This is a genomic window from Marivirga lumbricoides (assembly GCF_014636295.1).
Classification (GTDB): domain Bacteria; phylum Bacteroidota; class Bacteroidia; order Cytophagales; family Cyclobacteriaceae; genus Marivirga; species Marivirga lumbricoides.
In genome coordinates, this window is sequence record NZ_BMEC01000016.1 from 1 (window position 1) to 115343 (window position 115343).

85 protein-coding genes and 2 pseudogenes (1 of these 87 running past the window's edge) are annotated in these 115343 nt (G+C 36.6%); 31 read left to right on the forward strand and 56 right to left on the reverse strand.

The window, feature by feature from the left end; all coding sequences use genetic code 11:
* Window positions 1-202: 202 nt before the first annotated feature.
* From IEV85_RS21100 to rpmH, 6 genes are all read right to left on the reverse strand, one after another.
* Window positions 203-715 (reverse strand): DUF2480 family protein, encoded by a 513-nt coding sequence (locus IEV85_RS21100; RefSeq protein WP_188467258.1) that lies wholly within the window; start codon window positions 713-715, stop codon window positions 203-205.
* Window positions 716-783: 68 nt separating this feature from the next.
* Window positions 784-1482, reverse strand: a complete 699-nt coding sequence (gene tsaB / locus IEV85_RS21105) for a tRNA (adenosine(37)-N6)-threonylcarbamoyltransferase complex dimerization subunit type 1 TsaB (RefSeq protein ID WP_188467259.1) — start codon at window positions 1480-1482, stop codon at window positions 784-786.
* Entirely contained in the window at window positions 1479-2291 is an 813-nt protein-coding gene (locus IEV85_RS21110) for a sulfite exporter TauE/SafE family protein (RefSeq protein ID WP_188467260.1), read from the reverse strand. Before IEV85_RS21110 ends, tsaB begins: the two co-directional genes overlap by 4 nt.
* A complete protein-coding gene (locus IEV85_RS21115) occupies window positions 2291-3949 on the reverse strand; it encodes a S41 family peptidase (RefSeq protein ID WP_188467261.1) in 1659 nt (552 codons plus the stop codon). The genes IEV85_RS21110 and IEV85_RS21115 overlap by 1 nt, the downstream gene beginning before the upstream one ends.
* Complete coding sequence (rnpA, locus tag IEV85_RS21120) at window positions 3946-4368, reverse strand: ribonuclease P protein component (RefSeq protein ID WP_188467262.1); 423 nt, start codon at window positions 4366-4368, stop codon at window positions 3946-3948. Before rnpA ends, IEV85_RS21115 begins: the two co-directional genes overlap by 4 nt.
* 23 nt (window positions 4369-4391) lie before the next feature.
* Window positions 4392-4553, reverse strand: a complete 162-nt coding sequence (gene rpmH, locus IEV85_RS21125; protein ID WP_188467263.1) for a 50S ribosomal protein L34 — start codon at window positions 4551-4553, stop codon at window positions 4392-4394.
* 238 nt (window positions 4554-4791) lie between these two features.
* Here rpmH and IEV85_RS21130 point away from each other — a divergent pair, with 238 nt between their 5' ends.
* Window positions 4792-6510 carry a M61 family metallopeptidase gene (locus tag IEV85_RS21130; RefSeq protein ID WP_188467264.1) on the forward strand — a complete coding sequence of 573 codons (1719 nt, stop codon included), beginning with the start codon at window positions 4792-4794 and terminating at the stop codon, window positions 6508-6510.
* 249 nt (window positions 6511-6759) lie between these two features.
* Here IEV85_RS21130 and IEV85_RS21135 read toward each other — a convergent pair whose 3' ends face one another.
* From IEV85_RS21135 to IEV85_RS21155, 5 genes are all read right to left on the reverse strand, one after another.
* Complete coding sequence (locus tag IEV85_RS21135; protein ID WP_188467265.1) at window positions 6760-8562, reverse strand: acyl-CoA dehydrogenase family protein; 1803 nt, start codon at window positions 8560-8562, stop codon at window positions 6760-6762.
* 123 nt (window positions 8563-8685) lie between these two features.
* Window positions 8686-9855, reverse strand: coding sequence for a thiolase family protein (locus tag IEV85_RS21140; protein ID WP_188467266.1), 1170 nt, complete (start codon window positions 9853-9855; stop codon window positions 8686-8688).
* A 51-nt stretch (window positions 9856-9906) separates the two neighbouring features.
* On the reverse strand, window positions 9907-10266 hold the full coding sequence (locus IEV85_RS21145; RefSeq protein ID WP_188467267.1) for a four helix bundle protein: 360 nt from the start codon (window positions 10264-10266) through the stop codon (window positions 9907-9909).
* Between the two features lie 50 nt (window positions 10267-10316).
* Complete coding sequence (locus IEV85_RS21150; RefSeq protein ID WP_188467268.1) at window positions 10317-12719, reverse strand: 3-hydroxyacyl-CoA dehydrogenase/enoyl-CoA hydratase family protein; 2403 nt, start codon at window positions 12717-12719, stop codon at window positions 10317-10319.
* A 132-nt stretch (window positions 12720-12851) separates the two neighbouring features.
* On the reverse strand, window positions 12852-13316 hold the full coding sequence (locus tag IEV85_RS21155; RefSeq protein ID WP_188467354.1) for a MarR family winged helix-turn-helix transcriptional regulator: 465 nt from the start codon (window positions 13314-13316) through the stop codon (window positions 12852-12854).
* Between the two features lie 346 nt (window positions 13317-13662).
* Between IEV85_RS21155 and IEV85_RS21160 the strand changes: the two genes are divergently transcribed.
* On the forward strand, window positions 13663-13857 hold the full coding sequence (locus IEV85_RS21160) for an adenylosuccinate synthetase (protein ID WP_188467269.1): 195 nt from the start codon (window positions 13663-13665) through the stop codon (window positions 13855-13857).
* A 74-nt stretch (window positions 13858-13931) separates the two neighbouring features.
* Here IEV85_RS21160 and nqrF read toward each other — a convergent pair whose 3' ends face one another.
* Window positions 13932-15236, reverse strand: coding sequence for an NADH:ubiquinone reductase (Na(+)-transporting) subunit F (gene nqrF / locus IEV85_RS21165; protein ID WP_188467270.1), 1305 nt, complete (start codon window positions 15234-15236; stop codon window positions 13932-13934).
* Window positions 15237-15396: 160 nt separating this feature from the next.
* Window positions 15397-16371, reverse strand: coding sequence for a radical SAM protein (locus IEV85_RS21170; RefSeq protein ID WP_188467271.1), 975 nt, complete (start codon window positions 16369-16371; stop codon window positions 15397-15399).
* A gap of 46 nt (window positions 16372-16417) precedes the next feature.
* Between IEV85_RS21170 and IEV85_RS21175 the strand changes: the two genes are divergently transcribed.
* Window positions 16418-16954: a hypothetical protein gene (locus IEV85_RS21175; RefSeq protein ID WP_188467272.1), complete on the forward strand. Its 537-nt coding sequence runs from the start codon at window positions 16418-16420 to the stop codon at window positions 16952-16954.
* A gap of 145 nt (window positions 16955-17099) precedes the next feature.
* On the opposite strand, the gene accD is transcribed toward IEV85_RS21175, so the two are convergent.
* Window positions 17100-17939 carry an acetyl-CoA carboxylase, carboxyltransferase subunit beta gene (gene accD, locus IEV85_RS21180; protein ID WP_188467273.1) on the reverse strand — a complete coding sequence of 280 codons (840 nt, stop codon included), beginning with the start codon at window positions 17937-17939 and terminating at the stop codon, window positions 17100-17102.
* Window positions 17940-18217: 278 nt separating this feature from the next.
* Here accD and IEV85_RS21185 point away from each other — a divergent pair, with 278 nt between their 5' ends.
* The 15 genes from IEV85_RS21185 (at window position 18218) to IEV85_RS21255 (ending at window position 33557) form a co-directional block, all read left to right on the forward strand.
* Entirely contained in the window at window positions 18218-18394 is a 177-nt protein-coding gene (locus tag IEV85_RS21185; protein WP_188467274.1) for a hypothetical protein, read from the forward strand.
* Between the two features lie 220 nt (window positions 18395-18614).
* Window positions 18615-19358 (forward strand): LytR/AlgR family response regulator transcription factor, encoded by a 744-nt coding sequence (locus IEV85_RS21190; RefSeq protein WP_188467275.1) that lies wholly within the window; start codon window positions 18615-18617, stop codon window positions 19356-19358.
* 251 nt (window positions 19359-19609) lie between these two features.
* Window positions 19610-20122 carry a chemotaxis protein CheW gene (locus tag IEV85_RS21195; RefSeq protein WP_188467276.1) on the forward strand — a complete coding sequence of 171 codons (513 nt, stop codon included), beginning with the start codon at window positions 19610-19612 and terminating at the stop codon, window positions 20120-20122.
* Entirely contained in the window at window positions 20119-21390 is a 1272-nt protein-coding gene (locus IEV85_RS21200) for an alginate export family protein (protein WP_188467277.1), read from the forward strand. The genes IEV85_RS21195 and IEV85_RS21200 overlap by 4 nt, the downstream gene beginning before the upstream one ends.
* A 19-nt stretch (window positions 21391-21409) precedes the next feature.
* Window positions 21410-23173 carry a methyl-accepting chemotaxis protein gene (locus IEV85_RS21205; protein WP_188467278.1) on the forward strand — a complete coding sequence of 588 codons (1764 nt, stop codon included), beginning with the start codon at window positions 21410-21412 and terminating at the stop codon, window positions 23171-23173.
* A 64-nt stretch (window positions 23174-23237) separates the two neighbouring features.
* Window positions 23238-24104, forward strand: a complete 867-nt coding sequence (locus IEV85_RS21210; RefSeq protein WP_188467279.1) for a CheR family methyltransferase — start codon at window positions 23238-23240, stop codon at window positions 24102-24104.
* 7 nt (window positions 24105-24111) lie between these two features.
* Window positions 24112-24612 carry a chemotaxis protein CheD gene (locus IEV85_RS21215; RefSeq protein ID WP_188467280.1) on the forward strand — a complete coding sequence of 167 codons (501 nt, stop codon included), beginning with the start codon at window positions 24112-24114 and terminating at the stop codon, window positions 24610-24612.
* A 6-nt stretch (window positions 24613-24618) separates the two neighbouring features.
* The gene (locus tag IEV85_RS21220) at window positions 24619-24981 is read left to right on the forward strand and encodes a response regulator (protein ID WP_188467281.1); all 363 of its coding nucleotides are present in this window, start codon (window positions 24619-24621) and stop codon (window positions 24979-24981) included.
* Between the two features lie 2 nt (window positions 24982-24983).
* Window positions 24984-27038, forward strand: coding sequence for a chemotaxis protein CheA (locus IEV85_RS21225; protein ID WP_188467282.1), 2055 nt, complete (start codon window positions 24984-24986; stop codon window positions 27036-27038).
* A 6-nt stretch (window positions 27039-27044) separates the two neighbouring features.
* Window positions 27045-28157, forward strand: a complete 1113-nt coding sequence (locus IEV85_RS21230; protein WP_188467283.1) for an ATP-binding response regulator — start codon at window positions 27045-27047, stop codon at window positions 28155-28157.
* Window positions 28158-28188: 31 nt separating this feature from the next.
* Complete coding sequence (locus tag IEV85_RS21235; RefSeq protein WP_188467284.1) at window positions 28189-29247, forward strand: protein-glutamate methylesterase/protein-glutamine glutaminase; 1059 nt, start codon at window positions 28189-28191, stop codon at window positions 29245-29247.
* Between the two features lie 27 nt (window positions 29248-29274).
* Window positions 29275-30750 carry a PAS domain-containing protein gene (locus IEV85_RS21240; protein ID WP_188467285.1) on the forward strand — a complete coding sequence of 492 codons (1476 nt, stop codon included), beginning with the start codon at window positions 29275-29277 and terminating at the stop codon, window positions 30748-30750.
* Window positions 30751-30757: 7 nt separating this feature from the next.
* The gene (locus IEV85_RS21245; protein ID WP_188467286.1) at window positions 30758-31762 is read left to right on the forward strand and encodes a sensor histidine kinase; all 1005 of its coding nucleotides are present in this window, start codon (window positions 30758-30760) and stop codon (window positions 31760-31762) included.
* A gap of 112 nt (window positions 31763-31874) precedes the next feature.
* The gene (locus tag IEV85_RS21250) at window positions 31875-32468 is read left to right on the forward strand and encodes a TetR/AcrR family transcriptional regulator (RefSeq protein ID WP_188467287.1); all 594 of its coding nucleotides are present in this window, start codon (window positions 31875-31877) and stop codon (window positions 32466-32468) included.
* 12 nt (window positions 32469-32480) lie between these two features.
* Window positions 32481-33557 carry a 3-oxoacyl-ACP synthase III family protein gene (locus tag IEV85_RS21255; RefSeq protein WP_188467288.1) on the forward strand — a complete coding sequence of 359 codons (1077 nt, stop codon included), beginning with the start codon at window positions 32481-32483 and terminating at the stop codon, window positions 33555-33557.
* A gap of 20 nt (window positions 33558-33577) precedes the next feature.
* On the opposite strand, the gene IEV85_RS21260 is transcribed toward IEV85_RS21255, so the two are convergent.
* Window positions 33578-34081 (reverse strand): TrmH family RNA methyltransferase, encoded by a 504-nt coding sequence (locus tag IEV85_RS21260; RefSeq protein ID WP_188467289.1) that lies wholly within the window; start codon window positions 34079-34081, stop codon window positions 33578-33580.
* 356 nt (window positions 34082-34437) lie between these two features.
* On the opposite strand from IEV85_RS21260, the gene dnaK reads away from it, so the two are divergent.
* On the forward strand, window positions 34438-36366 hold the full coding sequence (dnaK, locus tag IEV85_RS21265) for a molecular chaperone DnaK (protein ID WP_188467290.1): 1929 nt from the start codon (window positions 34438-34440) through the stop codon (window positions 36364-36366).
* Window positions 36367-36477: 111 nt separating this feature from the next.
* On the opposite strand, the gene IEV85_RS21270 is transcribed toward dnaK, so the two are convergent.
* Window positions 36478-37365, reverse strand: coding sequence for a diacylglycerol/lipid kinase family protein (locus tag IEV85_RS21270; protein WP_229712683.1), 888 nt, complete (start codon window positions 37363-37365; stop codon window positions 36478-36480).
* 231 nt (window positions 37366-37596) lie between these two features.
* Here IEV85_RS21270 and IEV85_RS21275 point away from each other — a divergent pair, with 231 nt between their 5' ends.
* The gene (locus IEV85_RS21275) at window positions 37597-38427 is read left to right on the forward strand and encodes an App1 family protein phosphatidate phosphatase (RefSeq protein WP_188467292.1); all 831 of its coding nucleotides are present in this window, start codon (window positions 37597-37599) and stop codon (window positions 38425-38427) included.
* 118 nt (window positions 38428-38545) lie between these two features.
* Window positions 38546-39178 carry a peroxiredoxin gene (locus IEV85_RS21280; protein WP_188467293.1) on the forward strand — a complete coding sequence of 211 codons (633 nt, stop codon included), beginning with the start codon at window positions 38546-38548 and terminating at the stop codon, window positions 39176-39178.
* A 187-nt stretch (window positions 39179-39365) separates the two neighbouring features.
* On the opposite strand, the gene IEV85_RS21285 is transcribed toward IEV85_RS21280, so the two are convergent.
* A complete protein-coding gene (locus IEV85_RS21285; RefSeq protein ID WP_188467294.1) occupies window positions 39366-40505 on the reverse strand; it encodes an NAD(P)/FAD-dependent oxidoreductase in 1140 nt (379 codons plus the stop codon).
* 143 nt (window positions 40506-40648) lie between these two features.
* On the opposite strand from IEV85_RS21285, the gene IEV85_RS21290 reads away from it, so the two are divergent.
* From IEV85_RS21290 to IEV85_RS21300, 3 genes are all read left to right on the forward strand, one after another.
* Complete coding sequence (locus IEV85_RS21290) at window positions 40649-43081, forward strand: efflux RND transporter permease subunit (RefSeq protein ID WP_188467295.1); 2433 nt, start codon at window positions 40649-40651, stop codon at window positions 43079-43081.
* 10 nt (window positions 43082-43091) lie between these two features.
* On the forward strand, window positions 43092-46445 hold the full coding sequence (ileS, locus tag IEV85_RS21295) for an isoleucine--tRNA ligase (protein ID WP_188467296.1): 3354 nt from the start codon (window positions 43092-43094) through the stop codon (window positions 46443-46445).
* A 206-nt stretch (window positions 46446-46651) separates the two neighbouring features.
* Window positions 46652-47251, forward strand: coding sequence for a lipoprotein signal peptidase (locus IEV85_RS21300; protein WP_188467297.1), 600 nt, complete (start codon window positions 46652-46654; stop codon window positions 47249-47251).
* Window positions 47252-47254: 3 nt separating this feature from the next.
* On the opposite strand, the gene IEV85_RS21305 is transcribed toward IEV85_RS21300, so the two are convergent.
* The 5 genes from IEV85_RS21305 to IEV85_RS21325 form a co-directional block, all read right to left on the reverse strand.
* Window positions 47255-48946 (reverse strand): ATP-binding protein, encoded by a 1692-nt coding sequence (locus tag IEV85_RS21305; protein ID WP_188467298.1) that lies wholly within the window; start codon window positions 48944-48946, stop codon window positions 47255-47257.
* Between the two features lie 141 nt (window positions 48947-49087).
* Entirely contained in the window at window positions 49088-49885 is a 798-nt protein-coding gene (locus tag IEV85_RS21310; protein WP_188467299.1) for a J domain-containing protein, read from the reverse strand.
* Window positions 49878-50033, reverse strand: a complete 156-nt coding sequence (locus IEV85_RS21315) for a hypothetical protein (RefSeq protein WP_188467300.1) — start codon at window positions 50031-50033, stop codon at window positions 49878-49880. The genes IEV85_RS21310 and IEV85_RS21315 overlap by 8 nt, the downstream gene beginning before the upstream one ends.
* Window positions 50033-51772 (reverse strand): M14 family metallopeptidase, encoded by a 1740-nt coding sequence (locus IEV85_RS21320; RefSeq protein ID WP_188467301.1) that lies wholly within the window; start codon window positions 51770-51772, stop codon window positions 50033-50035. The genes IEV85_RS21315 and IEV85_RS21320 overlap by 1 nt, the downstream gene beginning before the upstream one ends.
* 196 nt (window positions 51773-51968) lie before the next feature.
* Window positions 51969-52388 carry an Ohr family peroxiredoxin gene (locus tag IEV85_RS21325; RefSeq protein WP_188467302.1) on the reverse strand — a complete coding sequence of 140 codons (420 nt, stop codon included), beginning with the start codon at window positions 52386-52388 and terminating at the stop codon, window positions 51969-51971.
* Window positions 52389-52859: 471 nt separating this feature from the next.
* On the opposite strand from IEV85_RS21325, the gene gltB reads away from it, so the two are divergent.
* From gltB to IEV85_RS21340, 3 genes are all read left to right on the forward strand, one after another.
* Window positions 52860-57386, forward strand: a complete 4527-nt coding sequence (gltB, locus tag IEV85_RS21330; RefSeq protein ID WP_188467303.1) for a glutamate synthase large subunit — start codon at window positions 52860-52862, stop codon at window positions 57384-57386.
* A complete protein-coding gene (locus IEV85_RS21335; RefSeq protein ID WP_188467304.1) occupies window positions 57386-58840 on the forward strand; it encodes a glutamate synthase subunit beta in 1455 nt (484 codons plus the stop codon). Before gltB ends, IEV85_RS21335 begins: the two co-directional genes overlap by 1 nt.
* A gap of 202 nt (window positions 58841-59042) precedes the next feature.
* Entirely contained in the window at window positions 59043-59435 is a 393-nt protein-coding gene (locus tag IEV85_RS21340; RefSeq protein WP_188467305.1) for an STAS/SEC14 domain-containing protein, read from the forward strand.
* Window positions 59436-59777: 342 nt separating this feature from the next.
* On the opposite strand, the gene IEV85_RS21345 is transcribed toward IEV85_RS21340, so the two are convergent.
* The 9 genes and pseudogenes from IEV85_RS21345 to IEV85_RS21385 form a co-directional block, all read right to left on the reverse strand.
* A complete protein-coding gene (locus tag IEV85_RS21345; protein WP_229712684.1) occupies window positions 59778-60653 on the reverse strand; it encodes an alpha/beta hydrolase fold domain-containing protein in 876 nt (291 codons plus the stop codon).
* A 49-nt stretch (window positions 60654-60702) separates the two neighbouring features.
* Entirely contained in the window at window positions 60703-61785 is a 1083-nt protein-coding gene (locus tag IEV85_RS21350) for an alkene reductase (RefSeq protein ID WP_188467307.1), read from the reverse strand.
* 75 nt (window positions 61786-61860) lie between these two features.
* Window positions 61861-62766 (reverse strand): NmrA family NAD(P)-binding protein, encoded by a 906-nt coding sequence (locus IEV85_RS21355; RefSeq protein ID WP_188467308.1) that lies wholly within the window; start codon window positions 62764-62766, stop codon window positions 61861-61863.
* Window positions 62767-62842: 76 nt separating this feature from the next.
* Window positions 62843-63613 (reverse strand): pirin family protein, encoded by a 771-nt coding sequence (locus tag IEV85_RS21360; RefSeq protein ID WP_188467309.1) that lies wholly within the window; start codon window positions 63611-63613, stop codon window positions 62843-62845.
* A gap of 83 nt (window positions 63614-63696) precedes the next feature.
* Window positions 63697-64641, reverse strand: a complete 945-nt coding sequence (locus IEV85_RS21365) for an NAD(P)-dependent alcohol dehydrogenase (RefSeq protein WP_188467310.1) — start codon at window positions 64639-64641, stop codon at window positions 63697-63699.
* A 307-nt stretch (window positions 64642-64948) separates the two neighbouring features.
* Window positions 64949-65362 carry an ester cyclase gene (locus IEV85_RS21370; protein ID WP_188467311.1) on the reverse strand — a complete coding sequence of 138 codons (414 nt, stop codon included), beginning with the start codon at window positions 65360-65362 and terminating at the stop codon, window positions 64949-64951.
* Window positions 65359-66129 carry an MBL fold metallo-hydrolase gene (locus IEV85_RS21375; protein WP_188467312.1) on the reverse strand — a complete coding sequence of 257 codons (771 nt, stop codon included), beginning with the start codon at window positions 66127-66129 and terminating at the stop codon, window positions 65359-65361. The genes IEV85_RS21370 and IEV85_RS21375 overlap by 4 nt, the downstream gene beginning before the upstream one ends.
* Window positions 66130-66194: 65 nt before the next feature.
* Window positions 66195-67181 (reverse strand): helix-turn-helix domain-containing protein, encoded by a 987-nt coding sequence (locus tag IEV85_RS21380; protein WP_188467313.1) that lies wholly within the window; start codon window positions 67179-67181, stop codon window positions 66195-66197.
* 9 nt (window positions 67182-67190) lie between these two features.
* Window positions 67191-67535, reverse strand: a pseudogene (locus IEV85_RS21385) (winged helix-turn-helix transcriptional regulator).
* 197 nt (window positions 67536-67732) lie between these two features.
* Here IEV85_RS21385 and IEV85_RS21390 point away from each other — a divergent pair.
* Window positions 67733-68629 (forward strand): SDR family oxidoreductase, encoded by an 897-nt coding sequence (locus tag IEV85_RS21390; protein ID WP_188467314.1) that lies wholly within the window; start codon window positions 67733-67735, stop codon window positions 68627-68629.
* 247 nt (window positions 68630-68876) lie between these two features.
* On the opposite strand, the gene IEV85_RS21395 is transcribed toward IEV85_RS21390, so the two are convergent.
* Window positions 68877-69614, reverse strand: coding sequence for a helix-turn-helix domain-containing protein (locus tag IEV85_RS21395; RefSeq protein ID WP_188467315.1), 738 nt, complete (start codon window positions 69612-69614; stop codon window positions 68877-68879).
* 410 nt (window positions 69615-70024) lie between these two features.
* Here IEV85_RS21395 and IEV85_RS21400 point away from each other — a divergent pair, with 410 nt between their 5' ends.
* A complete protein-coding gene (locus IEV85_RS21400; RefSeq protein WP_188467316.1) occupies window positions 70025-71554 on the forward strand; it encodes an OmpA family protein in 1530 nt (509 codons plus the stop codon).
* A 395-nt stretch (window positions 71555-71949) separates the two neighbouring features.
* Here IEV85_RS21400 and IEV85_RS21405 read toward each other — a convergent pair whose 3' ends face one another.
* The 9 genes from IEV85_RS21405 to IEV85_RS21445 all read right to left on the reverse strand — a co-directional run bounded on the left by IEV85_RS21405 (window position 71950) and on the right by IEV85_RS21445 (window position 87553).
* Window positions 71950-72768, reverse strand: coding sequence for an abortive infection family protein (locus IEV85_RS21405; protein ID WP_188467317.1), 819 nt, complete (start codon window positions 72766-72768; stop codon window positions 71950-71952).
* A 105-nt stretch (window positions 72769-72873) separates the two neighbouring features.
* Entirely contained in the window at window positions 72874-75270 is a 2397-nt protein-coding gene (locus IEV85_RS21410) for a T9SS type A sorting domain-containing protein (protein WP_188467318.1), read from the reverse strand.
* Between the two features lie 254 nt (window positions 75271-75524).
* Window positions 75525-76109, reverse strand: coding sequence for a type II secretion system protein GspG (locus IEV85_RS21415; protein WP_188467319.1), 585 nt, complete (start codon window positions 76107-76109; stop codon window positions 75525-75527).
* A 593-nt stretch (window positions 76110-76702) separates the two neighbouring features.
* Window positions 76703-77431 carry a hypothetical protein gene (locus tag IEV85_RS21420; RefSeq protein WP_188467320.1) on the reverse strand — a complete coding sequence of 243 codons (729 nt, stop codon included), beginning with the start codon at window positions 77429-77431 and terminating at the stop codon, window positions 76703-76705.
* Between the two features lie 92 nt (window positions 77432-77523).
* Entirely contained in the window at window positions 77524-78087 is a 564-nt protein-coding gene (locus IEV85_RS21425; protein ID WP_188467321.1) for a helix-turn-helix domain-containing protein, read from the reverse strand.
* Window positions 78084-78425, reverse strand: a complete 342-nt coding sequence (locus IEV85_RS21430; RefSeq protein WP_188467322.1) for a type II toxin-antitoxin system HigB family toxin — start codon at window positions 78423-78425, stop codon at window positions 78084-78086. Before IEV85_RS21430 ends, IEV85_RS21425 begins: the two co-directional genes overlap by 4 nt.
* A 167-nt stretch (window positions 78426-78592) precedes the next feature.
* The gene (locus IEV85_RS21435; RefSeq protein WP_188467323.1) at window positions 78593-79897 is read right to left on the reverse strand and encodes a M1 family metallopeptidase; all 1305 of its coding nucleotides are present in this window, start codon (window positions 79895-79897) and stop codon (window positions 78593-78595) included.
* 921 nt (window positions 79898-80818) lie between these two features.
* Window positions 80819-81400 carry a hypothetical protein gene (locus IEV85_RS21440; protein ID WP_188467324.1) on the reverse strand — a complete coding sequence of 194 codons (582 nt, stop codon included), beginning with the start codon at window positions 81398-81400 and terminating at the stop codon, window positions 80819-80821.
* Window positions 81401-81628: 228 nt separating this feature from the next.
* A complete protein-coding gene (locus IEV85_RS21445; RefSeq protein WP_188467325.1) occupies window positions 81629-87553 on the reverse strand; it encodes a carboxypeptidase-like regulatory domain-containing protein in 5925 nt (1974 codons plus the stop codon).
* A gap of 291 nt (window positions 87554-87844) precedes the next feature.
* Here IEV85_RS21445 and IEV85_RS21450 point away from each other — a divergent pair, with 291 nt between their 5' ends.
* Window positions 87845-89125 carry an acetyl-CoA hydrolase/transferase family protein gene (locus tag IEV85_RS21450; RefSeq protein WP_188467326.1) on the forward strand — a complete coding sequence of 427 codons (1281 nt, stop codon included), beginning with the start codon at window positions 87845-87847 and terminating at the stop codon, window positions 89123-89125.
* Between the two features lie 477 nt (window positions 89126-89602).
* Here the strand turns inward: IEV85_RS21450 and IEV85_RS21455 are convergent, their stop codons facing one another.
* The 13 genes and pseudogenes from IEV85_RS21455 to IEV85_RS21515 all read right to left on the reverse strand — a co-directional run bounded on the left by IEV85_RS21455 (window position 89603) and on the right by IEV85_RS21515 (window position 108128).
* Window positions 89603-91156, reverse strand: coding sequence for a M20/M25/M40 family metallo-hydrolase (locus tag IEV85_RS21455; protein WP_188467327.1), 1554 nt, complete (start codon window positions 91154-91156; stop codon window positions 89603-89605).
* Between the two features lie 268 nt (window positions 91157-91424).
* Window positions 91425-92552: an alkaline phosphatase gene (locus IEV85_RS21460; RefSeq protein ID WP_188467328.1), complete on the reverse strand. Its 1128-nt coding sequence runs from the start codon at window positions 92550-92552 to the stop codon at window positions 91425-91427.
* Window positions 92553-92622: 70 nt separating this feature from the next.
* Window positions 92623-94377, reverse strand: a complete 1755-nt coding sequence (locus IEV85_RS21465) for a RagB/SusD family nutrient uptake outer membrane protein (RefSeq protein ID WP_188467329.1) — start codon at window positions 94375-94377, stop codon at window positions 92623-92625.
* A 12-nt stretch (window positions 94378-94389) separates the two neighbouring features.
* Window positions 94390-97455, reverse strand: coding sequence for a SusC/RagA family TonB-linked outer membrane protein (locus IEV85_RS21470; protein WP_229712685.1), 3066 nt, complete (start codon window positions 97453-97455; stop codon window positions 94390-94392).
* A gap of 507 nt (window positions 97456-97962) precedes the next feature.
* Window positions 97963-99732, reverse strand: coding sequence for an alkaline phosphatase (locus tag IEV85_RS21475; protein ID WP_188467330.1), 1770 nt, complete (start codon window positions 99730-99732; stop codon window positions 97963-97965).
* A gap of 342 nt (window positions 99733-100074) precedes the next feature.
* Entirely contained in the window at window positions 100075-100506 is a 432-nt protein-coding gene (locus IEV85_RS21480) for an SgcJ/EcaC family oxidoreductase (RefSeq protein WP_188467356.1), read from the reverse strand.
* Window positions 100507-100539: 33 nt separating this feature from the next.
* Window positions 100540-101763: a hypothetical protein gene (locus tag IEV85_RS21485; protein ID WP_188467331.1), complete on the reverse strand. Its 1224-nt coding sequence runs from the start codon at window positions 101761-101763 to the stop codon at window positions 100540-100542.
* A gap of 121 nt (window positions 101764-101884) precedes the next feature.
* Window positions 101885-102070, reverse strand: a pseudogene (locus IEV85_RS25250) (IS982 family transposase); the annotation flags it as partial.
* 296 nt (window positions 102071-102366) lie between these two features.
* Window positions 102367-102834 (reverse strand): YybH family protein, encoded by a 468-nt coding sequence (locus IEV85_RS21495; protein WP_188467333.1) that lies wholly within the window; start codon window positions 102832-102834, stop codon window positions 102367-102369.
* 44 nt (window positions 102835-102878) lie between these two features.
* Window positions 102879-103325: a hypothetical protein gene (locus IEV85_RS21500; protein WP_188467334.1), complete on the reverse strand. Its 447-nt coding sequence runs from the start codon at window positions 103323-103325 to the stop codon at window positions 102879-102881.
* Window positions 103326-103358: 33 nt separating this feature from the next.
* The gene (gene infB, locus IEV85_RS21505) at window positions 103359-106361 is read right to left on the reverse strand and encodes a translation initiation factor IF-2 (protein WP_188467335.1); all 3003 of its coding nucleotides are present in this window, start codon (window positions 106359-106361) and stop codon (window positions 103359-103361) included.
* A gap of 50 nt (window positions 106362-106411) precedes the next feature.
* Window positions 106412-107653, reverse strand: coding sequence for a transcription termination factor NusA (nusA, locus tag IEV85_RS21510; RefSeq protein WP_188467336.1), 1242 nt, complete (start codon window positions 107651-107653; stop codon window positions 106412-106414).
* A gap of 1 nt (window position 107654) precedes the next feature.
* Entirely contained in the window at window positions 107655-108128 is a 474-nt protein-coding gene (locus IEV85_RS21515) for a ribosome maturation factor RimP (protein ID WP_188467337.1), read from the reverse strand.
* A 376-nt stretch (window positions 108129-108504) separates the two neighbouring features.
* Here IEV85_RS21515 and cysS point away from each other — a divergent pair, with 376 nt between their 5' ends.
* A complete protein-coding gene (gene cysS, locus IEV85_RS21520; protein ID WP_188467338.1) occupies window positions 108505-109992 on the forward strand; it encodes a cysteine--tRNA ligase in 1488 nt (495 codons plus the stop codon).
* A gap of 76 nt (window positions 109993-110068) precedes the next feature.
* On the opposite strand, the gene tamL is transcribed toward cysS, so the two are convergent.
* Both tamL and IEV85_RS21530 read right to left on the reverse strand, forming a co-directional pair.
* Window positions 110069-112411: a translocation and assembly module lipoprotein TamL gene (gene tamL, locus IEV85_RS21525; protein WP_188467339.1), complete on the reverse strand. Its 2343-nt coding sequence runs from the start codon at window positions 112409-112411 to the stop codon at window positions 110069-110071.
* Window positions 112371-115343 carry the 3' portion of a translocation/assembly module TamB domain-containing protein gene (locus IEV85_RS21530; RefSeq protein ID WP_188467340.1) on the reverse strand. It continues 2004 nt past the right edge of the window, so the window shows 2973 of its 4977 coding nt (coding positions 2005-4977); its start codon lies beyond the right edge, outside the window; its stop codon occupies window positions 112371-112373. Before IEV85_RS21530 ends, tamL begins: the two co-directional genes overlap by 41 nt.

Sequence of the window (115343 nt, forward strand, 5' to 3'; positions counted from 1 at the left end):
GCACTCTCAATCAGTGTTTTAACACTTCCTCCTCCGCTTATCTTCAATCTTTCAATCAACAGCCCTCTCAAGCCATTCCCCTCTTTTGGGTCGACAAAGGTAGAAAATATTCGCCATCTTACAACTCCATCAACTCACTTTTTTGATTTTTTATCGTATATTTACTTTAATCTACTCACTATCAACTCCTTAATTTCGCGCCTTAACGCTTTAACTTATAAATTGGAACGGTGCTACAGGGCTCACCAAACATTAAGGAAGAAACAACAGGGGTTAAATGCTTGGTTATTTCGGTAAATGCAAATTCAGGGTGACTTAGTTCAGAGCATCCTTTAATTACCACTTTAGCATTATCGTAATCCATTTGATCTATTTTTTGAATATTTAGACGCAATATTTCCTTTTCCATTTCATCCGTGCTTCCATAAACTATCATTTCAGCAAAAGGTGATAGTCTAGAGGTTAATAGCATGTACGCCCAGTTTGGAATGATAGCATCAGCAGAGCACCATATATTCACATAGCTCCCGCTATACGATGTCCAATCATGTGATTTAATAAAATCACGAAAATCTTTCTCTTTTAAGACTATCCCTTGAAAAAGATGATCCTTTAAATCAATAGTAAACCTATTAGTGGTTTTATCCAGAATATCTTCTAAATCCAATGTTACTAAAGGACTGCTTTTAACTTTATTGATGATTTCTTCAGACATAATAATTCATTCGTTTTAAAAGTCATTGATTTTTCTGCATAGCTTAGAGTCAAGCCTTCAGCAGGAGTTTATAAAAACGACTTCTTTTTAGAAACAGGAGAAAAGAATTCCTTCCCGTAGTTTGGTTCGAAATATGCTAAATTCTCAAATTCATTTTGCTTGAACTTAAAAAAAGCCAAATGACCTAAAAACTTTGCTGATGGGTTAACGTCTTCCAGGATTTTAAAGTTTCCTTTTTGTTGATAGAGCTTGTATGCTTTTTCTGCTCCATTGCCAAACAAATACAGGGTGGAATACTTCTCCGTAAACTTATCAAATGAGTTCTCTTCTAAGATTAAGTTACTAAGTGGTTCAATTTCCTTCAAGGAGGGTGATAAAGCTTTATAAAAAACTTCCATTCTCCGTGCATCAATCATAGGAACAAGCAAGCCATTCTGTTCAGGACCATAATGTTGTACATGAAATGACATAGCATCTAAGGAGGAAACGGCTATCAAAGGAATATCTAATGCATAGCATAATCCCTTGGCTGTACTTAATCCTATTCTTAAACCCGTGTAAGATCCCGGTCCGCCCGAAACAGCGATAGCATTAAGATCAGCTAAATGCAGATCACAATGAGAAATAAGTTGCTCTATTAAAAGAGACAAAGAAGATGAATGGGATTTTTCCAGATATAATTCGGCAGAAGCTAACAGTCTGCCTTCCTGATGCACAGCAACTGAACAAATGCTAGTAGCTGTTTCTATACTAAGTATAGTAATCATATTAGCTCGATTAGTTTTTTAAAGATCACTATTAGAACAAAAGCTGCAAATAGGTAACTAATTGTGGATACAGGAATCCTTCTGCTTAATTTCACTCCAAAAGTAGCACTTATTAATGTACCTACTATAATAGGAATTGAAACCTGAAAGATAATATAGCCTGTATGAGGCATATCAATAGGTAACATTGGAGTCTGAAACAGATTAAAGAGCACCATTGCCAATGACGTAACAGATATAACTCCTAAAGAAATAGTTTTAGCTTTTCTAATTTCCATTTTAAGCCCTTCACTTAAAAAAGGGATAATGATGATTCCTCCACCCAGCCCCGTCAAAGCCGCTACTGAGCCAGCCGATAAACCTGTAAAACTGAAAAACCGCTTTACAAACTTTACCCGCTCTACAAAAAGTTTTTGCTTTTGGGCATTTCTAAGAGTTGATAATAACATCAAGACCATGATAATTATAACAACAACATTAAATACTTCTTTGGAGTAAAAAGGTGTATTAACTATAAAGTTTAAAACCAATACTCCAGAAAGAATAGAAGAAATACTAATTATTAGAATAGCTTTCGGATAAAATTCTTTGTTACGGATATGGTTAATTGTTGCGAAAGAAGCAGCGAAGAAAGTACCTAATAATGAGTTGGCAATGGTATATTGTGCTACTTCTTGTTCGGGAATTCCAATATAAAGAAACGCAATAGGTAATATAAAAATGAACACTAGTCCTCCTCCTACTCCCAACAAGCCAGAAATAAGGCCACCTAACAAACCTGCACAGAAAAGTAAGAGGTAAAACTCCATTACTTTACAGACAATAGATCCTTATACTTTTGAGCATCATTAAGAATTTCTTTCGCCTTAGCTACTTCTACATCACTCTCGAAAGAAGCCTCTATCATTCCCTGCCTCTTGTGAAAGCGAGAAATAATTTCATCTTTTAATGCCAACTTAATTTCGTTCTCAAATATTTTTATTTCGTCTGATTTGTGTGATTGTATTTCATTTTCCAACTGAGTTAATTCCTCAGAAATAAACTGGTGAAACTTATCATCTTTTGACTGCTCCTTCAGCTTAGCAATAAGTTTTTCTGTATCAGAGGTATACGCATAATCTTTCCCTTTTATCCATTCTGAAAACTCACTATACAAATTATCTGAAATCTCAAAAGTATTGGGGTCAGGGACATTTTCCTGATTCTTATAATAATAAGCTGTGGCAAAATCAAAAATATATCCATTTCTTATTAGCTCAATAGTAATTGGAGCAAAGCCTTCTTCTTCTAGCTCCACGTCAGGAGTAACCCCTCCTCCATCGTACACTTTTCTTCCTGCCTTGGTAGTAAATTCGTTTTTAAGAGAGTCCGGAATTTTACCAATAGTTCCGTCATCATTTCTATGACTGTAATCAATAGCCTGAATGCATCTTCCGCTTGGTGTATAATATTTAGCCGTTGTTAGCTTCAACTGACTATTATAACTAAGTGGACGAGTAGCCTGAACTAATCCCTTTCCAAAACTTCTTTGACCTATTAAAACTCCTCTGTCATAATCCTGCATAACACCAGATACAATTTCAGAGGCTGAAGCACTGGTTCCATTGATAAGCACTACAAGAGGAATACTTATATCTACAGGATTTTTTTCAGATTTATAGCTTTTATTCCATTCTTCTATTTTTCCTTTTGTGGATACAACTTCATAACCTTTAGGTATAAAAACGTTGGAAACATCAATAGATTCGTTCAGCAAGCCTCCTCCATTTCCTCTTAAATCCAGAATAACTTTTTTTGCTCCCTTATCTCTTAATTCAATCAATGCGCTTCTAACATCTGCTCCCGCACCGCTGGAAAATTCCGTTAATCTGATATAAGCAATATCCTTATCAATTAAACCATAATAAGGTACGCTCTCAATATTAATTCTGTCACGCTTTACTGTAAATGTTAGAGGTTTATTTTGACTATACCTTTTTACTTTAATCTGAAGGCTGGTTCCAATTTGACCTTTTAATAGGGTATTTATTTCCTCGGTGTCGAGTTCGGTAATATCTACCTGATCGATAGCAATGATTTCATCACCAATCTTTATGCCGGCCTTATCTGCAGGCGAACCTTCAAAAGCCATTAAAACTACATTACGACCATTAAACTTACCCATGGCTGTACCAATCCCTCCATATTGACCAGTAGACATTATCCGATAATCTTCAATTCTGTTCTCGGGAATAAAATTGGTATATGGGTCCAATGATTCCAACATTGCCTCAATACCTATCTCCATTAAATCTGTAGGATTTATTTCATCGACATAGTACGTGTTTAACTCTTTATAGAGAGTAGTGAAGATATCCAGATTTTTAATGATTTCGAAGTACCTATCGGACACCTTCAATTTAAAAGAAACTAAAGAGATAAGTATTATTGAAGAGAGTGCTACAATTAGCTTTTTATTGAATGTCATTCGGCTTTATCTAAATTAACTATTTTTTCCAAACGCTCTAAAGTCATTTTTAGTTTTTCTTGTATAAGAGAAAACGGCAATGCTTTATCAGTAGTGTAAATATAAGCAATCCATAAACTTGTATGAAGCTGATCCGGAGAAATCAAGTGCTTCTGTAAGCGATAGCTTTCTCTTATCCTTCTTTTGATTGGATTTCTATCTACAGCTTTTTTAAACCTCTTCTTGGGAACAGTTACCAGAATTTGGTGAGGCTTCAGGTTTTCAGAAGTTACAAAGGAATTCTTAAGGTAAAGCACCTTAAATGGGAATAAATAAAAAGAGGAGCCCTTGTTGAAAAGCTCCTTAATTATTTTTTTGCTGCTTAGACGTTCTTCTTTTTTGAAACAGAAAGAGGGTTTGTCTTGCAATTCAAAAGACATCAGAATTATAGCATTAGGCTAGTTTATTTTCTGTGCTTGCTTTTTTCATCAGAAACTGTGAGTTTATGACGACCTTTAGCTCTTCTTCTTGCTAATACAGATCTGCCGTTCGCAGATTCCATTCTTGCTCTAAAACCGTGCTTATTTCTTCTTTTTCTTTGAGAAGGCTGAAATGTACGTTTCATATCTTATAATTTAATTATGCTTTACTATATACTTATCTACTCAGAATTTCTTAAGGCCTGCAAAGTTAATTACTAAATTGATTAATACAAAGTTACGGCTTAAAATGATTCGATTAATTCTTATTTAAATTTAAAAAAAGTGATTCAGAGCCCTAATTTGAGAATAAATACTGGCTAAAGTTTTAGAAACAAGTGATGATTTCTCAAATTTAAAGAAAAATAAACTTAAAGCGTAAGCATGGCACATTATCAATTAAGTCAAAAATACCCCCACTCCGAATTTCTACAAATCCAAATCACCTTTAAGAATACTCAAAAAAGTTCTCCTCTTTCTATACGGTTACCCGCCTGGAGGCCTGGAAGGTATCAGTTAGGCAATTTCTCAAAAAATATCAGAAACTTTAAAGTAATTGATACTGATGGAAAACCTCTTAACTACATCAAAAAATCAAGAGATAATTGGCACATTACCAGCTCAGAAGAAATAGTTATTGTAAACTATGAATATTATACCGCTGAAATAGATGGAGGCAGTACCTATGTAGATGAGGAGCAGTGGTATATCAACTTCATTAACTGTTTAATGTATGCTGAAAACCAATTAGACGAACCATGTGAAGTTCAACTGTTGGTTTCCGATGAAAACATAATTGCCTGTGGCCTGCCTTCCAAAGGTAAAACCCTGTATGCGAAAAACTTTTACCAGCTGGTGGATAGTCCGGCAATCATTTCCAAAGAAATTAAGCACTTACAATATGTGCTTAACAATATAACATTTCATTTATGGTTTAAGGGAGATGTTCAGCTGGCTACGCAGGAAGAAAGAATTATTGAAGATTTTAAAAGATTCACTGCTGAGCAATTAAAAATGATGGGAGATTTCGAAAATGAATCTTACCATTTTCTCTACCAAATTCCTGATACAAAAGCATACCACGGAGTTGAACACCTGAATAGTACCTGCATTGTTTTAGGCCCCGCTAAAGAATTTAATACTGAGGCCTTCTATGATAATTTTCTGGGAATTAGCTCGCATGAATTATTCCATTACTGGAACATCATCAGGATCAGACCCAAAGAAATGGTTCCTTATGATTTTACGAAGGAAAACTATTTTACCACCGGCTATGTGGCAGAAGGAGTAACAACTTATTATGGTGACTTATTTCTGATTAGAAGTGGGGTGAAAGATTTAAACTGGTATCAGAATGAACTCAACAAGCTTTTTAAAAGGCATTTTGAAAACAATGGGAGATTTAACTATTCTGTTGCTGACTCTTCACTGGATTTATGGATTGATGGTTATGAGCCTGGCACACCCGACAGAAAAGTTTCCATTTATGTGAAAGGAGCAATTATCGCACTTTTACTTGATATGCTCATTATTAAAGAAACCAATGCTAAGAAATCTTTAGATGATGTGCTCCGCACCTTATGGTCTGACTTTTATAAAAAAGGCAAGGGATATTCAGCTGCTGATTATTTAAATGTTGCTGAAACAGTAATTGAGCATGATTTGGAAGGTTACAAAAAGGACTATATTGAAGGAACGGCCCCGGTTGAAAACATTTTAACTCAACTTTTCCCTTCCTTTGGCTTTGAGATGATTGAGAAATATCCGGACAACCCACTCTCTCAATATTTCGGCATAAAATATACTGAGAATCCCGATGGCTTCGTCATTAACAAAACTGCACCTAAAAGCCCAGCCGAGGAAAAATTCAGAAGGGAGGATGTTATCATTAGTATTAATGGAAAGGATGTTAAGAACTTTGAAATGGAAAGCTTACAATTTGTAGATAATATTTCATTACATATTATGAGAAAAGGCAAAATGAAAAGGCTTGAACTAAGCAAAAAAGCTAAAGAAAGATACTTTATCTTCTTTGAAATTAGTGTTTCAAATGATTTAACTGATGAGCAGCAATTGTTGAGAAATAAGTGGTTGAATATTTAAATGAGGCTCAATATAAATAAGAAAGGCTATAAAAAGCGAAAGGTCCCTCCCCAGGGACCTTTCTATTTCAACCAAAACCTTACAAAGTCATTGACTTATATAAGATATTGTAAAGATAAAACAAAAATAAGTAGCGACAAATAGCCAAACTCATATTTTTTAAAAAAAAATTATATTTTTATTCGAAAAGGTCAATTTTAACGTTTAAGCTAAGTGTTAAATCGACCAATTTCCCATCCCGATTAATTATTAAAATTCATAAGCTTGCTTAGCTGAAATATGGTCAGCTATGGTTCTTCTTATCTCTTTTAAATTAGCAGGCTCAATCTTAGTAAACCTCTTTAAACCTAGCAACATCATGCGCTGCTCATCTCCTTCTGCAAAGGCATAAATTGCTTCTTTACCTGCTTTTTGAGCTACTTCAACAGCTCTGTGCATATACAACTGAGTCATTGCAATTTGCTGCTTGCAAGCTTCTTCTCCTTTTAAAGAGATCAACTTCTCAGTTCTTAACATAGCTGACTCTGCGGCATATACTTCAATTAGCATATCAGCAAGGTTCATCAGAATTTCCTGTTCGTTTGAAAGCTTCTGCATAAATTTCTGAACAGCTGCACCGGAAATCATCAAGCCTGCCTTTTTCAAATTAGAGAGCACTTTCTTCTCCTTAGCGAATAATGCAGTATCTTCTTGCGCTCCGAAATCAGGAATGCTGGTTAATTCCTTCTGAACATTCATTGCTGGCGTCATCAGGTCAAGCTTGCCCTTCAGTGCCCTTTTCAACAGCATATCAATAGTTAACATTCTGTTGATTTCATTAGTACCTTCAAAAATCCTGTTAATTCGGGCATCTCTGTAAGCTCTGTCCATTGGAGCATCTGCAGAAAATCCCATACCACCATAAATCTGCACGCCTTCATCTACCACATAATCCAATGTTTCTGAACCGTGAACTTTAAGAATGGCACACTCAATAGCAAATTCTTCTACAGATTTCAACTTAGCTTCTGCCTGATCCATACCTGAAGCAATCATTTCATTAAAGGCATCGTCAATATTTTGACCTGCACGGTAAGCTGCCGATTCAGAAGCAAAGGTTCTGGCAGTCATTTCCGCCAATTTATGCTTAATGGCACCGAAGTTAGCGATGGATGTTCCAAATTGCTTTCTCTCGTTCGCATATTGAGCAGCCTGGCCTATCACCCCTTTTGAAGCTCCAATTGTAGAAGCAGCTAGTTTGATTCGACCTATGTTGAGGATATTTACTGCAATCTTAAATCCGTTTTCTCTTTCAGAGAGCATATTTTCCACCGGCACTTTGCAATCATTGAAGAATACCTGACGGGTTGAAGAACCTTTGATACCCATCTTAGCTTCCTCTTCATTCATTGTGATGCCGCCAAATTCTTTCTCGATTATAAATGCAGATAAATTTTTATCATCATCAATTTTAGCAAAAACGATAAAAACATCGGCAAATCCACCATTGGTGATCCACATCTTTTGTCCGTTGACGATATAATGCTTTTTATCATCACTTAAAACTGCTTTAGTTTTTCCGCTGTTAGCATCTGAACCAGAATCAGGCTCAGTTAAACAATAAGAAGCTTTCCACTCACCAGTAGCTAATTTTGGTAAGTACTTTTTCTTCTGCTCAGCATTACCGTAATACAGGATTGGTAAAGTTCCAATACCAGTGTGGGCTGACAGTGCTACTGCAAAGGAATGACCTGCACCAATTACTTCAGCTACTAACATTGAGGTATTAAAATCCATACCGAAGCCACCGTACTCTTCCGGCACAGAAGTTCCTAACAAACCTAGTTCTCCTGATTTATCCATTAAAGATGGCATCAGTTCAGGGTTTCCTTTAACATTGTCAATTTCATCCAGCCTCGGATAAATTTCCTGCTGTAAGAAATCTTTACATGTTTGAGCGATCATTTTTTGCTCCTCTGTCCACTCTTCAGGAGTGAAAACTGCCTGGGAAGGAGTTTCCTTTATAAGGAACTCTCCCCCTTTTGCTGTAAATTGTTTTTCTGTTACTGACATAATATTAATATTTAGATATTAGAGACTAGAATTTAGACTATAGACTTTTGTCTCTATTTAGGTTAAAATATACTTCCAATTAAGATGTGATCTAGATTCTTGACTCTAACATCTTACATCTAGTTAAACCATTTCATAGATTCCGGCAATACCCTGACCTCCCCCTATACAGGCGGTAACCATTCCATATTTACCTTGCCGTCTTTTCATTTCATTGAATAACTGCACGGAAAGTTTAGCTCCGGAACAGCCTAATGGATGACCTAGTGCTATAGCTCCCCCGTTTACGTTTACTTTGCTCATATCCAGATCAAGCTCTCGGGCTACAGCTAAAGATTGCGCTGCAAAAGCTTCATTGAGTTCTATTAAATCAATATCATTCAGCTTTAATCCTGCATTTTTTAGCGCTTTTGGCACTGCCATCACTGGACCAATTCCCATGATACGTGGTTCAACACCAGCCACTGCGAAGCCTACCATTCTGGCAATCGGCTTCACGTTGAGCTCTTTCACCATTTTTTCAGACATCACCATTACGAAAGAAGCTCCATCGTTTGTAGGCGAAGAGTTACCTGCAGTAACTGACCCTCCCGCTGCAAAAACTGGTCTAAGCTTGGCCAAAACTTCCATACTGGTGTCAGCTCTTGGACCTTCATCTTTACTTACAGTATATTCTCTAGTTTTCTTCTTTCCATCTTCTACATAAGTTTCAGTAACATTTATAGGTACTATCTCCTCATCGAATTTCCCTTCTTCCTGGGCCTTTATCGCTTTCATGTGCGAATTGAATGCAAATTCATCCTGATCCTCCCTGGAAACTTTATACTTATGAGAAACCTGCTCGGCAGTAAGTCCCATTGAAGTATAATAATCAGGTGTTTCAGTAGCTATTTTATAATTTAAAGCTGTTTTATAGCCCATAATTGGTACTAAAGACATCGACTCTGTACCTCCTGCGATAATGATATCAGCATAGCCCGCCTGAATTTTTGAGGCGGCAATATTGATAGCTTCCAATCCTGAGCCACAGTATCTGTTGATTACCATTCCGGGCACTTCTTTTCCTAAAGCCAGTAGTGAAATCATTCTACCCATTTGCATTCCCTGCTCTGCTTCCTGCACTGCATTTCCTACAATAAGGTCATCTACCATTTCATTTTCTACTCCCTGAACCTGGGAAACCAAGTGCTTTATAATATCTGAGGCCAGGTCATCTGGTCTGTAAAAGCGTAAGCCACCCTTTTTGGCTCTTGTTACTGCTGATCTGTATCCTGCTACTATGTATGCGTCCATTATTTTAAAATTTTATGATTTTAAAAGATGCTAGAAACTAGAGTCTAGAGCCTAGGCATCTGCGTTCAAACTTTTTATAAATGAATTAAGCATTTTCTGAATTTCGGTTAAACTAAGCTCTACTATATTAAAATCGCTTTCTGTTATAAAATTCAACTTTCTACTTAACAATAATTGCGTCTCTAATTCAAAACTAGAACCAATCGCAATACTTAAGAATCTGGCAAATTCTTTTTTAGAGTCTCTGGATGAACCTTCAGCTATATTAGATGGAATTGAAACAGCACATCTTCTTACTTGAGAAGTAAGTCCGAATTTCTCTTCACTGGGAAGATCATTAGTGATTCTATAAATCAACAATGATAATTCCATTGATTTTTCCCAAATTTTAAGCTTTTTGAAGTTATGCATATTTGACAACAGCGTCTAATATCTATACTCTAGGTTCTATTTTCTCTCTATTAATTTCTCAAAGGTTTACCACCCTGAATTACTGACTGGATTCTCTCAAGTGTTTTCTTTGTTCCTAAAAGAGACAAGAAAGCTTCTCTTTCTAAATCCAATAGATACTGCTCTGAAACTTCCTGAGGGTAAGATAAATCTCCACCACACATCACATAAGCAATTTTTTCTGCTATTAGCTGGTCATGCTCTGATATATAGTTACCCATTTTCATTCCACTGATTCCAGCATTGAACAGCGCTATACCTGTTTTACCTTGCACTTTAATATCGTTTCTTTGCTTAGGCATTGTATATCCTGCTTCATATAATCTAATTGCCGCTTCTTTTGCATCCGCAATTTGTCTGTTACGGTTAATGCTGATTCCATCAGAAGGTCTTAAAATACCCATTTCCCTGGCTTCTTCAGCTGAGGTAGCCACTTTAGCTGTGGCAATATTCATAAAAGCATTCTGTAAGGCATTTAATTCCACGTCTCCGGCTTGAATACTATCAGAAACACGTAGCGCATTTTCCTTAGTACCTCCCCCACCAGGAATTACACCCACGCCAACTTCCACTAAGCCGATATAGGTTTCAGCAGATGCCTGAATATGGTCTGAATGCATTGATAGTTCGCAACCACCACCTAAAGCCATATTATGCGGAGCGGCAACCACCGGAATAGCAGAATACCTGATTCTCATCATTGTTTGCTGGAATTGACGAATCATGAAGTCTAATTCATCGTAATCCTGCTCTATGGCATACATAAACACCATCCCTAAATTGGCGCCTAATGAAAAGTTAGAGCCTTCATTAGCAATCACTACTCCTTTATATTTTTCTTCACCTAATGAAATACCTTTGTTTATAGCTTCAATTACTCCACCTCCCAGTGTATTGGATTTGGAACGGAACTCTACGTTGATTACATCATCTCCCAGATCAATAATGGATGCTTCTGCATTTTCCCAGATCACTTTTCCACTCTCTCTTAGATTTTCAAGAATGATAAATTCTTCAGTACCAGGAATAGCTTTGTACGACTTGCTGTCTATATCATAGTAGTGCTTAGTGCCTTTTTCTACTTTATAAAAAGAGTCTGCTCCGGATTCAAGCATATCATATACCCATTGATTGGGTTTGTAACCGGCCTGCTCCATTTTTTCCACTGTCTTTTTAACTCCTAATGTATCCCATGTCTCGAATGGGCCGATCTCCCAGCCAAAACCGGTACAAATTGCCTGATCAATGCGGTATAATTCATCAGATATTTCAGGAATTCTGTTGGATACATACTTAAATAAGCCATAAAAAGAATCTCTGTAGAACTCTCCTGCTTTATCCTTACCATTTAGTAATACCGGAAATCTTTCTTTTAAATTGGTAATAGGCTTAGTTTGCTCAAGGGTACCAAAATTAGCTTTCTGCTTAGGTTTATATTCTAAACTTTCCAGATCAAGCGTTAAGATTTCAGTTTTCCCGTCATTCTTTGTTTTCTTGTAGAAACCTTGTCCGGTTTTATCTCCCAGCCAATTATTTTCTTCTAATTTACCAATTACAGGAGGTAACTTAAATGTATCACGACTCTCATCATTTGGTAGGCCTTCGTACAACCCGTTCGCCACTTTAATTAAAGTATCTAACCCTACCACATCAGAAGTTCTGAAGGTTGCAGATTTAGGGCGACCGATTACGGGACCCGTCAATTTATCTACCTCATCAATGTTTAGCCCCATTTTCTGCATAGTTTCCACCACTTTTAGTATGGCATAAATCCCTACTCTATTGGCGATAAATGCTGGAGTATCTTTACACAGTACTGTGGTTTTGCCTAAGAAAAGATCACCATAGTGCATCAGAAAATCTGTGATTGACTGATCTGTTTTAGGTGTTGGAATAATTTCCAGAAGTTTTAAATAGCGTGGCGGGTTAAAGAAGTGCGTTCCCAAAAAATGTTTTTGAAAGTCATCACTTCTACCATCAAGCATTAAATGAATGGGAATACCTGAAGTGTTAGAAGAAATAATTGTACCGGGCCTCCTATACTTCTCAACCTTCTCAAACATCTGCTTTTTAATATCCAGACGTTCCACAATGGCTTCGAGTACCCAGTCACACTCTTTTATTTTCTCCAAATCATCTTCAAAATTGCCTAAAGAAACTCTTTTAGCAAAATCTGGATGATATAAGGCAGCCGGCTTATTTTTAAGGGTTGATTCAAAAGCCGCGTTCACAATTCTGTTTTTAACCTGAGGAGATTCAAGAGTAAGCCCCTTTTTCTTTTCCTCTTCGGTTAATTCCCTGGGCGCAATATCAAGTAAAAGCACCTGCACACCGATATTCGCAAAGTGACAGGCAATTCGAGAACCCATGATTCCAGAACCTAAAACTGCTACTTTTCTAATCACTCGTTTCATATGTTTCTTATTGTTTTTTTGGTGGACATATGTAAACACACATTATTAGTATCTTCTCTTGTGGTTCATGACACTATTATGCATGATTACATAGTTTGATATATCTATATATTAACTTAACTACTCAAAAAATTACTTCTTCATTAATTTCTGTCCATTAGAAGTATATATATTATTGCTTTCGATAATCTGATTTACCTCTAAAATCACTTCAAAAAATACTTCCAATTTCTCTGGGCTAATTTTATTGATCACTGCTTCATTAAAAGCTTTTACGGTGTTGCGGGAAACTGCCTTTTTCTCCACACCCAACTCTGTCAAAAAAATACGAACAGATCTTTTATCATCAGCATCAGGCTGTTTATAAATAAGCCCTTTCTCCTCCATACTTTTCAGCATACGAGTAAGACTTCTACTTTCAAGCCCCATTAAAGGTGCAATTTTAGTAGCAGGTGTCCCCTCTTTTGTATTAATATTTAAAAGAACGAAACCAATGGAAGTTGTAATACCATACTGTACAGCTTGCTGGTTATACATGCGCGATATAGCATGCCACGCTGCTTTTATATTGTAATCGATTGATTCTTCTCTTTTCATTGAATCCAAATATACAAAATATATAGTATGCATGCATACTATATTTAAAAAAAATTTTATTCTATTAATAAGGCCAAGTAAAACTGTTATTTGTGCTTCTTAGTCATTTAAAAAAGATTAACTACACATAAGCATCATACACAGCGCAATCAAAAGCTCAACCCTTAACGATTAGATTGAGAGCGAAGAATACCATATCAAGAGAAATTGCTGCTACTATTACTTATCCTTTTAGGTATTTATCCGTGTATTCTAGTAGGATTTAACTGATTGAGCTTTTAAGATAAGGAGGACAAATTCTATTAATCAGTTTAAATATTGATTCAAAATTTTAAATAAAAGAATAATGATCTACTCTATTCTACATTTTATGTATCAAATAAATTATATGCTATTGCAAATCCCACAGGGTGTTCCGCATCCTGATGACAATGAACCATTAACACTGGAATCTCCATTTGACATAATTTTATATGTAGTAATTCCTGTCATTATATTAGGAAGCTACTTCTGGTGGAGAAAGAAGAAAAAAAAGAAATAAAACTCTTAAAAGTTTAGACATAAAAAAAGGGAGCTACATGCTCCCTCTTTTATTTATAAATGTATTATTGAGAATTAACCTCCAAAATCATCAAATCTGATATTCTCAGAAGGCACTCCCAAATCATCTAACATTTTAAGTACCGCAGCATTCATTAATGGAGGCCCACATAGGTAATACTCAATCTCTTCAGGCTCTTTTACATCTTTTAAATAATTATCGTAAAGTGCCTGGTGGATAAATCCTGTATAACCATCACCATCTTTATCATCAAGGCTTTTCTTCACTTTCCAGTTATCTTCTTCCATTGGTTCAGAAAGGGCAATATTAAACTGGAAGTTAGGGTTTTTCTCCTCTATCTCTCTAAAATGATTGGTATAGAAAAGCTCTCTTTTTGAACGTCCACCATACCAGTAAGAAACCTTTCTATCAGTGCCTTGTGTGTGGAATAAATGGAAAATATGAGAGCGCAATGGCGCCATTCCGGCTCCACCACCTATATAAATCATTTCTGCATCTGATTCATTAATATGGAATTCACCATAAGGACCAGAAATAGTTACTTTATCTCCTGGCTTTCTGGAGAATACGTAGGAAGAACAGATTCCCGGGTTAACATCCATCCATCCATTTTTGGCTCTATCAAATGGAGGCGTAGCAATACGGATATTCAACATAATGATGTTTCCTTCGGCAGGGTGATTAGCCATTGAATAAGCTCTGAAGATTTCTTCATCGTTCTTCATTACCAAATCCCATAAACCAAATTTATCCCAATCTTCCTGGAAGATGTCTTCCTTATGTCCTAACTCAGGATGAGGAGTAATATCCATATCCTTAAACTGAACAGTAATTTTTGGCACGTCAATTTGAATATAACCACCTGATTCGAAATCCAGTGTCTCACCTTCAGGCAACTGTACCACAAATTCTTTGATAAAAGTAGATACGTTGTAGTTAGATTTAACAGTACACTCCCATTTCTTAATACCAAATATCTCCTCCGGTATTCTAATGTGCATATCCTGCTTCACCTTAACCTGACAAGACAGACGTACATTTTCTTTTTTCTCCGCTCTGCTTAAGTGTCCTTCTTCTGTAGGAAGCACATCGCCTCCTCCATCTTCCACTACACATTTACACATGGCACAAGTACCACCTCCACCACAGGCTGAAGGTAAATAAACACTTTGGCCTGCTAAAGTAGATAGCAATGTTGAACCCGCAGCTGTAACTATAGGATTGCTGTCATCACCATTAACATAAATATTAACGGGGCCGGATTGTACTAATTTTGATTGCGCAAACAGCAATACAAATACTAATAATAGTATTATAGCTGTAAAGGCAACAATTGATGCAATAATTACTGATGTCATGAACTTTTTATTTTGTTCTTTTACTAACTCAATGAATTGAGATGCAAATATATTAGATAATCATCAAAACCGTATGTGGTTTCTATATATTTTTTAAATACAATTCACTGCTTCCAACAAGATACTCTGCTAAAAAGTTAGCAAAGTAGTCAAATATTTTTCAGAGGTTCCTCCAGGTGCCTTTTATTCTATTATACTTGATGGTAGAAGGCAATGCTTTCCAAAAATATTTATTTATTTCTACCGCAAATGAAGGCTGCATGTAGCAGTTAATTGCACAACCTTCGCATTCAGGCATTCTGCCTTCCAGCGCTATTAATTCTCTCACTTCATCTGATTGGTAAAGTTTTTCCAGGTTATTTTTAATAGGAAAAGACTTTTTTCCCAGATGGTAACAAGGTAAAACAAGCTCATTATGAGGAGAAATAACCAAAGACGCACTAGCTGCCTTACAAACAGGACTTGAAATCTTATTGCCACCGTCTCTTCTCAACTGTACAAATGCTTCGTTCAAATAGACATTTTTCCTCTTCCCCATCTCACTAATAATTTGTAAGTTTTCAGGAGTTAAACCTCCTCCGGTTTCTACCTGATTATAATCAAAAATTGGATTGATAATCAAAACTAAATTATTAACGAGGCAAATATTTTGATATACCGGTTCAAGCTCATTCATATTATCATTCATTGCAGTAAATAATATGTCTGGTTTTTCACCTAAATGTTTTGCCACCCTAATGGACTCCATCACAAAATCATAGCAGGCTACTCCGCGGGCTTTATCGTGCTTCTCCTTATCATAAGCATCGAGTGAAAAATGTAGCATATCAATTAACCCCTTCAAGCTTTCTGCCTTCTTTGGATAAAGCAAAGCATTAGTAGTAAGTGTAGTGATAAAGCCTAACTCTTTAGCTAGTTTTAAAAAGAGATGGATATCCTGATGTAGTAGGGGTTCTCCCCCGGTAAAGTCTATTACTCTAACGCCTAACTTTTTTAATGCTAAGAGATTGGATTTCACCTCATCAACCGTAACATAAGGGCTTGGTTTCTCCCAAATATCGCAGAAATAGCAACTGGCATTGCATCTATAAGTAACATAATAGTTACAAAGCACAGGCTTTCGGATAATTCGCATAATGTAAAACTATGAAGTTTAACTGATTTGCGCTAAATTAATAACCATGAAAACAGAAATAGAGCAACTGCTACTCAGCTACTCTTCATTTGGAAAACCAGAAGCTGTAGAGTTAACCCAAAAGGTGGCTAATGATGAAATCCTTTTTTCACAACTAATGACTGCATTTCTGGCCTCAAACATGCGAGTAACCCAAAGGGCAGCCTGGATAATTAGCCACTGTGCAGAAATTAAACCTGAATTATTATTGGGTTATCTGAAGCCAATGCTTCAAAATTTATATAACAAACCCACTGATGCAGTAAAAAGAAATACTTTAAGAGTGTTTCAATTTGTTGAACTTCCTGAAGATTGCCACGAAATGGCTGTAGATAAATGTTTTCAATATTTGGAAAACCGCAAAGAAGCTGTGGCTATTCAGGTATTTGCTATGTCAGTTATTGCTAAATTAATCCCTTATTATCCGGAACTTAAAAATGACTTGCAATTAATTTTAGAGGACAGGCTTCCAACGGCTTCAGCAGGATATAAATCGAGGGCAAAAAAAATACTTAAACAACTGGAAATAATAGCTACAGATTAGGTAAGAAATAAGGGTTTCTCTAGATTTATTTTTAGAACATTGGAGTATTTATCATGAGCATCCTATCAAGAGTACACTCAATAAAAAAAGCAACCTGCATGCAGATTGCTTTCTAATTCTTTTAACAATTAATATATAATGGATTTTAAGCCAACATTTTTAATAAAGTAGTCAGTTTCGACTTTAGCTGCCTTCTATCCACTATAAAATCGAGGAATCCATGGTCTAGAACAAATTCAGAGCTCTGGAAGCCTTTAGGTAAGTCTTTACCAATAGTTTCGCGAATTACCCGTGGTCCGGCAAAACCAATCAATGCCCCTGGCTCAGCAATATTAAAATCGCCCAGCATAGCGTAAGATGCTGTCACACCTCCTGTAGTTGGGTCAGTAAGTAAAGATATATAAGGTATTTTTGCTTCGGAAAGCTGCGCCAGCTTTGCTGATGTTTTAGCCATTTGCATTAAAGAGAAGCCCGCTTCCATCATTCTTGCCCCACCTGATTTTGAGATCATAAGAAAAGGCACTTTCTTTTTTATTGAATATTCAATTGCCCTGGCAATTTTTTCTCCTACAACTGCTCCCATTGAGCCGCCAATAAAGGAAAAGTCCATACAGGCTATACATATAGGCAGGCCATTTATTTTCCCGTGAGCTGACCTCACTGCATCCTTCAATTCAGTTTTCTCTTGAGATTGCTTTATTCTGGCAGGATAAGGTTTACTGTCTACAAATTGTAATGGATCAGCAGAAGATAAATCTTTATCTAACTCAGTAAATTTGTTGTCATCAAAAAGTATTTCAAAATACTCTTTAGAACCAATTCTGACGTGATATTCGTCATCAGGACATACATACGCATTCTGTTTCAATTCGCGCATGTGAATAATTTTACCGCTGGGTGTCTTATACCATAAGCCATCCGGAGCTTCCTTTTTATCTTCCGTAGGAGTTAAAATCCCTTTATTTTGTCGCTTAAACCAAGCCATAAGATCTTTATTTTATCAAGAAATATTTCTGATTTCTTTAAATGAGGTTCAAAGATAAACGAATTGCCATTCAATTGCCAAAGAAGTCTTTCAAAACCATCAAATCCTTGCGATTTAATGATTAATTCAAGGTTAATTATTGAATTTTTTGGTAATCTGAACTAAAATAACAAATATTTGTTCTCACGTACAAAAAGCAATAGTGTTGGATAAACATGAAATTCCGACAGATAAAAACCATCTTTTATTAGACGAACGCCTTATAAAATCGGACAGCAATGCTAAAGAAATTATTTTTTTATATCAGTGCCATAATTATTGTATCTTATTTTTCAGCTTGTACGCCCGTTACAAGAACCACACAATCACAGCAAACCTGGAATGAGTATAAAGGGAAAGGTAAAAAAAGCGTAAGAAAAGGAAGGGACTACAGGGACAGAAATAATAAAAGGTAAATCTATGTGGCGCCTAGATTTTTATCTTTAGGCTTTTAACAGAAAAAATTAAAACCAACATACTTCAATTTCACCTTTAACCCATAACCTATTGATTAATAAGTGATTGATAATCCACTTACCCTTAGAAAAAAAATCCCAACATAAGAATAACCTTTATTTACTTTTGTTTTCAATAATATTTAAATATTTTGAGAGGTAAACAAGCTTAAAAACATATATGGTAAGAAGCATTATCGTTGATGATGAATTAAAAAGTAGGGAAAGCTTGAAAATATTATTAACAGATTTTTCAGAGGGTGTAGAAGTATTAGCACTTTGCGAAACTGTTAATGAAGCTTTAGAAGCAATAGCAAAATATAAACCTGATGTTGTCTTTCTTGATATACAAATGCGAAGAGAAACAGGTTTCGATTTATTAAAACAGTTACCTAAAATTGATTTTGAAGTGGTATTTACTACAGCCCATTCTGAATATGCTATAAAAGCTTTCCAGTTTAGTGCCATCGATTACCTCTTGAAACCTGTAGACATAAATGATTTGAACAGAGCTATATCTAAAGTTAAAAACAGAAACATAGGTGATTTCTCTCAGCAACTGAATCACCTTCTGGAAAACCTCAAACCTCATCACCATCAAATAAATAAGATTGCCATTCCTTCGCATGAAGGTATTTTGTTTGTAAAAGTTGAGGATGTAATTTATTTAGAAGCCTCAAGCAATTATACACAGTTTTACCTTAAAAATGGGCAAAAGCACCTTGTAAGCAAATCGTTAAAGGAGTATGATCAAATGCTTACTGACCATAACTTTTATAGAATACATCACTCTTATTTGATAAATATAAATGAGGTGACAAAATACGTAAGGGGCGATGGGGGTTATGTAATACTCAGCAATAATGTTAATTTGGACGTTTCCAAACGTAAAAAAGAAGCCTTTCTTCAAAAGTTAGGGGTTTGATTGATTATTAGTTTACAACACTTACTCTTCCAATTTAAACTGCGATAAGTTCAACGCAGTCTTATTTCTATTTCTCAATACTTCCACTAAGTAATTTTACCTATATCAGCAAAGCCCCATTAGGTGAAATACTTACTACTTTCTAATTAGTTTACCACTTACTCAAATTCTGACACCACTTAATCATTAGCTATTTTCAATTTATACAAATATGTTAATATTTGTTCTGTAAATAATGAAAAAAAACCATCATGATTAGTGAACTAAATTTAACAGCGGACTTAGATTCTTATCTATCATTTCATATCAAAAAAGAGGTTTTTGCCATTGAGGTTGGGAAGGTGATTGAGATAATGGAAGTGCCTAATATCACTTTTATTCCAAAAGCTCCTAAATACATGAAAGGTGTAATTAACCTCAGAGGTAAAGTGATACCTGTAATTGACGCAGGACTAAAGTTTGGTCTAGACCCAATTGAGCTTACAATCAACTCCTGTATCATCATTATAAAACTGGAATCTTCAGATAATGAAATTGAATTTGGAATTATAGTGGACCAGGTACTTGAAGTGTTTGAATTAAACAGCAATAAATTACAAGCTTCCCCTGATGTAGGATCGGAATACAACCTGGATTATATCAAAGGCATTACAAAAATTGATGAAGAAATTACCATGGTAATTGACATTGACAAGGCCTTTAAAGCAGGTGAAATAAAAATCAAAAACGAAATAAATCAGGAAACAAAAAAGACAAAAAAATGAGACGAATTTTACTACTAATAACATTTTTCTGTGCATCCTTAAATTTTACTTATGCACAATTCTCTCTTAAAGCTGACTTCCGGGCGAGAGGTGAGTATAGGGATGGAGCAAGGATTTTGCTAAGCGATTCATTAGAGCCAACTTTTGTAGCCTCACAAAGAACCCGCTTAATAGCAGACTATAAAGATGACAAGTTTCAAATAAGAATTGGACTTCAAAATGCGCGTATCTGGGGCAATGATGATGAAAGAGCCAACATCCCAAATATAAATTTATCTGAAGGATGGTTTAAATACGCTTTACTTCCTTCGCTAGCTGCCAAAGTGGGCAGGCAACATCTAGTGCTGGATGATGGAAGAATTTTTGGGATGAGAAATTGGAATGACATTGCTGTATCACATGATTTGGCTGTTTTACAGTATGAAAAAAATGATTGGAATATTTTAGCAGGAGGAGGATATAACAATGACGGCAATGATTATACTGCTAGTCCTTATAATGTGAAATATTATAAATACCTGGTTTTTCTTTGGGTAAACAGAACCTTTGAAAATGGTCTTCAGGTTTCTTTGCTCCATTCAACAGATGCAAATGAGGACAAAACAGATTTCACGAAAACAAATAAAAGAAACACTGTAGGTTTATATAGTAAATATTCCAGCAACAGTAATTTTGGCTTTGAAGGTTCTGCTTATTATCAATATGGCAAACACACCTCGGGGCTTGATCAAAGCGGTTACATGTTTTCATTAATACCAAGCTACCAGCTAAGCGAAAAAGTAAAGTTAGTAGCGGGAACCAACTACTTTAGTGGTAATAATCAGCTTGATACTACTTCTACTACTAACAGATCGTTTAATAAATTGTTCGGAGATGGTCACCGCTATTACGGCTTATTAGATTACTTTTTAAATATTGAAGATAATACAGACAGAACTGGCGTACAAGAGTTATTTGCCGGTGTATTTCTTAAGACTAGTGAGAAATCAGAACTTGAAATTTCCTACCATCACTTTGCTACGACAGGTGCGCTAATTGATACACAAAGCCCTAAATTTAAAGCAGCTGATGCTGAATTAGGTAGTGAAATTGATCTCCAGTATAAGCATAAAGTAAATAGTTATTTCACTGTGGTATTAAATTATGCCACAATGTTTGCCACACCTTCCATGGAGATTTTAAAAGGAGGAGACCATAACCGTTATCAGCAGTGGGCTAATCTAATGCTGATAGCAAAACCAGAATTATTTAGATCAGATAAAAAATAACCATTAAATAAAAACAAATATGAAAGTATTTAGACTTACTACTAACCAGCGGATTGTATACATTTTCGCATTAGTTATTTTGATTTCAGTAGGAGGTGCTGTTTTCAATTCACTTCAAACACAGAAACTGAAGGCCGAAATTGAAAAAATCTATAATGACAATTTACTAAGTATAGATTACCTTATTGAAGCAGATAGAGATGCTTATCAAGGAAGTATTGCAATTACTCATGCACTATCCAATAAAGCAGCTTCTGACAAAAAGTTTTTAGACGCACTTGTAGAAGAAATTAGATCCAACTTACAGCAAGTGGAAGATCGTTACAACCAATTTTTCGAAATATCAGCATTTACTAAGCTTGATATTTATGATGAATATGACGTATATAACAATACATTTAGAGCAAATATCGCAGAAATAAAAAGCACTAGTGAAGAAATTATTGCAAATCTTCAAAAAAACGACTTTAAAAAAGCCGGTGAAATTTACTACTCAAAATATCAGGCTGCCTTTGAGCCTATGCGATCTGCAATGGATAAATACACCGATTTAAGTTTAGCTTCTTCTGAAGAAGCTTATAATGCAGGAATTGGTTTGAGTGAGGGAATATTTCGAAATTCAATGATAGTGGTAGCTGCGGTTTTTCTATTTATCCTTTTAGGCGGTATTTATCTTAAAAACAGTATTTCAAAACCACTTAATGAAGCAATGGATATTGTTGATAAAATGTCAGTAGGTAATCTTCAAGTTAACATTAATAAAGCCAAGTATAACAAAAAAGATCAGATCGGCTTCCTTCTTTTAAAAATGGATGAGATGGCCAAAAATTTGAGAAATGTTATTTCTACAGTAAGGAATGGCGCCAATTATATAAATAGAGCTAGTGTGGAGTTGTCTTCATCTGCCGGGCAATTATCTCAGGGAGCTTCATTACAAGCAAGTTCGGTAGAGGAAGTTTCTTCATCAATGGAACAAATGGCTGCTAACATTATGCAAAATACAGACAATGCGAAGGAGACAGAAACAATTGCCAGAAAAACTAATAAGCAAGTAGAAAGCTCTAATAGCGCAGTTTTAGAAACTGTAGATTCAATGAATTTAATTGTGAGAAAGAACTCTATTATAGGTGAAATTGCAAGGCAAACAAACCTATTAGCTTTAAATGCTGCTGTTGAAGCCGCAAGGGCAGGTGAACATGGTAGAGGTTTTGCAGTGGTAGCATCTGAAATCAGAAAATTAGCTGAAAGAAGCCAAAATGCCGCTAAAGAAATTGATGACATTTCTAACACCAGCGAGAAGGTTGCCAGAAATGCGGGTGATATGTTGAATTTACTGGTTCCTGAAATTGAAAAAACAAGTAACCTGGTAGCTGAAATCACTTCTGCAAGTTTAGAGCAAAATGAAGGTGCTAATCAAATCAACGATGCAATTCAGCAATTAAACACTGTAGTTCAGCAAAATGCAGCAAGTGCAGAGGAATTAGCCTCAAATTCAAAAGAGCTTAACTTCCAGGCTGATACTTTAAGAAAGGCCATTTCCTTCTTCAAGTTTGATCAAAATGATGATGCCAATGGAGCTGATCTTTCCGAGGTAGAGGAAATGAATGAGGTACTTGATCAACAACCTAGCTTTAAGCCTGCTAATTTAAAAAATGGGCATGGAAAAAAAGATCAATCCAAAAAAGCAAATTCCAAAAAAGAGTCAGAATTGGAAAACGAAGGTTTTAAACTAGTGCTTGATTCTACAGATGACGAACTGGATCAGGAATTCACAAAATACTAATCACAAGTGTTTGCATGGTTTATAGCCATGCAAGCTCTAATATTCATTAAAGTACTTATTAATAATGACTACTGATCTTAAAAAAACTGCTACTTCCGGTAATCTTATTCCATTAAATGATAATGATTACTACAAGCTTAGTTCTTTTATTAGAACAAATTTCGGCATTAATCTGACAGAAGCTAAACGAACGCTTCTTGAAAGCAGATTGCAGAAAAGATTAAGACTATCGGGCATTACCAGCTTTAAAGAGTATATCAAAAAAGTATGTGAAGGGCATCATCATGCAGAATTAATCAATATGATTAATGTGGTTACTACTAACAAAACTGATTTTTTCAGAGAAAAAACACATTATGACTATGTACTCAGCAAAATTTTACCTGAGCATGCTGCTTTACCTGCAAAAAAAGAGCTTAACATTTGGAGTGCGGCTTCTTCAACCGGAGAAGAAGCCTACACTATGGCTATGGTGATTGAAGAGTTCAATAGACTTACTAACAATTACTTGAAATACACTATTGACGCTAGTGACATTTCTACCGAGGTATTAAAAAAAGGAATTCAAGCAGTCTACAGGGAAAGTGACATTGCTGCAATTGCTAATGGAATGAAGCAGAGCTATTTCTTAAGAAGCAAAGAAGCCGGTAGCGACAAGGTAAGAGTAGTTAAAAAATTAAGAGAAAAAGTAAAATTCTTCAGGTTTAATTTAATGAGTAATGCTTACCCAACACGGGAAAAGTATGACATTATTTTCTGTAGAAATGTACTTATTTATTTTGACAGAACAACTCAAGAGCAGGTAATTCAAAAACTTTGTGAATCTTTAAAAACCGGAGGATATTTATTTTTGGGGCATTCCGAATCCATTATTGGATTGAATGTACCACTAAAGCAATTAATTCATACTGGCTATAAGAAAATCTCCTGAAAAATAGATGACTACAGAAATAGAAAGAAAAGAGTTGTTCGTTCACCCTGGAGAGATAATTGTTAAGCACGCACCCGCTGTTCTCTGGACAGTTTTAGGGTCCTGTGTATCAGTTATTCTGTACGATGTTAAAAAAAGAATTGTAGGCATGAATCATTATATGTTACCAGCCTGGAATGGAAAGGAGAATCCTACAGCCATGTATGGTGATATAGCCATAAGAAATTTGATTAGCAGGATGCTGGCTATGGGCTGTAGAATAGAAGATTTACAAGCTAGAATAGTAGGCGGGGCTGAACAGACTAATAAAACATTTGAAATAGGAAAAAAAAACATCAACGTAGCCTTTGAGGCAATTAGAAAAGAAAATATACATATTATTTGTAGTCAAATAGGTGGAGCGTGCGGTAGAAAAATAAAGTTCATATCCTCTAAAGGGGAACTATATATTAAAGCGCTCAATGAAGCACAAAAAATAGATACTCAATTAGTCAAAAAAATTAAATAAACCCTAATGAAAAATATAGTTGTAGCAGAAGATTTTGGCGTTTCACGCAAAATTATCACTAGTGTATTAACTAAAGCAGGCCATAAAGTTATGGAAGCAGCTGACGGAAAAGAAGCCTCAATGCTGTTTGATGGCCGTAATGTAGATTTATTAATTACTGATTTTAATATGCCGGAAATGAATGGTGCAGAACTTATTAAAAAAGTAAGAGCCTCTGAGCAATATTCATTTATCCCCATTTTATTACTCACAACAGAAGTAAATGAAAGCAAGATAAAAATGGCACTTGATGAAAACATTACAGCTTGGATCAAAAAGCCATTTCAATCTGATGAATTTCTAAAAGTAGTAACTAAAGCCCTGAGATAATCATGGATTTTAAGCAGGAGTACATCGAAGAAGTAAAGCAGATTCTAAAAAGTCTGGAACATTCTATCATGCTTTTGGATAATCAACCTAACAATCCGGAACAAATCGATAATGTGTACCGCTATTTGCATACTGTTAAAGGAAGTGCAGGCATGTTTGATTTTAAGGAAATGGAGCGTTTAACCCATGAACTTGAAAACATATATTCAGATATTAGGGAAGACCTTCGAGCTATAGATGAAAACATTCTGGATCTCACTTTACATGCAGTAGATGTACTTAATGACTTAATTGAAGAAAATGACGATGGTGGAGCCAGTCAACAAATTATAGACTCCATTATTTCATTAAGAGGTAGCTCAGGAGAAATAATTACATCTGCAGACACAACAAGCTCAACAAAACAAAAAGAAGCTTATGCTATCATATTTACACCAACGGATAGTATTTTTAAGAGAGGTATTAATCTGAATGCTATCCTTGAAGATCTTAATGAGCTGAGCTGGCATGAAATAATTATCCATAATGAAAGCATCCCCTTTGTTGATCAAATTAAAGCCAGAAAGATATCTTCATGGCTGGAGATTTTAGCTGTTTCACAAGAGGGAGTAGAAAGCATTAAAGACATTTTCATGTTTTTAAATGACTCTGACTACCAACTATTTCCAATAAGCAATAAGGAAGACTTTCATTCTGAAGCCTATACTGAACTAATAAAATTAACAGATGAAGAAGCGAATTGGAGAATAGAAAAATTTAAAACCTTTGATCAGAAACTATTTCTTAAAGAGGCAACCTCCGAAGAAAAACCTGCAATAAATAAAGAGGAAGTATTAAAAGACCTAAAATCAGTAGTGGTTGACTTAGTGCCTGAAGAAATAGAAACTAGCTCCATAGAAAACAAAACTACAGGCAGTAAGTCAAAAAAGAACAGCCATGTAAATGTCTCCACTGAAAAGTTGGACGGGCTCATTAATATTGTAAGTGAGTTGGTTACCTTCCGCTCCGAAATGCAGCACCTGTTGAGTGAGGTTGAAGATGAGAAAATTACCGAAGCGGTTGAAAAGCTTGAAAACTTAACATTAAAGTTAAGAGACTCCGCTTTCAATATAAGACTTGTGCCTATTAACATAATGAATGTTAAACTTCAAAGGCTAATCAGGTCCGTTTCAAAGGATCTTAACAAAGAAATTGATTTTATAACCGAAGGACTGGATACAGAACTTGACAGAAGCATTATTACTGCTTTAGAAGCTCCGTTGATGCACATAATCCGAAATTCGCTGGATCATGGAATTGAATCTCCGGAAGAAAGGATAAAAAGAAATAAACCAGCTAAAGGTTTGCTTAAACTATATTCCTATAATAGCGGAGACCATGTTTTTATTCAAATACAGGATGATGGCAATGGAATTGATTTCAAAAAAATAAAAGAAAAAGCTATTGCTAAAAATTTATTAAGCGCTACCAAGGAATATACTGAGAAAGAACTCATTGCAGTAATGATGTCTGCTGGCTTTTCAACTGCCGATTCTGTAACAACGGTAAGTGGCCGAGGTGTAGGAATGGATGTTGTTAAAAAAGAAATTAATGCCTTAAGAGGTGAAATTGATATCAGCACAGAGGAAGGCCTGGGTACAATAGTTACTTTAAGATTACCTCTAACACTCACCATACTGGATACACTGGTGGTTAAGGTTTCTAATGAAAAATATTTAATTCCTATTAATGAGGTGGAATACTGCTATGAAGAAGAGCATAGTAAACTATTTAAAACCAACCGGCATTTAATCAATTATGAAAACTCCTTTATTCCATTTGTATCACTACGCGAGTTTTTCTCAGTTGAAGAATATCCTGAAAAGGAAACTGTAATTATCATTAATAAAAATGATACAAGAATAGCCATCATTGTAGACGATATTCTCGGGCAGTACCAAACTGTGTACAAGCCTTTAAATGAGCTCATTCAGGACATAGACTGCTTCTCAGGAGCTTCTATATTAGGCGATGGCTCTACAGCTTTAATTTTAAATGCTCTCAAGTTAAAACCTTAAAATTTTATGCATTATAAGATTTTAATCATTGACGATTTAAAAAGTATATTCACAAATATTGAGAATTTACTTACTTCAAAAGGATGTGAAGTAACTTATAGTGCCAATGGTTATGAGGGGCTGGCAGAAGCACAAAAAAACAATTATGATTTAATTATATTGGACATCCATATGCCTGATATAAATGGGCTGGATGTATGTAAACAACTAAAGAATATACCCTACTATCATTTCAGACCAATATTGCTACTCACTTCTGATACAGAAAGTCTGGATAAAGGCTTGCTTGCCGGAGCATCTGATTATATTCTAAAGCCCTTCAGCAAAGTAGAAATGATAGCCAGAGTCTTTACACAGCTTCATCTGAGCCAGGAAAGACTGAATACACTTAACGAGAAGATAGCCCTGGAAAGCAAGTTAGAGGAAAACATGGCTGAACTACAGGAAGCTCATAATGACTTGCGTAATTATTTTTATCAGGCGGCACATAAATTACGCTCTCCTATTAAAAGTATGAAAGGTTTACTTTCTCTTTTAAAGGAAGAAGACCCTGTTCTATACCAGCATATGTATATTAAGAAGTTAGGAGAAACTGTTAACAGACTTGATATAATAAATGCTCAAATTGCTCTTATTGGTGAATTGAAAGCCCACTTACCAATTGCTACTCAATTCAACTTAAAGAATTTCCTTGAAAAACTAATCTCAAAAGATTTTCCCAATGATAATGTAAAGATTGCACCAACTACTGATTTTTATGTAAATACTGATGCTTTCCTACTTTACCATGGCCTGCATCCAATAATTCAGAACGCGGTTTACTATTCTGAAGTAAGTAGAAAAAGCTCCAAAGAAGTATATATTACAGCTAAAGAAAAGAGAGGCGACTGTTACTTACTAATTAAAGATAATGGGATTGGTATAAACCCTGAATCATTTAATAAGATATTCAATATGTTTTACATAGGAAATGAAGTTTCCCGCGGAAATGGATTAGGTTTATTTATTAGTAAAATGGCTTTAAACAAGTCCAGATTAGAAATAAGAATAAAAAGTAAGCAGAAAGAGTTTACAACAGCAAAGATAAAATTAACCACTGTTATGTATAATGAAAATTAACTCTTATTATATATAAAATAAACACTAAAGAATGAGGCTCATAAAAGTTTTAATTGTTGATGATTCAGCCCTGGTGCGGCAAACTTTTAAGTCACTACTGGAAAGTGACCCTGAAATAACTGTGATAGCTACAGCCAGAGATCCTTTTGTAGCCGCTGAAAAAATCTCTAAAGTAAAACCTGACGTGATTACCCTGGACCTGGTAATGCCAAAAATGGATGGTTTAACCTTTTTGCAGAAATTAATGAAACAGGTGCCCATCCCTGTGGTTGTTATATCTAATCAGACTAAAAGTGGTGCAGACCAGGCCTTGAAAGCCCTTGAATACGGAGCGGTGGACGTCATCTCCAAACCAAATATTTCCACAGATGTATTATTGGAAGAGTCCCGCGTTATACTCATTGACAAGGTTAAATCAGCTTATTTTGCCGGAAAAAAAACTAAGGCAGAAGATAAAGAAATACATAAGACTGCTCGAACGCATGAAAGACCTTCATTTCAAAACTACTATCCTGGAAAAAATTTAGTGATTGCTTTAGGAGCCTCTACCGGTGGTACTGAGGCTATTAGAGAGTTTCTTCAATCATTACCTGCAGCTATGCCTCCTATCCTTATAGTGCAGCATATGCCTGAAAAATTTACAGCAAGCTTTGCCAAAAGGCTAAATGAATTGTGCAGCCTTAATGTTAAAGAAGCAGAAGCTAATGAAGAAATACTTCCGAATACGGTATATGTTGCCCCGGGAAATTATCATATGTCTGTGGCACATTTAAATGGTAAAAACTACATTAGAGTATTAAAAGGAGAGTTGGTTAACAGACATCGTCCGTCAGTGAATGTCTTATTTAATTCAGTTGCTACTCAATTTGGGCGAAACGCTATTGGAATCATAATGACTGGCATGGGCGATGATGGAGCTACAGGAATGAGAACCATGTATGATAAGGGGGCCTGGACAATAGCGCAGGACAAAGATTCATGCGTAGTATTTGGGATGCCTCAGAAAGCAATTAAAAGTAAAGGAGTATCAGAAGTGCTTCCTTTAAATGAAATAGCGCCCACTTTGCTAGATTTTCTAAATACAAAGTAATTAATTTATGAGATTGAATTAAATACAATGATAAAAAAGTGGCTTAAAGCAATTACTGAGGTTGGAGTCTATGAGGAACTGACAAGTGCAAAAAAAATGTCAGTCATACTATCCAATTATATTTCTCTTATCCTGATTCTGTTAACAGGAAGCCTTTTAGTTTCTTCATCTGCTCAGGAAGATATAAACATTTTCCCGTTTATATTATTTGGTTTTATATTATTTACTCTCCCTCTTTTAATAAATTATCTTAATTTTTTCAAAATCAATCAACTGTACGTTTCATGGGTTCCTCCTATTTATATACTTTTCATTATATTATATTGGATCAGCTCTTTTGAGGATGTATTATCTTTTAGTAATTACCTGGGAATAAGGTTCTACTTTATCGCTTTGGGTTCTATTCCATTTATCATTTTCAATTCCAGAAAAGGTATCTGGATTTTCTTAGGCGCTCTACCCACCCTGATCATTTTACTCTTTTTTAATGATATGCTTGAGTTTTACAATGTAGGCTTATTTATAAATGAAGATAACCCCTCACACCTTTTAAATGTAACTCGAAGATCTATTTTCGCCTACTTTTTTGTAGCCGGAAGTTGTTATTTGTTAAAACACCTGGTTGATAGATACAACTGTGAAAATCAAAATCTGATAGAACAACTTGATGCCCAAAATTTATTTATTCAGGAACAGGCTGAAGCAAAACTTCAGGAAGCTAACTATCAGTTAAAATTGAAAGTTGAAGAGCTTCGTAAACGGGAGCAAATGCTAAAACTATCCCAAGAGATTGCAAAAGTAGGCAGCTGGGAGTTTAGCGTTAACGATAGATTCACATTCTGGTCAGAGGAAATGTTTAATATTTTTGACATAGATACTAATACAGAATTAAGCCTGATAGACTACAAAAACTTAATTGGTAACGATAAGTGGAGTGGCTTTTATCAAGTAAGTAAGGAGTTAATACTTAAGAAGGGTGAATTTGCACTAGTCATAAATATTAATACCCCATTAGGCTATAGCAAGTGGATTAAAGTATATGCTTTCTCTATTAAAGAAGGTGATCAGCTAGCAGGCGTACGAGGAATTTGCCATGACATTACACAAGCTAAAGAATCAGAACTGCTATTAAAAGCAAGTGAGAATAAATACAGAGGTCTGTTTGAGCAATCGTTCTACCCAATATTATTAATTAATCCTGAAGGAACGATTCTGGATGCCAATAATAGCTTAAGCTTACTCACCAAAATCAACAAGGACGAATATCTATTAAAAAACATCAACACATTAATCACTTTTTTTGAAGGCAAGAAGTTTGATTTCAGCAAAAGTAGTTATACTGAAGAAACGTTGGGAGAAATTCAGGCAAACACAGGAGAAAAGCTACTGGTTGAAATTAACTGGAAAGTAATGCCAAGTGAAAGGGTAATAGTTACTTTACGTGATGTAACACAAATTAAAGCTGCTCAAAAAACACCTAATAGAAAGCGAGGAGCGCTATAAGGAATTAGTGGAAAACGCGACAGAAGCATTGGTGGTTATTAATTGGGAAACTGGCAAATTTGTTAATGCCAGCAATAGTGCAGAAGCTTTGTTTAAAATCCCAAAAGATAAGCTACTGGAGCTAGGCCCGCTGGATATTAGCCCGGAATTCCAACCCGATGGAACTGAGTCAAAAGAAATATTTGCTCAATTTACCCAACAGGCGTTAAAGAAAGGCAAAGAATCATTTAACTGGACCTGTATTGATATGGAAAGAAACCCCATTCCTTGTGAAATACGGCTAGTTAAAATCCCGTCACGGAAGGAAAAATTATTGAGAGGAAGCATAATTGACATTTCAGATAAAATTGAAAAAGTAAAAGAATTAGAAATAGCCAATAAAAAAATAGGTGAATTAAAATTGATTGCTTTAAGATCGGTTATGAGTCCTCACTTTATTTTTAACGCACTTAATTCCATTCAGTATTTTATTGGTAAAAATGAAAGGCTTAATGCCATCAACTATCTATCAACATTTTCCAAATTAATCAGAAGCATCCTTAATCACTCTGTGGACAATAAAATCAAATTATCAGAAGAGGTTGAAATGTTAAAAAACTATATAAGCCTGGAAATGCTTCGCTTTGAAGATAAATTCGATTTCAATTTGATTATAGATCCGGAGCTGGAAATTGATTACATAGAAATACCCTCATTACTAATTCAACCTTATGTAGAAAACGCAATTTTGCATGGACTATATAATAAACCTGAAAAAGGAACCCTCACTATAGAAATAACTGAAAAAGGAGATGTAATTTATTTCACTATTCAAGATGATGGTATTGGAAGAAATGCTGCCATGCTTTTAAATGCTAAAAGCTTCCCTAAGCATAAATCGTTAGGCCTAAAGCTAACTCAGGAAAGGCTGGAGCTTATTAATGAAAACAGAAATATTTCTTTCTACATTGAGGATCTGGAAAAAAATGGTGAGCCAAGTGGCACAAAGGTAACAATAGGTATTTTATCTTAGAAGTTTCATTTCTGTCTGGCTCTCTTCTCTTAGTAATCAATTGCAACTTCAAGTTGAAAACTTATTTGCTGATTAGGTTTGAATTGCCAGTTTAAATACCGACATTTTCGGAATGAACGTTCATTCCGCAATTAAAAATAAACTGGACAAGAAAACCCTCATTCTTGAAACTACACTTGCCTGTATTTCAGAATTTGGGTTTCACGGCACCCCAATTTCTATGATTGCGGAAAGAGCAGGCGTGGGTGCAGGTACCATCTACCGTTATTTCGACAACAAGGAAGCGCTTATAAACGAGCTCTTTCTGGAAATAAAAAGAGAAGTAATGGCGGGTATGCTGCAAGGATATGACGAATCCTTAAATTTTAAAAACCGATTTAAACACCTATGGATGAGCCTGATAAATTATTTCATGGATCACCCACAGGAATTCCAATTTATAGAGCAACACCGTTATGCAACCTACATGAGCATGCTAACCCGAGAGGAAAGCTTCATGATTATGTCTCCCGTAATGATGTTTTTTATTGAGGCCAAAAGAGCAAAGGCCATCAAAGATCTCCCCCTCTACACAATTATTTCCCTGGCATACGGACCCATCACTTCCCTGGCCAAACTTCAAATCGATCATCAACAAAAATTAAGTAAAGAACGAATTAATCAGGCTGCCGATGCATGTTGGGATGCGGTGAGAATGATTGGTTAAAAACACAACGATATGAAAACACCAAATGTGGTATTTAACGGGATTGGCTCCTTCATCCCGCCAAGGATTATTACGAATGAAGATTTCCTCCACAAGGAATTTTACACAGAAGAGGGGATTTTATTTGATGTACCCAACGAAGAAATTATTCGGAAATTTGAAAAAATAACCGGCATAAAGGAAAGAAGATATGCAGAGAATAATCAGGTAAACTCTGACCTGGGCTATCTGGCAGCTGAAAAAGCATTGGAAAATAGCAGTATCAACAAAGAAGAACTGGATTATATTATTTATGCACAAAACTTTGGGGATATTCAGTATGGCACCAACCGTGTGGATAACATGCCCAGCCTTGCCTCAAAAGTAAAAAATAAGCTAAAGATTAAAAATCCGGATGTGGTTTGCTATGATTTGGTATTTGGCTGCCCGGGATGGCTCCAAGCTGTTATTCAGGCATATCAAATGATTCGCAGTGGTTTTTGCAGAAATGTTTTAGTAGTAGGTGGAGAAACTCTCAGCAGAACGGTGGACCCTCATGACAGAGACTCAATGATTTTTTCGGATGGAGCAGGTGCCACCATCGTTTCTGCTTCTTACGATGATGACAGAAAAGGAATTTTAGGTTTTGCCAACAGAACAGATGCTAATGAAGAGCTGAGCTTTCTTAAAATGGATAAATCCAACAAGCCGGGAATGCCGGAAAATGAACGTTTCATAAAAATGAAAGGCAGAAAAATCTACGAATATGCACTGGACGAAGTGGCAGGAGGAATTCAGACCGCATTAAAAAGGTCAGGAATCTTTCTTGAAAACATTCAAAAAGTACTTATTCATCAGGCAAATGAAAAAATGGATGAGGCTATATTACGTAAGTTAGGCCAGCTATATAATATAAAGTTAGAAGCCAAAGATATGATGCCAATGACCATTCAAAAATTTGGCAATAACTCCGTGGCCACTGTCCCTGTTATGCTGGACATGGTATTAAGAGGAGAAATAGAAAATCATGAAATAAACAGCGGTGATGATATCGTATTAGCCTCAGTGGGGGCAGGTATGCACATTAATGCAGTGATTTACCGATTCTGAATTGAGAATTAAGCGCTGTCTCACCTTACTATTTCTTGCAAGGCAATGGCCAGCGCAGTCACCACATTAATGGAGGAATTCTGCCCATATAAAGGAATATGAACAGATTCGGGAATTATAGAAAGCAACGCTTCTGAAATCCCGTTCCTTTCAGAGCCTATTACTATTGCAATTTTATCTTCTTTCCTGAAATTGAAGGTTTGAATGGCGCGGCTATTTTTAGTTATTTCCAAGGCTAGCGCTTTATAGCCAGCCTCTTGTAATTCATTCATTATACCTCTTGAATCCTCTTCAAAAAAGAAGGGGATTTTTTGATACGTATTTCGTGATGCTCTTTTTACTTTAGTGGTAAGCCCCACCCCTAGAGTGCCCGTAAAAAAGAGTCTTTCTACACCAAATGCTTCTGCCACTCGCATAATCATTCCTACATTTTCCGGGGTGCGGATATTCTCCGCAACAATAACAATGGCTTGCTGGTGTTTACTATTCTCAACTTCCTGATGTTGCTTCTGTACTCTTTTCATTACTCAAAAATATAAAAATAGAGGTGTTTAACATCCATTCGCCAACTTGATTTACCGAAATGCTTAACATTAAATAGATCCTATCAGGCAATTACATGAGAATCAATGGCATGTGTCTAAAAAGTCAGTAATGTAAATGATTACCCATTGTATAATCTAAAATTAGATTCCGTATAATTAATTCCACACTAATTCGCACCGCATAATTGGCAGAAATGTTAAATAAATCTGCCAATCCTAGAATTCGTTAGCCAACAATGTCAATATGGCAGTAGAATTTTCGCTAAAATTACTTGGCACATAGCTTGTTAATATAGTACCAAATCGAAATCAGAAAAAAGTAAAATTAATATATCATGGGAAAAATTATTGGAATTGACTTAGGTACTACTAACTCCTGTGTTGCGGTTATGGAGGGTAATGAGCCCGTTGTAATCCCAAACAGCGAAGGTAAGAGAACCACGCCATCAATTGTGGCATTTTTAGACAACGGAAAAGGTGAAAGAAAAGTAGGTGACCCTGCTAAAAGACAAGCTATCACTAATCCGCATAACACCATTTCTTCCGTAAAAAGATTTATGGGTAAAAAATTCTCTGAAGTATCTGATGAGAAAAAAATGGCTTCATATGTTGTTGAGTCTGGAAATAACGATACTGTAAGAGTAAAAATAGGTGACAGAAATTATACTCCACAGGAGCTTTCAGCAATGATTTTGCAAAAAATGAAAGCAACTGCTGAAGATTATTTAGGTCAGGAAGTAAGTGAAGCAGTAATTACTGTACCAGCTTATTTTAACGATGCTGAAAGACAAGCTACTAAAGAAGCAGGTCAGATTGCAGGCCTTGAAGTAAAAAGAATTATAAATGAGCCAACTGCTGCTGCCCTGGCTTATGGTTTAGATAAAAGAGATAAAGACCAAATAATTGCCGTTTACGATTTAGGTGGTGGTACATTTGATATCTCTGTACTTGAATTAGGGGATGGTGTATTTGAAGTAAAATCTACTAATGGTGATGTACACCTAGGTGGTGATGACTTTGATCAGGTAATTATCAACTGGTTAGCAGAGGAATTTAAAAATGACGAAGGATTGGATTTAAGAAAAGATCCAATGGCTCTTCAAAGATTAAAAGAAGCGGCTGAGAAAGCTAAAATTGAATTATCAAGTTCAAGCAGCACCGAAATTAACCTGCCATACATTATGCCGGTTGATGGTGTACCAAAGCACTTAGTAAGAACTTTAAGCCGTTCAAAATTTGAGCAATTGTCAGATAGTCTGATCAAAAGATCAATGGAGCCGGTAAAGAAAGCATTGCAGGATGCTGGTGTGTCTCCTTCTGAAATTGATGAAGTAATTTTAGTGGGTGGATCAACAAGAATTCCGATTATTCAGGAAGAAGTTGAGAAATTCTTTGGTAAAAAGCCTTCTAAAGGTGTAAACCCGGATGAAGTAGTGGCAATTGGTGCAGCTATTCAAGGTGGTGTATTAACCGGAGAGGTAAAAGATGTATTGTTATTGGATGTGACTCCACTTTCATTAGGTATTGAAACAATGGGTGGTGTAATGACTAAATTGATCGAATCTAATACTACTATACCATCTAAAAAATCTGAAGTATTTAGTACAGCTTCTGAGAATCAGCCTTCTGTGGAAATCCACGTATTGCAAGGTGAAAGATCAATGGCGAAAGACAACAGAACCATTGGTAAATTCCACCTGGATGGTATTCCACCAGCACCAAGAGGTGTGCCTCAAATTGAAGTAACTTTTGATATTGATGCTAACGGTATTTTGAACGTATCTGCAAAAGATAAAGGAACCGGAAAAGAGCAAAAAATCAGAATTGAGGCTTCTTCAGGATTGTCCGATGCGGAAATCGAAAAAATGAAGAAAGAGGCGGAAGCTAATGCTGAAACGGATAAGAAAGAGAAAGAAAAGATTGACAAAATCAATCAGGCTGACTCTTTAGTATTCCAGACTGAGAAGCAAATGAAAGAATTTGGCGATAAGCTTTCTGAAGGCAATAAAACTGCCATCAACGATGCTTTAGCTAAATTAAAAGAAGCGCACAGCAAGCAAGATGTTGACGCGATCGATCCGGCCATGGAAGCATTAAATAATGCATGGCAGGCAGCTTCACAGGAAATTTACCAGGCACAGCAAGCTGCTGGCGGTGATCAGGCTGGTGGTGCTCAAGGTGGTGCACAACCGGAAGATAAAGCCGGAGATGGTGTAGATGATGTGGAGTACGAAGAAGTAAATGATGATAAAGAATCGAAATAATAATGTAGATACTAGATTCTAGAGTTTAGAATCTGGACACTAGGATCTAAAATTTTAAAGCCCTTTGAGAGAAATCTTGAAGGGCTTTTTTGTATATCGATAAACTACGGACTAATAAAGAGAATGGCGTAAAGGCATAATCACCTGTATTGCTCCTTTCTTAATATCTACTTCCACTTCTTTTACATCGCCTTTGAGTTCTCCATCTATTTGAAGAAGTTCATTGGTATGGCATAATATTTTAGCGTGATCTGTTTTATAAATATCAACAAACTCAGAGTTGTTGACATCCCCAAAAAAGGAGCTGAAAGTAAGAGAAACCAGTTCTCCAAACGGAATCGGTTTAAAAACAACAATTTCAAACTTACCATCACTCATAGAACTATCCGGATTAATAATAGCCCCGGTACCATAGCTGGAAGCATTTGCAAAAACAATCATTTCAGCTTCCACTTCAAATGACTTACTGTTCAATTCCACAGTAAAAAAAGTAGATTGCTTGTCCCTCAGCGAATTGAAAAATGATCGGGCATAAGCCAATTTCCCCCTATCACCACTCTCTTCAAAGTCCTTGATCATCTTAGCATTAAAGCCCACATCGCTCAAGTGCAAAGAAATATGCTCCTTATTGATAACTACTACATCGGTAGGGTTGGCTTGGCCTTCAAAAATAATTTCCAGGCTTTCCTCCACATCCTCAGGAATTTCCAATTCACTCGCTAAACCATTGGCTGATCCTAAAGGAATGATGCCTAATTCAATCCCTGTATCTAACAATACCCTCGCCACTAAATTAACAGTTCCGTCCCCTCCACAGGCCACCACTGCTTTTGGTTGGTATTTTGTAACCTGGTCCTTTACTTTCTCGTGATCATTCTCTCCGGTGGTGGTGTAAATTGTATATTCTCTGTTATATTTATAGCAGGTACTTTCAATTATACTTTCCAACTCAGATTTGTCGGTAGTCCCCGATTTCGGGTTGATAATAAATAAATACATTGACTGGGCCATGATAGTTTAACTAAAAAATAGAGTATTATTTTACGTGCTTTAAATATACGACTTGCCCTTTACTTAAAACGAGCATTAGGGATAATCTCTCCTCCACGGATCATTCCCTATAGAGGTTACGGAAGTAGAGAAAGAATTTATGTAAAAGGCCAGGTTTTAGAAAACAGACCTGATTTTATTTCTGAAGAAACAGATAAAAAACGAAAAAACATCAAGACCATGCTGGGCCGGTACTTCAGCACTCCTATTCCTGAAATGAAGGTTAAAATAAAACTTTCCGGACAGGAATTTGAGACTGTAAGTGATGAACTGGGCTATTTCAGCGAGTGGATCTATCCTGAAAAAACTATTGAGCCGGGCTGGCATCCTATTCATTTTTCTATTTGCGGAGAGGACGGCACCGATGTTTGTGTAAATACAGGGGAATTTCTGATGGTACATGATCATCCTGACTTTGGCGTGATTTCAGATATTGATGATACCGTCTTGGTTTCACATGCTACTCAAATTCTGAGAAAGCTCCGGCTTATTCTTACCAAAAATGCGAAAACCCGCTTACCCTTTGAAGGAGTGGCTAAATTTTACAGAAAACTACACAACGATAAAAACCCTGTATTCTATGTAAGTAGCAGCGAATGGAACCTATATGACTTTCTGGCTGATTTCTTTGAAATACGTAACATTCCTAAAGGCCCATTTTTGCTACAGGAGTTTAAATCAGGCTTTAGAGATTTATTTTTTAGCGGAGGTGGGAGCCATTTGCATAAAATACAAAAAATTCAGCGACTGATGAACCTTTATCCCGGGCTCAATTTTATACTGATTGGTGACAGCGGCCAGCGCGACCCGGAAATTTACAAAAAAGCCCTACATGAATTTCCGGGAAGAATCAAAGCTGTGTATATCAGAAAGATAGGCAAGAAAGACGAGTTCGAAGAAGAAACCATCAAACTTTTCAAAGAAAAAGGGGTGGAACTCCTAATGATGGAAACCACTAAACAGGCTCGTCAGCATGCGCTTAAAATGGGCTATATCACTTCTGATAACTGATAAAATGGTAGAAAGATTATGCCTGTTTTACAATGCTAAAAAAAATAAAGATTTCCTGAACAGCATCATTTACAATACGTTATAATGTTTCAACATTAACAATTAAAACAATAGTAAAATGAGCTTAAGAATTGGAGATGACGCACCTAACTTTCAGGTAGAAACCACTGAAGGTAAAATTGATTTTCACGAGTGGTTAGGTGACAGCTGGGGAATATTATATTCTCATCCGGCTGACTATACACCAGTGTGTACCACCGAACTAGGAAGAACCGCCCAACTGAAACCGGAATTTGATAAGCGTAACACTAAAGTATTAGCTGTTAGTGTAGACGATCTGGAATCGCATCAGGGGTGGATAAAAGATATTAATGAAACGCAGAATACAGTAGTTAACTTTCCTATAATTGCTGATCCCGAAAGAAAAGTGGCCCATTTGTACGACATGATCCACGAAAAAGCTTCAGCAACAGCTACTGTGCGTTCTGTATTTTTCATTGGCCCTGATAAAAAGATTAAAGCCAGTTTGACTTATCCTGCTTCTACAGGGAGAAATTTCGCAGAGATTTTAAGAGTAATTGATTCTTTACAGTTAACTGCGAGGTTTAGCGTGGCTACTCCTGCAGACTGGGTACAAGGTCAGGATGTGGTGATAGCTCCAGCCATTAAGGACGAGGATATTCCTGCTAAATTCCCGAAAGGCCATAAAGTAATTAAGCCTTATTTGAGAACTACCCCACAGCCGGAATAAAATATTAGTTTACAACAGACAGGTTTAAAAACAGATTCTCCCTGAGGATCTGTTTTTTTTATGTCGTCAATCCTTTGAAAAAGGGAATCTGTTGATTTAAACCGCAGGTTTAAATATCACAATTCGGGCATTTAACCCTTTATTAATTTTTATGAATTCCAATTATAAAAATGAGTTATGCCTAATATTAAAACACCTTCCCATGTGTCTGTAAAACGATATTTCTGCCTATTTCAGGAAATCCCTTTACAAGATTAACTGCCATTTTAGATCTGAAAGCATTGCCAAATAAGTTCTGAGTGGTTCTGCCAATCCACAGCCTTTTAGAAAAATGCTTTTTCCACTCACTGGAATATCTCTGCTCTACTCCTTTTCTGCTTTTTATTTTGCCATCATAAAAGTCGTTCAGAATGCTGGCCGCTATATACCCGGAATGAATAGCCATCGCCATACCATTGCCACATAAAGGAGTAATTAAACCTGCCGTATCACCTGCCATTAACATGTGATTTTCTACATTTTGTTTCTTGCTGAAACTGATTTCATTAATCACCTCCGGCTTCTCTCTCAAAAAAACAGCCCTTGTTAAAATATCTTTCAATAGCGGATTCTGGTGAAGCACAGCCGACTCCATCTCCCCAATTGAACCATAATTCTTCATATTTTCTCTTCTGCTTAGATAGCAAATATTCACCATATTATGCTCCACATGGCTTACCCCACAGTAACCTCCCGGAAAGTTATACAGCCCTATAGTATCTTTAGGATAATCAACATAAGCATGGTATTTTACTCCTAAAAAAGGACTTTTCTTTTTAATAAAATTTCTATCGAATTGCTTATCCAGCCTAGAGCGCTTGCCATAAGCATTAATCACAAACTCTGCCTGAAGACTATCCCCGTTTTTCAACCCAACCTGAAATTTGTCTGCCTGAAAATCAATAGAAGTCACCTCAGTGCCACAGCGTACATCCACACCTAAGCTTATTGCTTTCTGAAATAAAAACTGATCAAAATGATATCTGCTGATGCCAAATCCCCCAAGAGGCAATTGAATTTCCGCTGTTTTGCCATCTATATCTGCCAATAAAAAACGGTTAAGTTTCGAAGGAGCAAAATGTTCGGGAAATAAATCCATTCGCTTCAGAAAAGGCACCACTTCATTGGAAATATATTCCCCGCAAACCCGATGAAAAGGATAGAACTTCTTTTCAATGAGCATAACCGGATAATTATTTTTGGCCAAAGTAATAGCAGCTGTTAACCCTGCCAAGCCCCCTCCTACAATGATTATTTTTTGTTGATTTTCTTCCAAACTCACGATCATTTCTTTCGATAAACAAGCTAAGCTTTAAGTAGTTTACCATGTTCAGATAAGATTTGGTAAAAATACTACATCTTTTCGGAAAAGCTTCCCTTTAAAGGCCACAGCACACTAAAAATTGTTACCTTTGTGGCTTGTTTAGAAATATGTGGACGAAATTAGCTCATAACGTAATAAAATTCAGGCTTCCTCTCATTATCACTCTGGCATTAATCACCATTTTTATGGGATATCGTGCCAAAAATGTGGAGATGGATTATGACCTGGCTCAAATGGTTCCTGATACAGATGTTGACTTCATCGCTTTAAATAAATTCAAAGAAGTTTATGGTGATGATGGCAATATTTTAGCCATTGGAATGAAGGATAGCAGCCTTTATACCCCGGAAAATTTTACCCGACTCAATTACCTGGCACGTGCTATTAATGACATAATCGGGGTTAACAATGTACTATCCATTGCCAATCTTCAGCAAATTCAAAAAAACACTGAGGAACAGCGCTTTGAAATTAGTCCGATGGTGGATGATCTGCCTCAAACGAAGGTTCAGCTTGACAGCCTTTTAACCAGAATTGTAGATCAGAAATTTTATTCCGGCCAACTACTTAATCTGGAAACAGGCGCCACTGCGGTAATTATTTCTGTAGATGAAAAAGTTTTGAATTCCGCTGACAGGCAAAGGCTCATGCAGGATATCATTCAGGTTGGCGAAGCTTTTCAGGAGAAAACCGGTATAGAATTACACTACGCAGGCCTTCCTTTTGTACGCTCGGTAATGATGGGAAAAGTAAAGCAGGAGATCATCAAGCTATTAGTGCTTTCTGTCTTGATCACTGCCTTTATTTTGCTGCTGTTTTTCCGATCATGGGATGCTGTAGTTTTTCCCCTTTTGGTTATTTTCTCAGTGGTTATCTGGTCGGTAGGTACACTGGATCTGCTGGGTTATAAAATCACAATACTTACAGGTCTAATCCCTACCATCATAGTGGTTATCGGAATCCCTAACAGTATTTACCTGCTTAACAAGTACCATCAGGAATTTGAGAAACACGGCAATAAAATAAAGGCCATCAGCACAATTGTTCGCAAGATTGGCGTAGTTACTTTAATCACTAACTTCACCACTGCTGTTGGCTTTTTAGTGTTGGCTGTTACAGACATTAAACTGTTGCGCGAATTTGGTATTGTTACTGGTATCAACATATTTGCTACCTTTCTTGTAAGTATTATATTAATTCCTGCAGTTTTTTCTTATTTGCCTAAGCCAGGTAGAAAACAGTTGAAGCATCTTAATTTTAAGATGACAGACTTTATGGTGGAATGGCTAACCAAAGTAGCGCAAAAGCATAGAGCAAAATCTTACATCATTACTATTATTGTTGTAATCATCGCTTTCATCGGGGTTTTTAAAATCAATTCCATCAGTTTTATGATTGATGATTTGCCTGAGGATGGTAAAACAAAAACTGACTTAAGATTTTTCGAAAAAAACTTCAGCGGTATTATGCCTCTGGAAGTGACCATCGACACGAAAAAGAGACGTGGCATAGTTCAGCTCAACACCCTGAGGAAAATTGAGGAATTTGAACAATTTTTAGATAGTATTCCTGCCATCAGCAAACCGGTTTCAATTGTAAACATGATCAAAGCTGCACGCCAGGCATATTATAATAACAATGCAGCATTTTATGACCTTCCTACTCAGCGGGATTATGGCTTTATCATGCGTTACCTAAAACAGGAAGAAGGCAGCGAATCTGTAATGAGCAATTTTACTGATACAGAATTACAGGAAATGCGGATTTCTTTAAAAGTAGCTGATATTGGTTCGGATAAAATGGATATTTTACTGGAGGATGTTATAAAGCCGAGAATGCATCAGATTTTTGAAGATACAGACTTTGAAATTACGGTAACAGGCACCACTCCTATCTTCATTAAAGGAAACCGGTATTTAGTAGAGAATTTGAGACTTAGTTTAATTGTGGCATTTATTGTAATAGCAATTGTGATGGGACTTTTATTTTCTAATGTGAAAATGATCCTCATTTCGCTAATTCCTAATATGATTCCCCTAATTATCACTGCTGGTGTAATGGGATATTTTGGAGTGCCTCTAAAACCTAGTACTGCATTAATATTTAGTATTGCATTTGGGATTTCAGTGGATGACACCATTCACTTTTTAGCCAAATACAGGCAGGAGCTTTTTGCCAACAACTTTTTGGTACCAATTGCCGTGACAAAAACCCTTAAAGAAACCGGCAAGAGCATGATTTACACATCCATTGTTCTATTCGCAGGTTTTATTGTATTTGTGGCTTCAGACTTTGGAGGTACTGTAGCTCTGGGTTTCTTAACTTCAGCTACCCTTTTAGTGGCTATGCTTACTAATTTGATAGTTTTACCGGCACTTTTACTTACTTTTGACAATGGTAAAAGAAGGAGGGATGTTCACCCGATAATAGAACAATACGATGACAATTTCTATCTGGCTTCTGATGATGAGGAGATAGATTTAAAACAGATTACTAAAGAAAGAACCAGCTCAGAAACTGATGATTCTGAGGAAAAATAAGCGATAAACAATGGGTCAATATAAAGAGTACAAAAACCTTAACTATGCCGAACTGGCAGATGAGATATTAGCTTTCTGGAAAGAAAATAACATATTCCAACAATCTATTGATACGCGTTCCGGCAATCCTACATTCACATTTTACGAAGGGCCACCTTCAGCCAATGGTACTCCGGGAATTCATCACGTAATGGCCAGAACGGTGAAAGATATTTTTTGTCGTTACAAAACTTTAAAAGGTTTTCAGGTAAAAAGAAAAGGTGGATGGGATACGCATGGCCTTCCGGTAGAACTACAGGTTGAAAAAGAATTAGGTATCACTAAAGAAGATATTGGTAAAAAAATATCTGTAGAAGAATATAATCAGAAATGCCGTGAAGCGGTAATGAAATTTAAGGATGAGTGGGACGATCTTACCCGGAAAATGGGCTATTGGGTCGATCTGGATAATCCCTACATTACTTTTGAGAGAGATTACATGGAAACACTTTGGCACCTGCTAAAGAAATTCTATGATAAAGGTTTATTGTACAAAGGTTACACAGTTCAGCCATTTTCTCCTAAAGCCGGAACAGGCTTAAGCTCACATGAGTTAAATCAGCCCGGAACCTACAGAGATGTAAAAGACACTTCAATCACCTCTCAATTTAAAGTAAAGAAGAGCGAAAAATCTGCTTTTCTTTTTGAAGAAGAGAATGAAGACGTGAGAATTCTGGCATGGACTACCACGCCATGGACTTTGCCTTCCAACTGTGCGCTGGCTATAGGCGAAAAAATAGATTATGTAAAGGTAAAAACTTATAATCCATATACTTACCAACCGGTTTCTGTAATACTTGCCAAAGCCTTGGTAGGTAAGCATTTCTCTGAAAAAGCCAGGGAGCTTGCACTTTCTGATTATAAAGCAGGTGATAAACTCATCCCATTTGAAATAAAGCAGGAATTTAAAGGAACCGACTTAGTGGAAATCCGCTATGAGCAGTTGCTGCCTTACGTAACTAATGAAAATCTTGAAAAGAATGCTTTTAGAGTTATTCCGGGAGACTTTGTGACTACTGAAGACGGTACCGGGATTGTACATACTGCATCAGTTTTTGGAGCGGATGACTTTAGAGTGGCGCAACAAAATAATGTGCCGGCTGTAATGGTAAAAGATGAGCTAGGCCATGATGCACCTCTTGTGGATAAGCAGGGAAGATTTGTGAAGGAAGTAACCGATTTTGCAGGCCGATATGTGAAAGAGGAGTATTATGAAGATGAGGTTAGAAATGAGTCCGACTTTAAGCCTACTGATGTGCTTATTGCGATCAAACTGAAGGAAGAAAATAAAGCATTTAAAGTAGAAAAGTACGAGCACTCCTACCCGCATTGCTGGAGAACTGATAAGCCGATTTTGTATTATCCTTTGGATTCATGGTTTATCAAAACTACTGCCATGAAGGATAGGTTGGTTCAACTTAACAACACCATTAACTGGAAGCCTGCTTCTACGGGAGAAGGCAGATTTGGAAACTGGTTGGAAAATCTGGTTGACTGGAACCTGAGCAGGTCAAGATATTGGGGAACGCCATTACCAATCTGGGTAACAGAAGATAGAAAAGAAATCAAATGCATCGGCTCACTGGCAGAATTAAGAGAAGAAGTAAATGCATCTGTTAATGCAGGTTTTATGCAAGATGCTTTACCGGAGGATTTTGACTTACACCGACCTTACGTGGATGATGTCATTTTAGTGAGTGAATCCGGTAAGCGCATGTTTCGTGAGCCTGATCTGATTGATGTTTGGTTCGATTCAGGAGCAATGCCTTATGCACAATGGCATTATCCATTTGAAAACTCAGAAGAATTCGAAAGGAATTATCCTGCAGATTTTATTGCAGAGGGAGTAGACCAAACAAGAGGTTGGTTTTTTACACTTCATGCTATTGCCGGGATGTTATTTGACAAAGTAGCATTCAAAAATGTAATTGCAAACGGACTTGTATTGGATAAAGAAGGTAATAAAATGTCCAAAAGATTGGGCAATGCCATCAATCCGTTTGAAACTTTGAAAAAATACGGTCCCGATGCCACCCGTTGGTACATGATCAGTAATGCAAACCCATGGGATAACCTGAAGTTTAATTTAGCCGGTGTTGAGGAAGTTCAGCGTAAATTCTTCGGAACCTTGCAAAATACTTATAACTTCTTCGCTTTATATGCTAACCTTGATGGCTTCACCTTTGAGGGAGGTTATATACCTGTTGAAAAAAGAACAGAAAGCGACAGATGGATTTTATCCAAACTGAACACTTTGATAAAGTCAGTAGACGAAGCTTATAATCAATATGAGCCAACACGCGCAGCCAGACTGGTTCAGGATTTTGTAACTGATGATTTGAGTAACTGGTATGTTCGATTGAACAGAAAACGTTTCTGGAAGGGCGAATATAACGAAGATAAAAAGATTGCTTACCAGTCTTTATATGAGTGTCTGGAAAAAATAGCAATTATTTCAGCACCAATAGCTCCATTCTATTCAGAGTCTTTATTTAAAAGTTTAAATGAAGTAAGCAAAAGAAGTGAATCAGCATCTGTGCATTTGGTAGATTTCCCTGAGGTAAACCAGCAGGTGATAGACTTACAACTTGAGCAAAGAATGAGTCTGGCGCAACAAATCAGCTCTTTAACACACTCATTACGTAAGTCACAGAAAATAAAGGTAAGGCAACCGCTTCAGAGAATTTTAGTACCCGTTTTGAACCCTGAGGTAAAAAAGCAGATTGCAGCTGTAGAAGATTTAATTCTTTCCGAAGTAAACGTAAAGGAAGTAGAATATCTTGACGATGCTTCCGGTGTACTGGTAAAGAGCATTAAACCTAATTTCCGCAAGCTTGGGCAGCACTTTGGACCTAAAATGAAAGAGGTTGCTGCTATTATTAATGACTGGGGTCAGGATGAAATCGCTACTATTGAAAAAAACAATGCGTATGAAATTACTGTAGATGGAGAAGCAGTTACTTTATCGCTTGAAGATGTTGAGATTACTTCCAAGGATATACCGGGATGGTCAGTTGCTACTGAAAATGGCATCACCGTTGCCTTGGACATTACCATTAATGAAGAACTCAGAAAAGAGGGAGTAGCCAGGGATTTAGTGAATCGCATCCAGAATTTAAGAAAAGATAAAGGACTGGAAGTTCAGGATAAAATTCATGTGGCAGTGGAAAAAGGAAACAAGTTGGTAGAAGAAGCTATTCTACAAAACAAAACCTATATTTGTGCTGAAACTCAGGCTCTTTCATTAGACTTAAAAGATGAATTATCCGAAAGTACAAGCTTAGAAATAGATGATTTGACAATTAAGTTATTCATTTCCTTGTAAGTTAAACCTTTGAATTAGCCATACGCTTGCTTAATGGCTAATTCAGCAAGAGTTATGACCAATAAATGTTCAATTTATATACGCATGAAATAGCCATCATCTGAGAAAAACAACCTGGGATACATATTTGAAAAAATTCTTGAGTTGTTAGGAGTTCTACTGGTTTTAGCTATTTCATGTGGTTATTAAAAACATATTTTATACACATGAAATATTATAAATATTTTTTCCTGGCCCTTGCTGTTATTGTTCTTGATCAGGCAGTTAAGCTGTTCGTTCATTTTAACATGGAGTTGGGAGCAAATGGCCAGATTACTGTGTTTGGAGATTGGTTTAAATTATATTACACATTAAATCCCGGAATGGCTTTTGGAATGCAATTCGGATCTGAATTTGGTAAGTTAGGCCTCTCCTTATTTCGGCTTGTTGCAATGTTTTTCATTGCCTATTATTTGTATAGGTTAGCGAAGGATGATACCCACCCTGGCGTACTTTGGAGCCTTGCTTTAATATTGGGTGGTGCCATGGGAAATGTGCTGGATAGTACCTTTTATGGCGTATTATTAGATAATGCACCTTATGACGCCATTACACCCTGGTTCCACGGGCAGGTAGTGGATATGTTTTACATTGATATTTGGGAAGGCAGAGTAGCTGAGTGGGTACCTTTCTGGGGAGGTGATTATCTCTCTCTCTGGCCGATTTTTAATATAGCTGATGCTTCAATTTTTGCAGGAGTAGCTATTATTTTAATATTTCAAAAGCGTTTCTTCAAAGCAATGAAGCAGGAAGTAGTAAATGAGTAAATCTCAAGGCATTTCTACTTTTGAAATATCTATTCTAAGAATAAATTTACATCCTTCATCAGGCTTACTTATTACTTCGATTTGCGCATCCAGGGCCTCCACCTGAGTTTTTACTAAATAAAGACCGAGTCCCTTTCCTTCTACGTGAAAATGAAATCTTTTGTAGAGGCCAAATAATTTATCTCTGTCTCTCTCCAAATTGATACCCATTCCGTTGTCACTAACAGTTATTAGTACAAATTCGCCCTCTACTGTTGATGAAATATGTATAAGAGGGGCTTTATCAGGCTGCCTGTACTTAATGGCATTACTAATTAAATTATAAAAGATACTCTCAAAATAAACAGGTATAGAGTAGAGTACTGGGAAATCAGTAAAGTCAGTCGTGAGTTGCGTGTTTGTCACCTCTATCTCATTTCTCAATATATCTCGCAGCTTTTTGATAATAGCATCCAAACTAATTCTCTCTATTCGATTAGTGCTTGCTTTTTGAATAAGCAAAACCTCACTGATATCACTAATCACCTGATTAAGCTCTTTAGAAGCTATTTGCATCATCTTAATGATACGTTGCTTATCCTCTTCACCTTCAGAGCTGTCCATTAAACTACCCAATCCTAAGAGTCTTGCAATAGGTGCACGTAAATTATGAGAAATGATATAGGCAAATTGCTCCAGCTTACTATTTTGAGCAATCATCTCTTGGTTGGTACCTTTCAATTCTTCATTTTGTTTACTTACTTCATTATTTAGTTCTTTAATGCGCAGTTCCAATAAATTTTGCTGTTTTTCTATAGTCAGTTTTGCTTCCCTCAGTTCAAGATTTTGCTTTTCCAAAGCTTCATTTTTCTCCCTGATTAATTGTTGCTTTTGCATCAGCCGAATGTTTCGTAATTGAATCTCATCATTTTGAGTACTTATTTCTTCATTCTGTGCCATTATCTCTTCGCTGGAGGCCAAAATTTCATCTGTTCTCTCCCGCACAAGTTTTTCTAGAGTCATATTTTGATCTTGAAGGATTTTGTTTTTTTCCTTCTCAAGCTGGCTCAGTTGTTTAGACAGTTTGAGGGAGCGGGAATTATAAAAAGCAAAATATAGCAAAGTAGGCATGCTTATAATAAACAATATTATCTGCAACCAATAGGAGTTATTAACAGCACTTTTGAAACTTTTTTCTGCATTTTTGGAAATTTCATCAACATATGTGGCAACTCGATCATTAAATCCATGACTCTCAACTGCTACTGAAAAGCCTCTATCCTCTTCTATTAATTCTATAGCTCTCTCAATATTTCCATTATCTAAATGTTTTGCTATTTCCTCTTCAACAAAGCTAAAATATTCAGTAACTAAGCTTTTAACGTAAAAAAAGTCTTCCATGAAATAACCCAATGAAAGAAGTTCTTTTTCAAGATAATTAAATCTTTTGGAAAGCTGTGAAACTGCTGTATCTCTAGGAATAGTATACATTTTTTTATTTAGCCCTATTACATAAGCTCTTAAACCTAAATCAACTAAATGCAAACCTTGACGAATACCTTGAGCATTGGTTTTAACCCTTTCACAAACTTCAATTAACCTTTGATTTTCATTTATTCTTCTTCCATTTTGGTAAATGAGAAATATATTCAATAACATTAATATGCCAATTAATGCAACAATAATGTAAACTTTTATTCCAGATTTACTATTCATATACTATAAACATAATAGAGGACATGATAGTAAATTAGCAAGAATATTTTGTATTTAAAAACACAAACCGAATATTTATTAAGTACTTTAATACTTTTCCGGTAAGCTTACAAAAAGCTATAAAGACAATTCCAGCGCCCTTTAGAAAAGCAAAAAAAGCTGCATCAAAAATGAAAAAATGATCAGAATGACCATTGTTAGTTTGTAATCATTGTTTTTGAGGATAAGAAAATAAAAAAGCGAGCAGACTAATACAATCGCAATGAGGAAGCCAAATACGTTATAGATATTATAGCTCGGGGCATAAGATAGATTTCCGGAAGAATTATAAAGGGTTTTTATCTGCTTAAAAACTGGCGTAACAATTAATTTATAGTGAGAGCCTCTTTTAAACTCATTTTTCACTTTTGAATCTAGCAACATTCTATAGTCTCCCTCAAATGTCAATTCAGTGTAAAGAGAGCGTTTACTTCCACTTCGGGAATTATTCTCAACTATATTTTCCTTTTTTATTAGTATGCGCTGCTTTTCTGTACTTAAGAGAAAATAATCAGCAACTAAACCAATATTGAATAATGTTATCACAATAATGATAATGCGCACCCTTAGAAAGATCATCTTAAACATTTGCTCTTTCAGCTCACGTTCTTTTCTTTTCTTAGCCCAGTATCTCTTTCTCTGTTCCTCTCTGTAATGATCCTGATAAACGGGTTGAGCATTAGCTTCGTAAAGTTTCTTAGGTGGTTCAGGGTGCTTTTTGAGGTAGCTATATGCCGCATTAATCGCTTTAAATTTCTCTCCGGAATCTCCATAGAACACATCCGGATGGTACTTTTTAGATAGCCTTCGATAAGAGTCTTTCATTTCCCTCGGGGTAGCACCCTCAGCAATACCTAATATCCTGACAGATTGATAATAAAGATGCTCAGTACTACTCATCTTTACCGGTCAAAAAACCATACCCTAATCCTAAAGAAAAGCCAATACCAATTCCTAGTGAAATATTCCCTAATAAGTAACCCAATAATGCTCCGAGCATCACCCCAATAAATAGTTTTAAAAAAGGACTTTTCAAGAGTCTATTCATTACCTGAACAACCTGTAAACCGGGTATCTTAAATGAGCATCTTCATAATGATCGGAGCGCTTAAAAATCCAATCAAGCTGCGCATAATTACTTTTGGCAAAGGTGGAATCTTGCTCCTTCTTTGCTTTAAATTTAGCTTTATCCTCATCAGAGAAATTCTCAAAGATGCCTTTTGCTTTTTCTTCAAAAACATAATCTGAAAACCCTTCTTTCTGTTGTAGAATGGTGTCGAAGAAGTTCCAGTTAAAAAAAGAGTCTTGTGCTTCAGGCTCCAAGACCTCAACAATGTAACGCTTGGCTTTTTGGTTTACAGGAATGAGATAATCTCCCTTTCGTAGTTTTAGCGAAATCTTTTCAGGTTGCACCTCTGTATTATAATGCAGATAATGACCCTCGTAAGGTGATTTAGTGGTTTCAAAATCTTTTATATTGTATGACTGAACCTGCAATACAGTATCCCTTTCAATTTTTGTAAGTTTTACCTCATTTGCTTGTAAACGCTCAATTACATTTTGCCACGCCTGAGAGATTACGTAATAGTCAGGTAATTTTACTTTTTTAGTTACTACATACTGATTAAAAAAAGGAACTTCTTTTACGAAAGGTTGGTCTCGATGATATTTTAACAAAGGCTGACCTGTTAATTCACTCTCAGGATAAGAAGTCTCAAAACCTTTAAGGGTAATCATTTTAAAATCATCATCGTTATTCTCCCATTGTACGGGCAGGCTATCTGCTTTTAATAGTTTTTCACTCTCAGACTTTCTTAAAGTTTTGATTTTTTCTTTTTGGGCTGCACTCAACTCAGCAACTGTCATTAAAAAATCGTAATTCGTTTTTACCCTTTTGTCATAATCTTTCCACATATGACTCTCAGTCATAAAGCCGATGGTTTGAAATAAGGTAGTATAGCCACTCGTATACCTGGCAGCATCCCAGAACTGAGTCCAACCTTCTTCTGGTGATTTTCCATGAACATTTACATAAGGCACAGGATCATTCCCTTTTGCTACCATAGCTTCGAAAATTAAAGGTTCAAAAGTACCTTCAAGGTAATCCCCTAGCTCTCCACCCAGTTTATTATGCTGAGTGCTTAAAACTGTAAGCACATGCTGATGATCCGTGCCATTGGTAACATGTGTATCCACAAAAACATCGGGATCCAGAGAGTGAAAGATTTCCACAAAAGAGAAAGCGTTTTTCGAATCCATTTTAATGAAGTCACGGTTAAGGTCCAGATTTTTTGCGTTTCCTCTGAAACCGTAAGACTCCGGCCCATTTTGATTCACTCGCCAGGTGCTATTCCTATTTAAGGCACCTCCTATATTATAGAATGGGATGACAGCGATCACAACATTATTTAGAAAAGGATATTTTTTGGGATTTTGTGCTAAGTCACGCAATAACATCATTGAAGCATCCACACCATCAGGCTCACCGGGATGAATAGCATTATTGATAAGAAAAACCGTTTTACTGCCGTTCTTTATTTCCGAGAGGTCAAATTTTTCAGCAAGATTGAGAATAACCAGGTGTAAAGGTTCACCACTGTCGGTTGAGCCCATCTCCAACATTTTTATAACTGGAAAAGCTTTATCCAGATCTTGATAATAGCTTATTCCCTCTTGATAGGTAGCTGTTTCTTTACCGCCAGATTTTTCAAAAGGAGTAAGTAATTTTTGAGCTTGAATACTTGAAAAACAAAATAATAAACAGATGGAGAAATTGAAGAACTTCATTATTAGACTAACTTTTTTGTAAAGGAGCAAATTACGAAAAGTTCTTTGACTTTCTGAAGCTTTAAAGAGGCATATAATAAGTAAGGCTTATTTAAAGAAATAATTGAGGTACATGTTAAATTCTGTAGCATGTTAAGTACTAAAAGTTGTGCAATAGGGAACGCCACCATTGCACAACTATATTGTCAGCGTAGATTTAATCCACTAAAGTCAATTTCACTTCAATATTGCCTCGTGTAGCATTGGAGTAAGGGCAAGCCTGGTGAGCTGCCTCCAATAATTCCTGAGCTCTTTCACGCTCTATACCAGGAATTTTCACTAAGAGTTCTACTGCTAAACCAAAACCTTTGGAGGGCAGCTGACCAATTCCTACTTTAGCAGTTACCTCTGTATTCTTTACAGGCTCTTTCTTCATACCTGCTACCATATTCAATGCACTATCGAAACACGCAGAATACCCTGCTGCAAATAATTGTTCAGGATTGGTAAATTCTCCACCTTGTCCACCAAGTGATTTTGGCATTCTCACTTCCAGGTCTAACACTTTATCAGATGATTGCACCTTTCCATTTCTTCCGCCAGTTGCTGTAGCTTCCGCTTCATATAATACTTTCATATTCACATTAAATTTTAATTGTAATAAAGATTTAATTAATCGTCCAGTGTCAGTTACTAAAAACTGATTTAGCACGATTCACTTTTCAAAATTATTAAATCTTACGAAATTAAATCGCTTACGATTCAATTTTGAAGAATTATTTTTATTTTAAATGATTAATTCAGACAAAAGTTAGTAGTCATTTCCAAAACATTCTCTCCACGATAAACATATTTCTTATTTTATACCTTATAAAGAGAGATAGACAGCATCTGTTAAAAATACAATTAAGAAATATTAATTGTTACATTGCTTTATCTCCCAATTTTTCGTCTTTATAATTAATTTTTCGCGCTGAAAAATTTTGAATTTTAAAATACTTAGTGTAAATTAGACACTAAGTGTGCTTTTGTGTTTTCTGATTCAGAAGATTATCCTGCTAAACAGGCGCATATAATTCATTATTTAAGATTACAATCAATATTTTTTATGAATAACAGATCACTATATAATCCTGCTTTTGAACATGATGCATGTGGCATAGGCTCCATCATTAATGTAGACGGGAAGAAAGAATTCCAGCTAATTCAAGATGCATTGGACATGCTTGAAAACATGGAACATAGAGGAGGTACAGGCTCAGATGCTCAAACGGGAGATGGTGCAGGGATCCTTCTTCAAATAGATGCTGATTTTATTAACATTGTTTCAAAGCAAGCAGGGATTGATATTGATAGATCTAAGCCTGTTGGCATTGGAATGGTATTTTTTCCTAAAATGACTAAAGTAGCTGATAGCTGCAAAGAAATATTTCAACAGCATGCTGAAGAGCTAGGCTTAGAAATATTAGGATATAGGGAAGTACCTGTTGATCATAAAATTCCTGGTACAGGAGCCAGACCTGTTGAGCCCGCAATAGAGCAGGTTTTTATTCAGCCTATTGAAAAAACTTCAGAGGAAGAGCTTGAGCGAAAGCTTTTTGTACTAAGAAATTACACCACCCATTATATAGGAAATAATATTCAGGGTAATAATAAGGCTTTTTATGTATGCAGCCTGTCCACTAATACTATTATTTATAAGGGCCAACTCCGTACTAATCAATTAAGACCTTATTATAATGACCTCCGAGATCCACGATTGAAAAGTGCATTTGCCATTATTCACTCACGCTTTTCCACTAATACATTTCCTAACTGGAAGCTTGCTCAGCCTTTCCGGTTTATTTCTCATAATGGAGAGATAAATACAATAAGAGGCAATGTAACAAAAATGAAATCCAAAGAAGCGGGTTTTCAGTCAAAAGTTTTTTCTGACGATGAGTTAAACAAGCTTTTACCCATTACCAACCCTGAGCATTCTGATTCAGCCAATCTGGATTCCATAGTAGAAATGTTAGTGCTTGACGGCAGGCCATTGGAACATGTGATGATGATGATTGTACCAGAGGCCTGGCAAGATAATGATATGATGGATAAGGAACGTAAAGCTTTTTATAAATATCACGCCTCCATAATGGAACCATGGGATGGCCCTGCTGCACTCATTTTTACTGATGGCAAAAAAGTGGGAGCAACTTTAGACAGAAATGGCTTGAGACCATCAAGGTATTGTATCACTAAAAATAACAGATTAGTGATTGCTTCAGAAAGTGGTGCTTTAACTATCCCACCTGAAGACATCGTTAAGAATGGAAGACTTCAGCCGGGAAAAATGATAATGGCTGACATTGAAAGCAACAGAATTCTTTTTGATGATGAAATAAAAGCAAACATTACGCATAAAAAACCTTATACTGATTGGATTAATGCGCAAAGAGTAAAGCTAAGGCTTTTACCGGAACCAGAGCTGGAAGAAGAAATATTGACAGAAGAGCAGTTACTTCTGAAGCAAAAAGCTTATGGCTATACCTCAGAAGAATTGAAGGTAATTCTGGCGGATATGGCGCAAAGTGGTACAGAACCCATTGGTTCTATGGGTGCAGATACACCTCTTGCCATCTTAAGCAGGCAAAGCCAGCATATTTCCAATTACTTTAAACAGCTATTTGCGCAAGTAAGTAACCCTCCTATCGATCCTATTAGAGAAAGAATGGTGATGTCTTTATTTACGCGTGTAGGTGCAAGTTTAAACATTCTGGAAGAAAGCCCTTCACATGCCAAGCAGGTGCATATTTCCCAGCCAGTATTGCTGGACACCGATATCGCCAAATTTAAATACTTAAAAGACATGGGCTTTGAGTATGAGTTGATTGATTGTGTATTCAAGGCAGATGGTAAAGAAGGCAGGTTGGAAGAAGGGATTAATGCCATTTGTGTTCAGGCAGAAAGAGCTGCAGAAATGGGAAAAGTTGTTTTAATACTCTCTGACAAAAACATTGATAAAGACAATGCTCCTATTCCATCATTGCTTGCCACTGGGGCTGTACATCAACATCTTGTCAGCAAAAATCTAAGAACCAGAACCGGAATTATAGTTGAAGCAGGGGATGCAAGAGAAACTCATCATTTTGCCACCATTATTGGATATGGTGCCAGTGCTGTGAATCCTTATATGGCCATAAAAAGCATAGAGAATTTACACGATAAAGGCTTACTGAATAAAGAGATCACCAAAAAAGAGGCTGTTGCCAATTATCAGAAAGCAATAGGATATGGCTTATTGAAGATTCTTTCCAAAATGGGAATAAGTACACTGCAGTCGTACCAGTCGGCTCAGATATTTGAAGCACTCGGACTGGGTACACAAGTGGTAGAAAAGTGTTTTACAGGAACTATTTCACGTATTGAAGGAATGGACTTTGATGGTCTTGCCAAGGAAGTACTTGTAAGACATGTTCAGGCATACCCAGTTAATGGAAAAGTAAAGAAAGGGCTGGAAGTAGGTGGAATCTACCAATGGAAGCAAAGAGGAGAGAAACATCTTTTCAATCCGGAAACTATTCATTTGCTGCAGCAATCCACGCGAACAAATAACTTTTCTCTCTATAAAAAATATGCTTCCAAAATAAATGAGCAACTGAAAGATACCATTACTTTAAGAGGAATGTTTGAATTCAAAAAGCGAATTCCTATTTCTCTTTCTGAAGTGGAGCCTGCAGAAAAAATATTAAAAAGGTTTGCTACAGGCGCTATGTCATTTGGTTCTATCTCTCATGAAGCACATTCCACCCTCGCGATTGCCATGAATAGAATTGGTGCCAAAAGTAATAGCGGTGAAGGAGGAGAAGATGAAATTAGATTTGCCGTAAAACCTAATGGAGATTGGGAAAGATCAGCCATCAAACAGGTGGCATCTGGACGCTTTGGCGTAACAAGCTACTACCTTACAAACGCTGAAGAACTTCAAATTAAAATGGCACAAGGGGCTAAGCCTGGAGAAGGCGGACAGTTACCGGGCCACAAAGTTGATGATTGGATTGGGAAAGTGAGACATTCCACCCCGGGGGTAGGTTTAATTTCTCCTCCACCACACCATGATATTTATTCAATTGAAGATTTGGCCCAGCTTATTTATGACCTGAAAAATGCCAACAGAGCAGCCAGAATTAATGTGAAACTGGTTTCTCAGGCTGGCGTGGGAACCGTAGCAGCGGGTGTTTCCAAAGCCAATGCTGATGTTGTGCTCATTTCAGGTGCAGATGGGGGAACAGGAGCTTCTCCACTTAGCTCCATCAGACATGCTGGTCTACCGTGGGAGCTTGGCTTGGCGGAAGCACACCAAACTTTAGTGAAAAATGATTTAAGAAGCAGAATCACGGTTCAGTCGGATGGGCAAATAAGAACAGGAAGAGATTTAGCCATAGCTACATTATTAGGTGCTGAAGAGTGGGGCATTTCCACTGCCGCCTTAGTAGTGGAAGGTTGTATTATGATGAGAAAATGCCACACAAATACCTGCCCGGTGGGTGTTGCCACTCAAAACCCGGAGCTAAGAAAGCTATTTACCGGAAAACCGGAACATGTAGTGAATCTTTTCCGCTTTTTGGCAGAAGACTTAAGGGAAATTATGGCGCAGTTAGGCTTTAGAACTATTGATGAAATGGTCGGCCATTCAGAAGTACTGAAAGTAAGAAACGATGTGCCTCACTGGAAATTAAAAGATCTGGACCTAAGCCCTATCCTCTACCAGGAACATATTCCTGAACAAGTAGGGGTAGTTAAGCAAATCGATCAGGATCATGAATTAGAGGATGTGATGGATTGGAAAATACTCGATTTAGCCACACCTGCTCTTGAGAATGGTGAAGTGGTTAACCATGCATTATCCATTAACAACACCAACAGAGCAGTAGGCGCTATTCTTTCCAATGAAATAAGCAAAAGATACCATGGTGAAGGACTACCTGACAATACCATTAACTTTAAATTCCACGGATCTGCCGGACAAAGCTTTGGAGCCTTTTTAGCAAAAGGAGTAACTTTTGAAGTAGAAGGGGAATCCAACGATTATTTTGGAAAGGGTTTATCAGGAGGTCATCTGGTAATTTATCCACCTCGCACTACTCTTTTTAAAGCAGAGGAGAATATCATCATTGGTAATGTAGCTTTTTATGGAGCCACCTCAGGGAAAGCATTCATTAACGGAATGGCAGGTGAAAGATTTTGCGTAAGAAATTCAGGAGTGAGCACTGTGGTAGAAGGTGTTGGCGACCATGCCTGTGAATACATGACCGGAGGCCGGGTAGTTGTGCTTGGTGAAACCGGTAAAAACTTTGCAGCAGGTATGAGCGGTGGTATTGCTTATGTGCTGGATGATACCGAACAATTCAGACAGAATTGTAACTTAAGCATGGTAGGGCTTGATCCATTGGAACAAGAAGACATTCGCATTCTGAAAGAAATGATTGAAGACCACATCACCTATACTGATAGCGCCAAAGCCAAAGGTATAATGGCTGATTTTGATAAATATGTTAGTCGCTTTATAAAAGTAATACCTCATGATTATAAAAGGGTATTGCAGGAAAAAAAGCAAAAAGAAGAAGAAAAAACACCACAAAAGATAGTAGCATAATGGGACAGAAAGATGGATTTTTACAATATGACAGAGAGTTACCGGAAAGCAGACCTCCCAAAAAAAGAATAGAGGATTTTAAAGAAATATATCAACCCTTTCCAGAAGTTAAAACAAAAAACCAAGCTGCCCGATGCATGGACTGTGGCGTTCCTTTTTGCCATTCAGGTTGTCCATTGGGGAATATTATCCCGGAATTTAACGATGCGGTTTATCGTGAAAATTGGGAAGAAGCTACTGAAATTCTAGCCTCCACAAATAACTTCCCTGAATTTACAGGGAGGATTTGCCCTGCTCCTTGTGAAGCCAGTTGCGTGCTGGGCATTAATAAACCAGCGGTAGCTATTGAACATATTGAGAAAACAATAGCTGAAAAAGCCTTTGAATTGGGATATGTAAAAGTTACACCACCTGAAAAGCGCACAGAAAAAAGAGTAGCTGTAATTGGTTCAGGGCCTGCAGGGCTTGCTGCTGCCGATCAACTAAATAAGGCTGGCCATTGGGTAACTGTATATGAGAGAGATGACAGAGTGGGTGGATTATTACGCTACGGAATTCCTGATTTCAAGTTAGAAAAATGGGTTGTAGAAAGACGAATTACCTTAATGGAGGAGGAAGGTGTCCGTTTTAAAACCAATGCGGAAGTAGGGAAAAATATAAACCCTCAAATGTTAAAAGACGATTTTGATGCGATTGTAATTTGCACAGGTTCCACTGTTCCGCGTAACCTTCCTATTCCTGGTAGTGACCTAAAAGGAATCCATTTTGCTATGGAATTTCTTAAGCAACAGAACAAAGAGGTTTCAGGAGATGAGGTAGCTGATAAAATTAGCGCCAAAGGAAAGAATGTTGTAGTAATTGGCGGAGGTGATACCGGATCAGATTGCATTGGCACCTCCCACAGGCAGCACGCTGCTTCTGTTTTGCAATTAGAATTAATGCCCCAACCGCCTGAAAACAGAGGCGCACTAGATCCCTGGCCTCTTTGGCCAATGACACTTCGCACTTCTTCCTCTCATGAAGAAGGAGGAGAAAGAAGATGGGGAGTTCTTACTAAAGAATTCATTGGTGATGAAAAAGGTTTGACGCATATTAAACTGGTAGATATTGAATGGGTAAACCAGGGAGGCAGACAGAGCATGCAGGAAATACAGGGTACAGAACGTGAAGTACCTTGCGAACTAGCCCTTTTAGCCATTGGCTTCGTTCACCCTGAAGGCAATTTGCTGGAGAGCTTTGGAATTGAAAAGACAAAAGCAGGCACAGTAGCAGGGAATGGTTATCAAACCAGTGTGAATAATATATTTGCAGCTGGTGATGCCCGCAGAGGGCAATCGCTGGTAGTATGGGCAATTTCTGAAGGCAGAGAAGCAGCACGAGAAGTAGATAAGTTTTTAATGGGAAGTACAGAGCTTCCTTCGAAAAATGATTCCTTCTTTAGTGTAGCAGGCTAAATATCAATTTTTAAATTATTACTTAGCCATCAGGTTTATAATCTGATGGCTTTTTTAGTATCTCTTTAAGCGTATCCAAACTAGTTAAAACAGGGTGAGATGCTAAGTGATTAATGTTGAAACATTAATAAGAAAGCTTTCAAATTGGGAGCTAACATTTTTTGTAAATTTGAGCCCGGACCTCATCCTCGTAAAGCCACCTATGAAATTACCCAAGTATGCAACTATCAATAAAACTGATCCTTCTGCCATTATTATCACTTTCACAGGAAATAAAGATACAGACGAAGCCTTTAAGGAATATCTGTCCGAGCTAGAATCTTGTTATGAAGAAAGAGTAACCATTGGATTAATATTTGATGCCTCAAAAGCTATCATTCCAAAACTTAAGCATCAAAAAGAGCAGAAATTCTGGATTGAAAAGCATTGGGTGATGATCAAAACTTACTGCAAAGGAACCGCCTATGTAGTTCCTGGTATCCCTATGCGAGCTGTTCTTAGATTCATTCTTTCTTTTCAAAACCAGCCTACTATTTACAAAGTTTTGCCTTCTGTAGAAAGCGCAAGGGAATGGCTGGATGGGTTGGAAGCATAGATATAAATAGACTAAAAAGCAGGTGGATCGCGTTAAAAGATATTGGTATTAAAAAATTTACAAACTTTTGATTGCAAGGTGTATAGCACTTAACTTGTGGTGAGCTTCGAAGCACATTCATGTCAGATTACAACAAACTTACTTAAAAGCCCCAGACTTGAATTCACCACTTTTCCAGCCTAAGTTGCATGTCCTGCTGCCATAAATCGGAAAAAGTTTAAACCTAAACTCTCTAATTATTTTGATAGCTGAATAGACAAAAAAATAGGTGGATTTAATACCACCTATTTTTAGTTCAATCTCTAATGGCTCAGTTGACCATACCCGTGTCCCTGTATGAGTTCAATTAGCTGATATAAATTCCTTAATATCACCAATGGCTTCAACAGATGCAGGAGTATCGATATGGGAAAACACCCAAACGTGTTTCTGCCCTTCAAACTCTTTAAATTTAGCTTTGGCTTGTATTGGTTTTATAGAGCGGTATAAATTTTTAGAATCGTCATTGAGCACCTCATCAGTACCCACCAACAGGAACACCGGCGGAAATTTTGTGAACTTAATTTCACTGGGGTCTGCCTGAGCGATATTGTTTGAAGCATACATTAACGCATGACTGTATAGAAACTCCTTACTCAGAATCGGATCCACCTCTTTTTTCGTAATGTAAGACTCATTATCACCTTTTAAATCAATCCAGGGAGAAATTAGGACCAATTTGGAGGGTGCTTCGATTCCTGCTTTCTGTACGTCATTTACCAGAGATATCGCCAGTCCACCACCTGCACTGTCACCAATGACGGATATTTTATAGTTTGGATATTTCTTTTTCAATTCCCTATAAACAGCTAAGACCTCATTGTTTGCTGTAGGAAAGGGATGCTCGGGAGACAAAGAATACTCAATATATAATATGGCTTTATTCAACGATTTGGATAGATGAGTCAGCATGGCCTTATAAGCGGTGAAGGTTCCGTAAGTATAAACACCGCCATGTAAGTAGACTATGATCTCTTTTTGATTGATAAGGCTTTCGTTTAGCCAATATGTTTTTACTCCTGCTATGGTTGATTCATTTATGTTTACTGTACTATCCTCAGGGTATTCTTTACCCAGGGTTTCGTAAAAAGCCCTGAAGCCGTAGATTTTTTGCATTGTACTGTCTGCAATTGTCTGTGCATTTGTTGCTGTGTGAGTGAGTTGAATTATTATCAACATCACTACGGTTTTTAATATAGCTTTCATTTTTTCTAATTGTTATAGTTTTTTATTTATTTAATAATGGGTAATCAATATAACCTTGAGCTCCGCCACCGAACATGGTAGCCCTGTCTGGCTCATTCAGCTCAGCACCTAATTCGAATCGCTTTGGCAGATCGGGATTGGCTAAGAATAGGGTGCCGAAGGAGACTAATTGGGCGATTCCTTTCTCTATTTCCTCTTCAGCTGAATCTTTGTTGTATCCTGTGTTTGCGATCACAGGTTTGTTTATTCTGCTACCATACATTTCTACTTCATCCGCTGTTGGATATTGAGCTGGAGGAGGGAAGAAAGGATTCATTTTCATGAGTTCCACAAAGGCAAAATCCAGTCTATTTAGTTCATCAATCAGATACTTGTATGTGCCCTCAGGGTCGTCATAAAATATATCTCCGTATGGGTGGTATGCTGAAATTTTGATACCTACTTTATCACTACCCACTGCTGCTATTAATTCCTGCATGATTTCTAAAACGAACCTTGCTTTGTTTTCAAAACTTCCACCGTACTCATCGGTTCTTTGGTTGGCACTCTCTGCCAGGAACTGATTGGGTAAATACCCATTGGCCGCATGAAGCTCCACACCATCAAATCCAGCTGCTATGCCATTCTTAGCAGCTTGTCCATAATCTTTTACCGTTTGCTTGATCTCCTCAATCGTTATTTCCCGAGGCGTTTCATAATCCTTCAGGCCTTGTGAGGTAAAATGCTGCATTCCTTTAATCGCCACCGCAGAAGGTGCCAGAGGTAGTTTTCCGTTTCTATCCACAGAATGCCCCACTCGTCCTGTATGCCAAAGCTGAGCGATGATTTTACCTCCCTGCGCATGAACTGCCTCTGTCACTTTCCTCCATGCATCGATTTGCTCCTGAGTATAAATACCAGGGGTCAACGGACTGCCTATCGCTTCTTCACTAATGTTAATTGCTTCTGTGATGATCAATCCAGCACTAACTCTTTGTGTATAGTACTCAACCGTCATGTCACCAACTACTCCGTTGAGATCGGCACGGCTTCTGGTCATGGCAGACATGACCATTTTGTTTTTTAGCGTTAGATTTCCTAACTGTGTTTTCTCTAATAGTTTCATTTCGAATTGCTTTTCCTTTTTGAATTAATAATGATGTAAAGTTGATATTATGGATCGCCTTAAACTTGTATCAGATCACTGAGATTGTTGCTGATTAAATATTGGGAGATACACTTCATCGATGAACTGCTCTGCTGTGGTGTCTGTGGTAGTGGATGCATCTCGTTTCTGATAGTTAAAGATGCCATCCTTAATGGCCACTGCCATTCCCAATAGGTTGTCTACAAAATCCTCTGAAAATCCATTGCCCATAAAGATTTGTTTGGCTTGTTCTACCGGAATTTGCACATAGGGTAATTCCGGCTTGCCTATAGTCTGACCGATGATGTTAGTGAATTCCTTGTAAGTATAATCTCTTGGGCCCATAACAGCATGAACACTTTTGCCTGTAAAGTCGAGATTTGATAAATGTGCCGCTGCTACTTTGGCTACATCCTGGGTAGCCACCATCGGAATGGCGGTGTCTCCATCAGCTGCTGTACCGGCTATTCCCTTGGCTTTAACCAAACCAATAATCCTTAACCAGTTTTCCATGAAGTAGGCAGAGCGAATGTGTACCACGTTTACATTTTCTAATTGATTGAGTCGAACTTCCTGCTCTCCGGTGCCACCCATCATGCCATTACCTTCGTGCATGTGAGAACCCAGACTGCTCATGTTGACGATGTATTTGATGCCTGATTTCTCGATGGCCTGAATGTAGTTGCTGGTTACCTGACGTTGGTACGCCCTGGTGTTTTCTGCTTTTGGGTTGTCAGGCAAAATTAGGAAAGCACTATCTGCATTTTTGAATGCATTGGTAAGGGTTTTTACATCAGTGACATCACCACTAATTACCTCCGCACCCATATTTTTAAATTTTTCCAGTTTTTCTGTATGTCGAGCCATTACAGTTACCTGATGTCCTTCATTCAAAAGGATTTCTGAAATTTTGCTACCTACTGTTCCTGTAGCTCCGAGTATTACTATCTTCTTTTTCATTTGGTATTCTTTAAATTGTTTTTGATTAATTATAAGACAAAGGTGCATAGTGGTGGATCCATAAACTTGTATCAGATCACTGACCTTTGTTCGTCAACTGCTTCTGATTGCCACTATACATGCCTTTTTCAAAATATACAGAGTCCGTTTGTGTGGTAAAGAGTACTATGTCGCTTGTTTCTAAAGCCTTGAAAACAGGATTTTCATTTTCGATCAAAACACTTTCCCCTGAGGTAATAATGGTGTTTTCATTGACCTGTATTTTCCCCTTCATCAGATAGAATAAGGAGGCGATGTTGTAGGAATTGTCATTCGGTAATTCTATTTGATGGTCTTGCTCCAGGCGTGTGTCCATCAGCCAGGTATTGCTCCTTATTTGGAGCGGATAGTCCTCACCTCTACCTGCAATTTTTCGCCACCGATTGAGGCTGTAGACTTCCTCTAGGTCATGAAATTGTACCTGGGGCTTTAACCCTTCCGTTTCCGGTCTGATGAAGATTTGCAAACCCTCCAATGTACCTCCTTCTATCAGGGTTTTCTCTTCATGATAGAAGCGTGCTCCTGCATTCATCATCATGAGTTTCTGATTGGAGATGATGTCAGTGAACCTTTCTGAGTCCAGGTGGTTTACTTGCCCACTTCGCAAATAAGTAAGTATTTCATCATCCTGATGAGGGTGCATGGGGATCAATGTTCCTGGGGTAATATTGGCCTGGTCTATTCGGCCAATGGTAGCAAAACCTGTATCGTTTAGTTGCGGGCGGATAAGACCGGGATACAAAATTTGTATCCCAAATCCACCTTGTTGCTTACCATATTTGATGGTATTGTCAATCTTGGTTATCATGTTCTTTGATTTTTATCTGTGAGGAAAAGGTGGTTTGCCACAAGCTTGAATACTTATGTCATACCACTGTTTTGTGATAGCTCTTAGCCGATTTCAACTACTATCTTGCCGACATAACCACCCTTTTCAGCATATTGGTAGGCTTCCATGGTTTGCTCAAAAGGAAACACCTTGTTCACTTCTATTTGCAAGTCCTTGTCGATTGCAGAACGGAGTGTATCTATGATCTTAGATGATGGACTGGATAGAATTACCACGTGTTTTTTACCTGTGAACAGGTTATTGATCAGTGAAGTAGGAATGTCAATAGGCTGCGGTATAGGGTTTAAGAATAATGATTTGGGCTTCATTATTCGTTTGGCATTGGCATAACCCATTTTGCCGGAGAGATCAACAACTATGTCATAGGTGATCGACTCTTCAAGTACATCTACCTTGGTGTAGTCTATGACATTACTAGCTCCCCATTTTTGAGCATATGCCAATCCTTTGGTACTGCTAACGGCTGTAACATCTGCACCTTTCTGCTTTAACAGTTGAAGTAAAAACATCCCAAAACCACCTGTAGCGCCATTCACTAGGATTTTCGTTTGAGGCTTGATCGTACCCATTTTTTGCAGAGCAGTTGCGGCAGCTGTTCCTACTACAGGAATGGACGCAGCCTGTGCAAAACTTATGTGTTCAGGCTTTTTCCAAACCAAAGAGGCGCTTACTGCAACATACTCGGCTAATGCACCTTCTTTCATTAAGTTTTTGACGACCCCAAAAACAGCATCCCCTTTTTTGAGGTGTGTAACCTCTGGACCAACGGCTTCTACTATGCCCGCAAAATCAGCCCCCGTATGCTTAGGGAATTTGGAGCCAGACATCAGTTTCATTTCACCCTTTCTGATTTTCCAATCCATCGGGTTGATAGAAACAGCTTTGACCTTGATTAACACTTGATTGGGTTGAATAGAAGGTTTGGTTTCTTTTACTGTTTGTAACACTTCTGTATTGCCAAACTTTTGATATGCTATTGCTTTCATGATATTTTGTTTATTGTTTCAAAATGATATCACAAAGCTGCATATCAGCGTATCCGAAAAATTGTATCAAATCACTGTTATGCTTGCAGATTTGATTTTGGTTGATTCACCGTCTTGTAAAAAATGAATCATCGCTTTTTTTGAAAAGGAGGTGTATTAATCGTCTTAATAAAGCTATAAAATCCCAAAGCAGAATTTAGAAGCCGGCTCTGGGGTTTTGTATTTTTGCTCATTAGTAAATTTCTATAAGATCATTATTCATTTTAATTGCTTTCGAAGAACACCTGCAGAAAGGACGTCTTCGGCATTACAGAGTAGCCTGCTCTTCAATATCTGTTCGGTCAAAATGCGCACGCTTTTCGATAATCTTACCATCTTCTACTGTCAACCACATCATCAAGGAAAAGCGAATTTGATTCCCCTTAGGCTCCAGTCCCATCAAAGGATTTTTGGAATGTACGCCCTCATGAATCATATAGGCCGCTACTTTATTGCCTTCTGCAATCAAGTCTATTATTCGGAATGAAAACTCCCCAAAGGCATCAAAATTTTTCTTCTCTGAGGCCACAAAGCCTTCTGCTCCCGGTATGGGATGATCTACCTGTACATAAAAGGTGAAATCTTTGTGCAAGAAGGTGCTCGCTGCCTCATAGTCCTCCCGATCTACAGCAGCGTAAAAGTCACGCACCAATTGCTTATTTAATTCTTGTATGCTCTTCATGATATACTAATGGTTTCTCCGTCCTCTGGAATGATAATGCTGTCGTTGATTGATTTTTGATCTACAAATTGTCTCAATTCTTTCCGCGTGAGGGTATTGTGGTATACACCTTCCATATGCACCACTATGATCTCAGCTTTAGGTGCTGCCTGATGGGTACTATAAATATCCTCTTTGTTCATCACCAACTGATCCCCAATAATGAAGCGGTTATCTCCACCATTTACCACGATCACTTCCGGATCGTATTTATCAATGCTCTTTTGGACTTCATCATACCATACGGTATCACCAGCGATATAAAGCGTTTTTTCTGATGGGTGACGCATGACCATCCCCGTCACTTGACCAGCTAGGTTTAGGATAAAGCCTTTGCCATGCTGCGCTTTGGTTCTGCTCAATTGTATATCGCCAAATGTTGAGTGCTCACCCAATACTTCCACATTGGTGAATCCCTGCTTGCGGATGACCTTTTTGTCATTTTCATCCTGCACAAAGACTTTGATATCCTTAGGTAGCGCATCGGCAGCTGCCTGGTCCCAGTGATCAAAGTGCAAGTGGGTCAGGAACAAAAAGTCTATATCCTTGATGATCTCTTCGATAGAAATTGGTAGCTCATTGTTCGGGTTTCTTTTCCAATTCCAGTCTTTGGCCGGCATAGGGCCGCGGGCTAATGCTCCTTTTTTGGCAAACATGGGGTCTACCAACATTTTCTTTCCCGCATATTCCACCACCATCGTGGCGTTTCTTATCAATTGTACTTTCATTTTGTATGTCGTTTGATTATGATACAAAAGTACAGCGGTGCCCAGGTATGCTTTCTACCTATTCCTTATGATAAACTACCATTTTGATAAGCGGCTTGAAATTCAGTGGCGGTAGCACCCGTCTGATTCTTAAAAAAACGCATCAGATGATTGGGCTCAGAATACCCCAAATCAAAGGCAATCTGGCTGATGCTTTTACCAGAGTACAATAGCTCGTTTTTGATCTCGGTCAACAGCCTGTTTTTCAGAATATCGGTGGCCGTTTGGTTGAATTGCGCTTTTACCGCCTTATTTAGGGTAATACGGCTGATGCCCATTAACTCACTATAATCTTCTATGCGCTGCTTCTCTCTGATGTGTTGCTCCAGTAGCTTTTTGAAAGCATAAGCATGGTTGGAAGTCTCAATCTGAAAGGGCAGATTATTGATCAGGGCATAATCCCTATTGAGCCGATGTAGCAAATAATAGATCAGCGAACGAATGATGTGCGCACTATCCATATTGGGAGCAACCAATTCCGTTTTTATCTCTCTCAGAATATTGCAGAGCCCCTGTATTTTGTCCGTATCCAGATCTAGCTTGAGAGGGTGGTCATATTGATAAAAGTAAAGCAGCTTGTAAGTGAACAGCTTGTCAGCAAAAAAATCATTCAGAAACTCCTCCTTGAATATTAAAATAGTGAACTCCAATTCTGCCAAATCCACTTCCCATTTTTTGAGTTGATAGGGAGAGACAAATAAAATGGTGTTGTCCCTAATCAGGATTTTTCTATTGTCAATGAATGCATAGCCATTTCCTTTTTTGAAAACGATGATCTCAAAATAATCCGCATTGTGTGTTTCGGATAGCATGTAGGCCTCTGCCACCCAAGCATCATTCAAGACATTGAGTAAAAAATCAACACCACATTCGGTCTTATTGAAATGTATGGTTTTCAAGGGTCTGCTCTTTATGGATTTACTGTAATCAAGTTTTTTAACTTTCGCATTACTTTTAAAACAGAGAAGGAGTTTCGCATCTATTAGCCATACTCCACTCACCTGTAAAGTCATTGTGTGGATTTAAGACTCTACCGAAAGATTCTCCAGGCCAAATTCACCAAGTATTTGTGCAATAGGTAAGGTCTTTAACCCCAGTGCTGTTAAACGATATTCTACTCTAGGAGGTATTTCTGGATAAGCTTTTTTGTGCACAAGTTTGTGTTAAACCAGGTAGTTTAGTTCCTGAATCAACATCTTCTCACTAATCCCAATAACCTTACGCTTGATTTCCCCATATCTCAACACATTTTCCCCTATTTCAAATAGAATAAGCAGTGTCCATTTTCCACCCAAAAGACTTAGCGTCCTTCTTACCGGGCAATTGATTTCTCCACAGTATTCATTTTTTTTCAAAATTTTTTCCATTGATAATCAGTTAATCTAACCAATAAGTAAGCACCTAACATTTTGGTAAGTACTTGAACAAAAGTAAGTATTCGTCTAGCTTTGTACAAGTTTTAATCAAAAAAGGACTTAAAGTCAGCGCATCATTATAGGCTGAATTAAACTAAGAAACATTTACTCCCTGAGGAAGGGGTGTTTTTAACTATTCAAAAATCAATATGAAGATTCTAGTATTTGGAGCCACAGGCTCGCAACAATTTCATGTAATTAGTGAAGCTCAAAAAAAGGGTGCAGATATTTTTGCTGCCACGAGTTCTGAAAAGAGTTTAGAAAAATTAAAGCAGGCAGGTGCCACTCCGGTGTTGGGTGACATGTCCAAGGCTGAAAAAATGATGGAAATTACCAAGGGAATGGATGCTGTGGCCTTACTGATACCTGTTTCGCTGGCTAATCCACTGGATGGTCTGCAGTACGCTAAAAATGTAATCGATGCATCCAAAAAGAATGGTGTAAAGAAAATCGTGTGGAATGCAAGTGGTTGGTTAACTCCTGAAAAAATAGGAATACCCGGAGAAGATGTCAAACTCGATATTAGAGATCACCTTCAAAACAGTGGAGTTGATTTCGTTATCATAGAACCGACCATCTATATGGAAAATATGATGGGGCCCTTTTGTGCACCCTTTGTAATCAATGAGAAAAAGTTAGCATATCCTACTCCAGAAGCAATGCCTATAGGCTGGATAGCCTCCAGAGATGTGAGTGCATTTGTCGTAGAGGCCATTTACAACCCAGATTTGAAAGCAGATACTTTCCAGATCAGTGGAATGGATAACCTCAAGGGGAATGATTTAGCCAAACAATTCTCTTTAGGGCTGGGTGAAGAAGTAAGTTATTACCCTATGCCTGCAAAAGAATTTGGCGAAATGTTAAAACCATTTGTTGGAGAAGCTGGCGCGGCAGGTGTTGCGTCCTATTATGAAGGTTTGCAAAACAGTACGGAATATCCTCTGAAATACAACACTAATATGGAGGGAATATTAGAAAAGCTGCCAGTGAATATGACTTCTGTAGAAAGCTGGGTCAAAGCAAATAAATCTGCGTTTGTAGGCTAATTATTTCAGGAAATTGAGTGCTCTTTGGAGAATACTCAATTTCCCTACTAATCAACCGCATTATACTACCGGAGACCTTTCCCCCGAAGAATACCAGTAGCTGAGAGAGGTAGGAATAGAAGAAGTAATGGGAAAAATGAATAACCATTTTTTGAAAAAGAGATGTAAATATCATTTTCAACTGACTGAATAAAACTCCAAAGCAATATTTAGATAGCCGACTTTGGGGTTTTATTTTTTCTTCTCACTAGTAAATCTCTATAAGATCGCTATTCATTTTTAGCGCTTTTGGTGGCATACCGAACATCTCATACATGTATTTATTGAACTGTGACTGATCATAGAATCCAGTAGCATATGCAATATCAGTTAGGTTTCTATCTTTCTCGGTTAGCGTTAGAATGATTGCGTGGCGCAACCTGGTCCATAATAAATACTTTGATAGGCTACTACCGGTTTGTTCTTTAAACAAAGCTGCTAATCTGGATGGGGAGAGATAGACAATATCAGCAAAGGTTTGGGGCGTGATGCCCTGATTAGCGTACTTGGAATGAATGTATTCTATAATTTGTAAAACCCTTTCATCGTAATCTAAAGTTGGGATTTGGGAAAGGAGTGCGTTAATAATGGTATAAATATCATAGGTTTCCTTTTCTAAAGAGAAGAAAGAACTCGTTTCGGAAGGCGAATTGAAGACTAAATAATCCTCATTAGGCTGAAACCTGCCAGATAGCTCTAATCCAACAGAAGAATAAGGTTCAATATTTACCACATTTAAAGTTCCATCTTCTGCAACGCAATGATGTTTTACCTGCGGTTTGATGATGAAGCCATGTATTTTCTCACACAGCTGCCCGTTAATGGTGGAATTAAATGGTGAGTCATTTGACAAAACCATTTGAAAAGCAGAATGATGGTGAATTTCTACTGTGAGATTACGGGCTTTTAAAGCAAGGATAAATGGGTTGACCAATTGTTTAATCATATTCAATTTCAATGAAAAATATACTTTAATATATTTATTTTTTAAGGAATATTTAAGATAAAGGTTTCGCTTTCTGGTTTTCAGTTAATAATTACATTGTTGGTTACTAACAATACAATTTGTAGACCCTTACAAACATCTGATTGCGCTTTTAACTCTATAAATATTCAAGTATATGTAATGTTGATATAGAAGAAAAGCTAATATAATTTATTTTATCTTTTTCACTATACTATATCATTGCCTGAAAATCTGTCTCAATGCTATTTTCAATTGTAAGATGCAGCTTATGTATAAAGCTTTGCTAATGCCAATCTGCTTACTTTTATCAAATTCTGTCCAAGTCTCTGTAGTTTCCAACTCTCCTTTCTACTTTATTTTATTTATATTAACTCGAAATTAATGAGATTATGCAAAAAATAGTCATCGGATTGCTTTTACTGAGTTTTACAACGGTAGCCATTGCACAAAAGCGGAAGCTCCCGCCCAATGTTTCCAGCTTCAGTGATAATGAATATGCCCCCAAATTAACAGCTGATGGCCGCACCATCATTTATCTATCTGATAATACGATGTCAGGAGAAACGGAACTGTTTATCAGTTACGCCATGGGCAGCAATAACTGGAAACCAGGGAAAGCTATGGACATCCCCAATCAGGATATGATACCTTTCGGTGCCTACAACCTTTCATATGATGGTCAGCAATTTATCTATTCCACTAAAAAAGGACCCAAAATTGGTGGCTATGATATTCAATTTCAGCAAAGGGATGGCAGTAAGTGGAGTGCTCTTGTCAACCCGGGCAAGCCTTTAAACTCCACCTTACATGAGATGGATCCCACGCTTTCAGCAGATGGCAAAACTTTGTACTTCAGTCGCTGTGAAACGCTGGAACCCAATACTGGCAACTGTAAACTCTTTGCAGCTGAGTACTTAGGCAATAACTACTGGAAAGAGCCACAGGAAATCGAGCTGGATCTGGTGTCTTCATCTTTTGTGAATCCGGTGATTTTACCCGATAATAAAACCCTTTATTTTGCGGCACTGAACAGCAGTGGAGATTACGATTTTTATATGAGCCGAAAGGAAGGCGATAGCTGGAGCAAGCCTGTTGCTATGGACTTTTTAAACACAGATGCACACGATCGCTACCTTGGTGTTACCGCTTTGGGTGATGTAGTGTACACCCATGAAGAAGATAAAAATGGCTACGACTTGTATATGGTGAAAGTACCGGAGGAGTTTCAACCAGCCAAGGTGTATTACCTGGAAGGAACCGTCACTAACTTGCCTGCTAAGGCATTGGTGAAGGCTACGGATATTGAGACCGGAGAAGAACTGGCTCGTCTAATCCTCGACCCGGAGGAAAAAACCTTTGGGGTTTATTTACCTGAGGGCCATCAGGTTGATTTTTCAATCGAAACTAAAGAATCCGGATTCGGCTATTTTAGTGAGTTTTTCGATTTAGAAGGATTGGAATCTTCTAAAAAAGTGGTGAAGGATATCACATTGCCTACTTTGCATAGCGGTGAGCAATATCCACTTTCCACTACTTTTAAAGAGCAATCCTCAGACTTCGATGCTGGCACTGAAGAAGAACTGAACAGACTGATCTCGTTGATGAAGCAAAACCGTTCATTCCACTTTAATTTGGAGGTATATCAGCAAAACATCACCGAGTCGGAACAGTATGCTGATAATTTGCCTGAAATTCGCTACGATACCCTCGCAGCGGCAGCAGGATCTGCGGAAGAAATAGTGACCATTTACCATAATGACTTAACCCAAAAAAGAGCCGATGCCATTAAAGCTTATTTGCTGAGAAAAGGCGTGCCGGAAAGCATGTTCAGCACAAGCGGAAAGGGCAAAAATTCTGACATGGATTATACGGAATCGGGTAAAACTGTTGACCATAAGGTGGTTTTTCGATTAGAGTAGCAGTGGTTGAGTAAAATTATAGCTGGATTGAAAGGCGAAATACTGATGTTTTTACAAGGCTCCCCTGTCAACTCAATAGTTCTAATGGTTTGGTTATAAGTTGAAATGGCTTTTCAAGCTGATTTTAACGCTTAATGTTATGAGTAATAGCGGGCTTCGGAGCTATACATTGTCAACCCGAGATGATGTTGATGCGAGCCACAAACCTTGAAGGTTACTACTTTTCCACTATTATGTATGACACATTATTGGTGGTAGTTATTCTATTCTCGACACTATTTTATCAATTACTGTATCATCTAAACTGATAGCTTGTCCTCTATAATTTGAATATCCATCTTTAAGTTTATTGAATATATTTTCACATTTTTTTAATCATCTTTTCACGAATTCTTTTAAAATGGTAAATCGTCAATATCTATTTCTTCAGTTTCTTTTTCTGCTTTAATAGAAGGTCTTTCAACTGCTTCAATAAAACGAATAACATTCGAAATATCATTCAATATTAATATGCTTTCATTGTAATTAAGAATTGGATTGTCATGAGCAAAACTCTGATTATTTCGCACATGATTAAATGCTTCCATAACTGAAATCGAAGACTTCAATATTCTAACTGTCATTTCTGACTCGAGTATCTTTTCTTGTTGCAAGTGTTTTACATATCCTCCAAATAAAGAATGCAATGCAGTATCTTTATCGTATCCAATTGAATATTTATCACAAAGTTCTCTTACGTACTTAATTACAAATGTATGCAATCTATCGAGAGCTGTTTCTGGTTCATTTTTTTCAATACTTTCACGAATTGTTTTTGCTAGCAGACTAAAATCTTTGTCATTATTGGTCGCTTTTATAGCTTCGATGTTTTCAACAGGACTATCTTGTTTTAAACGTTCACCAATTTTATTACAAGCATCAATTAATTGCTTACTATCTTCGTCTTTTGAAAAAAGATTTTTTGCAAATCCATACTCAATCATTTTATGAATAATATCTCCAGCTAAATAATTCAATTCAAATTTCCAGAAAGCTCGTAATCTATTAGCTTTTGAACCACTATTATATTCATACTTTTCAGAATATATTTCAATCCCAAAATTTTCTAATACAAAAGCTTCAAATGTTGCATTAGAGAAATCTAACACATAACCATCTTCTAATTGAAATAGTCTCTCTAATTGTATACGCTCAATACTTGTTATATCCGACATTCTCTCATCTGGTTAAATACCGCCAATGCTAATTGTATGAATCGTAGCATTGGAAATGCGTTGGCTTTGTGTGGCTATGATTTCATACATGATGTTAGCAACTGATTATTCCACAATTAGTTTTCTAGTTATTTCCTGATCCTTAGTGATAATTCTTGCAATGTATAATCCAGATCGTAAATTATCTAATTTTAATTTACCGTTTTGAATCAAAGACTCTTGACATAGTACTCCTTGACTATTAAATAATTGGATTTTTGTATTCTGGTTTAAGGTTGTAATTATTAATTCGCCAGAAGATGGGATTGGATTGGGGTAAATATCTACAATTTCACTATCAGTGGTTGAAATGTATGTAATAGTACTACTCGACTCTATCCTTGCCGATGAATTCATTCCAGAATTTGCTCCTGAACATTCCACGTTATAGCTATCGTAAATCAAACTGAGGTTATCTATTGACGAAGTACCATTTCCCATATAGCCTTCTGTTTCTGTTTGTAGGGAAAGAAATGTAGTAATTTCTTCACCAGAAGAGTTGTCAAAATTACCATTAATCATAATGTCTGTACTGAATGAACTGTTGTTGTAAAAACTTCCATTTGAATGATTACTAATGGAAGACACACCATCACCTTTAAAGATTTGGGTTTGGCTATTATCTCTAGGGTTAAATGCTACAAACACTTCATCACTTCCATCGCCATTATAATCTCCCGAAGTAAGTGAGGCAGTAACCCACCAGTCATCACTGTAAAAACTTCCATTCCCCAGATTGGTGATAGAATTAATTCCATCTCCACTAAATATTTGAGTTTGGCTATTGTCAGGAGCATTAAATGCTACAAAAACTTCATCTCTATTGTTTGGATCGCCATCATAATTACCTGCCGTTAGAGCTTGAGTAGTCCACCAAGTACTGCTGTAAATACTGCTTCCTGATGTGTTTAATGAATTGATCCCATTACCCTTAAAAACTTGTGTGCCACTATTATCAGGTTCATTAAGTGCCGTAATTAGTTCAATGCTTCCATTTCCATTAAAATCTCCTGAGGTTAACGCTCTTGTCTTCCACCATGTGCTTGACCAAAGGTTTCCATAGTTCGTTGCTGATGTTACTCCATCACCTCGTTTTATTTCTGTTCTGTTCGTGTTATCGGTTAGTGCATTGAAAGCTGTAATTAGTTCTGGAGTGCCATCTCCATTAAAATCATTCATTTCTAAAGCATCAATATGCCAATATTTGCTTTTATAAATTACCTTAGAAAGGTAATTTCCTTTATTGGGTTCAGACCTAACTAGTTTGGTAAAATTATCATAGTTATAAGCAGCAAATAACTCATCAATTCCATCGTTATTTATATCACCAGATGTAGCAGCGCCAACCACTTCACATTGAGGGTGCTCACTAATGACGAAATTCCCACTTCCAGAAGCGGTTGAGGCATTATAGGGGATTGTTATTCGGGCACAGTAACCAATATCTCGTTGGTCTTGAGAGCAGTACTTGGTTCCATCCCATGTAAATGACGGATAAGGGAAAGTGAATACATTGTTGTAAAGTTCAGTTCCTATGCTTGATCCTTCATCTTTTAGTTGACCAGAACACTTACATCCTTCAGCACCTTCCGTACAATGCCAATCTGTTACAAACCCAGAATTGCCAGATTGCTCAATATAGTTACCTAAGACTTTGTTATAGTTGCTACTGTTGCGCAATCTAATGGGGTCACCACTACATAGACCAATATAATTATCTTTAATAGTGTTATTAGAAGCATTATTAGAAAGGTATAAAGCATGAAGTAATTTCGGGCCAGAAGAATTTTCTATTTTATAGAAAATATTAGATTCGATGGTATTCCATTCACTGTTACTTATACCAACAGCAGAGAAGCTATATCCGGTATTTGAAGAAAATTTATTTCCAATGTTTATAAAAATATTACTTATTAATGTGTTATGGCTGTTTTGTAATGAGTTATTTCGTGTGCAAGTTGTTGTGTCGTAATCAGATACTCCCAATGAAATTCCATTTAAGTAGTTTTGAATTGTTAAACCTTCAATCCATAAGTTGGTTCTTTTGTATCTTTTTCCTAGTCTCAAAAACACCCCTTTGTTAGCATCATTTAAATTAGAACCATCAAATATTACTTTTTCGTCATTATATGCTAATATTTTCAAAGGTTTAGTTGTGTCAGATGATGTTGCATACCATAGAATATTGTTATCCTTGTACAATCCACCTTTAATATATATAACAATCTTATCTGTAATCTCACCATCTACTTGGTTTCCAGTGTAGTAGTACGCTCTTATATATTTTTGAGCGCTGTCAAGACTTGGAACAACTGATGAAAAAAGCGCATTGTTGTCATCAGGTACTGGCATTGAAATATCGTTTGGATTACTCGACATTAAAATGTATTTGGTGGCATTTAATTGTGTGGAGAATAATAAGGAAACAATAATTCCTAACGTATTATAGGTAGTTCTTTTCATTTAGTAGTATTAATTTTTTAACAAGCGCATAATAACATAAAAGTTGCCACTATTTGCGAAATATCGGATATAATAACAATTAATCTGCTATTATTTCTTTTTTGCCGAAAACCTTCCCGTACAAAGGGAAGCTCGTGAAGGTTCATACAGCCGATTATGTTCTATTGAATGAAACTATATAGCTTAGGGGAGAATTATCTGCTGAATTTATGGAAGCAATTGGCAAATGTATTTTTAAGTTATTTTATACACTTTTAGTTTTTGCGTACAATATCATCTTCAGTATTAAATTTACCGTCAACACCTGAAGAAGTTAGTACAAAGCCTTCTTGAGTCAGGTTGTATCTATACTTATTTCCCCAACTATCAGTAGCCCATGATTCCCAAATAGGTTTACTATGTACAAATTCATTAAAGTCTTGAGGATATTTTTTATTACGGACTTTATACTTATTTAGTGCAAAACTTATCTCGATCATTTCGTTCTCAGTATGCTCAACGTTGAGATATTCCGTTGTTACATATTCACCTCCTCGATACATTGACATATAAAATAAATAGAAAACAGAAGGAATCACTACCACGGCTATTAGTACACTAAAGGATAAATTTGTTAGGGCTTTTTTCCTACTGGCTATTTTTTCCATTCTTAGATAGACATCCGTGACTGAAATCACAATCATTATCAAATACGGATAGTACAGTGGGATATCAGGTAACAGGAAAACCAGGGCAAAAGGAAGCAAAAAAAAGGCTATTCCTAATAAATATCTTTTTAGATAAAATTGACCAGTTCCCGGAATTAAACTTGACAATATGAATGGTAATAGTATGTTCATTTATAATGGTTATTATTAACAAAGCCTCTATAAAATGCATTTTCTGTATTTTACTACCGAAGTGCTAAAGTAGCGAAGCTAAATCACACCTACAACCGTGACCATAAACTAATGACTAGATAAGGGAAAAGGAGAGAAGCACACTGCCAGCTAAAAGTTTAAATGTAGAAAGTTTGACAAAACGGTGAATTACCTACAATGTCTGCTAGAAGCATTGAGCAAATTTATGTTAGCGAATGTGTAGGTAGTTTTTAGTTTCTATACACATACAGTCGAATTTCGTTTTCGTGCGCGAACATGAAAAGATATGCGTTAATGTCGTTATCACTTTTCCATTTTGTGTCAAGTCTCCCAGAATCCGGATCATTAAGGGAAGGAATAGGCTCACCTAGAACCTCGGTTATGATTTGTTTAATTGATTTGTATTTACGTTCGAATACCTCTCTTAACTCGGTTCGATTCATGCTGTTATTAGACCGATCCCCAGACTTGAATTCACTCCAATTGTAGCCTGCAACTTTAAGGTTCTTTTCATTCTTGGTGTAGAAGTAGCTTGAATGCCCATCGAAATATGGACATTCAATCCTTCGATACTATAGCGGGTTGCCAAAGGTATAATTCTTAAAATACGGATATATTCCTTCTCCTAAGGAATAATAATGACCAAGAGAAACGTCTTCTGAGTTAAGTGAATCTTCAAAAACTAGCATTGATTCAAGATTTAAACCTTCTGAGCTTATAAACCCAGTGTTCACCTTTGTTAGATGTTGTTTAAAAAGTTGTTCTCCATTTTCCACATTGAGTTCTGAGTTTAGGAGACAGGTTGAATCAATTTTTGGTTTGGGAACTATTATTGGTTCGATCTCAATTTCTTGAAATGAAGTGATTTTTAAGGAGTAGATATTATATGCCCACATTTCAGTTGATGAAATATCTGGAGTCAATGGATGAGTAGAAGTTCTTTTATACTTCCCTCTTCCCTTGATATCAATCATGAGTTCATATTGTAGCGATTTGTCAAGTCCGTTTTTCATTACCAGTAAAACGGTTCTGCGAGTTCCAAATGTTCCAATTGCAAAAATTCCTTGTATTTGATTGGCATTAAGATCATCATCTAGCAAACTAAATGCTGAACTCATTTTGAGTTCATTTTCAAATGGTTCTGTTGACACAATGAAATAGGAAAGGTTGCCAGAACTATCTCTAGAAAGTTCAAGCATGAATTTGCTGTTAAGTTGAATGGCTTCAATGTCTTTCAGCTTTTGCCCATTTGCAAAAGGAACAACCAAGATTAAGACAAGAAAAACAATCAGTATTCTCATACTTTCCGAGAGTATATTATTACCTCTACAACGGTCAAGTATAAGCAGTCGTTTTAATGCCGCTTATACATTTTTAGCATTATTTCTTTAACTTAAATTGCAAGGTCGAAGTCTTCAGAGCTCAGTTTTAACTTTTTATTACCAAGGGCAGTCAACGTTTTTTTTACTCTTACTCGTTGTGGTTGTGATAATGTTGTAGGTATCAAATACTTGATATTAATTTTTAAAAGTCGATGAATAATTACCATGTCATTCATTCCGAATGGTACTATACCATTCATTAGTTCAGACATGTAAGTTTTGCTCTTGTGGCCTAAAATTTCTCCTAATTGTTGTTGAGTTAATCCAGCTGCCTTTAATTTATTCTTTATAAGTTCTTTTCTACGATGAAGAAATAATCTTTCCTTTTCAGCAATTAATTCAGCTATTTCTGATTCTCGAAGTTTATCATCGTTAATTACACTCTTAGGAGCCCAATTCTTATTTTCATATTTTTCGATTAAGTCCCTTAGTTTTTGACGAATCGGTTTTAGTCGAGAATTAGATTTAGATAAAATACGCAGCTTTCGATCAACAATCAAAGCACGCTCATATTCTAGCTCGTTACGTAAATGACCAATTTCAAATACCTCTTCTATGTCAAATTGTGTTTTCATTCTATATAATCATTTGTTCTTAACCACTTAGCAATTGTATCCTTATTGTTCTTAAAAGTAGTTTCATATTCATCGTGCGTCCCTACCCAAGCAACAGTTGCTTCTCCATCATCAACTTCAATCAGTATTAAAGCTCTATGGATATTAATGTCAAAGAAATAGAAGCCATCATTGTGCACACAGTCAGCGTCTGGCCTAGATTTTTTTAACTCATCAACATCCTTCCAATTATTTTTTTCAATATCTTCTATGAGCCTTTCTATCTCTTGAACAAGCTTAGTATTACCGATGTTTTTTCTTTTCAACTTTTCAAGCTTCTTTTTTCCAGTCAATCTCATTGCTACGTACAAATATAATAAAAGTTCGGAAAATAACCGAACAAATTAATGCAATCTTAAAACTAGCGCTTTTTCCTGATCATGTTTATTAATGCTAACGTTAAATGTATGAATCGTAGCTTTGGTCTGTGCGTTTGCCTTGCGCAGCTATGATTTCACACATAATGTTATCTCTCGTTTTTATAAACCCATTCATTGAAAAATTCATCTAGCTGAGTACCTGATGATTCCTCAAAGGCTTTCTGAAAGTCAGTTGTTTCAACAGACTCCCCAAAATATTTGGTAGTATAAAATTTAATTGCGTCCCAAAATATTTCATCACCCATTTTTTCTCTTAATAGGTGCAATACATAAGCTCCTTTAAAGTAGACTAAGTTTCGATCATCGCTTGATGGGTTTGACCAATTCGCAAAAACCAGAGACTTATCGTTACCTCGGTTTTTTATAGCTTCATATACTTCATAGTAAGAATCTATATCGGATTGATATTTTTCTTCACCGAAGCGATATTCATTGTAAGCTGCAGACAGGTAAGTCGCCATTGCTTCGTTAAGCCAAAAGTGATTCCAGCTCTTACAAGTAACTCGATTACCCCACCATTGATGAGCCAGTTCATGTGAAATCAAATTTGTTTCAGTGCTGTCTTGCAATACTAACTTTCCATAGGTGTCTTTCAAAGTTGAATAGCCTGACATCTCTTGATAATGGTCTCCAATGAGTATTTGGGAATATCTAGATTGATCATATTTCACACCGGATTTCTCTTCAAAAAAAGAAATCATCATGGGTGTTTCTTTGAAGATGGTCATTAGCTGGCCAGAAGTATAATCTTGTGAGTAGTATCTAAGTAGTACTTCTCCTGATTTTTCTTCCGCTTGGTTGAAATTGCCGATGGCAAATCCATAGGTGTAGGTGGGTGATTCATAATTCTGTTGATAGGAATATTGTATTTTACCATTCTTTCGCACCTGGCTCACTAGCCGGCCACTTGCAATACAGTCTTTATCCGATGGAATAGATATATTCAGATGGAACAAGGCTTTATCTCCGGGTGAATCATTACAGATCATCCATTGGCTTGTCGAATATATAGTAAAGGTTTGTCCGCGATCCGAGTCGAACAAAAGCCCATTTGTCGGATTTCCATGATAATCAATCGTTAGTTCGGTTTCCTTTTTTTCCCTTTCCGACAATTTAATGGTTAAACTACCATCCCTATTCTCAAAACCTACAACATTGTCCCCAGTTACCTTATCAATTCTAAGGTTTCCAGACTTAAATACTACCGAATTAGCATCATTTTCGATGTGAAACTTAATGACAACAGTACCGCTAATGTATTTCTTCTCAATATCAGGCTCAATTGTCAAGTCATAGCTAATAACATCTAGTTCAAAATCATTAGGGCTGGCTTGAACAGATACTGTAAGCAAAAGTACTATTGAAAAGATGGATATATTCTTAGTAAACATATTTAATGAGAGATAACGTTAAGATATAAGAAACGTAAGTGATTTCGAAGCTCTTACCTATCAATTTGCACTGAGCTAAATTTGCTTTTGGACACAAATTTAAAGTATCCAAACAACCAATCAAATCACAGATTTAGCGGAGCTGATTAAATGCTTGAAAGTTTCGTAAACCACTGAGCCACTTATGATTTTTTAGCATACATTGTTATAGCCTGTTCATTTTCCGCTCGAATTTTTTTAACTTCATTTCCTTTGAGAAAATCCCAATTCTGGGACTTCTCACGTGTAAGCTGTAAAACTCAGTCCTAGAAGTCACAACGTCATCAATCGCATACAAAACGGAAGTTACACAGGATGGTACCGAAAAAACCTTTGAATTCTCCTGCGATGTCTCTTGGTACAGCCCTAATATCAGTTTGGGGTTTGATTCTAGAAATACTTCAGTGCAGTCGGTTCCACCTTCATGAATCAAAATCGTATCAGATGAGATTGAACCTTTAAGGACTTTTTCTATTAAAAAATATCCGACCGAAGTTTCAGCGTTTCTATGAAACTCACCAATCACTATAGCATCAAAATCTTTTGCTTGATTCAAAAAGTTGTTCCCAAAGGACTGAGAGCAAGAACATGCTATTAAGTCGGTTAAGACTAGAAGGACTACTAATGTCAAACAAAGCTTTTTCATCAATAATTTCTGGTGTACGAATAGGCTATAACGCTCTGTGTATGGACAGTAGGGCAGATGCGAAGTACTTCACTTTCGGTTTACCACTTAGCCAAAACAAACGTTTTTACTTTTAATTTTCTTAGTGTTAAACGTCAAAACTTTGTTTTGGCGTTGCCTGCTCAAAGAACAGGACTTTCAATTTATCTCTAAATGCCCTATTGGCTATACACCTTGTTGCATTAGTTTCTTTTCTTTTAAAAAGCTCTTTTCCAATAGTTATGATAATTCACCTTCCCTATGAGCTTTTTTATAATTCCTGGATAATCATATTGGATTTTATACTCATAGGAATTAGCAGGCTCATGTACAAAAGAACTATCAATTCTATTTTTTAGAAAATGTATTGTCAAGTTGTAAAAAGAGTCATCTACACTTTTTGGATTATTTTCTTCTGGTAATGTTTGCCCTTCTTCAAATTTGAAATATTTCGAGGCACTATCCGTATATAGCCTTCTTATTGGTTCTCCATTTCGAAAGAAATCAAATGATAAAGCACTTATAGTATCGTACTGGTAGAAAGTCATTATATCATGATTTTTGGAGATTTTAGACTTAACTGTTTCACTTGAAATAAAATGAGAGTCACAGCGAATTATCGTAGCGTTTTCAATAAATGAAAAGACAATTTTTCCTTTAGTTTGAAAACCATTCCAATAATCATTCAAACTACTTCTATTGGTTAATTCAAATGAATCAATTTCAAGTAATTCGAATAACTCATTTTGTTTGTTTTCGAAATTTTCGTTTATGATTATTCCCTGTAGCTTTAGTCCCATTTTTCAAGTTAATGCCAACAAGAGCAAATAACATAAAAGTTGTCATTATTTGCGAAATATCGGATATAATAACAATTAATCTGCTATTATTTCTTCCTTATCGGAAACCTTTCTCCTACAAAAAATAAGTTTGTGCTGGTTCAGGTAGCCTGATTAAGTTCCTTTATAAATATAGAAGAATTATTTTATTCCATGGGAAGTCTTTACAGCACCTTACCATTTAAACTTTCACTTTACCTCCACTTTCTTAATTTCATTGTTCGCGTTAAAAGTAGGGAAATACATGAGCTCTATTTTTGCAGGATTTAAAGTGTAGGTTCCTGAATAACGTGGCATCAAGTTAACCTCATAGGTGTAATCTCCTTTAGGAAGTCTTTCGATAAAAATAGAAGTCTTATTTTTAAAGTACTCTCGATGCGCTTCGCCTCTTAAATTATTAGGTTTCTCAGCATAAGAACAAGACCCAGGAATAGGAATATTGATCATCACATATTCTGCATCTTTTTTAACCTTTACATTCACCAGTAATTTGATTTCCTGGCCAGCGGTCAACCTATTAATACCTCCTTCAAATTGTGAACTGATTGTAAAATCTCCTTTTTTAGAAACTGGCGTACTATTCCAGAACCTTTGGTAGCTGGTAAAGTATACAGGGAAATCTCCACTTTTGGATAGAGTGATATTTACGTCAGGCTGTAACTTCATCTCAAAAGGAAACTCGTTCACTGTTTGATTTATATCTCCTGATAAAGTGATAGAGGGCTTGCTGAATTCTTTTTCCCCATTCAACAAATCAGGCAAAATAGTTTCTATAACCTTGGCTGACTCATAGGTGTTTCTCCAATAACCATTGTTCCTTTTTTCAAGAAAATAGCCTCTCATTTTTTGCAATTGTTTCTGGTAATTACCTGAGTCAGTCTGCAGAATTTGATAGGCCAGCAAAGTGTTTGGCAGGTCATTGGTAATCAAATCATCTTCCAAAGAATCATTTTCAAAGTACACGTTACCGAATAAAGTACTTTTTTGGTAGGTAAGCAGCGTATCTACATCATAATCCAATTGGCACAATTGCTTTAAACGAGTAAGTGAAAGCATCGCACTTAATGATTTATTCCTTCGCTCTTCAAGTGAATTGATGTAGGAGGAATAAGCAACTTTAGCATCCAAAAGCTGGAGAATTCTTAATATCCTGATACTTTTTTCAAAGTCTGGTTCGTTCTCTAATTCCCAAACCATTTGCTGTGTTATCTGATCCTTATCGATTTTAGTTTCATATCCTTGCTTTTCTGCAAATACCATAGCTTCCAAAGCATGAAGACTAATCCATTCATTGAAGCCGGAGTTTTCCCACCATCCCCAAAGCCCTCTGGAGGTTTGGTTTTTATGAAGTAGACGAATTAGTCTTTTAATTTCTCTTTCATTATCAAATTTTTGTTCCTGAAATTCTATCAGGCTTTTCTCAACTAATAAAGCTTTTAGTTTAGAAGCTATTTGCTCATTACAGTAATATTCATAGCGAAGCACATGGCTGATTTCGTCCTTTATAATCTCAAGTAAATCTGCCCGGGCATATAAATTAACCTCCCCTAAATCAGGATTGAAATTTAAGCTAAAGGTGGTGTCATTTTCAAGTGAATAAAAAGCACCTTCTGTTTCTTCCAACCCTGCAGGAAAAATTGGTATATGCTTTTCTTCTCCGTCAAAATATCCATCTTCTTTTTCCATGAAATACTTAAGGGTAATTGAATCTGCCGGTGCGATAATTTTCAGGCTATCAAGAATTGAGTTTTTTAAAATCCTGCTATTGTTGAATTGAACCTGGTCATTAATCTCAAACTGACTTTTAATTTTCAAAGAGTCACTACTATAATTAAGCACCTTACCAATAGCTATAGCTGTATCATTTTCAATTAAAAAACGAGGCACAGCCAATTGAGCCATCAAAGGTTTATAAGATTTTATGAAGCTTTTAGTCTGTCCTGATTGTTTTTTACTATTCATGGCCAAATAGAATGTTTCCCACTCGGTTACATCATCAGGAAACACCACCTCAAAACTAGTTTTACCATTTTTATCAGTTTTTAGTGCAGGTTGCCAGAATGCATAATCAGAAAAATCATTCCTTATTGTACTTGCCTGAGAAGCAGATTCAAAAAATGCTTCGTCATAATCAGCTCCTTTAGAGGAAAGCGAGAGAGTTTTCTTAAATGCACCTTCTTCTGTATCGATAATTACTACTCCATTAGCAGCTTGAGCCCCATAAATTGCAGTAGCAGATTCACCTTTTAAAACCTCTATTCCTTTAATAATATTTGGATCTAATTCAGCTATATCTCCGGTGTAAACCATCCCATTTATAATATATAAAGGAGTGCCCTCAAAGGATTGAGTAGCTTCACCTCTGATTTTAATTTCAACACTACCTCCTGGAGATTCTGAGCTAATAGCTACCCCAGCCACTTTGCCTTGTAAGCCATTTGCAAAATTGATATTTGGAACGGAGGCTGTTAAACTTGACCTTTGCACTATCCCATATCCTGTTACAACCACTTCACTTAATTGCTGAACATCAGCCTGAAGTCCAATATTTACTGTATTGCCGCTAATCTCCTTTTCCTGACTAACCATACCTATAAAAGAAAATTGCAGGGTAGTATAACCATAGGGTACTTTCAAGGAGTAATAGCCTTCCAAATCAGTATTTGTGCCAAAGGTCGTTCCTTTAATTAATACATTTACTCTTGGTAGTGGCTCCTCAGTATTTTCATCATACACATAACCTCCTACTATTTCGCCTGCTCCAGAATACTTAAACCTTTCCCTATAGGCAAGGGAAATCTCATTTTTTGCCTCATTGTATGGTGCTTCTTTGAATAGATTAGCTTCTATAATTTTATTGATTTCAATACTAAAACTATCCTGCTTCAATGTTTCAGGTTTTGTGTATGCGTAATAATTAAGGCCATTTACTTTTATATTTATAGAATCTTCAATATGATATTTAGAATCAGAGTAAAAGAAAATTAATTGATGATAACCTTTCTCCAAATCATGGAAAAAAGTGGTTCTTCCTGGGTAAACTCTAATAAATTCAGGATCATCATAGCGAAATACTAACACATTGATAGGTTGTTCGGTGAGCTTACTCTTCTCATTTTCTTGTTCCACCAATAAACGTCCAGCTCCTTTAATTGTGAAGTTAGGATAAGAATACCTGGCTTTTAAAGCTCTTTTTGCATCTAAATAACTTTGCCAGATTTTTGTGAGTTCCTGCTCTGTAATAACACTATCCGTTAAGTTTTTATTAAGCTCATATGAATTTAATACCCTGGGATATTGTGTGGTGGAAACACTTCTCATTTTTAATAATTTGGGAGCAAAATCATACTCAAAATAAGGCTCGTGCTGAAAGTCTGTAGAATAGCTATCCATTAAATGGAAGGTTACATCTCCTACAATAGGACCTGCAAGAGCTTGATGCCTCTGAGTACTGGATGCACCATTCAGCAATTGTACTGTCTTGCCTTGTTTTATATAAGCAAAGCGCTCTCCAAAATTATTACGATAAGGAAATATGTATTTGTATAAAAAATTTCTCTCACTATTACTGAGTTGAGGTTCAGCTTCTATAAAACTAACTCTCTCATGATTACTTTTTTCATCAATACTAAAAATTAACTTTTCGCCTGAATTGAAGTAAAGGCTATCAATTGTGAAAATCTTTTTCTGGGTTCTTAATTTTACCTGATGAAAGCCACTATCAATTCTAAAAGAATAAGGATTGGTATGATTAGCCCAACTAAAATACACTGGTTTTCCATCGACATATACTACATGAATGGCTTCTGGTGCTCCTTCATTGAAAACAAAAGGAGAAAACTGCGTGATGGAATCCGAAGTGGTATAAGTAAATTTTCTGATGGTATTCTCCGGATAAATAAATTGATAATATTCTATAGAATCAAGCCTGGCTTTTTCCTTCCATTGTTGATAATTAAGAAGTTTCTCAGATGAAAGTTGAAAATTACTATTATTAAAATTAAACAAATTGATCAACTCCTTATGCTTTCTTTCTTTTCCCAAGTAGGGCAAAGAAGGGGCTCGGTAACCAAACTTTTTAGTGAGAGAAAATGCTGTTATATCTACGTTTTCCACAGGTTTGCCTTTCGAGTCAGTAATGGTTAGTTCTACCTTGGATTTTTGGCCTGGGTAAACAATTCTTGGCTGTATTATATCAACATTAAGTTCCTTTTCCCTCAAGGGTATCTCATAATCTTCCTCAACAATTTCTCCTCCCCAAAGATATTGCAGAGAGATAAAATAGTTTTTCTTTGAGTTGGTCTTTCTTTTATAAATCAGTTCCTTGGTATAGCCGGAAGCAATTTCTCTATTCTTTTTATAGAGTGTATAATTAAAAGGCAAGTTTCGCGGATTATCTACTTGTATAATAAGTGAGTCAGGGTTCCTCTCAGAAAAACATTGAATCAAAGAGGGTTGACTTGAGAGGTCAAAAGACTTCTCAAGGCTATCTGATTTAATCGTATACCTGGAAAAATACTGATTGTAGGGTATTAAAACAGGTGTCTGTCCTTCAAATACCAATGTTTTATTGCCGAAATTATCTACTCGATTTACGCTTACTTTCTTTTGGTCTTCAACTCCATTTTTTTCATACCATAACTTTATTGAGTCGGTATTCAATAAGATTTTAAAATCTTTCTTGTGATAGAAGTAAGTAAATTTTTGACTTTTTGAAAGGACTTCATTATCCGAGGTAATTAACTTAACATTTACATTGTATTCAAAATTCAAAGCAGGAAATTGATAATCATTTAAGATGATTTCGGTCTCTTTTTGAGGGTCTAGTGGTTTCTCTATGTACAATAATGTATCAGGAACAAAAAGGTCAGAATGAAAGAATTCCTCAATTTCAAGAGGCGTCACCAAAATTTCTAATCTACCATCCAGTAGATTTAAATCATTTTCATTAGTTCCTTTTGCAAAAAGCGTTACTGAATCACCTTTATAATGAGCCTGCTTTTCTGATCTTAAATTAAGTTTTATGCTTTTTAGCTCATATTCTTCATATTTAAAATAACTACTTATATAAACCTTTTCATCATCAGACTCTAATTTCACTCTGTAATCTCTGTCTAGTTGCAAATCCAATGAATCATGCAATATAAAATCAGTCTCATAAGCTCCCTTCCTATAAGGGTAAATAGTAGCAAGTTTAATATCCTTTCCCTTATGATAAATACTGGCAATCAAGCGTTTTTGGATTGGCTTACCATTTTCCTTTACCACAAAAGCCTTCAGTCTTACGGTGTCACCAGGTAAATATTTAGGTTTATTAAAAACCATATAACCCGTATGTTTATCTTCATTCCTGTAACCATAATAATCACAATAATACTCATCAAAAATGCAAGCTGTGTTGTGATAAGCCCTTACAAAAAATTCCTTAATTTGATAAATTGTTCCTTGAGGCCACCACCTCACTAATGACTTCACTCCATCAATAGGAATATAAATTGTGAATTTCACAGGTTTCCAGACGTACTTAAGAGGTGTACCATAAACTACTTTTCGGAAAGCACGCTTTGACCATGGATTATTATAGCGTCTCTCTAAGTTATAAAAAGCGCTAAAATCATTTACTTTCACTCTTAATAAGCCTTTGGAATTAGCTTTTCGGATTATATAGACACTGTCTTGTTTGTTAAATTCAACTCTTCTACTACCGATATTGACTTCCGCATCAGGAATAAGGTCACCCTGCAATCCATAGACTTGAATTTGAAAATCTGTATTATTGTTTAGAATAAAAACTTCAAAATTCTGGATGCTTGTAATTGAAATATTTTGTTGATTCCCTTCACTATATATTTTCAAGTAGTGTCCTTCTGAAAGTGGTTTTTGATAGTTTTTATCAGTAGGAAAAGAATCTATTTTAGTATGTAGAAAAGTAGAATCAAATTTCCAGTGGCTATTTTTATAGATTTTCTGAGCTTGTTCATTATTGATTTTATAGATGTAGGTGAAAAAACTGCTTTTACGGCTTTGCAATAACCCCTGCCCTACTACATTAAGCTGAGTTATAAAAAACAACCAAAAAAGGAAATAGCCAGATACTTTGTAAAATTTGCTCATATTTCTTTTACGTTTCTGATAAAGATGCAAAGACCTGTAGAATTCCATAAACAGCTTACTTTTTATTTTAAATAAATTAAATATATCAAATTTTGATAGCCTACATCTGTAAACCACTAATATTAGGTTAGTAAGAATGATTAATTGAATTTTTGTAGAAAAAAATTCTTACATCTTTAAAGAATCATTCCTGTAAAAAAAATGACTAATATCATCTTTTCATCTATTAATCAACAATAAAAACCATTGCTCAGTTAGTAATTTTGTGCTAACAATAAAATCTACAGCAAAATGTCACAAAATATAAAGATAGTCTCTCCGGAAGAAGCCGTTTCACATGTAAATTCTAATCAGCGTGTATTTATTCAAGGTGCTGCCATGACGCCCGTTGCTTTAATTGATGCTTTGGTAAAACGCCATGAGGAACTGAAAAATGTTGAGGTAATGCACATGCATACTGAAGGCAGGGCTGGCTATACAGAAGAACAATACAAAGATGCGTTCAAAATAAATAGTTGTTTTGTAGGGGGCAATGTCCGTAAATCTATTCAGGAAGGAAGAGGTGATTACATCCCTATATTTTTAAGCGAAATTCATTGGCTCTTCAGAAGAAACATTTTACCACTGGATGTGGCTTTTATTCAGGTTTCTCCACCAGACATACATGGATATTGTTCATTGGGTGTATCTGTGGATATTACCTTACCTGCCATAGAAACAGCTAAGGTAGTAATTGCGCAAATTAACCCCAATGTACCCAGAACCCACGGTGATGGCATTATTCATATCAGCAGAATTCATTATGCCATTGAAACAGATGAGCCTATTCATGCGCATGATTTAACGGAAGCAAGTGCTGTTGAGCAAAAAATAGGAGAAAATGTAGCAAGCCTGGTGGAAGATGGCGCAACCCTGCAAATGGGTATTGGAGCTATCCCTAATGCAGCATTAAACAATTTGTATAACCACAAAGATTTGGGAATTCATACAGAAATGTTTTCAGATGGTGTGCTGCCACTGATTGAAAAGGGCGTAATTACGGGTAGCAATAAAGTAGTTAAGAATGGTAAGTTGGTAACTTGCTTTGCCGTAGGTTCCCAAAAACTATATGACTTCATGGACGATAACCCTATAGTTCATATGAAAGAAGCTGCCTACACTAATGATACAGCTATCATCCGAAGAAATCCTAAAGTAACGGCTATTAATTCCGCCATTGAAATTGACATTACCGGCCAGGTGTGTGCTGATACTATTGGAAAATACCAATTCTCAGGGGTAGGCGGACAAATGGATTTCATCCGCGGTGCTTCACTTTCACCTGGTGGTAAAGCTATTTTGGCGATGCCATCCATTACAAATAAAGGAATTAGTAAAATTGTTCCTTATTTGAAAGAAGGTGCCGGGGTAACCACTACACGAGCACATGTACATTACATAGTAACTGAATATGGAGTAGTAGATTTGTTCGGGAAAAACCTGAAACAAAGAGCCAAAGCACTTATTTCAATCGCTCACCCAGATGCCAGGGAAGCATTGGAGAAAGAAGCATTTGAAAGGTTTAGAGGATAATCAAATATAGGGTATTAACTATGAATACCTGTAATGCAAAAAAACAAATATTTGCTGAATGAGAAAGAGCTGGTAAGCCCTGGCAGGCTCAATTTTTTGACACATCCAGATTCCGCTCCGCGGTATCACCCTTTTGCCATGGTTCGTGTCTTACGAACCATTCGCATAAAGTCTATTAATCTGGAAAGAGTTATCATCTGCATTCTGTCTTTATTTTCGTATAATCTAAAGTATAACTTAAGTCTTTATATTGTTAACACGGATAAACAGTCATTTTTCAATTTTACATTCTAATTATAACCTGCCTTTTCAGTTAAGTTTCGTGAGACAAGAACCTTGGTGTGGCTAGAATCTAATTGGAACCATTTTAAATATTTAGAAGTGTTTATTATTAAGAGCTCTCAAACAAAAAAAGCTCTTAAAGCAGGGGGAACCCTATTTTAAGAGCTTTTACTTTGTTTATAGCAAAATTATTACTTAATCTTTACCACCATCTCTGTTAGGAGATCGGGGCTCAGGCCACTCATACTGCTCGTTAGTTCGTGAATTGATAGGCAAAACTGCCTTCTCTCTACTAGTAGTTGTATCATCCTCACTGGCCATATATGCTAAAATGGCTGTTAAAATGGCGTTACTTCGAACATCATCAAATACAATTTTATCGTAGGTATCTAAATTGGTATGCCATGTATAATTCCAGTAGCTCCAGCTTAATGAGCTTAAAGAAAATGCCGGAGCACCTGCCGCTACAAAAGAAGCATAATCAGAACCTCCTCTTGAAGGTGTTCCGGGGAAAGTTGTTTCAATTTCATTTTTATATTCTTTCGGCACAGCATGTAACCATCTGCCCAGAAAATCATAGGCATGCAGAAAACCCTGGCCCGAGATATTAACTACTCTTCCGGTACCATTATCCTGATTAAAAACAGCTTGGATATTTTCCACAATTTCCGGATGATCTTCCACAAAGGCTCTGGAACCATTTAAACCTTGCTCCTCACTTCCCCATAAACCTATTAATATAGTTCTCTTTGGGTTTGGATAGATTTTTTTCAGTATCCGGGCAGCTTCCATCATGGTAATAGTTCCGGTTCCATTGTCAGTGGCTCCGGTTGCTCCATCCCAGGAATCAAAATGTGCTGATAAGATCACATATTCTTCAGGTTTTTCAGAGCCTTTAATTTCTGCTATTGTATTAAAAGTAGGCACTGTTCCTAACTCCTTAGATTCTGCTACAACCTTTATCTTCGGTTGATCACCGTTTTCTGTCAAGCGGTATAACATCCCATAATCCTCCAGGGAAAGATCTATCACTGGCGCTTTTTTAGTATTAGCACTAAAAATCTTGTTAGCACCAAATCCACTTGACCAGCGCGACTGCACAATGGCAACAGCACCAGCATTTTCTAATGCTTCATTAATAGTTCTGGTGTTGTATCCGGTAGCATTTATCCTCTCTCTCCAGGCTTCCGTTTGTGCATCTCTTTCAGCTTTCATTTTCTCAAATGATTCCTTTGTAGCAAACTCCTCCCAATTATCGTCAGGCCTGCCGGTAGGTTGAGGCATAGAAACTAAAACTATTTTACCTTTTACAGCTGGAAGCCATTTCTGAAAGGCAAGAGAATCACTTATTGCCGGAATGATGATGGTTTCTGCCGTCACTCCTTTTTTGCCGGTACTCGGGCTCCATGCTAACTGCATGCCACTTAAGCTTACCACTCTGGGCTCTACCAAATCAACATGCGTAATTCCTCGCTGCCAGCCTCTCCACTTGCCCCATTCCTGATTTTCCGCTTCAATACCCCATTTATTAAAAGTAGTTACTGCCCAATCATTAGCTTTTTTCATTTGAGGAGTCCCCACTAATCGGGGCCCGATTACATCCATCAACTCATGAGCAAGCGGCTCCAGCTGAGAATTCTGATTGGCTTCTTTTACAATAGCATCAATAATTTCTGTAGAAGTTTGCGCTAAACTGACTGCATTTGCCATTAAGCAGCAGACTGTAATAAGTAATAGTATTTTTTTCATAGATTAAGTTAATTAAGTCTGTGCCTAATATACTAAACCTTAACTCAGCTATTCTTCCGTTTTATATATATGGACTATAGCGTATTTAAATAAGGTAAATAAAGATACTTACCCATCAGATTACTCTCTGAAATTAACATCACTTTCGCGAATGTTTTCAAAAATAAAAACGGCAACAAGTGTTCTTTGTGAATAATGTGTTACCGTTTTTTCCAGTTGGGTAGACGAGCTATTCTTTGCGAAGACAGTTTATTTTAAAGCAGAGAATTTATTTAGCTTCTTCAAGTGCTTTCAAAATCTTATGATAGATCTCATTATTTTCATAAATACCTTGAAAATTTTGAGCACCCTTACCTTTAGCCATTACAGGAATTAACTCTCCGCTATGCTGATCAGTATTAAAGTAGAGAGCAACTTTTTCCGGTATCTCTTTCTTTTTACCGGTAATACTATCCTCTTCATAAAATTTACCCACACTCATTCCACCAGTTTCATGATCTGCTGTTACTATTAGCAGCGTATTAGGATGTGTTTCCACATAATCCATTACGGCTCCAATAGTCTCATCAAAGTCTCGAACTTCTTCAATTACCATGTCTGCATCTTCTGCATGACCTCCCCAATCAATGTAGGATCCTTCAATCATCAGAAAGAATGGCTTTTTATTTTCGTCAAAATAATCCAGCGCTTTAAGACTGGCCTTCTTTAGAAAATCATCTCTTCCTTCAATTTTAGAAGGTAAACCTTCCTCTGCTATTATAAAAGCATTCCTCTTATCTCCAATAGCAGTTGAAAGGGCAAGAGTATCCAGATTGTAGTTATTCCTGATCAACTCATCGAAAAGATTGTTACCATCTGTTCTTTGGTTAAAATATTTTTTACCTCCCCCCGCAAGGAAATCGATATTTGCACTAGAAAGTTGTTCTGCTATTTGTTCATGCATATCTCTATCTTTCACATGGGCATAGAAGCTAGCAGGTGTTGCATGAGTTATGGTAGTAAGGCTAATTAAACCTGTTTGGTAACCTTGTTTTTGCAAGCGCTCTAAAATAGTTCCCTTTGCTACAGTATCCTGAGCAACACCAATGGCTCGCTTATAAGTTTTTTCACCTATTGAAAAAGCAGTAGCTCCCGAAGCTGAATCTGTTATCTTATGGCTTGTAGAGGTAGAGTTATGAAGACCTATAACTTCAAACCGTTTAAAATTCGGAGCTTTATCACCAAAGTAAAAAGCAGTGGAAACTTGTGCTATCCCCATGCCATCACCAATCATCAGTATTACACTTAAAGGCTCCTGTTCATCTGTCGGTTTAGTTGCTTCTTTTTTTGCATCTGAAGAGCAACTCATTTGAAATAAAGCAATGGCAATTATTATTAAAATACTATTATTTTTCATGTTAAAAATTCTTAAAAAAAACGGCAAGATATTTAACCTTGCCGTTTGGTACTTTTGATTTTATTTAAATTTAATAACCTCTGTTCTGCTCAAGGAAACCATCAATCCCTGAAGCTGCATCCACTGCACTTTGAGGAATAGGAAATAACCTCTGAGTTACATCTTTATTGGTTTTCTCAGTCCAGGTATCTTCATATTTACCAAATCGGATCTGATCTCCTCTTCTGAATCCTTCCCAGTATAGTTCGAAACCACGCTCTCTGAACATGATGTCAAGATCCATTGAAGTTAAAGCCGGAGGTGTTTGTTCCGGACGAGCTGTTCTGGATGCTCTTACAAAATTAACATCTGCTAAAGCGCCACCTACATCACCATTTCTTAACTTGGCCTCAGCTCTCATTAAGTAAATTTCAGCCAATCGCATCAATACTAAATCTACACTGCTGAAATTATTAGCATTATTAGAAGTGTGGCTAAACTGATATTTAGAAACTCTGAAACCTGTATTGTGTAAGGAACCCTCATTAGTAAAATCTATTTTTTCAGTGTGGTTCACATATCCCTTGTCTCTGTCAGGTCCGTTTCCTTTAATCTGCTTCACCGGATAAATCCTTACTCCATCATCACAAGTAATAAATGAGCCAGTCTCATCTTTTCTAGGCCCCCATTGTACCCCTCGCATAATACCTCTATCCATTTCAAAATCTGTAGGCTTAACACAGAAATAACTATTCTCTGTTTCGGTAGCTAATAAATGCTCCCTGCTATTGAAATCTTCTAAAGTCTCTTCAGGGATAAATATGTTCTTTTTATAAAACCTCGCATCAGCATCCGCTGGATCTACATTGCCATAGGCATTTACCCATGTTTGATAAAAGTCAGAAGTAATTGCAGGTCCATCAGTTCCATCAGCACTTGGAAACTCTGGTCTGCCAAACATCGATCCAGCTATAGACCAGTATGCCCACCTGCTATGTTCTTCTTTTAAAACTCCACGTTGGTCCAAAGCGAAAATTAGTTCCGGGTTACTATTATTGTCATCATTAAAAAGATCAAAATACTCTGCTGAAAGGCTGAATTTACCAGAATTAATGATGTTGTCAGTATACTCAATCACTTTGTTCATATCCTCATTAGTAAAGCCAGGTGTACCATAAGGATCTCGGTACACTGCTGCGTTTAAATGTAGTCTGGATAGCAAGCCCCATACCGCAGCCTGAGTCATTCTTCCCGGGCCTTTATCTTTATTAATCACATCTACAACTGAAAGCAGCTCACTTTTAATGTATTCAATAGCAACTTCTGTCCTTAGTACCTGAGATAGTTGATCTGAGGATTCCTTTTTGAAAACAATACCCCAGCTATCCAGCATTAACATATTTAAATAAGCCCTTAATGCTATCATTTCATATAGAGCACTTTCAGCTTGAGAGTTACCTTCTTCTGCTAAAGGCCTCAATACTTCAATAGCCGCCAGTGTTCTTGAAATATTAGTAGTTAGCTCATTCCAGCCACTAGCTACCAAATCATTACTTGGAGTAATTGTGTGAGCGTGCGCGGCAAGAAATTTACCTCCATCGAACCAATCAGTACCACCTCTGTAAGGAAGAATAGCCTCATCTGAAGGGATTAATTGCAAACCATAATAATTGGTATGTCTCCAGGTCCAGGAAACATAGCCGTAGGCAGGAGCAATCGCTCCGCTGATTACTTCAGCCTGATTTCCAGTAAGTGTTTCATCAAGTAATTCTTCCTCCAGATTAGTACAGCTCCAGAAAAATAATCCACTCAATAACAAGCATGTTGAATATAATATCTTTTTCATTTTTTAATTTAATTAGAATGTCACATTTAGTCCGACCAAGAAAGTTCTGGGAGATGGATAAGTAAATCTATCGATTCCAAAAGTTTGAATTCCATCTATAGTGTTTCCAGTATTTATTTCCGGATCAAAGCCAGAGTAATCTGTAAGAACAAAAAGGTTTTGGCCTGTTACAGATAGTCGGATATTTGAAATCAGTTCTCCCAAGCCAATATTTTTCGGATTCAAATTATAACCAAGTGTAGCGTTGTTTAATCTTAAAAAGCTTCCATCCTCCAAATATCTGGTAGAAACTTCATTAGAGTTACTGTTATCTTCATTTGGGAATTCTGTAGCATAATTTGTAGTGTTCAAATTTCTACTCAATTGTCCCTTAGTAAATAAAGACATTGCAGTATGATTGTAAATTTTATTTCCTGATACACCATTGAAATTTACACCTAAATCAAATTGTTTATAATTAACTTTAAAGTAGAAAGCATAGATAATATCTGGAAGTGCACTTCCCACAACCACCCTGTCATTATCTAAAATTTCACCATCTCCCGTAACATCTCTATATCGATTTAAACCGTCTTCACCTATGCCTAGAAATTCTTTCATATAGAATGCACCCACAGGCTCACCATTTAAATATCCATTAATTGTTGCTCCTGTTTGCCCCGCGCCTTGTGCCGCTCCGGTGGTTAATACTTCATATTGAGAATTAACCACTTCATTTTTGGTATAACTTATATTACCACCAATATTGACTGTAAAGTCTTCGCTAATCATATTACGATAATCTAGAGCCAACTCAACTCCTGAATTTCTAATCTCCATATCAGCAATATTCGTCCAGATTTTTTGGGTTGGTTGAACAGGATCTATCCTGTTAGAGAATAAAACCACATCGGATGTTACTTTATTAAAATAGTCCAATGTACCACTCAGCCTATTGTTTAAAAATCCAAAGTCGACACCCACATTTGTTTGAGTGGAAACTTCCCATTTCAAATTAGGATTAGCTGTTCTAACAGGTACAGTACCGAAAGGATAAGCATCAATAGTTGCCCCATCCGGATTTAAAGGATAAGTATCATTGTCTCCTTTGCTATCAACATAGCTTGCAAGACTTACCTTATTATCTATTCCTTCCTGATTACCTGTTTGTCCCCAACTTGCACGTACTTTTAAATTACTTACAAAGCTACTATTACTTAAAAAGCTCTCGTTAATCATATTCCAGCCTAATGCTACAGAAGGGAAATAACCGTATTTATTGTTGGCTCCAAATTTAGAAGAACCATCGGCCCTCATAGTAGCAGTTAACAGGTACTTGTCATCATAACTGTAGTTAACTCTTCCAAAGTAAGACTGTAATTCATTTTTGAATGCAAAAGAATTAAAAGTAGTTGGATTTTCCTGGCTACTTATCTGATCCTGAAATCTTGGATCGATGCCATTGTCAGCAAAACCTTTTAAGTCAAATGATTTTTGCTGAACATATATTTCCTGATAAGAGTGACCAGCAAGAAAGGTAATGTTATGTACATCCCGATCATAAGCATAGGTTAAAGTATTTTCTACCAGCGTATTTCTATTAGTTGTAAAAGAAGTGCTTAAAGTTCCTTCAACTAAGCTTTCTAATAAAGGGTAAGGATTTACCTGAACGTCACGCTCTGTCGAGTTATAATCAACGCCCAAATTTAATTTATAAGTCAATCCCTTAACAAACTCTATTGACGGGGCAATATTAGCCAAAATACGATTGCTGTTAGCGAGATCAGTATAAATCTGATTACGCACCAAAGGATTCAATCTATCGTCAAATAAAGTAGGTTTTCCGTCTGTATAAACTGGTATAGTAGGGTTCAACTGAAGCATATCAACAGTCATTGCTCCTATATCAGGCCTGTTATTAACAATCCTTGAACCAGTCATATTAAAGTCTACTTTAAATCGGTCATTAAGCGCTCTTTGATTTAAATTAACACGACCTGAATACCTTGTTAATGAGCTATTTTCAAAAATACCTTCCTGATCATCTACCCCTGTGGAAACAAAATAGGTGAATTTATTATTTGAACCACCACTCATGGAAAGGTTCACATTTTTAGATATTGCAGTTCTTGTTAGTTCATCCTGCCAGTCTGTATTAGCACCTCCATTTAATAATGTGCCTCCAACCGCAGGAACATTACTTCTGAACTCACTTGCACTAAAAACATCCATTTTATTCGCTAATTGTGACACAGCTGTGGATAAGGAGAGATTAACCTCGCTCTTTCCATCTTTTCCCTTTTTAGTAGTGATTACAATTACACCATTAGCGGCACGTGCACCATAGATTGCAGCAGCTGATGCATCTTTTAATACATCAATAGAAGCTATATCCTGTGGATTGATAAAATTAAGAGGGTTTGAACTTACGCCTGTTGAAGTATTATCAATTACGAAACCATCCACTACATAAAGAGGTGTTGTACCAGACCTTAAGCTTCCCATACCTCTGATAATAATATTTTGAGAAGCTCCCGGTTCACCACTTACAGAAGTAACATTCACTCCGGTCACTTTACCTTGTAAAAGCTGGCCAGGGTTTGCTACCACTCCTTTATTGAAGTTTTCATCACTTACTGAAGCGATAGAGCCAGTTATGTCTGATTTTTTCTGTACCCCATAACCCACTACCACTACGCCATCAAGCAACGCAATGTCAGGATTTAATTGTACATCAACCTGTGTTCTGCCATTAACAGAAATTTCCTGAGTGGCAAAGCCTATAAAGGAGATCACAAGAGTGGCTCCATCAGTAACTTCAATAGTATAATTGCCATCAATATCTGTTATGGCACCATTGTTTGTCCCTTTTTCCATTACTGATGCACCCGGAAGGGGCTCGCCCGTTTCGTCAGTAACAGTACCAGAAACAACTTGTTGTTCTGATAATATAGAATTTTTAAAACCGTTATTTGTAAAAGATTCGTTTTTAAAAGTATCTTTAGCAAACAACTGATTTGAGCCACTAAATACTTCTGACCAAGAAATCAGCATTGCCAAAACAAATGCGATTTTCGCTAGTTTAGTTTTTAAATACATAAAGATAAAGTGTTTGATTATTGGAAAATTTTCAATGCTTTTTTTGAGAGCCTGTTGCCGCAGGCTCTTTTATTTTGCGGTACAAATCTATTGCTTTGCCAGATTGAAGTTTGTTAATACACTTTATGCTTTTATTAAAAAAATAGTGAGCCTTTATAGTTTTTGTTAAGAATTTATTACCGTAATATTTACGATTATTACAAATAAATGCTTTTTTAAAATTAAACTATAAAATAAAAAGAAAGAGTTGAGCTTAAAACGCCTCAATATTAGCCATATAAGATTCTTAGGTGCTACTACGGCAGACTATATGCAATCCTGCTGAATTAACTTTCTTAGATTATCAATTAACATCTGCTTAACAATTAGAGATTTATTCTTTAATAAAAATCTACTTTTATACATGCTAAATCGTTAATTCACTAAGAAAAGATATCACTGCTTTAAATAATTTCAACATCCCTCCCAACTCTTTCACTTTAGTTATTGCTGAATAAAATCTACTAATTAGGGATGTAGATTAATTACCGTCAATATTTTATTAAATAATTCATTGTTTTCATAGACTCCCCGGAAGTATTGAGAACCAGGACCATAAGCAAAAACCGGAATCATTGTAGCAGTGTGGTCGTCAGTTGTAAATTCTGCTTCTATTAAATTCTGTTCTCTGTTACCGTGAGGAATGGAAAGTCCTCCTGTTTCGTGATCTGCAGTAATCAGCACCAGAGTATTTCCGTCCGTATCGGCAAACTTCAATGCCTCACTAATAGCCCTGTCAAAAGCAATTCCTTCGCTTACTAATCCGGAAATAATATTAGCATGCCCGTAAGAATCTATTTTGGCACCTTCTGCCATTAAAAAAAACGGAGCTTTTTTACTTGCCAGGTTACTTACTACATTTTTTAAAGCATCTGATAAAGGAGCAGGAGAAGCTTCTAAAGGAAAATAGTAGCCAGCCTTAGGCAGGTTTTGAGTTTTTAGCGTCTCTATTTCTTTTACTATCTGAAAAATTCCCAGCTCCTGTTGGCTCGAATCAGCACCTGAGCTGGCAGCTGCAAATATTTTAATAGGGCTATTTTTCAAATCATTTAAAATTTCCTTACTCATAGACCTGTCTTTTTGATGTGCATAGAAAGATGCAGGAGTAGCACCAGTAATTTCATCCGAAGTAATAAGGCCACATGAATATCCTCTTTTGGTTAAAATTTCCGGTAAATTAGGAATAGCATTTCCAGAACTGTCCACTCCTATTGCTCTGTTAGGTACTTTTTTTCCTGTAGCCATTGCAGTTGCTCCTGCTGCAGAATCAGTTGTTAAATCATCGCTTGAATGTGTCTTAATTAAACCAATATTTTTTATCTGAGTCAGTGAAAGCTGTCCTCCATTTGCAATTGCTGTAGCTGAAATTTGTGAGAGACCATTACCATCACCTATTAGCAGAATTATATTTTTAGGAGCCTCGTCTTTGCCATCAACTTTAAAAGCTGGCTTGTAAACTTCAGAAAATACTGCGTTCTCATAAACACGTGCAGGCAGTGAATTAAGATACTGATGACATTCAAAAGGCTTATCAGTATTAATATAATCTACACCTAATTCAGCCATCGCATACCAAAAAGTTTTAGAATCAGCTGTACCCCAAAAACGAAAAGGTTTCTTCAAGGCATGAGCCTGATCCACTACATTTTTAACGGTTTGTAAATCTTCTTTAGTTAACCTTCCTTTACCGTTCCATCCGGTAAAATTTTTAAAACTTAAACTAATGAGTGCTATTTTATCAAGTACTTTCTGGTCTTTAATCGAATTTAAACTTTGATAATCAAAATATATAAACTCAGGATAATTCACATATTCAGCTTCTTTAGGCCTGTTTCCAGATATTACAATCTTAACAGCCTTATTTTTGCAAATAGATGGATATCTTTTCAATAATTCCACAATTGCATCTAAAGTGGTATAAGCTTCCGATTTAATATCAATTAAAAACTGTAAACTATCCGGCTTTAGGCCTAATTCAATGGAAGTTGCCAAAGGTTTCAAATACAATGCCTCTAAAGATCTTGAACTGGATAGTTCTTTCCTATCATGAGCCACTAGCAATTTCCCCTTCTCCAGAAAAACGTCTGCCTCAATTGAAGAGACTCCTACCGAATAGGACTTCCAAAAAGGTACTGTCTGCAGATAATCATTATGTGAATGAATTTTATAAGTTTGAGCAGTGGTATTTCCAATGCTAATGATATAGATGAGTATTAAACACGCTATTTTGTTAATCATGATGCCATTTTATATTTTAACTATTATTCCTCATTTTAAATAGAGCCTATCAAGCAATCACAAGAGAATCCATGACATGTATCTGAAAGTCAATAACAAACAATTACCCCTTGCGTAATCTGATGTTAGATTCCATATAATAATTCTTGTTCAAATGATCCGCCTCCAAAACCCTTCTTTAAACTATTAAGGCAAAGATGGCGTAGATTTAGTCAACAAACTTTAAATAAAAGTTAAGGAATCTTTAAGTTGAGGGTAACAGTTAAAATGGAGATAAAAGTTATCTTAGGTTTTACTAAGCAGAAAGGAATAGAATAACTATTAAAGCTAAGGAAAAGAGCCCTATCTTTTTCTATAGTCTACGGCTTCAATACTGTTATCTTGTTTTACAATATTGGTTTCTTTTCCAGGCACTATATCCGTATTGTGGGCTGATACGCAGATCCAACCTTGCTTCTTTTTTTGCACTACAAAAGTGAAAATTGTATTTCTGGCCTGGGGAGTTTGACTTTTAATTTCTGTTTGACCTTCCAGGTGAAGCCTTGCATGAACCACTGCTATATCGTCACTCAAAAATTTCGTCTTTACTTTTCGTATTGAGAGTTCTGAATTACTAAAAAGGTTTTTGAGTCCATAATCGTGGGCTTTAAAGATATCAGCTTTATTATGCCACCACAAACCAACCACATTTACAAACTCTGCATTTTCATCAAACAAATTAGCTAAATCTGTCGCATTTCTATTATTCCAGGCAACAACAAATTGCTTAGGCAGATCTTCAGGAGTATTGTAACTTTATGAAGATTCTCAATAAGATAACACATTATAACCTTCAGCTGAATAAAAGAAATTTGATTGACTGGACAAGCTATTAAAAGCGGCAAATTTCTTTAACCATAACGGAATTTTCTGTAGTTCATTTTCGAAAGTACCATCGCTATTGATCCACTTACCCCCTTGTCCCTCTAATACATAAATATATAGTAAATTTCCATTCAAGTCGTAAAATGTCTTCTCATTAAGCTCTGTAGACTTCACATCAGTGCCCTCTTTCCAAACCAATCTACTACTTCCTTTTACTATAGATCTATCCTCTTTTATCTCCACATATACCTCTTCCTCTACTAATTCACTTTGAGCACTTGGTACGCTCTCTATTACAAAATCTAAAGTTTGGTCTTCATAAATGTAAGAAAGTAAGCTTTTAAAACTCATGGAAGATGTATAGTATTTAACTTCTGTAAGCAATGAATCTCTGTAAGTTGTGACCTTGAGATCTTGGGGAGAGTATTCAAATTTTAAAAAATATATTTGGTCTGCCCTTATAAAATTTATACTAGATACATATCCTAAATCATTATAATTGAACCTAGCCTCTTCTCCATAAAAATCAACAAATTTTGTTACTTGATCATCTTGATTAAACATAAAGAAAGCTTCTTTATGTTTATTATCAATTTCACTTTCAATTTTCCATGTTACTATTTGACTACTTTCATTGAACAAAAATATCTCTTTATTTTTTTTTGATGATACATACTTGTGTTCGTCTATCTTAGATATAACTTTTCTATCATCGTCATAGATGTAAGTCCATACCCTTAGGGTCTGCCCATTAGGTGAATTCTTTACAAATAACTTTTTAATGTAACTCTCCTCATCCAATTCATATAAATAATATTTCCCCCCATTGTATACAGGCCCTTCTTCAATTGTGGAATACTGTATATTACCCTGAGAATCATAAGAATGTGAAAATTTCAACGCTGATTTTTTCCCAAACTCTGCAAATATTGCATGACCTACTTCTGTTCCAACCATCAGGCTTCCAGCAAATTGATGATCAAAGTTCCAATACCATTCAAAAGGGCCACTTATTACTTGTTCAAATGAAGAAGTGAAATTTTCGACTAGAAACTGTTTTTGCTCACTACTAGGGTGCAAATCTTTCCCATCCATTTTTTCTTCACAGGAATAAACAAGATGTAATAACAAAATTAAATATAAGGAATTGATTATTTTAATTTTCATAGTATGAATGATTAAGGATTCAAGATAATAAATTCTATTAAGAAATAAAGAAAGTTAGGTAATGATGCTCCTTATAATTTTATTAATATAGCCCCTTGTGCTAATTAAGTAATTGCAACTTTCAAGTTATTAATTGCCTGTCAAAATCAATTTTATTGATAAACTGTAATAAAGTTAGCACTGTAATTTTAGCCAATATTCTTGTTTTAAACCCTCTAAAAGTTTTAGTATAATTTCTGCGGATCATAAACTGATGACAAAGTTGTGAGAATAGACTCTCCACACTTTTCCTTGTTTTTCTAAACAGCCAATTTTCACTGTCCAAAGACATGTGCTCAGAGGTAATCCCCAGGATAATCGCCTCTAAATCAGAAAATTGAGACCTAATATCTGGTTTTTTGTAAGTTATCAGTTGCATTAAAAACAGGTAAATCAAGGGATTTGATAGTCTGAAAAACTTTGTCGAAATTAGTCTTAATATCGTGCATCAGCTTATTTAGTATGTTTTGAAACTCTAATTTACTAAATATCAGCCTGATGGACATATTTTTTTATACTATTTTAAACTAGCACAAGGGGTTAATATAATACCTTAAAAGAGCCCTATCTTTTTCTATAGTCCACGGCTTCAATACTATTATCTTGTTTTACAATATTAGTTTCTTTTCCAGGCACTATATCCGTATTGTGGGCTGATACGCAGATCCAACCTTGCTTCTTTTTTTGCACTACAAAAGTGAAAATTGTATTTCTGGCCTGGGGAGTTTGACTTTTAATTTCTGTTTGACCTTCCAGGTGAAGCCTTGCATGAACCACTGCTATATCGTCACTCAAAAATTTCGTCTTTACTTTTCGTATTGAGAGTTCTGAATTACTAAAAAGGTTTTTGAGTCCATAATCGTGGGCTTTAAAGATATCAGCTTTATTATGCCACCACAAACCAACCACATTTACAAACTCTGCATTTTCATCAAACAAATTAGCTAAATCTGTCGCATTTCTATTATTCCAGGCAACAACAAATTGTTTAGGCAGATCTTCGGGAGATTTTACAATTTCAAAAGGAGGCATATTGTATAATACTTTGGACTAATAACCTTTCTATTCAAATTAAGTTATTTACTTTCTTCCACTGTAAGCGCAATACAAAGCCAATCATCTTCCGAATGCTGTAAAACAAAGCTCAATACTATCTTATGAGCTACTATGTTACTTTTTGCTGAAGGTGAAACTTGCATGTTAACCTTCAGTTCTGCTATACTTTTTGTTACAAATTTTATTTTAGTGGATAAAACAGACAATCTAACTTCCTTAAAATTAAACTTAAGGCCATTCTCGTAGGCACTGAAAAATTCTTTATTCTTATGTTGCCAAAGCCCTTTTACATTTTCTAATTCAGCACTCTCATCAAATAACTCAATAAGTTCATAAGTATCTCTGTTATTCCAAGCATTTACAAACATTGCAGGGAAATCTTCCGGAGTGGTTAACTTCTGCTTTTTATATGGTTCCATGTCTACTACTCTTTCTGTTAAATTAAAAAACCCCTGATCGCTTTGCAACAAACAGGGGTTTTAAAAGTATATTAAGTATGCTTATTTAAGCTTTCTTTTCACTTCTTTTTCTTCAAAACCTTCGATTACGTCTCCAATTTCAATGTCGTTATAGCCTTTTATGCTAATACCACATTCGTAACCTTTCTTCACTTCTGCCACGTCATCTTTATAACGTTTCAATTGATCAATATCGCCCGTGTATTTCACAATACCATCTCTGATCAATCGGATTTGATTATTTCTCTTCACAAATCCATCAGTTACCATACAACCAGCTACCGTACCAACTTTGGAAATTTTAAATACTTCACGCACTTCAATATTTCCAGTAATTACTTCTTCAGTGGTTGGTGCAAGCATACCTTCCATTGCGTCTTTGATCTCATTGATTGCATCATATATGATAGAATACAACCTAATTTCAATCTCCTCATTTTCTGCAATCCTTCTTGCGTTAGGGGAAGGCCTTACCTGGAAACCAATCACAATTGCATCAGAAGCAGAAGCTAATAATACATCAGACTCGGAAATTTGTCCTACCGCTTTGTGAATGATGTTTACCTGAATTTCTTCATTTGACAATTTCAATAAAGAGTCTGCCAATGCTTCAATTGAACCATCCACGTCACCCTTTATAATCACATTCAATTCCTTAAATGAACCAATCGCCAGTCGTCTGCCAATCTCGTCTAAAGTAATATGCTTTTTGGTACGCATACTTTGTTCACGCTGAATCTGCTCTCGTCTGTTGGCAATTTCTCTTGCTTCACGATCGCTGTCCATTACGTTGAACTTATCTCCTGCTTGTGGTGCTCCATCTAAGCCCAGCATTAATACCGGTGTGGAAGGGCCAGCCTCTTTTAACTTCTTGCCACGGTGATCAAACATGGCTTTCACTTTTCCATAATGAGATCCGGCAAGAACAACATCTCCAACACGAAGCGTACCGCTTTGTACCATGATGGTTGTTACATATCCTCTACCTTTATCCAATTCAGCTTCAACAACCGCTCCTGTAGCATTTCTGTTAATATTAGCAGTTAATTCAAGTACTTCTGCTTCCAACAATACTTTTTCAAGTAAGTCTTCAACACCTTGTCCTGTTTTAGCAGAAATCTCCTGGCATTGGTATTTACCACCCCAGTCTTCTACCAAAATGTTGATGTTCGCTAATTCTTCTTTAATTTTATCCGGATTAGCATTAGGCTTATCCACTTTATTGATTGCAATTACCATCGGTACACCGGCAACCTGTGCGTGATTAATTGCTTCTTTTGTTTGAGGCATTACGGCATCATCAGCAGCTACTACAATCACTACCACATCAGTTATCTTAGCACCACGCGCCCTCATCGCAGTAAAAGCCTCGTGACCAGGAGTATCAAGGAATGCTACCCTTTTGCCAGAGTCCGTCTCCACAGAATAAGCACCGATGTGCTGCGTAATACCACCAGCTTCACCTTCAGTCACTTTAGCCTCACGAATGTAATCTAGTAAAGATGTTTTACCATGATCTACGTGTCCCATGATAGTTACAATAGGAGCTCTCTCAGTTAAATCTTCCGGATTATCAACTACTTCAGCTACCTCAGTTTCATCATCAGCTTCCGTAAATTTAACGTCATAGCCAAATTCATCAGCAATGATGGTAATAGTTTCAGCATCCAGTCTCTGGTTAATAGAGGCGAAAATACCTAAAGCCATACATTTAGCGATAACATCGTTCACGCTCACATCCATCATTGAAGCCAGGTCATTGGCTGAAATGAATTCAGTGGTTTTTAGTACTTTAGATTCCTCCTCTTGTTGCTGCATATCGCCTTCGCGTCTGTCAGCCTGAGTTTGTCTTTTTTCTTTTCTATATTTAGAGCGATTTCCACTGGCGCCACCGCCTCCGCCTTTTCCACTGAGGCGAGCCATGGTTTGCTTAATTTGCTCTTGAATTTCTTTTTCTGTTGGCTCAACTTTTTCTACGCGGCCTTTTCTGCCACCTGCTGCTCCACCTCTTTGATCAGGTCTGCCTCCACGATCGGATCTGCCTCCGGCACCAGCTCTTGGTGCGTTAGCATCCTGAGGTTTACCGGCAGTTCCCGGAGCATTGCCTCCAATTCTCTTTCTAGGTCTTTTTCCTCTTCTGGCTTCTTTCTTATCATCAGAAGAAGCTACCGGTTTTACACCTTTTTTACCTTTTCGTTCTTTTTCTTTTGGTAATTCTATTTTACCTAATACAGTTAAACCTTTCAAAGCATCAGCCCTGGCAGCAATAGTTCCCTCTTCCGGCTTTTCTTCGGCTTTGGCTTTATCTTCTTGCTCCTTCTTAGGCTCCTCTTCCTTCTTCTCAGCAGCAACTTTTGGTTCTTCCTTAGGCGCTTCTTTTTCCTTCTCCTCTTTTGGCTTTTCTACCTTTTCAGCTACTGGCTCAGCAGGCTTTTCTACTTTCTCTTCTTTTTTCTCTTCTGCTTTTGGCTCTTCCGGCTTTTTAGCTTCTTCCTGTTTAGGTTCAGGCTTCTTCTCTTCAGCTTTCGGTGCTTCAACAGGTTTTTCCTCTTTTTTAGGAGCTTCTTCCTGAGCTTTTGGCTTTTTAGGATTAAGATCTATTTTTCCTAAAACTTTAATCCCCTGTAATTTTGGAGCCTCCGATTTGTAGGAATCATCTTCCTCCTTTTTAGCTTCTTCCGGTTCGGTAGGTTTTTGAGGAGCTTTTGGTTCCTCCTTAGCAGGTTGCTTGCTTGCGCCAGCTCCTGTATTCTTTATTAAAATATTGTCTTCTTCCTCTTCTTTTTCAACAGCATCGCCTTCCGAATCAATAACAACATTGCTATTATGCTTTTTGCCAATGGTAAGGCCGGAAGCTTCCTCCTTTTCCATAGCGGATGAAGCAAACTCTTTAGCAAGCATGTTAAATTGCTCTTCAGAGATTTTAGAATTTGGTTTGCTGTCCACCTCAAAACCTTTTTTGCTCAAGAAATCCGTGATTGTAGATAGTCCTACATTCAGTTTCCTTGCAGCAAGGTTGAGACGCATCATTTTTTCTTCTGACATAAATGCTTTGTATTCTTCTAAATATTATTAATCCGAGGAAATATTTATTCCTACTCGAATTCCTGACTAAAGATATTAAATATCTCGTCTATTGTTTCTTCTTCAAGATCAGTTCTTTTCACCAGCTCTTCTCTGCCAATTTCCAACACTCTTTTTGCTGTATCTAAACCAATCTTCTTCAATTCTAAAATAACCCAGTCTTCAAGAACATCGCTGAATTCATCTATCAGTACATCTTCTTCTTCAGAAGGAGATAGTTCTCTGAAAACATCGATTTCCATACCAACTAATTTGCTGGCCAGCTTAATGTTCTGCCCACCTTTACCAATTGCTAAAGATACCTGATCAGGCTTTAAGTAAACAGAAACCCTCTTTTTATCTTCTTCAATTTTAATAGAACCAATTTTTGCAGGGCTTAAAGCTCTTTGAATATATAGCTCAAGGTTCTCGGTATAGTTAATTACATCTATATTTTCATTCTGCAATTCACGCACTATACTATGAATTCTTGAACCTTTCATTCCCACACAAGCTCCTACCGGATCAATTCTGTCATCATAAGATTCTACGGCTACTTTTGCTCTTTCGCCAGGCTCTCTTACAATTTTTTTAATAGTTATTAATTCATCGTATACTTCTGGTACTTCCTGCTCAAATAATCTTTCCAAAAACACAGGAGATGTTCTTGAAAGAATAATTTTAGGATTCCCATTACTCATTTCTACCCGATGAACGATAGCTCTTACACTGTCGCCCTTTCTGAACCTGTCTTTAGGTATTTGCTCAGACTTCAGTAATATCAGCTCATTACCATCAGAATCAGTAAGCAGTGTTTCTCTACTTAAAATCTGATAAACTTCTCCGGCAATAATTTCACCCACCAACTCTTTGTACTTGGCAAAAAGAATATCTTTCTCAAGATCTTTCACTTTTTGGATTAAGGTCTGACGGGCAGTTGTAACCGCTCTTCTTCCAAAATCCAATAACTTCACTTCTTCCGCTACTTCTTCACCAATTTCAAAATCAGGTTCAATTTTCTTGGCTTCAGACAAGCTGATTTTATCATGTTCCCAAATATCTTCTGAATTGTCATCAACAATTTCGCGAAAACGCCAGATTTCTAAATCACCTTTATCGGCATTAATAATAATATCAAAATTATCATCCGTTTCGTATTTCTTACGGATCATAGTTCTGAATACGTCCTCCAATATTCTGATCATTGTAGGACGATCAATGTTTTTCTGCCTGGCAAAATCGGCAAACGATTCAATTAAATTTAATGTGTCCATGTTACTTAAATGAAACCAAGACTTTAGTTTTCTTTATTAATTGAAAAGGAATGTTTACTTCCTCCTCCTTGATTTTCTTTGTACCTTTTTCTTTTATCTGTTGGTTTACAACGATAAACTCCGGCTCTACTTTTAATAGTTCCCCGGTTATGGTATTATTCTCTGTAGTTTCCACTTTTAATTCCCTGCCAATATTCTTTTTATACTGACGCTCATTTGTTAGTGGATGATCCAGACCCGGAGATGAAACTTCCAGAACATATGCTCCATCAATTACTTCATCTTCCTCCAACCTTGCACTTAACTGCCGACTTACGCTGGCACAGAAGTCAATATCGACACCATTATCACCGTCTAATAAAATAAGAATCTTCTTTTTATCGTTGCCTGTTATCACTAAATCAACTATAAAATAGTCCGGATCAGTGATAATACCCTCCAAATAGGTTTTTATTCTCGCTTCTAAATCCATCATTCTACGATAAAAAAGAGGGGACTGAAAGCCCCCTCTTCATTCTATTTACTAACTTTGTTGCAAATTTAGAAGAAAATTCTGAGCAAAACAAATAGCGCGTATTTATTACATCATTTAAAGGAGATTATTGCTCCTTTGCATTAAAAGCCTGATATAAAGCGGATAAATAAAGTACTTACTAAAGCTAGCTATAAATTTTGAATACACATCATACAACCATAACTAACTGGCATTTAACTTATTAAAATCACATTCCAATGCACTCTAATTACACTGTTAAACGCTTTCTTCATTATCTGAAGTAAAAAACTAACTACTAATTAAAGAAACTGGAATTTATTCAATAAAAAGAAAATCAAATTTTTAATTTTGCAGGATGATAAACGATTTAAAAATTCATAACTCACTTACTCGTAAAAAGGAATTATTTAAACCCATTAATCCTCCTTTTGTAGGATTATATGTATGTGGCCCTACAGTTTATAGTGATGTGCACATGGGAAATGTAAGAACTTTTATGAGTTTTGATGTGGTAAATCGTTACTTAAAGCATTTAGGCTATAAGGTAAGATATGTAAGAAACATTACCGATGTAGGGCACCTTGTAAATGATGCAGATGATGGTGAGGATAAAATTGGCAAAAAGGCCAAACTTGAAAATCTGGAACCGATGGAAATTGTACAGAGGTACGCAAATGGTTTTCACCAGGTAATGGATATGTTTAATACTTTACCTCCGGATATTGAGCCCTCTGCCACAGGTCATATTGTTGAACAAATAGAAATCACTAAAAAATTACTTGAAAATGGTTGGGCTTATGAAAAAAATGGCTCAGTGTATTTCAACGTGGAAAAATATAACAAATCTCATGAGTATGGCATTTTAAGTGGTCGGAAAATTGAGGATTTACAAAGTAACACCAGAGCACTGGATGGCCAGGATGATAAAGAAAGTCCACTTGACTTTGCTTTATGGAAGAAAGCATCCGATGAACATATTATGCGATGGCCTTCTCCTTGGGGAGCCGGATTCCCCGGCTGGCACCTTGAATGTACTGTAATGAGTACCAAATATTTAGGAGAGACTTTTGACATCCACGGTGGAGGACTTGATTTGAAGTTTCCTCACCATGAATGCGAAATAGCTCAATCAGTTGGGGCAACAGGCAAATCACCTGTGAATTACTGGATACATACCAACATGCTGACCGTAAATGGGCAAAAAATGAGCAAGTCACTTGGCAATTCTTTTTTACCTACAGAATTGGTAACCGGAAATCATGCTATGTTGGATCAGGGATACTCCCCCATGTCAGTAAGGTTTTTTATGCTTCAAACTCACTATTCCAGCACGCTGGATTTTAGCAATGAAGCTTTAAAAGCAGCCCAGAAAGGTTATAGAAAACTAGCCAACGGATTAAAAACTGTAAAAAAGCTAAATTTTGCACAGGATGAAGGCTCCAAGAACGAGCAGGTAATTAATGAAATCAAGCAGGCTTGCGATAATTGCTATCGCTCTATGAATGATGATTTCAACACCGCTAAAACTATTGCTCAACTATTTGAGCTTCTTAAAAAGATTAACTCTTTACATGCAGGCCAGCTGAAATATAGTGAAATAGGTAAAGAAGTATTTACCAAACTAGTAAACACCTACCAATCTTTTATGGTAGATGTGCTCGGCTTAAAAGAGGAAACACCTGCAGAAGTTCACCCAATTATAGAAGCTTTGCTGGATGTTTATAAAAAAGCAAAAGCAGAAAAGAACTATGCTCAGGTTGATGAAATAAGAGCCGTTTTAAAATCCAATAAACTCCTGATAAAAGATATGAAAACTGGGGTTGACTGGGCTTATGAGGAATAGCAAAAGAGTTTAAAGCTATAAAAATCAGGGAAATCTGCCTTCACCATGGTTATAGGAGGCAGGTTTCTTCTAAAAATTAAAAGGGATAGCCAATTCCAAAGTTCCAGATTACGTTATCCTGTCGCCAGGACTTACTTCCCAAATTAAAGTTATCTTGCCAAAAGAAATTTCCATTACCATCAACCTTTCTTAATGGTGTGGCAACATCCAACCGTATTACAAAAAACTCTATATCTACCCGCAGACCAATACCGGCACCAACTGCCACCTGATCAATCCAATTTTTACTAAATTCCTTTGTTGGCCCTCCATTTTTTAACCATACATTACCGGCATCAGTAAATACAGCACCTTTCAAAACTGACACCAGCGGGAACCTGTATTCCAGGTTAGCTTCCAGCTTGATATCTCCTGCCTGATCAAAAAAAGCTCCTCTACTTCCTGACTCCTCAGGCACAAAGGAACCCGGGCCTAATGAACGAATTCTAAAAGCCCGTACACTATTAGGGCCTCCCGAGAAATACTGCTTGGAGTAGGGAAGACTTTCCGAATTACCATATGGAAAGCCAAAACCTGCAAAAATCCGGCTGACAAAGTGGGACTCTTCACCTATATTTAGATAATGCCTTACATCAACATCCAATTTTGAATATTGAGCATACTGCTGCCCCAGAAATTCCTGCTCCGGACCAGACTCTCCTCCAATTTTTTTTACCAGTGAAATAGTATTTCCTGCAAAATCAGCATTAAAGAGCACGTAAAACCTGCTGACTTTCTCGGCTCGGATGAGCTTATTGTATTCAAAGCTATAGTTTAAGCCTGCAATAAATTGCTGATCAAAACTACTCTGCAATAATTGGTTGTTACTCAAAATAGAATCAAACTCTGCTGTGCTTTTGCTTAAATTAATTACATTGATTGAAATAGGATTAATAGTGTGGGTTACGTAAGCATTTCCTTTCCACTGGTAGCCAAGTTCTGCAAGAAAAGAATGCAATGTAAAAAGCTTAACACGCCTCAATAAATCGTATGATAAATTTGCTTTGGTTCTGGGAACAGAATATCTAAAACGAGATTCTAATTTTCCCGGAGCTATAAGTCGTGGAAATGTTAACTCTCCTCCGATACCTGTTTCAAAATTACTTAAGCCTGAAGTTTCTCTTCCTGAAAGTTGCGCCTGGTATCCTACTTTTCCTCTCACCGTAAAGATTTCTCCACCTCTAAAAAGATTACGGTTTTCATACTCTACATTGAAGGTAGGGCCGGCAAAATTATTAGATTGTGAAACCCCTTGTAATTCAGCTCTAAATGCTCTTTTATTAGTGGGAGATAAGTATAGCGATGTATTTAAAAAACCAATACCATTCTCTTTTACTGAATCTTCCTCATACCTGATGTTTACGAACCGATATGTTTCCAGTGAATTTAATCTTCTTAAAGTAAATTCTTCATTTTCCTGAGCATAAAAATCTCCCTCATTTATTAATAAATAGGGATACATTCTATATGGCTTAAAAAAAGTATCTTCCTGAATAAAAGTAACGTCTTTATATACCGTGGAATCTGTTTTACTACTGCCACTATCCAGCTTTATGGAGTATTTGGGGTATACAGTTATATCTCCAATTTTATACCTTAAAAGCGCATCTTCCGGAGTAGATTGCTTGACAGATAGCGTAAGAGAAGCATAATTATCCTGAGCAGTTTCGATTGAATCTGCTGTGTACAATAAATATTTCTCTACAAAATAATAGTATCCATTCTCTTTTAAATAGGTAGCAATAGCTTCTCTTTCAGTGGTCAGTTTTTCAAGTGTATAAGGTTGATCAGGCAAAATAATTTTCTGCTCTTTTACATGAGCTGTGATAAGACTATCTAACGTTGTATCCCCATAACTTCGATAGGTGTAATCAGAAATCATCAACCTATCACCAGGACGAACAACATAAGTTGCACTACCTGTTTCCTTTTTGTGAATGGTGTCAGATTCTACTTCTCCATAAAAGAAGCCCAGGTTTTCCAGCCTGTTATAATATAACTTTTCAACCTGCTCCGGCTCTACATCACTCATTAACACAGGCTCTTCACCAATTCTTTTATTAACCCACTTAGCATAAAAACCAGCCTCACCTCTTTCTACTTTTTGGTAAGCCCATAAACCTAATCTCATTCCTAAAATCTTACTATTAGGCTTAGGAATAGCCAACCCTTCTATTTTATCTTCAACTTGCTTTTTATATTTACGCGGAGCCTCTCCTTCAACAGATGTTTCTGCTCCTGTGTAAAGCAACTCATTTTCCGGTAATCTTTTCAGGGTATTACAAGAATAGCTTATAATAGAAAGTACGATAATAATGGCTATATTTTTACTTAAGCTCTCACTCATTAGTCTCAGCATCTCCTTTATTTTCCGACTCATTCTCATTATTCCACAGTTCACGCAATTTGTCAAATTCCTTAGTGAATTTAATGGAAACACCCGTTACCACCACTTGCCCGTCAAGTATACCCTGGTATTCACTTTTTCTAAACCCTGTAAGCATGTACCTGCCATCTTCCGTGAGTAGGTATTCCACTACTACATTACCTATAATGTCCGTAGCCCTCTGATCCTGCCTTTGATCACCTTCCAGGTCAACCTGACTTCCTACTTTTACTCTTACTCTATTATCAAAAAGAGATTTGCTTAAGCTTACATCAAGCTGCGTTCTATCCTGCGCTGTACCACTTTGGTAATCTTCATAACTCTTAAGATCAAGATTTAAATCAACACCTTTTACATATTTACTACTGAGCTTATTTAGCTGATTGGATAATATCTGACTCGCACTATTTCTGGCGATCTGCTCCGAATCAGGCCCAGTACTTTCGCTTCCGGCAGGAAAAAACTGGTTGAGCACAAGTAAAGAGAAAACCTGTTTATTCAACTGCGATTCATTTCTATTAATTGCCTGCACTTGTTGATACACGTTACCTCCCAATGCACCTCTGCTATCCTGTGGCATCTCTAATCCAAAAGAAATTTCAGGTTCACTAAGGTTACCTTTTACAAAAAGCTGTACAATAAATGGTAGTTTTTGCCTGTATTGGTTTTTCACTTCTATGGAAGAGCCGGAAATCTGATCTGCCATTAAACTATTTACAGAGGCCTGAAGGTTATACAGTGCGGTAATATCTAAGGAGGCACCTAAAGGATCTCCGGACCAGCTTATCTGGCTTCCCTGCTTAATTTCGAATTTCCTCTTTACTAAATCATACAGACTTAACTGGTAAAATCCATTATTCACTATGTAATTTCCACTTAAGCTGATAGTACCATTTTTTCGCATGATAAGGCTTAAATCTGTTTCTCCTGAAACAGTTAGAAAATCGCCTCTTCTTTTGTCAACTATTACTTTAAATTTTGCTGATTTATCAGTTTCGATATTGGCAGACACCTCAATACCCGAAATTTGAGTGCTTTGTACATTTTGAGCGCTATCATACTGAATGCTATCTCGCGGCTCGTAAGGATTTCTGAACTGAACAATTCCTTCACTTTCTACTAAATCTACTCCTGATTCCGGAATAACATATACAAAATCTGTTTGATCATTAATACGTACATCAGCACCAATAGAGGCTGAGCTTAAAGAGCCTTTCCAGTCTATATTAAGATCAGCAAAAACTTTTCCATAAAATAACTCATTATCCTCTGCTGAAGAATTGAGCAGTTGAAAGTTGTTGGCTTGTAATTCTAAATCAATTTCAGGATCTATAAAACTTTCAGTTCTTATAGTTCCATTTAACAGCATTTTTTGTCCGTTTTCATCAACCAAAGTGAACTTATTTAGTTCAATGGTTTCATCCTCCAGCAATATGGTTTCATTAGGAAGTTTAAATGTTGTATTGAGTTCCGCCAATGAGAAGGAAGCTTCCTGAAATTGTAGCTTGCCGGAATAGTCAAAATCCTGAGGAGTTCCATTAATGTTAAAATTTCCTGTCAATATACCTTCTGCTTTATTAATGTAGTCTTCTGTAAATTTGGAAATAAAGGGTAATGAAATCTGATTAAAATTGGTTTTTGCTTCAAATTGCAATGTGTCGCTACCATTGTTGAACCATCCGTTGCTTTCAATGTTAACAGGACCATCCAGGCCTACATTAAAGCCATACCTGTTGGTTGCCTCCTGCTCTACATTTATCTTCAAATTACCCGCTTCCTCATGCATCACTTCAATGTTATCTAATGATATGGAAACGAACATATCTAAAGGTTTTTGAAAATCCTTTAGTTTAATTTCTCCTTTTAAAGCACCTTTAAGCGGGCTCTCCTCTGCATTAATAATAGATAATAGATTTTCAATTTTAAAATTCCTGAACTCAAAGAGCATAGAGGTTATATCTTCTTTCAGCTCTGTACTAATTCCAAAATACTGCTGATTTCTCTGCAAAATCATATCTCGAATCACAGGTCCATTCTCATTAAAATACAAGCTGTTGTTTTCATCAATCTGCCATGGCTTACTATTTAAAGTGAGATTTTTGTTTATAATATTCCAGTATAATGAATCATTCCTGCTTTGCGCTTCCGCATTGATATAATACAGGCTGTCTTGATTTTCATCTTCCATTAAAAAATTAAACAATGCCTGTTGTTCACCAACATCCGCAGTAAGGCTGGTTGGGTAAATGTCAATAACATCAGAAGTAATTTTTTTAATACTCACTGAGGCATCCAAAGTAGAGGAGTCCGATACAATATCCATCATAAGGCTGTCAATATCGATGTTATTAAATACAAGACCCGGCAAATCCAGATGTATTTCAATTTCCTCCTTTTTGGCAGAGTAATTACCATAGAAGCTAATCGGCTGGAAGGTAATTCCTTCAGGAATAAAATTTTCAATATTATCAGTGAGTGCAGCTTTTACTTTAAACCTTACCTGAAGCGGATTTTTAGTAGAGTCTTCACTAAAAAACCGTGAATCCATCAATTCTGTAAGATTCAGACTAAAGTTGGATAACGTATTCAGAGGTTGATTCATTTGTGTCAGTACTGCTATCTCTTCCCAATCAAGATCTATTCGGGAAGAATCCTGTGAATTGTACAAGGCTAAATGCAGTGGTTCAAACGGATAAGCACTGTTGTTATTACCAAATGAAAAATTGCTAATATTTAAATCTATTTTCTGGTAAGTATCAGTTACATCCAACTCCGCAATAGTATTCATTTTTAAATAGGTGAGTGAATCTGCTATGCCGAAAGCCAGTAAATTCATTCGGTTTATTTGAGCCTTCAGTCTGACTGATTGTTTTGTACTATCAATAGTGCCGAGGGCATTAATATCGTAATCCAGTATCTTATCGGC

Coding starts and splice junctions, on each gene's coding strand:
- accD (WP_188467273.1), bottom strand. CDS start 17,939: ATGGCTTGGTTTAAGCGACAAAATAAAGGGATTTTAACTCCTACGGAA.
- IEV85_RS21200 (WP_188467277.1), top strand. CDS start 20,119: ATGAGACGAATTTTACTACTAATAACATTTTTCTGTGCATCCTTAAAT.
- IEV85_RS21175 (WP_188467272.1), top strand. CDS start 16,418: ATGAAAACAGAAATAGAGCAACTGCTACTCAGCTACTCTTCATTTGGA.
- IEV85_RS21365 (WP_188467310.1), bottom strand. CDS start 64,641: ATGAAAGCAATAGCATATCAAAAGTTTGGCAATACAGAAGTGTTACAA.
- IEV85_RS21430 (WP_188467322.1), bottom strand. CDS start 78,425: ATGAGATTGACTGGAAAAAAGAAGCTTGAAAAGTTGAAAAGAAAAAAC.
- tsaB (WP_188467259.1), bottom strand. CDS start 1,482: ATGATTACTATACTTAGTATAGAAACAGCTACTAGCATTTGTTCAGTT.
- rpmH (WP_188467263.1), bottom strand. CDS start 4,553: ATGAAACGTACATTTCAGCCTTCTCAAAGAAAAAGAAGAAATAAGCAC.
- rnpA (WP_188467262.1), bottom strand. CDS start 4,368: ATGTCTTTTGAATTGCAAGACAAACCCTCTTTCTGTTTCAAAAAAGAA.
- IEV85_RS21355 (WP_188467308.1), bottom strand. CDS start 62,766: ATGAAAAAGAAGATAGTAATACTCGGAGCTACAGGAACAGTAGGTAGC.
- IEV85_RS21300 (WP_188467297.1), top strand. CDS start 46,652: ATGAAATATTATAAATATTTTTTCCTGGCCCTTGCTGTTATTGTTCTT.
- IEV85_RS21270 (WP_229712683.1), bottom strand. CDS start 37,365: ATGTATTTATTTATTATCAACCCGAAATCGGGGACTACCGACAAATCT.
- IEV85_RS21225 (WP_188467282.1), top strand. CDS start 24,984: ATGGATTTTAAGCAGGAGTACATCGAAGAAGTAAAGCAGATTCTAAAA.
- nusA (WP_188467336.1), bottom strand. CDS start 107,653: ATGGACACATTAAATTTAATTGAATCGTTTGCCGATTTTGCCAGGCAG.
- IEV85_RS21340 (WP_188467305.1), top strand. CDS start 59,043: ATGAAATTACCCAAGTATGCAACTATCAATAAAACTGATCCTTCTGCC.
- ileS (WP_188467296.1), top strand. CDS start 43,092: ATGGGTCAATATAAAGAGTACAAAAACCTTAACTATGCCGAACTGGCA.
- IEV85_RS21345 (WP_229712684.1), bottom strand. CDS start 60,653: ATGTTGATAATAATTCAACTCACTCACACAGCAACAAATGCACAGACA.
- IEV85_RS21325 (WP_188467302.1), bottom strand. CDS start 52,388: ATGAAAGTATTATATGAAGCGGAAGCTACAGCAACTGGCGGAAGAAAT.
- tamL (WP_188467339.1), bottom strand. CDS start 112,411: ATGAGTCGGAAAATAAAGGAGATGCTGAGACTAATGAGTGAGAGCTTA.
- IEV85_RS21250 (WP_188467287.1), top strand. CDS start 31,875: ATGAACGTTCATTCCGCAATTAAAAATAAACTGGACAAGAAAACCCTC.
- IEV85_RS21360 (WP_188467309.1), bottom strand. CDS start 63,613: ATGATAACCAAGATTGACAATACCATCAAATATGGTAAGCAACAAGGT.
- IEV85_RS21145 (WP_188467267.1), bottom strand. CDS start 10,266: ATGCATAACTTCAAAAAGCTTAAAATTTGGGAAAAATCAATGGAATTA.
- IEV85_RS21425 (WP_188467321.1), bottom strand. CDS start 78,087: ATGAAAACACAATTTGACATAGAAGAGGTATTTGAAATTGGTCATTTA.
- IEV85_RS21115 (WP_188467261.1), bottom strand. CDS start 3,949: ATGACATTCAATAAAAAGCTAATTGTAGCACTCTCTTCAATAATACTT.
- IEV85_RS21450 (WP_188467326.1), top strand. CDS start 87,845: ATGTCACAAAATATAAAGATAGTCTCTCCGGAAGAAGCCGTTTCACAT.
- IEV85_RS21215 (WP_188467280.1), top strand. CDS start 24,112: ATGACTACAGAAATAGAAAGAAAAGAGTTGTTCGTTCACCCTGGAGAG.
- infB (WP_188467335.1), bottom strand. CDS start 106,361: ATGTCAGAAGAAAAAATGATGCGTCTCAACCTTGCTGCAAGGAAACTG.
- IEV85_RS21305 (WP_188467298.1), bottom strand. CDS start 48,946: ATGAATAGTAAATCTGGAATAAAAGTTTACATTATTGTTGCATTAATT.
- IEV85_RS21460 (WP_188467328.1), bottom strand. CDS start 92,552: ATGAAAAATAATAGTATTTTAATAATAATTGCCATTGCTTTATTTCAA.
- IEV85_RS21375 (WP_188467312.1), bottom strand. CDS start 66,129: ATGAAAGTACAATTGATAAGAAACGCCACGATGGTGGTGGAATATGCG.
- IEV85_RS21135 (WP_188467265.1), bottom strand. CDS start 8,562: ATGTCAGTAACAGAAAAACAATTTACAGCAAAAGGGGGAGAGTTCCTT.
- IEV85_RS21485 (WP_188467331.1), bottom strand. CDS start 101,763: ATGAAAATTAAAATAATCAATTCCTTATATTTAATTTTGTTATTACAT.
- IEV85_RS21445 (WP_188467325.1), bottom strand. CDS start 87,553: ATGAGCAAATTTTACAAAGTATCTGGCTATTTCCTTTTTTGGTTGTTT.
- IEV85_RS21390 (WP_188467314.1), top strand. CDS start 67,733: ATGAAGATTCTAGTATTTGGAGCCACAGGCTCGCAACAATTTCATGTA.
- IEV85_RS21195 (WP_188467276.1), top strand. CDS start 19,610: ATGATTAGTGAACTAAATTTAACAGCGGACTTAGATTCTTATCTATCA.
- IEV85_RS21290 (WP_188467295.1), top strand. CDS start 40,649: ATGTGGACGAAATTAGCTCATAACGTAATAAAATTCAGGCTTCCTCTC.
- IEV85_RS21155 (WP_188467354.1), bottom strand. CDS start 13,316: ATGAAAAGAGAAGAATCAATCGATTACAATATAAAAGCAGCGTGGCAT.
- IEV85_RS21420 (WP_188467320.1), bottom strand. CDS start 77,431: ATGAGAATACTGATTGTTTTTCTTGTCTTAATCTTGGTTGTTCCTTTT.
- IEV85_RS21315 (WP_188467300.1), bottom strand. CDS start 50,033: ATGAATAGACTCTTGAAAAGTCCTTTTTTAAAACTATTTATTGGGGTG.
- IEV85_RS21275 (WP_188467292.1), top strand. CDS start 37,597: ATGCTGGGCCGGTACTTCAGCACTCCTATTCCTGAAATGAAGGTTAAA.
- dnaK (WP_188467290.1), top strand. CDS start 34,438: ATGGGAAAAATTATTGGAATTGACTTAGGTACTACTAACTCCTGTGTT.
- IEV85_RS21255 (WP_188467288.1), top strand. CDS start 32,481: ATGAAAACACCAAATGTGGTATTTAACGGGATTGGCTCCTTCATCCCG.
- IEV85_RS21235 (WP_188467284.1), top strand. CDS start 28,189: ATGAGGCTCATAAAAGTTTTAATTGTTGATGATTCAGCCCTGGTGCGG.
- IEV85_RS21415 (WP_188467319.1), bottom strand. CDS start 76,109: ATGAACATACTATTACCATTCATATTGTCAAGTTTAATTCCGGGAACT.
- IEV85_RS21410 (WP_188467318.1), bottom strand. CDS start 75,270: ATGAAAAGAACTACCTATAATACGTTAGGAATTATTGTTTCCTTATTA.
- IEV85_RS21220 (WP_188467281.1), top strand. CDS start 24,619: ATGAAAAATATAGTTGTAGCAGAAGATTTTGGCGTTTCACGCAAAATT.
- IEV85_RS21210 (WP_188467279.1), top strand. CDS start 23,238: ATGACTACTGATCTTAAAAAAACTGCTACTTCCGGTAATCTTATTCCA.
- IEV85_RS21495 (WP_188467333.1), bottom strand. CDS start 102,834: ATGCCTCCTTTTGAAATTGTAAAATCTCCCGAAGATCTGCCTAAACAA.
- IEV85_RS21465 (WP_188467329.1), bottom strand. CDS start 94,377: ATGAAAAAGATATTATATTCAACATGCTTGTTATTGAGTGGATTATTT.
- IEV85_RS21335 (WP_188467304.1), top strand. CDS start 57,386: ATGGGACAGAAAGATGGATTTTTACAATATGACAGAGAGTTACCGGAA.
- IEV85_RS21170 (WP_188467271.1), bottom strand. CDS start 16,371: ATGCGAATTATCCGAAAGCCTGTGCTTTGTAACTATTATGTTACTTAT.
- IEV85_RS21185 (WP_188467274.1), top strand. CDS start 18,218: ATGCTAAAGAAATTATTTTTTTATATCAGTGCCATAATTATTGTATCT.
- gltB (WP_188467303.1), top strand. CDS start 52,860: ATGAATAACAGATCACTATATAATCCTGCTTTTGAACATGATGCATGT.
- IEV85_RS21285 (WP_188467294.1), bottom strand. CDS start 40,505: ATGATCGTGAGTTTGGAAGAAAATCAACAAAAAATAATCATTGTAGGA.
- IEV85_RS21435 (WP_188467323.1), bottom strand. CDS start 79,897: ATGTTTACTAAGAATATATCCATCTTTTCAATAGTACTTTTGCTTACA.
- IEV85_RS21470 (WP_229712685.1), bottom strand. CDS start 97,455: ATGTATTTAAAAACTAAACTAGCGAAAATCGCATTTGTTTTGGCAATG.
- IEV85_RS21190 (WP_188467275.1), top strand. CDS start 18,615: ATGGTAAGAAGCATTATCGTTGATGATGAATTAAAAAGTAGGGAAAGC.
- IEV85_RS21400 (WP_188467316.1), top strand. CDS start 70,025: ATGCAAAAAATAGTCATCGGATTGCTTTTACTGAGTTTTACAACGGTA.
- cysS (WP_188467338.1), top strand. CDS start 108,505: ATGATAAACGATTTAAAAATTCATAACTCACTTACTCGTAAAAAGGAA.
- IEV85_RS21440 (WP_188467324.1), bottom strand. CDS start 81,400: ATGGGACTAAAGCTACAGGGAATAATCATAAACGAAAATTTCGAAAAC.
- IEV85_RS21280 (WP_188467293.1), top strand. CDS start 38,546: ATGAGCTTAAGAATTGGAGATGACGCACCTAACTTTCAGGTAGAAACC.
- IEV85_RS21100 (WP_188467258.1), bottom strand. CDS start 715: ATGTCTGAAGAAATCATCAATAAAGTTAAAAGCAGTCCTTTAGTAACA.
- IEV85_RS21380 (WP_188467313.1), bottom strand. CDS start 67,181: ATGACTTTACAGGTGAGTGGAGTATGGCTAATAGATGCGAAACTCCTT.
- IEV85_RS21395 (WP_188467315.1), bottom strand. CDS start 69,614: ATGATTAAACAATTGGTCAACCCATTTATCCTTGCTTTAAAAGCCCGT.
- IEV85_RS21475 (WP_188467330.1), bottom strand. CDS start 99,732: ATGATTAACAAAATAGCGTGTTTAATACTCATCTATATCATTAGCATT.
- nqrF (WP_188467270.1), bottom strand. CDS start 15,236: ATGACATCAGTAATTATTGCATCAATTGTTGCCTTTACAGCTATAATA.
- IEV85_RS21455 (WP_188467327.1), bottom strand. CDS start 91,156: ATGAAAAAAATACTATTACTTATTACAGTCTGCTGCTTAATGGCAAAT.
- IEV85_RS21320 (WP_188467301.1), bottom strand. CDS start 51,772: ATGAAGTTCTTCAATTTCTCCATCTGTTTATTATTTTGTTTTTCAAGT.
- IEV85_RS21205 (WP_188467278.1), top strand. CDS start 21,410: ATGAAAGTATTTAGACTTACTACTAACCAGCGGATTGTATACATTTTC.
- IEV85_RS21405 (WP_188467317.1), bottom strand. CDS start 72,768: ATGTCGGATATAACAAGTATTGAGCGTATACAATTAGAGAGACTATTT.
- IEV85_RS21240 (WP_188467285.1), top strand. CDS start 29,275: ATGATAAAAAAGTGGCTTAAAGCAATTACTGAGGTTGGAGTCTATGAG.
- IEV85_RS21110 (WP_188467260.1), bottom strand. CDS start 2,291: ATGGAGTTTTACCTCTTACTTTTCTGTGCAGGTTTGTTAGGTGGCCTT.
- IEV85_RS21130 (WP_188467264.1), top strand. CDS start 4,792: ATGGCACATTATCAATTAAGTCAAAAATACCCCCACTCCGAATTTCTA.
- IEV85_RS21260 (WP_188467289.1), bottom strand. CDS start 34,081: ATGAAAAGAGTACAGAAGCAACATCAGGAAGTTGAGAATAGTAAACAC.
- IEV85_RS21370 (WP_188467311.1), bottom strand. CDS start 65,362: ATGAAGAGCATACAAGAATTAAATAAGCAATTGGTGCGTGACTTTTAC.
- IEV85_RS21515 (WP_188467337.1), bottom strand. CDS start 108,128: ATGATGGATTTAGAAGCGAGAATAAAAACCTATTTGGAGGGTATTATC.
- IEV85_RS21230 (WP_188467283.1), top strand. CDS start 27,045: ATGCATTATAAGATTTTAATCATTGACGATTTAAAAAGTATATTCACA.
- IEV85_RS21140 (WP_188467266.1), bottom strand. CDS start 9,855: ATGGACGCATACATAGTAGCAGGATACAGATCAGCAGTAACAAGAGCC.
- IEV85_RS21310 (WP_188467299.1), bottom strand. CDS start 49,885: ATGAGTAGTACTGAGCATCTTTATTATCAATCTGTCAGGATATTAGGT.
- IEV85_RS21160 (WP_188467269.1), top strand. CDS start 13,663: ATGATCTACTCTATTCTACATTTTATGTATCAAATAAATTATATGCTA.
- IEV85_RS21350 (WP_188467307.1), bottom strand. CDS start 61,785: ATGAAACTATTAGAGAAAACACAGTTAGGAAATCTAACGCTAAAAAAC.
- IEV85_RS21150 (WP_188467268.1), bottom strand. CDS start 12,719: ATGAAACGAGTGATTAGAAAAGTAGCAGTTTTAGGTTCTGGAATCATG.